This window comes from Bradyrhizobium sp. 35 (assembly GCF_023073215.1).
Lineage (GTDB): Bacteria > Pseudomonadota > Alphaproteobacteria > Rhizobiales > Xanthobacteraceae > Bradyrhizobium > Bradyrhizobium canariense_D.
Map to the genome: position 1 here is coordinate 282,511 of NZ_JADPJC010000080.1, position 112,115 is coordinate 394,625.

Annotated in this window: 107 protein-coding genes (2 of these 107 only partly in view); 55 read left to right on the top strand and 52 right to left on the bottom strand. The window is 64.5% G+C overall.

The genetic code is table 11. The features are described from left to right. A protein-coding gene (locus IVB36_RS17500) for a negative regulator of septation ring formation (RefSeq protein WP_247392549.1) crosses the window boundary here: on the bottom strand, nucleotides 1-2,152 show its beginning. The gene continues 3,689 nt to the left of window position 1, outside the view; 2,152 of the gene's 5,841 nt are visible here — the first part of the coding sequence; the start codon lies at nucleotides 2,150-2,152; its stop codon lies beyond the left edge, outside the window. A gap of 143 nt (nucleotides 2,153-2,295) precedes the next feature. Further along, entirely contained in the window at nucleotides 2,296-2,550 is a 255-nt protein-coding gene (locus tag IVB36_RS17505) for a hypothetical protein (RefSeq protein ID WP_247392551.1), read from the bottom strand. A gap of 28 nt (nucleotides 2,551-2,578) precedes the next feature. Between IVB36_RS17505 and IVB36_RS17510 the strand changes: the two genes are divergently transcribed. Together IVB36_RS17510 and IVB36_RS17515 are read left to right on the top strand one after the other, a co-directional pair. Further along, nucleotides 2,579-2,923 (top strand): Hpt domain-containing protein, encoded by a 345-nt coding sequence (locus IVB36_RS17510; RefSeq protein ID WP_247361752.1) that lies wholly within the window; start codon nucleotides 2,579-2,581, stop codon nucleotides 2,921-2,923. A gap of 166 nt (nucleotides 2,924-3,089) precedes the next feature. Continuing rightward, entirely contained in the window at nucleotides 3,090-3,410 is a 321-nt protein-coding gene (locus IVB36_RS17515; RefSeq protein WP_045008721.1) for a 2Fe-2S iron-sulfur cluster-binding protein, read from the top strand. A 12-nt stretch (nucleotides 3,411-3,422) separates the two neighbouring features. Here the strand turns inward: IVB36_RS17515 and IVB36_RS17520 are convergent, their stop codons facing one another. Further along, nucleotides 3,423-3,890, bottom strand: a complete 468-nt coding sequence (locus IVB36_RS17520; RefSeq protein WP_085357942.1) for a thioesterase family protein — start codon at nucleotides 3,888-3,890, stop codon at nucleotides 3,423-3,425. A gap of 180 nt (nucleotides 3,891-4,070) precedes the next feature. Here IVB36_RS17520 and IVB36_RS17525 point away from each other — a divergent pair, with 180 nt between their 5' ends. From IVB36_RS17525 to IVB36_RS17535, 3 genes are all read left to right on the top strand, one after another. Next, a complete protein-coding gene (locus IVB36_RS17525; RefSeq protein ID WP_007612390.1) occupies nucleotides 4,071-5,099 on the top strand; it encodes an NAD(P)/FAD-dependent oxidoreductase in 1,029 nt (342 codons plus the stop codon). A 115-nt stretch (nucleotides 5,100-5,214) separates the two neighbouring features. Further along, nucleotides 5,215-5,817, top strand: a complete 603-nt coding sequence (locus tag IVB36_RS17530; RefSeq protein ID WP_204511761.1) for a DUF2147 domain-containing protein — start codon at nucleotides 5,215-5,217, stop codon at nucleotides 5,815-5,817. 379 nt (nucleotides 5,818-6,196) lie between these two features. Continuing rightward, on the top strand, nucleotides 6,197-6,553 hold the full coding sequence (locus IVB36_RS17535) for a hypothetical protein (protein WP_247392553.1): 357 nt from the start codon (nucleotides 6,197-6,199) through the stop codon (nucleotides 6,551-6,553). Between the two features lie 55 nt (nucleotides 6,554-6,608). Here IVB36_RS17535 and IVB36_RS17540 read toward each other — a convergent pair whose 3' ends face one another. The 9 genes from IVB36_RS17540 to IVB36_RS17580 form a co-directional block, all read right to left on the bottom strand. Beyond that, nucleotides 6,609-6,863 (bottom strand): hypothetical protein, encoded by a 255-nt coding sequence (locus IVB36_RS17540; protein WP_247392555.1) that lies wholly within the window; start codon nucleotides 6,861-6,863, stop codon nucleotides 6,609-6,611. 275 nt (nucleotides 6,864-7,138) lie between these two features. Continuing rightward, nucleotides 7,139-8,680 (bottom strand): galactarate dehydratase, encoded by a 1,542-nt coding sequence (gene garD, locus IVB36_RS17545; RefSeq protein ID WP_085383954.1) that lies wholly within the window; start codon nucleotides 8,678-8,680, stop codon nucleotides 7,139-7,141. Between the two features lie 129 nt (nucleotides 8,681-8,809). Beyond that, nucleotides 8,810-10,258, bottom strand: a complete 1,449-nt coding sequence (locus IVB36_RS17550; RefSeq protein WP_247392557.1) for an aldehyde dehydrogenase family protein — start codon at nucleotides 10,256-10,258, stop codon at nucleotides 8,810-8,812. 17 nt (nucleotides 10,259-10,275) lie between these two features. Beyond that, on the bottom strand, nucleotides 10,276-11,619 hold the full coding sequence (gene gudD / locus IVB36_RS17555; RefSeq protein ID WP_247392559.1) for a glucarate dehydratase: 1,344 nt from the start codon (nucleotides 11,617-11,619) through the stop codon (nucleotides 10,276-10,278). Nucleotides 11,620-11,644: 25 nt separating this feature from the next. Beyond that, on the bottom strand, nucleotides 11,645-12,589 hold the full coding sequence (gene kdgD, locus IVB36_RS17560; protein ID WP_247392561.1) for a 5-dehydro-4-deoxyglucarate dehydratase: 945 nt from the start codon (nucleotides 12,587-12,589) through the stop codon (nucleotides 11,645-11,647). Between the two features lie 125 nt (nucleotides 12,590-12,714). Beyond that, a complete protein-coding gene (locus tag IVB36_RS17565) occupies nucleotides 12,715-13,620 on the bottom strand; it encodes a LysR substrate-binding domain-containing protein (RefSeq protein WP_247392564.1) in 906 nt (301 codons plus the stop codon). Between the two features lie 123 nt (nucleotides 13,621-13,743). Next, nucleotides 13,744-15,096, bottom strand: coding sequence for an MFS transporter (locus IVB36_RS17570; protein WP_247392566.1), 1,353 nt, complete (start codon nucleotides 15,094-15,096; stop codon nucleotides 13,744-13,746). Nucleotides 15,097-15,394: 298 nt separating this feature from the next. Beyond that, a complete protein-coding gene (locus IVB36_RS17575) occupies nucleotides 15,395-17,347 on the bottom strand; it encodes a hypothetical protein (RefSeq protein WP_247392567.1) in 1,953 nt (650 codons plus the stop codon). 154 nt (nucleotides 17,348-17,501) lie between these two features. Continuing rightward, entirely contained in the window at nucleotides 17,502-18,584 is a 1,083-nt protein-coding gene (locus IVB36_RS17580) for a YbhN family protein (protein WP_018457547.1), read from the bottom strand. Between the two features lie 416 nt (nucleotides 18,585-19,000). Here IVB36_RS17580 and IVB36_RS17585 point away from each other — a divergent pair, with 416 nt between their 5' ends. From IVB36_RS17585 to IVB36_RS17595, 3 genes are all read left to right on the top strand, one after another. Further along, entirely contained in the window at nucleotides 19,001-19,507 is a 507-nt protein-coding gene (locus IVB36_RS17585) for a ferritin-like domain-containing protein (RefSeq protein ID WP_007612365.1), read from the top strand. 153 nt (nucleotides 19,508-19,660) lie between these two features. After that, nucleotides 19,661-21,064, top strand: coding sequence for an MFS transporter (locus IVB36_RS17590; protein WP_247392568.1), 1,404 nt, complete (start codon nucleotides 19,661-19,663; stop codon nucleotides 21,062-21,064). Nucleotides 21,065-21,176: 112 nt separating this feature from the next. After that, the gene (locus IVB36_RS17595) at nucleotides 21,177-23,576 is read left to right on the top strand and encodes an EAL domain-containing protein (protein ID WP_247392578.1); all 2,400 of its coding nucleotides are present in this window, start codon (nucleotides 21,177-21,179) and stop codon (nucleotides 23,574-23,576) included. Nucleotides 23,577-23,578: 2 nt separating this feature from the next. Here the strand turns inward: IVB36_RS17595 and IVB36_RS17600 are convergent, their stop codons facing one another. Next, the gene (locus IVB36_RS17600; protein WP_027566871.1) at nucleotides 23,579-24,013 is read right to left on the bottom strand and encodes a hypothetical protein; all 435 of its coding nucleotides are present in this window, start codon (nucleotides 24,011-24,013) and stop codon (nucleotides 23,579-23,581) included. A gap of 79 nt (nucleotides 24,014-24,092) precedes the next feature. On the opposite strand from IVB36_RS17600, the gene IVB36_RS17605 reads away from it, so the two are divergent. Together IVB36_RS17605 and IVB36_RS17610 are read left to right on the top strand one after the other, a co-directional pair. Further along, nucleotides 24,093-24,680 (top strand): hypothetical protein, encoded by a 588-nt coding sequence (locus IVB36_RS17605; protein WP_085348853.1) that lies wholly within the window; start codon nucleotides 24,093-24,095, stop codon nucleotides 24,678-24,680. Nucleotides 24,681-24,756: 76 nt separating this feature from the next. After that, complete coding sequence (locus tag IVB36_RS17610; RefSeq protein WP_085348846.1) at nucleotides 24,757-25,356, top strand: YdcF family protein; 600 nt, start codon at nucleotides 24,757-24,759, stop codon at nucleotides 25,354-25,356. Between the two features lie 18 nt (nucleotides 25,357-25,374). Here IVB36_RS17610 and IVB36_RS17615 read toward each other — a convergent pair whose 3' ends face one another. Then, nucleotides 25,375-26,718 carry a PLP-dependent aminotransferase family protein gene (locus tag IVB36_RS17615; RefSeq protein ID WP_247392580.1) on the bottom strand — a complete coding sequence of 448 codons (1,344 nt, stop codon included), beginning with the start codon at nucleotides 26,716-26,718 and terminating at the stop codon, nucleotides 25,375-25,377. 183 nt (nucleotides 26,719-26,901) lie between these two features. Between IVB36_RS17615 and IVB36_RS17620 the strand changes: the two genes are divergently transcribed. Continuing rightward, the gene (locus tag IVB36_RS17620; RefSeq protein ID WP_027566875.1) at nucleotides 26,902-27,138 is read left to right on the top strand and encodes a DUF1127 domain-containing protein; all 237 of its coding nucleotides are present in this window, start codon (nucleotides 26,902-26,904) and stop codon (nucleotides 27,136-27,138) included. An 895-nt stretch (nucleotides 27,139-28,033) separates the two neighbouring features. Here the strand turns inward: IVB36_RS17620 and IVB36_RS17625 are convergent. The 4 genes from IVB36_RS17625 to IVB36_RS17640 form a co-directional block, all read right to left on the bottom strand. Beyond that, nucleotides 28,034-28,870 carry an outer membrane beta-barrel protein gene (locus IVB36_RS17625; protein WP_247392582.1) on the bottom strand — a complete coding sequence of 279 codons (837 nt, stop codon included), beginning with the start codon at nucleotides 28,868-28,870 and terminating at the stop codon, nucleotides 28,034-28,036. 202 nt (nucleotides 28,871-29,072) lie between these two features. Next, complete coding sequence (locus IVB36_RS17630; protein WP_247392584.1) at nucleotides 29,073-29,213, bottom strand: hypothetical protein; 141 nt, start codon at nucleotides 29,211-29,213, stop codon at nucleotides 29,073-29,075. 325 nt (nucleotides 29,214-29,538) lie between these two features. After that, the gene (locus tag IVB36_RS17635; RefSeq protein WP_007602088.1) at nucleotides 29,539-29,964 is read right to left on the bottom strand and encodes a universal stress protein; all 426 of its coding nucleotides are present in this window, start codon (nucleotides 29,962-29,964) and stop codon (nucleotides 29,539-29,541) included. Between the two features lie 70 nt (nucleotides 29,965-30,034). Beyond that, the gene (locus tag IVB36_RS17640) at nucleotides 30,035-30,568 is read right to left on the bottom strand and encodes a histidine phosphatase family protein (protein ID WP_085348850.1); all 534 of its coding nucleotides are present in this window, start codon (nucleotides 30,566-30,568) and stop codon (nucleotides 30,035-30,037) included. A 194-nt stretch (nucleotides 30,569-30,762) separates the two neighbouring features. Between IVB36_RS17640 and IVB36_RS17645 the strand changes: the two genes are divergently transcribed. The 9 genes from IVB36_RS17645 to IVB36_RS17685 all read left to right on the top strand — a co-directional run bounded on the left by IVB36_RS17645 (nucleotide 30,763) and on the right by IVB36_RS17685 (nucleotide 44,830). Further along, entirely contained in the window at nucleotides 30,763-32,214 is a 1,452-nt protein-coding gene (locus tag IVB36_RS17645; protein WP_247392586.1) for an FAD-binding oxidoreductase, read from the top strand. A gap of 85 nt (nucleotides 32,215-32,299) precedes the next feature. Next, nucleotides 32,300-32,812 (top strand): peptide-methionine (R)-S-oxide reductase MsrB, encoded by a 513-nt coding sequence (msrB, locus tag IVB36_RS17650; protein WP_026233843.1) that lies wholly within the window; start codon nucleotides 32,300-32,302, stop codon nucleotides 32,810-32,812. Nucleotides 32,813-32,990: 178 nt separating this feature from the next. After that, nucleotides 32,991-35,243 carry a flagellar hook-basal body complex protein gene (locus IVB36_RS17655; RefSeq protein ID WP_247392588.1) on the top strand — a complete coding sequence of 751 codons (2,253 nt, stop codon included), beginning with the start codon at nucleotides 32,991-32,993 and terminating at the stop codon, nucleotides 35,241-35,243. A 35-nt stretch (nucleotides 35,244-35,278) separates the two neighbouring features. Then, a complete protein-coding gene (flgK, locus tag IVB36_RS17660) occupies nucleotides 35,279-37,162 on the top strand; it encodes a flagellar hook-associated protein FlgK (protein ID WP_247392590.1) in 1,884 nt (627 codons plus the stop codon). A gap of 21 nt (nucleotides 37,163-37,183) precedes the next feature. Beyond that, nucleotides 37,184-39,586 carry a flagellar hook associated protein gene (locus IVB36_RS17665; RefSeq protein WP_247392601.1) on the top strand — a complete coding sequence of 801 codons (2,403 nt, stop codon included), beginning with the start codon at nucleotides 37,184-37,186 and terminating at the stop codon, nucleotides 39,584-39,586. 71 nt (nucleotides 39,587-39,657) lie between these two features. Further along, a complete protein-coding gene (locus IVB36_RS17670; protein WP_247392603.1) occupies nucleotides 39,658-40,440 on the top strand; it encodes a hypothetical protein in 783 nt (260 codons plus the stop codon). Continuing rightward, nucleotides 40,430-42,079 (top strand): hypothetical protein, encoded by a 1,650-nt coding sequence (locus tag IVB36_RS17675; RefSeq protein ID WP_247392605.1) that lies wholly within the window; start codon nucleotides 40,430-40,432, stop codon nucleotides 42,077-42,079. The genes IVB36_RS17670 and IVB36_RS17675 overlap by 11 nt, the downstream gene beginning before the upstream one ends. 1 nt (nucleotide 42,080) lies before the next feature. Continuing rightward, a complete protein-coding gene (locus IVB36_RS17680) occupies nucleotides 42,081-43,334 on the top strand; it encodes a hypothetical protein (protein ID WP_247392607.1) in 1,254 nt (417 codons plus the stop codon). Continuing rightward, on the top strand, nucleotides 43,331-44,830 hold the full coding sequence (locus tag IVB36_RS17685; protein WP_247392609.1) for an aspartate aminotransferase family protein: 1,500 nt from the start codon (nucleotides 43,331-43,333) through the stop codon (nucleotides 44,828-44,830). Before IVB36_RS17680 ends, IVB36_RS17685 begins: the two co-directional genes overlap by 4 nt. 103 nt (nucleotides 44,831-44,933) lie before the next feature. On the opposite strand, the gene flbT is transcribed toward IVB36_RS17685, so the two are convergent. Next, nucleotides 44,934-45,374: a flagellar biosynthesis repressor FlbT gene (gene flbT, locus IVB36_RS17690; RefSeq protein ID WP_018459572.1), complete on the bottom strand. Its 441-nt coding sequence runs from the start codon at nucleotides 45,372-45,374 to the stop codon at nucleotides 44,934-44,936. Nucleotides 45,375-45,695: 321 nt separating this feature from the next. Between flbT and IVB36_RS17695 the strand changes: the two genes are divergently transcribed. The 5 genes from IVB36_RS17695 to flaF all read left to right on the top strand — a co-directional run bounded on the left by IVB36_RS17695 (nucleotide 45,696) and on the right by flaF (nucleotide 56,266). After that, the gene (locus tag IVB36_RS17695) at nucleotides 45,696-47,939 is read left to right on the top strand and encodes a DUF1522 domain-containing protein (protein ID WP_247377939.1); all 2,244 of its coding nucleotides are present in this window, start codon (nucleotides 45,696-45,698) and stop codon (nucleotides 47,937-47,939) included. A 357-nt stretch (nucleotides 47,940-48,296) separates the two neighbouring features. After that, complete coding sequence (locus IVB36_RS17700) at nucleotides 48,297-50,540, top strand: DUF1522 domain-containing protein (protein ID WP_247392612.1); 2,244 nt, start codon at nucleotides 48,297-48,299, stop codon at nucleotides 50,538-50,540. Between the two features lie 320 nt (nucleotides 50,541-50,860). Next, the gene (locus IVB36_RS17705) at nucleotides 50,861-53,104 is read left to right on the top strand and encodes a DUF1522 domain-containing protein (protein ID WP_247392614.1); all 2,244 of its coding nucleotides are present in this window, start codon (nucleotides 50,861-50,863) and stop codon (nucleotides 53,102-53,104) included. Between the two features lie 225 nt (nucleotides 53,105-53,329). Next, the gene (locus tag IVB36_RS17710) at nucleotides 53,330-55,612 is read left to right on the top strand and encodes a DUF1522 domain-containing protein (protein WP_247392616.1); all 2,283 of its coding nucleotides are present in this window, start codon (nucleotides 53,330-53,332) and stop codon (nucleotides 55,610-55,612) included. Nucleotides 55,613-55,897: 285 nt separating this feature from the next. Further along, complete coding sequence (gene flaF, locus IVB36_RS17715) at nucleotides 55,898-56,266, top strand: flagellar biosynthesis regulator FlaF (protein ID WP_247392619.1); 369 nt, start codon at nucleotides 55,898-55,900, stop codon at nucleotides 56,264-56,266. A gap of 137 nt (nucleotides 56,267-56,403) precedes the next feature. On the opposite strand, the gene IVB36_RS17720 is transcribed toward flaF, so the two are convergent. The 4 genes from IVB36_RS17720 to IVB36_RS17735 form a co-directional block, all read right to left on the bottom strand. Then, entirely contained in the window at nucleotides 56,404-56,763 is a 360-nt protein-coding gene (locus tag IVB36_RS17720) for a hypothetical protein (RefSeq protein WP_085358969.1), read from the bottom strand. Nucleotides 56,764-56,922: 159 nt separating this feature from the next. Next, nucleotides 56,923-57,420 (bottom strand): hypothetical protein, encoded by a 498-nt coding sequence (locus IVB36_RS17725; protein ID WP_247368212.1) that lies wholly within the window; start codon nucleotides 57,418-57,420, stop codon nucleotides 56,923-56,925. 11 nt (nucleotides 57,421-57,431) lie between these two features. Further along, nucleotides 57,432-57,797, bottom strand: a complete 366-nt coding sequence (gene flgJ / locus IVB36_RS17730) for a flagellar assembly peptidoglycan hydrolase FlgJ (protein ID WP_247368210.1) — start codon at nucleotides 57,795-57,797, stop codon at nucleotides 57,432-57,434. Next, complete coding sequence (locus IVB36_RS17735) at nucleotides 57,797-58,921, bottom strand: flagellar basal body P-ring protein FlgI (RefSeq protein WP_007602120.1); 1,125 nt, start codon at nucleotides 58,919-58,921, stop codon at nucleotides 57,797-57,799. The genes flgJ and IVB36_RS17735 overlap by 1 nt, the downstream gene beginning before the upstream one ends. Nucleotides 58,922-59,191: 270 nt before the next feature. Here IVB36_RS17735 and IVB36_RS17740 point away from each other — a divergent pair, with 270 nt between their 5' ends. Next, on the top strand, nucleotides 59,192-59,605 hold the full coding sequence (locus IVB36_RS17740; protein WP_247392621.1) for a flagellar assembly protein FliX: 414 nt from the start codon (nucleotides 59,192-59,194) through the stop codon (nucleotides 59,603-59,605). A 5-nt stretch (nucleotides 59,606-59,610) separates the two neighbouring features. On the opposite strand, the gene IVB36_RS17745 is transcribed toward IVB36_RS17740, so the two are convergent. Next, nucleotides 59,611-59,982 (bottom strand): helix-turn-helix domain-containing protein, encoded by a 372-nt coding sequence (locus IVB36_RS17745; protein WP_247392623.1) that lies wholly within the window; start codon nucleotides 59,980-59,982, stop codon nucleotides 59,611-59,613. A gap of 147 nt (nucleotides 59,983-60,129) precedes the next feature. On the opposite strand from IVB36_RS17745, the gene IVB36_RS17750 reads away from it, so the two are divergent. From IVB36_RS17750 to IVB36_RS17760, 3 genes are all read left to right on the top strand, one after another. Further along, entirely contained in the window at nucleotides 60,130-60,741 is a 612-nt protein-coding gene (locus IVB36_RS17750) for an NAD(P)-dependent oxidoreductase (protein ID WP_247392625.1), read from the top strand. Between the two features lie 215 nt (nucleotides 60,742-60,956). Continuing rightward, nucleotides 60,957-61,322: an RNA polymerase-binding protein DksA gene (dksA, locus tag IVB36_RS17755; RefSeq protein ID WP_008554760.1), complete on the top strand. Its 366-nt coding sequence runs from the start codon at nucleotides 60,957-60,959 to the stop codon at nucleotides 61,320-61,322. A 520-nt stretch (nucleotides 61,323-61,842) separates the two neighbouring features. Then, a complete protein-coding gene (locus tag IVB36_RS17760) occupies nucleotides 61,843-62,622 on the top strand; it encodes a fumarylacetoacetate hydrolase family protein (RefSeq protein ID WP_247392636.1) in 780 nt (259 codons plus the stop codon). Nucleotides 62,623-62,914: 292 nt separating this feature from the next. Here the strand turns inward: IVB36_RS17760 and flgH are convergent, their stop codons facing one another. Genes flgH through flgF form a run of 4 tightly spaced genes read right to left on the bottom strand, consistent with a single transcriptional unit; the run spans nucleotide 62,915 to nucleotide 66,402 of the window. Next, a complete protein-coding gene (gene flgH, locus IVB36_RS17765) occupies nucleotides 62,915-63,682 on the bottom strand; it encodes a flagellar basal body L-ring protein FlgH (RefSeq protein ID WP_018456424.1) in 768 nt (255 codons plus the stop codon). 3 nt (nucleotides 63,683-63,685) lie between these two features. After that, nucleotides 63,686-64,825 carry a flagellar basal body P-ring formation chaperone FlgA gene (flgA, locus tag IVB36_RS17770; protein ID WP_204511688.1) on the bottom strand — a complete coding sequence of 380 codons (1,140 nt, stop codon included), beginning with the start codon at nucleotides 64,823-64,825 and terminating at the stop codon, nucleotides 63,686-63,688. A gap of 10 nt (nucleotides 64,826-64,835) precedes the next feature. Next, a complete protein-coding gene (gene flgG / locus IVB36_RS17775) occupies nucleotides 64,836-65,624 on the bottom strand; it encodes a flagellar basal-body rod protein FlgG (protein WP_247392638.1) in 789 nt (262 codons plus the stop codon). A gap of 16 nt (nucleotides 65,625-65,640) precedes the next feature. Continuing rightward, the gene (flgF, locus tag IVB36_RS17780; protein WP_085349414.1) at nucleotides 65,641-66,402 is read right to left on the bottom strand and encodes a flagellar basal-body rod protein FlgF; all 762 of its coding nucleotides are present in this window, start codon (nucleotides 66,400-66,402) and stop codon (nucleotides 65,641-65,643) included. 379 nt (nucleotides 66,403-66,781) lie between these two features. Between flgF and fliL the strand changes: the two genes are divergently transcribed. The 5 genes from fliL (at nucleotide 66,782) to IVB36_RS17805 (ending at nucleotide 73,563) form a co-directional block, all read left to right on the top strand. Then, a complete protein-coding gene (gene fliL, locus IVB36_RS17785; RefSeq protein ID WP_007602133.1) occupies nucleotides 66,782-67,282 on the top strand; it encodes a flagellar basal body-associated protein FliL in 501 nt (166 codons plus the stop codon). Between the two features lie 19 nt (nucleotides 67,283-67,301). Then, nucleotides 67,302-68,504, top strand: a complete 1,203-nt coding sequence (gene fliM / locus IVB36_RS17790; protein WP_018456420.1) for a flagellar motor switch protein FliM — start codon at nucleotides 67,302-67,304, stop codon at nucleotides 68,502-68,504. Then, nucleotides 68,501-68,947, top strand: coding sequence for a DUF6468 domain-containing protein (locus IVB36_RS17795; protein WP_247392639.1), 447 nt, complete (start codon nucleotides 68,501-68,503; stop codon nucleotides 68,945-68,947). Before fliM ends, IVB36_RS17795 begins: the two co-directional genes overlap by 4 nt. A 9-nt stretch (nucleotides 68,948-68,956) precedes the next feature. Beyond that, nucleotides 68,957-69,715, top strand: a complete 759-nt coding sequence (locus IVB36_RS17800) for a flagellar protein FlbB (protein WP_018456418.1) — start codon at nucleotides 68,957-68,959, stop codon at nucleotides 69,713-69,715. A gap of 62 nt (nucleotides 69,716-69,777) precedes the next feature. Continuing rightward, nucleotides 69,778-73,563 carry a tetratricopeptide repeat protein gene (locus tag IVB36_RS17805; protein ID WP_247392641.1) on the top strand — a complete coding sequence of 1,262 codons (3,786 nt, stop codon included), beginning with the start codon at nucleotides 69,778-69,780 and terminating at the stop codon, nucleotides 73,561-73,563. Between the two features lie 277 nt (nucleotides 73,564-73,840). Here IVB36_RS17805 and IVB36_RS17810 read toward each other — a convergent pair whose 3' ends face one another. The 3 genes from IVB36_RS17810 to IVB36_RS17820 form a co-directional block, all read right to left on the bottom strand. Beyond that, nucleotides 73,841-75,046, bottom strand: coding sequence for a multidrug effflux MFS transporter (locus IVB36_RS17810; protein WP_247392642.1), 1,206 nt, complete (start codon nucleotides 75,044-75,046; stop codon nucleotides 73,841-73,843). A gap of 198 nt (nucleotides 75,047-75,244) precedes the next feature. Further along, nucleotides 75,245-76,006, bottom strand: a complete 762-nt coding sequence (fliP, locus tag IVB36_RS17815; RefSeq protein WP_026233171.1) for a flagellar type III secretion system pore protein FliP — start codon at nucleotides 76,004-76,006, stop codon at nucleotides 75,245-75,247. Continuing rightward, nucleotides 76,003-76,974, bottom strand: a complete 972-nt coding sequence (locus IVB36_RS17820) for a flagellar biosynthetic protein FliO (protein WP_247392644.1) — start codon at nucleotides 76,972-76,974, stop codon at nucleotides 76,003-76,005. Before IVB36_RS17820 ends, fliP begins: the two co-directional genes overlap by 4 nt. A 347-nt stretch (nucleotides 76,975-77,321) precedes the next feature. Here IVB36_RS17820 and flgB point away from each other — a divergent pair, with 347 nt between their 5' ends. The 9 genes from flgB (at nucleotide 77,322) to atzF (ending at nucleotide 86,364) form a co-directional block, all read left to right on the top strand. Further along, on the top strand, nucleotides 77,322-77,726 hold the full coding sequence (flgB, locus tag IVB36_RS17825) for a flagellar basal body rod protein FlgB (protein WP_018456413.1): 405 nt from the start codon (nucleotides 77,322-77,324) through the stop codon (nucleotides 77,724-77,726). A gap of 18 nt (nucleotides 77,727-77,744) precedes the next feature. Continuing rightward, a complete protein-coding gene (gene flgC / locus IVB36_RS17830; RefSeq protein WP_007602149.1) occupies nucleotides 77,745-78,170 on the top strand; it encodes a flagellar basal body rod protein FlgC in 426 nt (141 codons plus the stop codon). A 16-nt stretch (nucleotides 78,171-78,186) separates the two neighbouring features. Further along, nucleotides 78,187-78,495 (top strand): flagellar hook-basal body complex protein FliE, encoded by a 309-nt coding sequence (gene fliE, locus IVB36_RS17835; protein WP_007612285.1) that lies wholly within the window; start codon nucleotides 78,187-78,189, stop codon nucleotides 78,493-78,495. Between the two features lie 152 nt (nucleotides 78,496-78,647). Next, nucleotides 78,648-78,911: a flagellar biosynthesis protein FliQ gene (fliQ, locus tag IVB36_RS17840; RefSeq protein WP_007612284.1), complete on the top strand. Its 264-nt coding sequence runs from the start codon at nucleotides 78,648-78,650 to the stop codon at nucleotides 78,909-78,911. Nucleotides 78,912-78,928: 17 nt separating this feature from the next. Further along, entirely contained in the window at nucleotides 78,929-79,699 is a 771-nt protein-coding gene (fliR, locus tag IVB36_RS17845; RefSeq protein WP_007602155.1) for a flagellar biosynthetic protein FliR, read from the top strand. Nucleotides 79,700-79,710: 11 nt separating this feature from the next. Further along, complete coding sequence (flhB, locus tag IVB36_RS17850) at nucleotides 79,711-80,790, top strand: flagellar biosynthesis protein FlhB (protein ID WP_247392647.1); 1,080 nt, start codon at nucleotides 79,711-79,713, stop codon at nucleotides 80,788-80,790. A 154-nt stretch (nucleotides 80,791-80,944) separates the two neighbouring features. After that, nucleotides 80,945-83,527 (top strand): PAS domain-containing protein, encoded by a 2,583-nt coding sequence (locus tag IVB36_RS17855; RefSeq protein ID WP_247368189.1) that lies wholly within the window; start codon nucleotides 80,945-80,947, stop codon nucleotides 83,525-83,527. Nucleotides 83,528-83,818: 291 nt separating this feature from the next. Further along, nucleotides 83,819-84,811, top strand: coding sequence for a Tim44-like domain-containing protein (locus IVB36_RS17860; protein ID WP_085349406.1), 993 nt, complete (start codon nucleotides 83,819-83,821; stop codon nucleotides 84,809-84,811). Nucleotides 84,812-84,978: 167 nt separating this feature from the next. Continuing rightward, nucleotides 84,979-86,364, top strand: a complete 1,386-nt coding sequence (gene atzF, locus IVB36_RS17865) for an allophanate hydrolase (protein WP_247392650.1) — start codon at nucleotides 84,979-84,981, stop codon at nucleotides 86,362-86,364. A 10-nt stretch (nucleotides 86,365-86,374) separates the two neighbouring features. Here the strand turns inward: atzF and IVB36_RS17870 are convergent, their stop codons facing one another. From IVB36_RS17870 to IVB36_RS17885, 4 genes are all read right to left on the bottom strand, one after another. Further along, nucleotides 86,375-87,100, bottom strand: coding sequence for a Crp/Fnr family transcriptional regulator (locus IVB36_RS17870; RefSeq protein WP_247297215.1), 726 nt, complete (start codon nucleotides 87,098-87,100; stop codon nucleotides 86,375-86,377). 86 nt (nucleotides 87,101-87,186) lie between these two features. Then, entirely contained in the window at nucleotides 87,187-88,026 is an 840-nt protein-coding gene (locus IVB36_RS17875; protein WP_247368184.1) for an ABC transporter ATP-binding protein, read from the bottom strand. A 20-nt stretch (nucleotides 88,027-88,046) separates the two neighbouring features. Next, nucleotides 88,047-88,868, bottom strand: coding sequence for an ABC transporter permease (locus IVB36_RS17880; RefSeq protein WP_247392652.1), 822 nt, complete (start codon nucleotides 88,866-88,868; stop codon nucleotides 88,047-88,049). A 14-nt stretch (nucleotides 88,869-88,882) separates the two neighbouring features. Next, nucleotides 88,883-89,896: an NrtA/SsuA/CpmA family ABC transporter substrate-binding protein gene (locus IVB36_RS17885; protein WP_247361830.1), complete on the bottom strand. Its 1,014-nt coding sequence runs from the start codon at nucleotides 89,894-89,896 to the stop codon at nucleotides 88,883-88,885. A 365-nt stretch (nucleotides 89,897-90,261) separates the two neighbouring features. On the opposite strand from IVB36_RS17885, the gene IVB36_RS17890 reads away from it, so the two are divergent. Together IVB36_RS17890 and IVB36_RS17895 are read left to right on the top strand one after the other, a co-directional pair. Next, the gene (locus IVB36_RS17890) at nucleotides 90,262-90,939 is read left to right on the top strand and encodes a lectin (RefSeq protein ID WP_247297222.1); all 678 of its coding nucleotides are present in this window, start codon (nucleotides 90,262-90,264) and stop codon (nucleotides 90,937-90,939) included. A 184-nt stretch (nucleotides 90,940-91,123) separates the two neighbouring features. Continuing rightward, nucleotides 91,124-91,831 (top strand): glutathione S-transferase, encoded by a 708-nt coding sequence (locus tag IVB36_RS17895; RefSeq protein ID WP_247297224.1) that lies wholly within the window; start codon nucleotides 91,124-91,126, stop codon nucleotides 91,829-91,831. 78 nt (nucleotides 91,832-91,909) lie between these two features. Here the strand turns inward: IVB36_RS17895 and IVB36_RS17900 are convergent, their stop codons facing one another. From IVB36_RS17900 to IVB36_RS17910, 3 genes are all read right to left on the bottom strand, one after another. Further along, complete coding sequence (locus tag IVB36_RS17900; protein ID WP_247297225.1) at nucleotides 91,910-92,584, bottom strand: isoprenylcysteine carboxylmethyltransferase family protein; 675 nt, start codon at nucleotides 92,582-92,584, stop codon at nucleotides 91,910-91,912. Between the two features lie 116 nt (nucleotides 92,585-92,700). Further along, nucleotides 92,701-92,874 (bottom strand): hypothetical protein, encoded by a 174-nt coding sequence (locus IVB36_RS17905; protein WP_007612258.1) that lies wholly within the window; start codon nucleotides 92,872-92,874, stop codon nucleotides 92,701-92,703. 284 nt (nucleotides 92,875-93,158) lie between these two features. After that, complete coding sequence (locus tag IVB36_RS17910) at nucleotides 93,159-93,632, bottom strand: hypothetical protein (RefSeq protein ID WP_026233168.1); 474 nt, start codon at nucleotides 93,630-93,632, stop codon at nucleotides 93,159-93,161. A gap of 246 nt (nucleotides 93,633-93,878) precedes the next feature. Between IVB36_RS17910 and IVB36_RS17915 the strand changes: the two genes are divergently transcribed. Beyond that, nucleotides 93,879-95,534, top strand: a complete 1,656-nt coding sequence (locus IVB36_RS17915; RefSeq protein ID WP_247361835.1) for a fumarate hydratase — start codon at nucleotides 93,879-93,881, stop codon at nucleotides 95,532-95,534. Nucleotides 95,535-95,668: 134 nt separating this feature from the next. On the opposite strand, the gene IVB36_RS17920 is transcribed toward IVB36_RS17915, so the two are convergent. From IVB36_RS17920 to IVB36_RS17945, 6 genes are all read right to left on the bottom strand, one after another. Continuing rightward, complete coding sequence (locus IVB36_RS17920) at nucleotides 95,669-96,589, bottom strand: SH3 domain-containing protein (RefSeq protein ID WP_018456403.1); 921 nt, start codon at nucleotides 96,587-96,589, stop codon at nucleotides 95,669-95,671. A 14-nt stretch (nucleotides 96,590-96,603) separates the two neighbouring features. Further along, nucleotides 96,604-96,900 carry a hypothetical protein gene (locus IVB36_RS17925; RefSeq protein ID WP_007602176.1) on the bottom strand — a complete coding sequence of 99 codons (297 nt, stop codon included), beginning with the start codon at nucleotides 96,898-96,900 and terminating at the stop codon, nucleotides 96,604-96,606. Between the two features lie 104 nt (nucleotides 96,901-97,004). Then, nucleotides 97,005-97,559 (bottom strand): septation protein IspZ, encoded by a 555-nt coding sequence (locus tag IVB36_RS17930; RefSeq protein WP_085349396.1) that lies wholly within the window; start codon nucleotides 97,557-97,559, stop codon nucleotides 97,005-97,007. A gap of 12 nt (nucleotides 97,560-97,571) precedes the next feature. Continuing rightward, a complete protein-coding gene (locus IVB36_RS17935; RefSeq protein ID WP_018456401.1) occupies nucleotides 97,572-98,147 on the bottom strand; it encodes a hypothetical protein in 576 nt (191 codons plus the stop codon). A 77-nt stretch (nucleotides 98,148-98,224) separates the two neighbouring features. Continuing rightward, entirely contained in the window at nucleotides 98,225-98,494 is a 270-nt protein-coding gene (locus IVB36_RS17940) for a hypothetical protein (RefSeq protein WP_026233167.1), read from the bottom strand. Nucleotides 98,495-98,534: 40 nt separating this feature from the next. Then, nucleotides 98,535-99,932: a carotenoid oxygenase family protein gene (locus IVB36_RS17945; RefSeq protein WP_247392655.1), complete on the bottom strand. Its 1,398-nt coding sequence runs from the start codon at nucleotides 99,930-99,932 to the stop codon at nucleotides 98,535-98,537. Between the two features lie 107 nt (nucleotides 99,933-100,039). On the opposite strand from IVB36_RS17945, the gene IVB36_RS17950 reads away from it, so the two are divergent. Then, nucleotides 100,040-100,765, top strand: a complete 726-nt coding sequence (locus tag IVB36_RS17950) for a TetR/AcrR family transcriptional regulator (RefSeq protein WP_018456399.1) — start codon at nucleotides 100,040-100,042, stop codon at nucleotides 100,763-100,765. Nucleotides 100,766-100,783: 18 nt separating this feature from the next. Here IVB36_RS17950 and IVB36_RS17955 read toward each other — a convergent pair whose 3' ends face one another. Beyond that, the gene (locus IVB36_RS17955) at nucleotides 100,784-101,404 is read right to left on the bottom strand and encodes a hypothetical protein (protein ID WP_018456398.1); all 621 of its coding nucleotides are present in this window, start codon (nucleotides 101,402-101,404) and stop codon (nucleotides 100,784-100,786) included. Nucleotides 101,405-101,569: 165 nt separating this feature from the next. Here IVB36_RS17955 and IVB36_RS17960 point away from each other — a divergent pair, with 165 nt between their 5' ends. Then, nucleotides 101,570-102,130, top strand: coding sequence for an SET domain-containing protein (locus IVB36_RS17960; RefSeq protein WP_018456397.1), 561 nt, complete (start codon nucleotides 101,570-101,572; stop codon nucleotides 102,128-102,130). A gap of 140 nt (nucleotides 102,131-102,270) precedes the next feature. On the opposite strand, the gene IVB36_RS17965 is transcribed toward IVB36_RS17960, so the two are convergent. Both IVB36_RS17965 and IVB36_RS17970 read right to left on the bottom strand, forming a co-directional pair. Further along, a complete protein-coding gene (locus IVB36_RS17965) occupies nucleotides 102,271-102,669 on the bottom strand; it encodes a hypothetical protein (protein WP_018456396.1) in 399 nt (132 codons plus the stop codon). 38 nt (nucleotides 102,670-102,707) lie between these two features. Beyond that, complete coding sequence (locus IVB36_RS17970; RefSeq protein WP_026233166.1) at nucleotides 102,708-102,938, bottom strand: hypothetical protein; 231 nt, start codon at nucleotides 102,936-102,938, stop codon at nucleotides 102,708-102,710. Between the two features lie 101 nt (nucleotides 102,939-103,039). Between IVB36_RS17970 and IVB36_RS17975 the strand changes: the two genes are divergently transcribed. Both IVB36_RS17975 and IVB36_RS17980 read left to right on the top strand, forming a co-directional pair. After that, entirely contained in the window at nucleotides 103,040-103,861 is an 822-nt protein-coding gene (locus tag IVB36_RS17975; protein ID WP_018456394.1) for a helix-turn-helix transcriptional regulator, read from the top strand. Between the two features lie 40 nt (nucleotides 103,862-103,901). Next, nucleotides 103,902-104,726 carry a helix-turn-helix transcriptional regulator gene (locus IVB36_RS17980; protein WP_085384313.1) on the top strand — a complete coding sequence of 275 codons (825 nt, stop codon included), beginning with the start codon at nucleotides 103,902-103,904 and terminating at the stop codon, nucleotides 104,724-104,726. Here IVB36_RS17980 and IVB36_RS17985 read toward each other — a convergent pair. Then, complete coding sequence (locus IVB36_RS17985; RefSeq protein ID WP_018456392.1) at nucleotides 104,714-105,514, bottom strand: thioesterase family protein; 801 nt, start codon at nucleotides 105,512-105,514, stop codon at nucleotides 104,714-104,716. The two genes, IVB36_RS17980 and IVB36_RS17985, sit on opposite strands and share 13 nt — an antisense overlap. Before the next feature lie 168 nt (nucleotides 105,515-105,682). On the opposite strand from IVB36_RS17985, the gene IVB36_RS17990 reads away from it, so the two are divergent. After that, nucleotides 105,683-106,348 (top strand): DsbA family oxidoreductase, encoded by a 666-nt coding sequence (locus IVB36_RS17990; RefSeq protein ID WP_026233164.1) that lies wholly within the window; start codon nucleotides 105,683-105,685, stop codon nucleotides 106,346-106,348. Between the two features lie 8 nt (nucleotides 106,349-106,356). Here IVB36_RS17990 and IVB36_RS17995 read toward each other — a convergent pair whose 3' ends face one another. After that, entirely contained in the window at nucleotides 106,357-107,520 is a 1,164-nt protein-coding gene (locus IVB36_RS17995) for a GNAT family N-acetyltransferase (RefSeq protein ID WP_018456390.1), read from the bottom strand. A gap of 171 nt (nucleotides 107,521-107,691) precedes the next feature. Between IVB36_RS17995 and IVB36_RS18000 the strand changes: the two genes are divergently transcribed. Both IVB36_RS18000 and IVB36_RS18005 read left to right on the top strand, forming a co-directional pair. After that, nucleotides 107,692-108,120 (top strand): YeeE/YedE family protein, encoded by a 429-nt coding sequence (locus IVB36_RS18000; RefSeq protein ID WP_026233163.1) that lies wholly within the window; start codon nucleotides 107,692-107,694, stop codon nucleotides 108,118-108,120. Nucleotides 108,121-108,125: 5 nt separating this feature from the next. Beyond that, nucleotides 108,126-108,593, top strand: coding sequence for a DUF6691 family protein (locus IVB36_RS18005; RefSeq protein ID WP_018456388.1), 468 nt, complete (start codon nucleotides 108,126-108,128; stop codon nucleotides 108,591-108,593). Between the two features lie 57 nt (nucleotides 108,594-108,650). Here the strand turns inward: IVB36_RS18005 and IVB36_RS18010 are convergent, their stop codons facing one another. Further along, a complete protein-coding gene (locus tag IVB36_RS18010) occupies nucleotides 108,651-108,980 on the bottom strand; it encodes a hypothetical protein (protein WP_018456387.1) in 330 nt (109 codons plus the stop codon). Nucleotides 108,981-109,090: 110 nt separating this feature from the next. Next, nucleotides 109,091-109,495 (bottom strand): hypothetical protein, encoded by a 405-nt coding sequence (locus IVB36_RS18015; RefSeq protein ID WP_018456386.1) that lies wholly within the window; start codon nucleotides 109,493-109,495, stop codon nucleotides 109,091-109,093. A gap of 230 nt (nucleotides 109,496-109,725) precedes the next feature. On the opposite strand from IVB36_RS18015, the gene IVB36_RS18020 reads away from it, so the two are divergent. Beyond that, a complete protein-coding gene (locus IVB36_RS18020; RefSeq protein WP_018456385.1) occupies nucleotides 109,726-109,959 on the top strand; it encodes a hypothetical protein in 234 nt (77 codons plus the stop codon). Between the two features lie 33 nt (nucleotides 109,960-109,992). Then, complete coding sequence (locus IVB36_RS18025; RefSeq protein ID WP_247392695.1) at nucleotides 109,993-112,008, top strand: pyrroloquinoline quinone-dependent dehydrogenase; 2,016 nt, start codon at nucleotides 109,993-109,995, stop codon at nucleotides 112,006-112,008. 46 nt (nucleotides 112,009-112,054) lie between these two features. Here the strand turns inward: IVB36_RS18025 and IVB36_RS18030 are convergent, their stop codons facing one another. Next, on the bottom strand, nucleotides 112,055-112,115 hold the end of the coding sequence (locus IVB36_RS18030) for a PilZ domain-containing protein (protein ID WP_018456383.1). The gene runs 182 nt beyond the window's last position; only the last 61 of its 243 coding nucleotides appear in the window; the start codon falls outside the window, past its right edge; its stop codon occupies nucleotides 112,055-112,057.

Consider the following 112,115-nt stretch of genomic DNA (forward strand, 5'->3'; position numbering starts at 1 on the left):
ACGCGCCGCCGGTGAGGGTGGTCGTCAGATGCGTGAGGCGCGTGTCGATCGTCTGGATGGTCTGCGACGCGCCATCGGTCAGCGAGGTCGCGAGGTGGTTGAGGCGGTTGTCGATGGTCTCGACCGCCTGAGACGCGCCGTCGGTCAGCGAGGTCGTGAGGTGGGTGAGGCGGGAGTCGATCGACTGGATCGCCTGCGCGGCACCGTCGGTCAGCGAGGAGGCGAGGGTGTTGAGCCGTCCGTCGATGGTCTCGGTGACCGACTTCGCACGGGTATCGAACGACTGTTCAAGCGCGGCGACGCGGCCGACGAGCTGTTCGTCGAAGGTCTTGATGTGACCGTCGATCGTGGAGTCGAGGCTGGAGATCTTGCCGTTCAGCGAGGCATCGAGGTTGCTGACACGTTCCCCGATCGTGGTCTCGAACTGCACCAGACGCTGGTCGAGCACGGCGGTGATCGCGCCGCCATTGGCGGTGAAGCGAGTGTCGAAATTATCGACATAGGTCTTCAGCGATTCATGGATGTCCTGCGTGCGCTGGCCCATCCGATCGACGATCTCGCCGCCGAAGGTCTTCACGGTGCGGTCGAACTCGGAGATGTGGCGAGTGATCAGCGCGCCCAGCGTGCCGGAGTCGCGGGCGAACTTCTCGACCAGCTCGGTGCCCTGGTTCTTCACCAGCTCGTCGAAGGCGCTCATCTGGAGCGACAGCGAGTCGTGCGCGGTCTCGGTCTGGCTGACGACCTTGGCGACCAGCGTGTTGACGGTGGCGTCGAGTGCTTCGCTCGCCTTGTCGCCGGAGGTCATGATCTGGCCGGCGAGGCGGTTGCCGGCGTCGTCGATCTTGGCGGAGAGGTCGTTGGAGCGCAGCTCGAGCTCGAGCAGCAGCGAGTCCGAAGAATTCTTCAGGCTGTCGTGCACCTGCTCGGTGCGCTCGGAGATGCCGTCGACGATCGCGGCGGAGCGCTGCTCGAACTCGCCGGTGATGCGGTCGATGCGCTCGTTGAGCATTTCGTGGACGCGGTCGGCGAGATCGACGAACTCGTCGTGAACGTGGCCGGTCTTGAAATTGAGGCTGGTGGTCAGCCGCTCGCTGGCGTCGAGCACGGCGCGCGTGGTCTCGTTGCTGGCCTCCTCGAGGCGGTCGAGCAGGTCGCCGCCGCGCTCGCCGAGCGCGAGAATCATGTTGTCGCCGGCGTTGCTGAGCGCACCGGTGATGTGGGCGCCGCGCTCTTCGAGCGCGCCGGTGATGGACTTGGCGACCTCGTCGACGCGCGAGGCGATCGCGTCCGAGATCAGCGCGATGTCATGGCGCAAATCGATCTGCACGCCGGAGATGGCGCTGCGGACCTGCTCGGCCTGGCCGACCAGATTGTCGCGCTGATGCGCGATGTCCTGAAGCAGGGCGCGGATGCGAACTTCGTTGTCGGAATAGGCGCGTTCGAGCGCCGCGACCTCGTTGGCGACCAGCGTCTCGAGCTCGCCGGCGCGCGCGATGGCGCGCTCGATGCCGTCGCCCATCGCCGCAACCTCGCGGCGGATGGCCTGGCCGACGGTCACCATGGAATCCGAAGCCGAGCCTTCCGGCTCGGAGAAGCGGATCGCAACCTGGGCCATAGCCTGCGCGACCGAGCTCATTTGCTGGCCGCGCCAGACGAGGCTCGCCAGGAAGAAGAACAGCATGATCGGCGCGAAGAACATCGTGACGAGACCGGCAATGGCCAACACGCCGCCGCTCTGGCCCATCGCGGCCTGGATCGATGGCAGGAAGCCGACCGTCAGCGCGGCGCAGGCGGCCAGCCAGATGACGGTGAAGATTGTCGCGCCGGTGTAGATGTTGCGGGTCGGGCGTCCCGTCTGCAACGTCTGCAAGAGCTGGCCGATGGTCGCACGGTCGTCATTGGCGGCGCGGCGCGAGGAACGCGGCTCCTCGATCTGGTCGAACATCGCGCGTTCGTTCGCGGCAGGGCGCGCGTCGAAGCTCGGTTCGTCGAACATCGGGGGAGCCGGTGGCGCGACCGGGGGCGACGTTTCGTTGCGCATCGAGGCGTTGCGGCTGGTGTCCGCGGCCGTGTCGCTGATGTTCAGGGCTTCCTGGATTGCAGAAAGCGCATCTTCTGTGGGGTCTTTGACCTTTTTCGGAGTGTTTGCCATGTTCAGTCCGAGCCCTCGTTACTTGTACGCGTCCCCCCGCGAGCTCTGCGCGCTACGCAAGCCCACAGTCCGGATCATGCCGCTTCCGCGGATCTCCGAGCCATCCCCACCCGGATGGCTTGTCCGCCAATTTCTCCAACATCCTATTGGCAGAGCGTCGCGAATGAAATGCCCGCGATTAAGACATTCTTAATCATCGTTAACAGGATCGCGCCGTAAGGCCTTAGCAATAAATGCAATTCTCCACCGGACTCGCCGGATTGCGGCAACTTTTCGTCAATAAACAGGCAGATTTGCGCAAAACGGCCGGAACATTTCGTTAACCATTTCCGTGCTTGGGTGGAGGGAACTTGACCGCCGGACCGGCGGACATCGCGCGATGCCGGGGCCTGCGCCATGATACCTGAACTGCGACGGATGGACTGGATGCCCTCGCCCCCGCTTGCACCCATCGACAGCCCGCTCGACCTCGATCATCTCTCCCGCATGACGCTCGGCGATTCAGAGCTGGAGCAGGAAGTGCTGGCGATGTTTGCGGAGCAGGCGGTCCGCCTGATCGCGGCGATGGCAGCGCTGCCGGCCGAGGCCGGCGCACTCGCCCACAAGCTCAAGGGCTCGGCGCGCGGGATCGGCGCCTTTGCTGTGGCAGACGCCGCAGCCAGCCTGGAGACCGCGATCCAGACCGGCCAGGGCCGGCCTCACGCCCTCGCCGCACTGAAAGAGGCGGTGACCGAGGCTCGCGCCGCCATCGAGGCGATCCTGAATCCTTAAGCCGACAGGGCCAGAACCGTGCTGTAGTCTTTTGTTTTGACGGGTCTTCTTCCCGCGAAGCGGTATTCGCGACTTCATCAAAACGCTATGGCGCCGGGCTGACCGACCCGTTATAGGACAGCCCGGACCCTCCTTCATTCCCTAGATCGCGGCAGCACGAGCACACATGGCGAAAATCCACTTTGTCGATCACAAGGGCGAAACCCGTACGGTGGACGTCGAGAACGGCGCGACTGTGATGGAAGCCGCCATCCGCAACAGCATTCCCGGCATCGAGGCCGAATGCGGCGGCGCCTGCGCCTGCGCCACCTGCCATGTCTATGTCGACGAAGCGTGGCGCGAGAAGGTCGGCAGCCCGACGCCGATGGAAGAGGACATGCTCGACTTCGGCTTCGACGTGCGCCCGAACTCGCGCCTGTCCTGCCAGATCAAGGTCTCCGACGAGCTCGACGGCCTGGTGGTGGCGACGCCGGAACGCCAAGCCTAACTCTGTTAGCTATCATGTGCTCGGCGGCGCGACCTGGATGCCGCGCTTGTGCCAGGGGCTGAGCTTCTCAAGCACTTCCGCGATCAGTGGCGTCGGCCGGCGCGACGCTTCGTCGATCATCACGGCGACCGATGTCGCCGATGCAATGCACTTCCCTTCCGAAAACACCACCTGCTCGAACGTTACCGACGTTCGTCCCAGCTTCACGACGCCGAGACCGAGCTCGATCGTGTTCGGCCAATGCAGCTCCGCGCGAAAATGGATGTCGAGCCGCACCATGATCCAGGCAAGTCCGGGCGGCGTCAGGCCGTATTCCGGGAGCTTCATCAGCGTGACACGGCCGGTCTCGAAATAGGTGGCGTAGACCGCGTTGTTGACGTGCTGGTTAGGGTCGAGATCGCCGAAGCGGACATTGTCGCTGAGGCGAAAAGGGTAGTCCTCCAGGCGCGGCGTCGTATCGAGGCGACTTGGTGCGTTCACCGATTGATCTCCGTCATATCGTTGCTGGTTACAGCCCAGTTATCCTGACCCGGCAAGTGGGCGCGGCCGCGGGGCGCTCCCGCTTTTATGCCTTCCCTGATCCATCCCCGTTGGCTAGACAGGCAGGGTCACCTCGGCCCAAAGGGCGCCGTCCCACCGAACGACCGATAAAGAGACGACATGAGCGACGCGATCAAAACCGATGTGCTGATTATTGGTGCCGGCCCCTGCGGTCTGTTCGCCGCCTTCGAGCTGGGCCTTCTCGACATGAAGACGCATTTCGTCGACATCCTCGACAAGGTCGGCGGCCAGTGCGCAGAACTCTATCCGGAAAAGCCGATCTACGACATTCCCGGCATTCCGCAGGTTTCGGGGCAGGGCCTCACCGACGCGCTGATGGAGCAGATCAAGCCGTTCCATCCGACCTTCCATCTCGGCGAGATGATCGAGACCGTCGAGAAAATCGGCGATCCGCTGTTCCGCTGCACCACGGACGCCGGCAAGGTGTTCGAATGCAAGGTGCTGGTGATCGCTGCCGGCGGCGGCTCGTTCCAGCCCAAGCGTCCACCGGTGCCGGGGATCGAAGCCTATGAAGGAAGCTCGGTGCACTACGCCGTGCGCAAGATGGAGACGTTCCGCGACAAGAACGTGCTGATCGTGGGCGGCGGCGATTCCGCGCTCGACTGGACGCTCAATCTGCATCCGATCGCCAAGCGCATCACGCTCTTGCACCGTCGCGACGATTTTCGCGCCGCCCCCCACAGCGTCGAGCAGATGCGCGCGCTGGTCGCTGCCGGCAAGATGGATCTGCGCCTCGGCCAGGTCACCGCGCTGTCAGGCAGCGAGGGCAAGCTGAGCGGCGCCACCGTGAAGGGCAACGACAACAGCGTGAGCGAAATTACTTGCGACACCATGCTGCCGTTCTTCGGGCTGACCATGAAGCTCGGTCCGGTCGCGAACTGGGGCATCGCGCTGGAGAACAATCTGGTGCCGGTCGAGACATCCGCGTTCGAGACCAATGTGCCAGGCATCTTCGCGATCGGCGACATCAACACCTATCCCGGCAAGATCAAGCTGATCCTGTGCGGCTTCCACGAGGGTGCGCTGATGTCGCAAAAAGCCCATCGTTACGTCTATCCAGAGAAGCGGCTCGTGTTCCAGTACACGACATCGTCCTCCAGCCTGCAAAAGAAGCTCGGCGTCAACTGATGGCGGCGGGCGATGCCCCATGTTCTGGTGCTGGAACAGTTCGCGAAATCGCCGTAGTCTGCGGCCATTGCAGTTGGCGGCTTAGCAAGGCGATTGGCTCAGCAAGGTGATGATAATGCGGACTCTCTTTTCCAGCTTTCGGCTGTTCTCGCTCCTCGCGCTCGCGATGACGCTCGGTGCGGTGAGCCCGGTTGTGGCGCAAGTGCAGCAGCCGACCGCCGCAGGCCTCTGGCAGAAGGTCGAAGACGGCAAGACGGTGGGATGGTTTCTCTTCATCGACCACAACGGTGTGTTCGAAGGAGTCATCGCAAAAACCTTCCCGAGGCCCGGCGACGACCCGAACGAGGTCTGCGCGAAATGCACGGACGATCGCAAGAACGCGCCGGTGCTTGGGCTCTCCTTCATCCGCGACATGAAGCGCGACGGCCTGAAATATGACGGCGGCAACGTGGTCAATCCTCGCGACGGCAACATCTGGAAGGCCAAGATGACGGTCAGCCCGGATGGGCAGACGCTGACGATGCGCGGTTTCCTCGGCATCTCCCTGTTCGGCAAGGACGAGACCTGGACGCGTCTTCCCGACGCCAACATCGCGCAGGTCGATCCCGCCATCGTCGCCAAATATCTCCCGGCGCAAGCAACCGCCGCGACCAAGCCCGTGCCCGTGCCCGCGGCGAAGAAGGGCGGCGCGATGATGGCGCCGGTGCCGAAGCAGTAGGGTCTACGTCACGCGCTGTGCCGCCTGAACTTCCGTAGCTCCACACACCGCCGTCATTGCCCGCGAAGGCGGGGACTCCAGTACGCCGCAGCCTCTCGGTGTTCTTGCGCGGTGTCCGTGGACCCCGTGCGCAATCGCGCATGCGGCCGGCTGAGACAGCGGAGAACTTGGCGCGCGAGCAGCGGTCATACCCGTCGAAAGACCAATGCGTGCCGGACGCGCGCCAGTAGTTCCCCGGAATGCGCGGTGGCGCCGGATTTGCATAGCTATCCGCAAAGCTGTTGGGGGATGAGTCGCCGTCCTTGACGCCTTCGCCGAGTCGCGGAAGGCGGACGGCAGCTATCGCCCCGCGGCGATGATCTCGATCCGCGGAGACGACATGAGACGTGCAATATCGTGTGCCGCCATGCTGCTGGTCCTGACGGTGCTGCTGACGGCCCCAATGATGGCGCGCGACGACGGGCGCTACGCCAACTCGCCATTAAAACCCTGGTTCGAGAGCCTGCACAGCGAATACGGCCAATGCTGCTCGGATGCCGACGGCTATATGGTCGCCGACGTGGACCGGGAATCCGACAAGGGCCGTTATCGCGTGCATCTCGACGGCGAATGGGTGGTCGTGCCCGACGGCGCCGTCATCACCGAGCCGAACAAGATCGGCCGCACCATGGTGTGGAAGCACTATACCGACGGCCATCCGCGGGTGCGCTGCTTCATGCCAGGCAGCATGACGTAGAGTGAAACGTCATCCCGGGCGACGCGCAGCGTCGAACCCGGAATGGCGTCGAGGCTTAGCGCGCCTCGTTGTTCGCGCTGACGTTCGCAAGCCGCTTCACGCGTGGCGACAGCACCGACATCTGCGCGGGCGAGGCGGGCATGCCGGCGACGATCATCGCGGGCGCAGTCGACTGCTCCTCGACGCCCGCGCCGCCGAGCACCTGGACTTGCGTCGCCGAGATCGGAAACGACGTCACTTCGTAAGAGGGAAGCTCGCCGGCGAACGCGCCTGACGAGTTGGCAATCATCGCTGCGGCAACGGCAATCATCGAAAGAACGCGCTTTGGAAAATCTCCGTGAGAAGTGGCAATCGGAGGTTAGGTCGCGGCGATGCCGCAACAGGTTCGCTCGTATGCGACCATTAGATCGCGGTCGCTGATCTATTTGATTGCGTGATGTCGAGCGACGAAGCGCGAAGGAAGTTTTCCGCGCCAATGTTTCCGGACGGTTTCGCGGGAGTGGTCGCGCGGTGACGCGTCGGTGCCCCACGTCCCGAAACGGCACCAATGCATCCACGCGGCGAGGCAGCGTCCGCGCGCGGCGCTCAGGTCACTGGCGCCGGATTGAACAGCGTCAAATCGTTGTGGATGCCCCAACGATCCGACCAGGGCTTGGTGCGGCCGCTGGCGACGTCGAGGATCAGGCGGAACAGGTCCCAGCCGGTCTCCTCGATGGTCTTCTCGCCGGTGGCGATCCCGCCGGCATCGAAATCGATCAGGTCCTTCCAGCGTCGCGCCAGCTCGCTTCGAGTCGCGACCTTGATCACGGGCGCAGCCGCAAGGCCGTAAGGCGTGCCGCGGCCCGTTGTGAACACCTGCAGCGTCATGCCGGAGGCGAGCTGGAGCGTGCCGCAGATGAAGTCGGACGCCGGCGTTGCCGCAAACAGCATGCCCTTCTGCGTCGCCTTCTCGCCGGGCGAGAGGACGCCGGTGATCGCGCTTGATCCGGACTTGACGATCGAGCCGAGCGACTTCTCGACGATGTTGGCGAGGCCGCCCTTCTTGTTGCCGGGCGTGGTGTTGGCGCTGCGGTCCGCGCCGCCACGGGCCAGATAGGAATCGTACCAGGCCATCTCGCGGACCAGCGCGCGGCCGACGTCCTCGTTGATGGCGCGCCGCGTGAGCAACTGGATCGCGTCGCGCACTTCGGTGACTTCCGAGAACATCACGGTGGCGCCGGCGCGCACCAGCAGGTCGGCGGCGAAGCCGACCGCAGGGTTCGCGGTGACGCCGGAGAACGCGTCGCTGCCACCGCATTGCAGGCCGATGACGAGATCGGCGGCCGGGCAGGTCTCGCGGGTGCGCTTGTTGAGGATCTTGAGGCGGGCCTCTGCCTGGGTCATGATTGCCTCGACGATGGCGCCAAAGCCGTCAAAGGCTTCGTCCTGCATGCGCACGATGGCATTGCTGACGCCTTCCGGCACCAGACGCTCGGGCGCAAGCTTCTCGCAGCCGAGGCTGATGACCAGGATCTCGCCGCCGAAATTCGGGTTCTGTGCGATGTTTTGCAGCGTGCGGATCGGAATCACGGCATCAGGCGCGTTGATGGCGACGCCACAGCCATAGGCATGCGTCAGCGGCACGACGTCGTCGACATTCGGATATTTCGGCAGCAGCTCGGCGCGGATGCGCTTCACCGCATATTCCATCGTGCCCTTGACGCATTGCACCGAGGAGGAGATGCCGAGGATGTTCTTGGTGCCGACCGAGCCGTCGGAATTGCGAAAGCCTTCGAACGTGAAACCTTCGAGCGGCGGCAGCGGCGCGGGAACGGCGGTGGAGATTTCCAGCTTGTCGAGGGCAGGGGCCTCCGGCATACGAATGCGCGCTTCGTCCACCCATTCGCCGGCCAGGATCGGCGCGAGCGCATGGCCGATTACCTCGCCATAGCGGATGATCGGGGCGTCCTGCGGGATGTCGACCAGCGCCGTCTTGTGTCCCTGCGGCACGAAGGCGCGCAGCGTCAGCCCGCTGGCGAAGCGGGAGCCGGCGGGAAGCCCGAAATCATTGACAACGATCGCGACGTTGTCGCGCTCGTTGAGCTTGATGTAGCGAGGCTGCTCTTTCGCTGCGACTGACTGGTCCATCTGCTTTACCTCGGAAACTCAAGTCGTAGGGTGGGCAAAGGCGCAAAGCGCCGTGCCCACCATGCTTCGTGCCGAACGTAAGCGGTGGGCGCGCTTCGCTTTGCCCACCCTACGATATCTTGCCCGTGGTTAGCCGGGATAGGTATAGGCGGTCTTCACCGTCGTGTAGAACTCGCGGGCATAGGAGCCCTGTTCGCGGGCGCCGTAGCTCGAACCCTTCCGGCCACCGAACGGCACGTGATAGTCGACGCCGGCCGTCGGCAGATTGACCATCACCATGCCGGACTCGCTGTTGCGCTTGTAGTGCGAGGCGTATTTCAGGCTGCTGGTGCAGATGCCGGAGGCAAGGCCGAACTCGGTGTCGTTGGAGATCGCGAGCGCCTCCTCGTAGTTCTTGGCGCGAATGACGGCGGCGACCGGGCCGAAGACCTCCTCGCGCGAAATGCGCATGTTGTTGTTGGCCTCAGTGAACAGCGCCGGCTGGAGGTAGTGGCCGGGCGTTTCGCGCTTGAGCAACTCGCCGCCCCAGGCGAGCTTGGCACCCTCGTCCTGGCCGATCTTTATGTAGCGCAGGTCCTGGTCGAGCTGGCTCTGGTCGACCACCGGGCCGATATGCACGCCGGCCTTGAGCGCGTCGTCCACCGTGAGGCCTTTCAGGCGCTCGGTCACCGCCGCAACGAAACGGTCGTGAATACCTTCGGTGACGATCAGGCGCGAGGACGCCGTGCAGCGCTGGCCGGTGGAGAAATAGGCGCCGTTGACGGCGACTTCGACGGCGGTCTTGAGATCGGCGTCGTCGAGCACGACCAGCGGGTTCTTGCCGCCCATCTCGAGCTGGAATTTCTTCATGTTGCTCGAGGTCACGCAGGCCTGCGCGATTTTGCGGCCGGTCTGCACCGAGCCGGTGAAGGTGATCGCGGCGACGTCGGGATGCTCGATCAGGGTCTGGCCGACCACGGAGCCCGAGCCGACAACGAGGTTGAACACGCCGGACGGGATGCCGGAGCGGGTGATGATCTCGGACAGCGCATGCGCCGAGCCCGGCACCAGTTCGGCAGGTTTGAACACCACGGTGTTGCCGTAGCAGAGCGCCGGCGCGATCTTCCAGGCCGGGATCGCGATCGGGAAATTCCAGGGCGTGATCATGCCGACGACGCCCATCGGCTCACGGGTGAGCTCGACGTCGATGCCGGGACGGACGGAAGCGCCCTTCTCGCCGATCATGCGCAGCGCCTCGCCGGCGAAGAATGCGAAGATCTGGCCGGCGCGCGCGACCTCGCCAATTCCTTCCGGCAGCGTCTTGCCTTCCTCGCGGGCGAGCAGGCGGCCGAGATCTTCCTTACGGGCGATGATTTCGAGAGAGATCTTGTTCAGCGCGTCATAACGCGCCTGGGGTGTCGACTGCGCCCAAGCGGGGAAGGCGGCCTTGGCGGCTGCGATCGCCTTCTCGGTCTGGGCCTTGTCGGCCTTGGCGTATTCGCCGACGACGTCGTTGGTGTTGGAGGGGTTGATGTTCTTGGTGACGGCGGAGCCATCGACCCATTCGCCGCCGATGAAGTTCTTCAGGATCGCAGTCATAGCTTCCTCCAGAGTTTTTAACGAACCAGGCAAGGACGCTTGTCGTCGAAGGTCCAGCCGGTGATCAGGTCCTGCATGGCAATAGCGTCATCGCGGGCGCCGAGTCCATGCTGCTTATAGAGGTCATGCGCGGCGTCGATGGCGGCCCTGTCGATTTCGATACCCAGGCCCGGCCTATCCGGCACCGCGATCTTGCCGGCCTTGATCTGGAGCGGCTCCTTCGTCAGGGCCTGACCGTCCTGCCAGATCCAGTGTGTGTCGATCGCGGTGACCTTGCCGGGGGCGGCGGCGCCGACATGGGTGAACATGGCGAGCGAGATGTCGAAATGGTTGTTGGAGTGCGAACCCCAGGTCAGGCCGTTGTCGCGGCAGGTCTGGGCCACGCGCACCGAGCCTTGCATGGTCCAGAAATGGGGATCGGCCAGCGGAATGTCCACCGCGCCGAGGCGCAGCGCATGGGACAATTGCCGCCAATCGGTCGCGATCATGTTGGTCGCGGTGGGCAGGCCCGTTGCGCGGCGGAACTCGGCCATGATCTCACGGCCGGAGAAGCCGCCTTCGGCGCCGCAGGGGTCCTCGGCATAGGCGAGGATGCCGTGCATGTCCTTGCAGAGGCTGATGGCCTCGTCGAGCGACCATGCGCCGTTCGGATCCAGAGTCACGCGCGCATTCGGAAAGCGCTTGGCGATCGCGGTGACGGCCTCGATCTCCTGCTCGCCGCGCAGCACGCCGCCCTTGAGCTTGAAATCGGCGAAGCCGTAATGGTCGTGGGTGGCTTCCGCGAGCCGCACCACGGTCTCCGGCGTCATCGCCTCCTGATGGCGGAGGTTGAACCATTCCGCCTTGCCGGTCTCGCCGCCGACATAGTCGAGCTTGGATTTGCGGCCGTCGCCGACGAAGAAGAGATAGCCCAGCGTCTCGACGCTGGTGCGCTGCTGGCCCTCGCCGAGCAGGGCTGCGACCGGCAGGTTGAGATGCTGGCCGAGCAAATCGAGCAGCGCGGACTCCACGGCCGTGACGGCGTGGATCATGACGCGGAGATCAAAAGTCTGCTTGCCGCGGCCGCCGGCATCGCGATCGGCGAAGGCGGTCCTGATATCGGCGAGGATGTTGTTCATCGCGCCGACGGTCTTGCCGATCACGAGATCACGGGCTTCCTGCAGTGTCTGCCAGATCTTCTGCCCGCCAGGCACCTCGCCGACGCCGGTGTGACCGGCATTGTCGGTGAGGATGACGATGTTGCGGGTGAAGAACGGCGCATGCGCGCCGCTCAAATTGAGGAGCATGCTGTCACGGCCTGCGACCGGGATCACCTGCATCGCGGTGACGACCGGTGCGCCAGTGATCTCGGTGTTGGCCATCGCAGGCTCCTCCCTGTGTCGTTTGTTATTCTGCAGCCTGTTGTGACGATCGGATGGCGGGCAGATTCTTCACCAGCGCCGTGACCTCCGCGATCTCCTGCTCGGTGAGATCGGTCAGCGGCGGGCGGACGGGGCCGGAATCGCGGCCGATCACCTTCATGCCGGCCTTGATGATCGAGACCGCATAGCCCTTCTTGCGGTTGCGGATCGCGATCAGCGGCAGGATGAAATCCTTCAGGCCGGCGTGGATCGTCGCGTGGTCGCGCTTGCGCACGGCGGCGTAGAAGTTGGTGGCGAATTCCGGAACGAAGTTGAATACGGCCGAAGAGTAGGTGGTCACGCCCATGTCGAGATAGGGCAGCGCGAAGGTCTCAGCCGTCGGCAGGCCGCCGATATAGGTCAGGCGGTCGCCGAGCTTGGTGTAGACGCGGGTCATCAGCTCGATGTCGCCGATGCCGTCCTTGTAGCCGACGAGGTTCGGGCAGCGTTCGGCGAGGCGGGCGAGCGTATCGGGCTGGAGGATGGCGTTGTCGCGGTTGTAGACGATGACGCCGATCTTCACGGAGGCGCAGATCGCTTCCACATGGGCAGCAAGGCCGTCCTGCTCGGCATGGGTGAGATAGGGCGGCAGCAGCAACAAGCCGTCGACGCCCGCCTTCTCCGCGCCGATCGCGATCTCGCGCGCGGTGGCGGTGCCGTAGCCGGTGCCGGCGAGCACGGGCACGCGGCCCTTGGTCTCATCCACGGCGATCTTGACGACCTGCGGAACCTCGGCCGCCGTCAGCGAGAAGAACTCGCCGGTGCCGCCTGCGGCGAACAGGCCTGCGACGTCATAGCCGCACAGCCAGTCCATGTTGGCGCGGTAGGTCGCATCGTCGAAGGAGTAATCCGCCTTGAACGGCGTGACGGGGAAGGAGAGGAGGCCGGATCCGATCTTCTGGGCCATTTCCTGCGGGGTCATCTTGCTCATGGGCGCTGCTCCCTGGTCTCGTGTTGTGGAGGACGCAAAGGCTGCGCGTCCATGCGACCGTGGTTTAGGAGACCCTTCGATGCGGGTCCAAGCCAAAGCCTATATCGACCAATGCGAAATCAGCATCAATCTTCCATCACCTCCGCCGAGGACAATTCGCTCGCGATCTTGACGAGCGCCGAGAGCAGCGGATTGTCGTCGTCGCGGCGCCAGACCATGAACAACTCGACCGGGACGCGGGTGCGCAGCTTCAGCGGCCGCAGGCGGACGTCCGCGATCTTCAGGCTCGCGGCCGCCGCCGGCACGATGGCGAGGCCGAGGCCGGCGCGCACCATGGCGAGGATGGAGTGGATCTGGCTCAGGTGCTGGACATAGCGCGGCAGGATGTCGGCGCGGGTGAATAGCGCCACCAGCACGTCGTGGAAGTAGCGGCTCTCATAGGGCGAATACATCACGAAGGGCTGGTTGTCGAAATCCTTGATCGTGATGGTCTCGGCATTCGCCAGCGGATGCTTTTTCGGGATCGCGGCGAGCAGGGGCTCGGCGACGACGCGGCGGCTGGCGATTTCGGGGCGCGCGATCGGGGGCCTGAGCAGGCCGGCATCGATCTGGCCCGAGGTCAACGCCTCGAACTGGTCGCCCGACACCATCTCCTTCAGCGAGAAGTCCACCTCGGGCAGCTTGGCGCGGCAGGCGGCGACGAGTTCGGGGAGGAAGCCGTAGGCGGCGGCCGCGGTGAAGCCGATCTTCAGCGAGCCGGACTTGCCGAGCGCGATACGGCGGGCGACCTGCGAGGCGCTTTCCGCAAGCTTCAGGATGCGCCGCGCTTCCGGCAGGAAGCTGCGCCCGGCAGGCGTCAGGCGCACCGAGCGGCTGGTACGCTCCAGCAGCGGCGCATCGATGATGTGCTCGAGCACCTGGATCTGCCGGGACAGCGGCGGCTGGGTCATGTTCAGCCGTGCGGCGGCGCGGCCGAAATGCAATTCCTCCGCTACCGTGACGAAACAGCGGAGCTGGTTGAGGTCGAACATCGATACATGCCTTAGATGGATAAGGCGTTTCCCCGGCGCTTCTAGCATCGATTACTCCCAAAACAAAGACGGCGGCCGTGAAGCCGCCGTTAAGTTGCCTGGTCAAGCTCCCATGGGGAGCCCTCAGGAGGAACGTTTGAGCACCACGCGCTCGATCTTGCCGACAACCACGAGATAGGCGAATGCGGCCACCAGCGCATTGGCGCCGACGAATATCAGCGCCCCGTTGAAGGAGCCGGTCGCGGCCAGGATGTAACCGATCACGATCGGAGTGCTGATCGAGGAGAGGTTGCCGAAGGTGTTGAACAGGCCGCCCGAGACGCCGCCGGCTTCCTTCGGCGAGGTGTCGGAGACGACAGCCCAGCCGAGCGCGCCGATGCCCTTGCCGAAGAAGGCGAGCGCCATGAAGCCGACCACCAGCGCTTGGCCGTCGACATAGTTGCAGGCGATGATCGACATCGACAGCAACATGCCGCCGACGATCGGGATCTTGCGCGCCATCGTCAACGAGCCGGTCTTGCGCAGGATCGCGTCGGAGATGACGCCGCCGAGCACGCCGCCGATGAAGCCGCACAGCGCCGGCAGCGTCGCGACGAAGCCGGCTTGCAGGATCGACAGGCCGCGCTCCTTCACGAGGTAGACCGGGAACCAGGTCAGGAAAAAATAGGTCAGCGTGTTGATGCAGTACTGGCCGAGATAGACGCCGAGCATCATGCGGTTGGAAAGCAGCTGGCGGATGTGGTCCCACCCGGAGCCGGCCTCGGGCGCGCGCTCTTGCTTCAGATCGTCTTTGGGCGCGTCGAGATCGACCAGCGCGCCGCCGTCCTTGATGTAGTCGAATTCAGCCTCGTTGATGCCGGGGTGCTCTTTCGGCCCGTAGACGGTCTTGATCCAGACCAGGCCCATGATGATTCCGAGCGCGCCCATCACGAAGAACACATAGCGCCAACCGTAGTCGTGCGCGATCCAGCCCATCAACGGCGCGAAGATCACGGTTGCGAAATACTGCCCGGAATTGAAGAACGCAGAGGCGGTGCCGCGCTCGTTGCTCGGAAACCAGGCCGCGACAATGCGGGCGTTGGCGGGGAAAGACGGCGCTTCGGCGATGCCGACGAGGAAGCGCAGGCCGAACAGCACGACGATCGCGGTGCCGGCGCTGAAGAAGCCGACCCAGCCCTGCATCGTCGTGAACAGCGACCAGACGATGATGCTGAAGGCATAGACGAGGCGGGAGCCGTAGCGGTCGAGCAGCCAACCGCCCGGCACCTGCGCGATCACATAGGACCATCCGAACGCCGAGAAGATGTAGCCCATCGCGACGGGATCGAGGTGCAGCTCCTTGGAGAGCGCGGGCCCCGCGATCGACAACGTGGCGCGGTCGGCATAATTGACGGTCGTGACCAGGAACAACATGGTCACGATGAACAGCCTGACGCGAGACCTTCTCACATCCGCTGCGGACATCACTGCGCTCATTGCGCGCCTCCTTAGAACTCGAAACGTTTCCCCACTGCGACTCCTAGAGGCGCGCGCGGCAAAGTGTCCAAGTTCAAGGCAGTATCGATCGATGCTGCTTTTGGATTGATGGAACGGCAGGTGGGAGGAACGATCGAGGTGACGGCGAACCCGATCCCACCACGCACGCCGTTGTCATTCCCGCGAAGGCGGGGAATCCAGTACGCCGCGACGTCTCGATTCAATCACGTCTGTCACGGAGTACTGGATCGCCCGCCTGCGCGGGCGATGACAGTGTGCGGGTAGAGGCTGCGCGCGTCTACTGCCGCGCGGCCGGCAGCAGCGGCGCGAGCAGCCCGCGTGTCACGCCCGGCGGTGCCGCATCCAGACCCAGCACGGCGCTTGCCGCCGGCAGCGCCGCGTCCGCCATCGCGGCGTGGCCTTCGGCGCTCGGATGCACGGCGCCGCCATAGACGGCGGAGAGCACGCCCCAGGTCGCGTCGTGGATGTCGGTCGGCTGGCTCGCCGCCGGCAAGCCTTGCGGATAGGTCATCGCGGCGAAATAGCTGTCGTTGGCGTCGCGGATCCACCGCGCGCGCGGCAAATAGGCGCGGAATTCGGAGGCACCGCGGCCGCACAGCATCGGCTGGCTCGCCGCACTCACGATATCAGGATTGAAGCTCTGGCCGTTCTCGGCAAAGCAGGTGCGGTCGAATTCGGGATCGTTGCCCGAATGCGCGCAGAAGCCGTGATCGGCGAACGCCGCCTGATGCGAATCCACGAAGGTCATGCGGTCGGCCTCGGGATCGCGGCACAGCGCGCCACGGGTGCAGGTGGCGAGCCCCTTGAGTTGCGGCAGGAATTCGGTGTCGACGAAGGTCGAGACGCGGGCAAGGCGCTGCGGGTCGGCGTTGAAGGACGGATGAATGTCGAAGCCGGCGCGGCCGCCGCGGCAGGGCACGCCGCCATCGGCGAGCGCCGGGTTGGCATAGGAGACGTAGACCACATGCGAGAGGTCGCCGCCGACCAGCGGCTTCAGCGCCTCGCGCAGCTTGACGAAATTCTGCGGCAGCTCGCGCGCCAGCGCATCGCGGGAATCATCGACGCTCGCCATCACGCCGGAGCGGCGGAATATTGCGCGCTCGGTTGCGGTCTCGACGATCACGTCGGCGACGAGGCCGGAGAAATAGACGTCGTTCGCGCCGACCGAGAGCAGCACGAGGTCGAGCGTGCGCTCGGGCTGGCGTTTCCTGGCGGCGGTCAGCGCCTCGCGCAACTCGGCGACCTGCGCGTTCACGCTGATGTTGCAGACCCCGGTCTTGCCGGGCGGGCATTCGCGGGCGCGTTGCGAGCCGAGCAGCCCGTCGCTGATGCTGGCGCCGGTGCAGGCGAGCGGCAGAAAGGTCACCGCGACGTGGGTGTAGCGTACCGCAAGCGCCAGCGCGGTGCGGGCCTGGTAGCTGTAGAGCGATCGGTGGCAAGGCGAGTTGAACCAGAGCGCGCTGTAGCGCTGCCAGTTGGCAAGCGTATCCGGCGCTTCGCAGGCGCGGCCGCCCTTGAAGCCGGCTCGGCTCGGCCGGTAATACTGCGCGCCGGCGGTGCCGAGATAGGAGCGGAAGCAAAAACCTTCGTCCGACAGCGCCAGCGGCCGGTCCGGATTGCCTTCACCCGAGGCGATGCTGTCTCCGAGGCCAGCGACGAAGATGTCGCGGACCTGGATCTCGGTCTGGACCCGCTGGGTCGGATCGGAGCCGGAGGAGACATCGACGCTCGCGACCGTCTGTTTGCCGTAGCGGACCCGCAGATTGATCGGCTCGGCGCAGTCGAAGGTGGATTGTTGCGGCCCGTCGCCGTCGTCGAACGACCAGGCGCAGGTGGAGCCGACCGGCACCGCGCCGGCGAGGCGCACGGTGACGGGATGGTCGATGGGGGTGAGGTAGTTTTCCTTCGTGTTGTCGCGGGTGCAGGGCTGGTTGACCCGGCCCTGGAGGTCGATGCAGAGCCGGTTGACCATGTTGCGGGCCCAGCCGCGGCCCTCGCTCTGGAGCTCCAGCGATTGCTCGGCGGCGAGGATGCTGCGGTTACGCGCGTTCTCGACATGGAGCAGGAAGTCGCGCTCCTCGCGGAACAGCCGGAATCGGTTGCGCACCTCCCAGCTGATCTGCATGGCGCCCGCGTCCTGCGCGGCCGCCCGCTCCGGTGGGAAGGCGGTGAGGAGCCCGGCGAGCAGCAGGGCACCGGCGAGGAAACGGCGATGGAAGAAAGGGATCATGGCCCGCGTCTTCAACGGCAAAGTTGAGGCGGAAATAAGAGAGCTGCTCTCCGCCTGCAACATTGGTCTGACGGTTTTGCGGGCCGGCGTCTAGCGGACTATCGTGGGAGCATGATCTTTTCGGAAAACCACTTCGCACTTTTCCGGATCACGCTCAGCGTTTGCTGGCCTGCCGCAGCGAACGCTCGCGCTCCATCGCTGCCACCTGCTTGGGCAGGTTGGCCTGCGCACAGGCCTCCGCCAGCCGTCGGCGCTCCTGCCAGGGCTCCACCACATTCATCCAGAGCTCGCGTGCGCCCATGATGGAGATGGCAAGACCGAACGGGATCACGAAATAGAGGATGCGGAAGACGAGGAGCGTGGCGAGAAGCTGCTCGCGGCCGAATTCGGGCAGCGCCACCAGCATGGCGGCGTCGAACACGCCGAGCGAGCCGGGGGCGTGGCTGGCGAAGCCGAGCAAAGTCGCCAAAATGAACACCACGGAGAGCGACAGGAAGTCGATCTGCGGAGTGGCCGGCACCAGAAGGTACATCGCCAGCGCGCAGAATCCGAGATCGACGACGCCAATCAGGATCTGCACCAGCGTCAGCGGCGCTGACGGCAGCACCACCTTCCAGCCCTTCTGGCCGAGTTCGCGGCGCTTCTCGCCCATGCACAGCCAGACCAGATAGGCGCCGATCGAGGCGAGGCCGCCGATCGCAATCAGCCGGTTGATCGACGACGGCAGCTGATCCATGTAGGAAGCGGCATCCGGATGGATGGCCATGCCGATCGAGAGCACGAAGATGTTACCGAGCCAGAAGGTCAGGCCCGACAGGAAGCAGATTTTTGCGACGTCGATCGCATTCAGCCCGTAATCCGAATAGATCCGGAAGCGGATCGCGCCGCCGGTGAAGACGGTGGCGCCGATATTGTGGCCGATCGAATAGGACGTGAAGCTGGAGAGCGCTGCGATGCGATAAGGCACGTGCTTCTTGCCGATCGTTCGCAGTGCAAAAAAGTCGTAGAAGGTCAGCGTACAGAACGCGAAGCATACGCAGATCGCCGCCAGCCCGATATTGCCGCGGGGGATCTCGGTCAACGCGGTCAGGATGACCCCGGTGTCGATGCCCTTCAGCGTCCGTACCAGTGTGGTGATCGCGAACGCGATGATGAAGACGCTCGCCGCAACGCCGAGTCGCCGCCAGCCGATCCATCTCTTGAAGCCGCGCTTCAGCGCGGTCAGCAGTCCGTGCATTCATCCTCCCGGCGGGGGGCAAGACCGACCAGGCCAGACATTGGCCGGTCGGATGCGATCAGTGCCCGATGTGGGCTTGGATCGCTAGGCATGATGTAGCTCATTTAAGGCAAAAACAGTGACTTGTGCAGCCCTTGACAAGGATAGGTTCTGCCTTGGACCAGCCACTTTGTCATACGCGGTTCACATCGGACGCGCGTTAAGCATATGAGTCGGGGGATCGGTCGCGTCCGTCCGTGACATAGTCTCAGATCCTGCATGGCCGGTATTGTTCCAGCGCAAGAGATGAGGGCTTTTTTGGAACGACGATGCCGTGCGCTGGTTAGTGCCGCATCAGCAATCGAACATGGCGGAATAACCGGCTTCTCCTGCAAGCCGGTGCCTCCGTGTTCCCACAACCCGAGAGGATCGGACCGATGGGATTGTTCACAAAAGACATCAAAACCATGAACGACCTGTTCGTGCATCAGCTCCAGGACATCTATTACGCCGAGCAGCAGCTCACCAAGGCTCTGCCGAAAATGGCGGATAAGGCGACCGATCCGCAGCTGAAGCAGGGCTTTTTGACGCACCTCGAAGAAACCAGGGAGCACGTCAAGCGCCTCGAGGAAGTGTTCAAGATGCACGGTGCGCAGGTGAAGGCGGTTGATTGCCCCGCGATCGACGGCATCATCGAGGAAGCCGACGAGACCGCCGGCGAAGTCGCCGACAAGGCGGTGCTCGACGCCGCGCTGATCAACGCGGCACAGGCGGCGGAGCATTACGAGATCGTCCGCTACGGCAGCCTGATCGCCTGGGCCAAGCAACTCGGCCGCAACGACTGCGCCAGCGTGCTCGCCAAGACGCTCGAGGAGGAGAAGGCCACCGACAAGAAGCTGACCACGATCGCCGAGAGCAAGGTGAATCTGCGCGCTGCGAGCTGAGGCCAGGCGTCGCCAGAATAGAGCGTCGCGCGGCCATCCGCGCGACGCTCGAACATGACGCATCCGTCACGCATCCATCATTCGATCCTTGTCGTAACAGGACGAGGGGCTGGAAGCGTATCGTTCGCATGGGGCTGCAACCGAGATGGCAGCATGCGAGTAAGCACCGCAAGATACGAAGCCTTCGAAGCCGGCGTGCCGCATTCCGGCTCCCGGCTTGCAACGTCCCTCACCCTTGCCGCGATGAGCCTTGGTTATGGCGTGGTGCAACTTGACGTCACCATTGTCAACACCGCGCTCGACGCGATGGGCAAGACGCTCGGCGGCGGCGTCGCTGAGCTGCAATGGGTTGTCAGCGCCTACACCATTGCGTTTGCCGCCTTCATCCTGACGGCCGGCGCGCTCGGCGACCGCATCGGCGCCAAGCGCGTCTTCATGGCGGGCTTCGCAATCTTCACCGCGGCCTCGCTCGCCTGTGCGCTGTCGCCCAATGCGACCGTGCTGATTGGGGCGCGGCTGGTCCAGGGCCTGGCGGCGGCGATCCTGGTGCCGAATTCTCTTGCCCTGCTCAATCATGCCTATCCGGACGACCGCGAGCGCGGCCGCGCCGTCGCGATCTGGGCGGCCGGTGCGAGCCTCGCGCTCACCGCGGGCCCCTTCGTCGGCGGCGCGCTGATCACGCTGGTCGGCTGGCGCGCGATCTTTCTCGTCAACCTTCCGATCGGCCTCATCGGCCTTTGGCTGAGTTGGCGCTATGCGACCGAGACCACGCGCGCGCCCTCACGCGAGATCGATCTGCCCGGCCAGCTCGCGGCAATTGGTGCGCTGGGGGCGCTCGCCGGCGCGATCATCGAGGGGGGCGCGCTTGGCTGGCAGCATCCGGCTGTGCTCGCGGCGTTCGCTTCAGCCGCTCTCCTGGCGGTGCTGTTCGTCTGGCGCGAGAGCCGCGCGACGCAGCCGATGCTGCCCCTGTCCCTGTTCGATCACCGGCTGTTCAGCCTGACCGCGCTCGTCGGCCTGCTCGTGAACGTCGCGATTTACGGGTTGATCTTCGTGCTCAGCCTTTACTTCCAGAGGATCAACGGCCTGTCGGCGTGGTGGACCGGTCTCGCCTTCGTGCCGATGATGGCGGTGGTGCTGCCGGTCAATCTGCTGGCCCCGCGCCTCGCCGAGCGTATCGGCCCGTGCCCGACCATCGTCGTCGGAGCCTGCGTCTCGGCGCTCGGCTGTCTCGGCCTGCTGTGGATCGAGGCCGGCACAAGCTATTGGGCGATCTTTGCGCAGATGATCGCGATCAGCAGCGGACTTGGGCTGCTGGTGCCGCCGCTGACCTCGACCTTGCTGGGCAGCGTCGAGAAGGCACGCTCCGGCATCGCGGCGGGCGTCCTGAACGCCACGCGGCAGACAGGCAGCGTGCTCGGCGTTGCGCTGTTCGGTTCGCTGGTGGCCTCGGAAGGCGCGTTTGTGACCGGCCTGCACCTGTCGCTGGTCGTGTCGGCGGCCGTGCTGCTGCTCGCCGCCGCCGTGATCGGCCTCGGCGCGCCTTCGCGCGGATGAACAATCCGAGCGATTGAACACAGCTTCCGTTCACCATCCCCGAAACAGGCACGTAGCCGGTTACCGACTGTCCATCTCTGTCGGTTCAAGTGTGGGTCGATAGGGGCCCGCAATGCATCAAGTTCTCTACTGTCTCACCGAGGAGCACGACTGGCGGCTCGTCGCGCTTGGCGGCGCGGTGTGCCTGCTCGCAAGCGCGGCGGCGATCAGCCTGTTTCACCGGGCGCGCGCGACGCACGGCTCCGGGCGTCTGGTCTGGATCGCCCTGGATGCCGCCGTCAGCGGATGCGGCATCTGGGCGACGCATTTCATTGCGATGCTCGCCTACGGGCCGGGCGGTGCCGGCGCCTACAACATCCCGGTGACGATCCTTTCCCTGATCTTCGCGATCTCCTTAACCTTCGTGGGGCTGAGTCTTGCGGCATCTTCCGTGCGCGCGCCGTGGATCGTGCTCGGCGGCGCCATCGTCGGCGCCGCGGTCGCGACGATGCATTATACCGGAATGGCGGCGCTGGAGATGCCGGCACGGGTCGACTGGATCGGGAGCACGGTTGCCGCCTCGGTACTGTTCGGAATTGTTTTCGCGGCGCTCGCGCTGTTCGTCGCTGCGCGGCGCGACGACCTCTTCCACGCGCTGACCGCAAGCACACTGCTGACGGTCGCCATCGTCGCACATCATTTCACCGCAATGGGCGCTGTCGTTCTGACGCCGGATCCGACGCTCGCGATCAGCGGGTTATCGATCCCGCCGGCCTCGTTGTCCTTTCTTACCGCGGGTGCCGCAGTTGCGATCATCGCGATTGCGCTGGTGGCCGCGCTGCTCGATCGCCGCGCCAAGGGCGAACTGGGCCGCCAGCAGGTCGTGCTGGATACCGCGCTCGAGAACATGTCGCAGGGACTGTGCATGTTCGATGCGGACGGCAAGATCATCCTGTTCAACGAGCGTTATGCTGCGATGCTTGGCCGCACCGATATCCTGCTCACCGGCCGACTGCTGGTCGACGTGCTGCGGGAGGAGCAGGCGAAGGGTCAGTGGCAGGGCGATGCCGGCGAATTCTTCGCGCGCCTCGTCGCCGACGCCCGCGAGAGCCGCACCACGACCGACATCGTGACCAGGTTCGGCCGCTCCATCCGGGTCGTCAACCAGCCGATGCAGGGTGGCGGCTGGGTCGCCACCTTCGAGGATATCACCGAATGGCTGGAGGCCCAGGCCAAGATCTCGCACATGGCCCGCCATGACGCGCTGACCAGTTTGCCGAACCGCGTGCTGTTCCACGAGCAGCTCGTGCAGGGACTGCGCCGGACCGGATCGGGCGACCAGCTCGCCGTGCTTTGTCTCGATCTCGATCACTTCAAGGACATCAACGACTCGCTCGGCCACCCCATCGGCGATGCGCTGCTCAAGGAGGTCGGGCGCAGGCTGAAGGTCACCGTCGGCGAGAGCGACACCGTGGCGCGGCTCGGTGGCGACGAATTCGCCGTGGTCCAGATCGGACGTTCCGAGGAAGCCGCGGCAAGGTCCCTTGCCGGCCGCCTGGTCGAGGTGATCTCGGCGCCTTACGAGATCGACGACCATCAGATCATCATCGGTGTCTCCATCGGCATCTCGCTGTCCCCGCAGGACGGCGACAATCCCGATGAACTGCTGAAGAACGCCGACCTCGCGCTGTACCGCGCCAAGGCGGATGGTCGCGGCACCTATCGCTTCTTCGAGACCGGCATGGATGCGCGCGCACAAGCACGGCGTCTGCTGGAGATGGATATGCGCGCGGCGCTGCAACGTGACGAGTTCCAGCCGTACTACCAGCCGATCCGCGACGTCGCCAGCGGTCGCGTCGTCGCGTTCGAGGCGCTGCTGCGCTGGAATCATCCGCAGCGCGGCCTGATCGCGCCCCTCAGCTTCATTCCATTGGCCGAGGAGACCGGCCTCATCATCCAGCTCGGCGATTTCGTGCTACGCTCCGCCTGCACCGACGCCGCGACCTGGCCTGACGATGTCGACGTCGCGGTCAACCTGTCGCCCGTGCAGTTCAGGAACCCAAATCTGATCGCATCCGTGACCGAGGCGTTGGCGTTGTCGGGCCTCGACGCGCGCCGTCTCGAACTCGAGATCACCGAATCCGTGCTGCTGCAGAACAGTGAGGCGGCGCTGACCACCCTGCACGAGCTGCGCGCAATGGGCGTGCGCATCTCGCTCGACGATTTCGGCACCGGCTATTCGTCCCTGAGTTATCTGCGCAGCTTCCCGTTCGACAAGATCAAGATCGACCGCTCCTTCGTGTCGGAACTCGCGACGCGCGAGGATTCCATGGCGATCATCCGTGCCGTGACTGGCCTCGGCCGCAGCCTCGGCATTGTCACCACGGCAGAGGGGGTCGAGAACGACGGGCAACTCGAGCTGCTCCGGCGCGAAGGCTGCACCCAGGCGCAGGGCTATTTGTTCAGCAAGCCGCGGCCGGCTTCCGATGTCGCGATCATGCTGGACCGACCGCCGTTGCGCGCAACCGCCTGAGGTTAGCCGCGGCGCAGTGCGAAATGCGCGCCGCAGAACGCCATCACAGCACCGAGGCCCAGCGCGGCAATTCCGGCCAGCACGCCCGAGACCGTCGGCACCGGGCTCGGCGCCGAGGCCACCTGGCCAGCACCCGCAAGCAGCAGCACGCCGACCGCGATCAGGAATTGTCGCATCCGTTGCGGGATCTGGCCCGAGACGGCGCTCTGCATCAATGTCGCCGTGAAATAGCCGCCGGAGAAGCCGACGGAGGCGATCAGCCACCAGGCGATCGCCGCGCCCGCCGGTATGAACTCGTGCGTGTCCGAGTGCCAGAGGCCGCCGAGGTCGAGCCCGTAGCGCGCGCCCAGCATGTGCACGGCGAGCGCGAGCAGCACGCCGGAGATCACGGCGGCGCCGAGAATCAGGCGGCGCGGAAAAAAAATCGTCTCAGCCATGGCTCGCTTGTAGGATGGGGCAGGGCGCTCACGCAAGCGGATCGCAGAGTGGATCGCCCGGATAGGATCGATTGTGAAGATGCGGGATTCGGGAGCTGAGATGGCTGCGGGTGCGAGCTATGCCTACAAGGCGTCGCTGATCGGCTCGGCGCATCGCTTCGAGCTGACGGAGGAGGGGCTGTCCTGGCACATCGGCAGCCGTTCGGGCCTGTGGCGTTATGGCGAGATCAGTGCAATCCGGCTGTCGTTCCGCCCGGTGTCGATGCAGCAGCACCGCTTTCGCGCCGATGTCAGCCATGCCAGTGGCGGCCGCATCGCGATCCTGTCGACGAGCTGGCAGACCGCGGCCCTGATGGCGCCGCAGGACAATGGCTTTCGCAACTTCATCGTCGCGCTGCACGCGCGCATGGCGCAGGCCGGCAGCCGCGCCGAATTGACCGCGGGCCTTGGCCGCAGGACCTACGCGACAATACTGGCTTTTCTTGCGGTGCTTGCGGTGGCGATGACGGGGCTCCTGGTCCGCGCGCTCGCGATCGGCGAATTCGCCGGCGCGCTGTTCATCATCGGTTTTGCCGCGCTGTTCGCCTGGCAGATCGGCGGTTTCGTCCGGCGTAACCAGCCGCGGAGCTACAGCTTCGATCGCCTGCCGAGAGCGTTGCTGCCCTAAATGCCTTGCCTTTGGTGCAATGGGCCGCAATCAAACGTGACTTCGCGTCGTTGCGGCGGTGTCGCATCGTGCTGCCATGTCAACCCTGGATCGCAGCACGCGGAGGCCTTCGGCGGATGAGATCTCCGAGATCAACCGCGCCCATCTCATCGAGACGCCGCTGCAGCCGGCGGACCTCCTGTTCATGTTCGGCACCCGAGAGGACGTGGCGCTGCGGGCCGATACGGCGGGGCGACTGTGGCGCCAGGGCTATTTTCGCTGGTCGATTGTCAGCGGCGGCGTGACGGCGGGCTCGGAGCAATCCGAGTGCACGATCATCAAGGCGGCGATGGTCGCGGCGGGCATTCCGGCCGACCGAATCCTCGAGGAGCATCGTGCCCTAAACACCGGCGAGAACGTGATCCTCTCGCTGCCGATCATCGACGCGGCGCTCGGGCTGCACAATGTCCGCCGCGTGATCTGCCTCGGCAACACCTGGACCGCGCGGCGTTATCCGATGACGCTGCACCGGCACTGGCCGGAGGTCGAGAAAATGCTGCTCACGGTCGACAGCTTTGCGACGTCACGCGCGCTCTGGCACACCGATCCCGAATTTTGCCGCCGCATGCTGCATGAATGGGACAAGATCGAGCCTTACAAGGCGAGGGGCTTCATCGCGGAATGGCCGGCGGCCTGAGCTTGGGGCAAGCGCGCGCTACTCCGTCGAGTCGAAATCCTCTTCCTTGGTGCCGAGCAACGACACGAGCGTGCGCAGACCGGAATCGAGCTGCTCGAACGAAGGCGGAGCGAGGGCGAGCCGCACTGCGTTCGGTGCGTGGCCATGGGCGATCGCGAAGGTCGAGGACGGTGTCAGCGCGATGCCGCGCCGGGCTGCCGCGGCGACGAAGGTCTGCGAGCGCCAGTGCGCCGGCAGCGTGAGCCAGAGATGATAGGAGCGCGGATCCGCGGCGAGCTGGTAGCCGGCGAGCAGCCTTGCCGCGGTCTGCTGGCGGCGCGCGGCGTCGATGCGTTTCAACCGCGTCAGCTCGGCGACGGTGCCGTCGGCCATCAGCCGCTGTCCGGATGCCAGCGCATGGCCGGACGCGATCCAGCCGCCGGTGCGGACCGCGCTCATCACGCTCTCGCGCAATCGCGGCGGCGCGACCAGGATGCCGAGCGCGAGGCCCGGCGCGACCTTCTTGGAAAGGCTGTCGATCACGATGCAGCGGTCGGGGCCGAGCGCGGCCAGCGGCGTGTCGTCGGCCAGGAAGCCGTAGACGGCATCCTCGATGATGGTGAGATCGAGCTTCTCGGCGACGCGCATGATGTCGGCGCGCCGCGTCGCATTCATGGTGACGCCGAGCGGGTTCTGGATGATGGGCTGGAGATACAGCGCCGACAGATGCGCCTCGCGATGCGCCTTCTGGATGGCGTCGGGGCGCGCGCCAAATTCGTCGATCGGAATCGGGACCAGCGTCACGCCGAGCCGCGCGGCGATGCTCTTGACGTAAGGATAGGTCAGCGCCTCGACGCCGCAGCGGCCGCCGGTGAGAACGAGGGCTGCGAGGGCGGCCGCGAGCGACTGCTTGCCGTTGGCGGTGAAGACGATCTGCTCGGCCTGTGGCGCGAAATCCTTGCGCGCGAGATAGGCGGCGGCCGCATTGCGCGCGCTCTTGGTGCCGGTGCTGGTGGAGACGCGCAGCGCGGATTCGAGCGCGTCGACGCGCTCGAGGCCTGCAAGGCTCTTGGCGATCATCGCCCATTGCTGCGGCAGCAGCGGGTAATTGACCTCGAAATCGATCCGCGCATCGCGCGGCTCGCTCAGCGCCTCGACCTCGCGCCTGATGGCGCCGGAGATGAAGGTGCCGCGGCCGACCTCGCCGACGACGAGGCCACGGCGGAGCAACTCCGTATAAACCCGGCTCGCGGTCGAGACCGCGATGCCACGGTCATAGGCAAAATTGCGCTGCGGCGGCAGCCGGTCGCCCGGCCTTAACGTGCCGTTAGAGATATCGAGAGCAATGGCATCGGCAAGCTTCACGTATTCGAACTTGGACATTATTGCACCGAGAGCAATGTTTCACTTGCTCCGAGTAGTGTACTGGAGCATTTAAGTTCCATCAAGCTTCACGATTGAGCCGAGGAGAGCGAGAGCAATCCGAGGCAAATGAGGTGCAGGCGCTCGGGCGCTTGCGCCAACGGCATCCGCTTCGCCGCGTGGACAACAGGCCGGAGAAGGACAATGACCACGATCTCGCAGACCGCCGGGCGGAGTTTACGCTCATCCTCGTCGGACGGATTTTTCCGCAAGCTGGCCAACGGCGCCTATGCGCTGTTCGACCGCCTGGAGCAACGCTCCGCCGTCAAGACGCTGAACGATCTCGATGACCGCGCCTTGCGCGACATCGGCATCACGCGCAGTCAGATCGAGGACGCGGTCTACGGCCAGGCCAAAGCAGAGCTGACGCGGTATCTGTAAAGCGCTTCGCTCTTGTCCCGGACGCGCTGCGTCCGGGGCACCACACTGAGTTTTCAGGCACACCTGCTTCAACATCGTCATTGCGAGCGCAGCGAAGCAATCCAGAATCCCTCCGCGGAAAGACTCTGGATTGCTTCGCTGCGCTCGCAATGACGGCGTTTGTGGGTAGCACTGTCGCTCCTTGAGTTCGCATCTCACTCGCAGACACACCTTCGCATCCTCGCGGCGCATTTCGCCCGAGCTTTGCTTCGCCGTCTCACCCTCAAATGAAAGAGGGCGCAGGGAAGACCGGGCGCCGGCTGGCACCCGCGGTCCACTGTGCGAAGTTGCAGTAGGAAAATCTGCACAGCGGCATACAGGTGAAGCCAAAACGTCCGGCCTTCCCTGCGCAGCGGTTTTACGGCTTATGCCGTGCTCTCCCCGGGGAGCGATGCACTATTGCCCCCGTCGCCTCATGGATGGCTGATGCGCGAACCCGGTCGGGCCGCCACATCACCACAAGACTTGACGCACAGACCCCGGGCGTCAGGACGACACGGTTTTGCCGTACGCTGTCAGCACCGGTCGTGTGCGCGACGCCTTCGCTCACGGTTGCCCGCCCTGCGAAACCATTCGCGCCGGTGTGGCCCAGCGTCCGCCGCTGTCCGGCCCGCGTTCGTGACGATCGCGATACGCCCCTCTTCCTTGGGCCGGGTTGCGGTGACACATACGTGATTTCCGAATTTCGGTAAAGTGGAATATTTTCAGCGGCGGGCGTTGACTGACAGCTTGGGTGTTTTGCCCGACGGGCAATGCAAGGGCTTTGAGCCGGACGGAGCGCAGCGCAATCCGGGATTCCATCCATGCGGGCACAGCGGCCCCGGATTGCGCTCTGCTCACTTTTGAGACTTGCCGATCAGAAACGATAGTTTACGCCGACACGGGCGATGTCGACGCTCGACTTGATATCGACGCGACTCGTGATGACGCCGGTTAAGCCGGCCGGTGATTGAAGCGAGCCAGTTAAGTTATAGCCGTTCGTGCCGAAGCCCATGTGCAGATACTCGCCCTTCACGGACCAACCTGCCCCAAGGGAATATTCGAGGCCGCCGCCGACCACGTAGCCCACCAAAATGGCGCGGTCAGAAGCGTTCATGGAGCCTAACGGTCCATAGGTAAGCGGGAAAAGGCTGGTGGGGATACTGCCCGTAGCACTCGCGCTCAGCTTGGTTTCAGCCAACGCTATACCGCCAGTTGCATAGAGCAAAGCCGGCCCAAACGCATAACCCACTCGGCCGCGGAACGTCGCGTACCAATCGGTGCTGACGGAAGCGCTGCCGTTGAAATTGCTGCCGATGGCGGGCAGAATGGCAATGGCCGAATTGCCGATGCTAGTCTTTGAATTGAGATACTGCCAATCAGCCTCGATGCCGAGCACCGTCTGCTCGATTTGCCAGTTGTAGCCGGCCTGGATACCGGCGGTGATGCCATTACCGTTGTCAGATACAGCGTTGAAGCCATATGGGGCCGAACCGCCGTTCGAGTTCACGAACGTCCCGATGACGTTTGAAGCGCCGTAGTTGCCCCAGCCGTAACCAACGTTGCCGCCGATATAGAAGCCCGTCCAGTTGCCCGCCTGCTGGGTGATAGCCGGAGCCTTCCCTAGCATACGGATCGGCGCCAAGTCGGCAGCCTGGGCCCTGATCGGGCCGAGAGCGACGGTCGAGAGCAACGCGAGCACAAACTTTCTCATCTAATAGAACTCCCTATGTTGGGCCGCCCCCCGCGGCGCGCCCCTTATGAGGCAAAACCGAGACAGCATCAAAGCGCGATCGAATGCGCAACTTGAGTTATCCTTGCCATAGTGCTGGAGACCTTTTGCAACCCAACTGCGCGGCTCGGCGAAGCGGAGCCGAGGGCCTCTTGACCAGTTGCCTCGCGCTGCGGCGATCGGCTTAGCGCGTCGGCAGCGGTCCCGGCTTGCGAAAGCCGCGCACCCCGGCAAAGCGGAGCACCTCGCCGATTCTCTGGAGAACCCGATCCATGGTCTGCGGCGCGCTCTTCCACTCCACCTTGATCACCTTGACGACCACCACGGTGTCAATTCGCCGACCGCCACGTCCAACAGCGACTTCGCGTAGGTGGTCATGCTGTTGCGGTATGCGTTGCGTGCTTGTGCCGCCATTGTCCCTGTGGTTTTCAAGCAGCTGGTCCAGCACCGTGCTTGAAGGTCGCGGTGTGCAATTTGGCGGCGCGGGCCGCCGCCGTCGACGTAGTTCCCTGGCATTTTAGGCCGCGCACGAATGTCGCTGACAGCCGATCCCAGGTCCGCATGATCGGTCGGCAGCAACCGGAAATAGGGTAGCTCGGACGCTCCATCCGGGCTACGAGTTGCGCCCAATGACGAAGTTGGTGCGGTGCCTAGTGCCTGACCACCAGCACGGAGCATTTTGCGTAGCGCACGACATGCCCGGCATTGGAGCCGAGGAAATAGGTGCGCATCGCCGGCCGGTGCGAGGTCATCACGATCAGCTCGGCCTTCATGTGAACGGCTTCCTCCAGGATCTCGTGATAGATGCCGCCCTGGCGCACCACGCTGGAGATGCGGGAAGGCTCGATGCCGGACTCGCGTGCGACGATGGCGAGGGCTTCTTCCGAGGTCTGGCGCTGCTGCTCGTCGAAATCGGCCGGCACGTATTCGGCCAGCATCACCGGCGTCATCGGCAGCACGTTGAGCAAGCGCACCACGCCGCTCCAGGTCTGCGACAGCGTTGCCGCGGTCGCGATCGCCGGCTTGGCGAGGTCTGTGTCGGCGAGGTCGATGGGCACGAGGATGGACTTGAACATCTGCGCCTCCAAATCTTCCAGTCAGGACGTTTTGCCGGCACGTCGCGCGATCAACCCGATCGAAGTAGCCTTAGCTTCGAAGCAGCCTTGGACTGACGAACAGCACCAGCCTGCCGCGGCGGTAAGCCACGTCACCCCAATCCTTGACGTCAAACTCGAAGATCGCAAGCCCCGACGTGGGCAGATTGTCGGCGAGCGCCTTGGCGGCGGCCGGATCGCCGCCGCCCGTCAGCATCAGGGCGATCTCGTGCATGCCCGGATTGTGGCCGACCAGCAGCAATTGCCTCGGATCAGCCGGGATGGTTGCAGTGCGAATGGATTCCAGGATCTGGGCGGGATCGGCGGCGTAGAGTTCCGGCAGGACCTCGACCTGCGGCGCTGCGACGCGGTCCTTCATGGTCTCCCAGGCAATGTCCCAGGTCTGCCGAGCCCGGACGGCATGCGATACCAGTACGGCCTCGGGAAAGGGGGGATGGGCGGCCATCCAGTCGCCGATTTCGGCGGCATCCTTGTGGCCGCGGTCGTCGAGCCGGCGGTCCTGGTCACGGCCGCTCGGCGCGTCAGTCTCGGTCTTGGCGTGACGCAGCAGCATCAAACGGCGCATGGCACTCTCGAATCGTTACGCGTTCCAGAATAATCTACAGGTGCCGGTTGAGGGCAAGGTGACAAGGGCCTGCACAGTCCTCTAAAGCGCGATGAGATTAGGACAATCCCCATCGCGCTTTAAATTTTTGTTTTGAGCATGATCTTTTCGGAAAACCGCTGCACACTTTTCCGGATCATGCTCTAAGAAACGGCATGAGCGAGACTTTCACAAGCGTGTCCCAGGAAGAAGCCGGCTTTCGTGAACGCGCGCGACTGTCGTTTGATCTCGACGCCGATATCTGCGTGATCGGGGCGGGGCTTGCAGGGCTCTCCATTGCGCTCGAGGCGGCCCGGCTGGGGGCCAGCGTCGCGGTGCTCGAGGGCCGCCACATCGGCTGGAACGCTTCCGGCAATCAACTCGGCACCGTGATGCCGGGCTTCGCGCTGCCGCTCGCCGAGCTGATCGAGCGCATCGGCTTCGAGGATGCGCGGGAATTGTGGACACTGTCGAAAGAGGGCGCCGAGTTCGTCCGGGCCAACGCCACCGAAGAGAACATGCCCGGGATCGGCCCGACCGACGGCGTGCTCGAGGTCTCCAACGTCGATGCCGGCGACCGGCTGATCAGCCGGTTGCAGATGCTGAACGAGGATTTCGACACCGAGGCCGAGGGCTGGCAGGTCGATCGCGTCCGCGCCGCACTCAAGACCGATCGCTACTTCCACGGCGTGCATTATCCGAAGGCGTTCCAGGTCGACGGGCGCAAATATGTGCACGGCCTCGCGGCGCTGGCGCGGCGCGCAGGCGCCCGCATCTTCGAGGACACGCCGGTCGTCAGCATCGATCATTCCGGCATCCGCAAGCGCATCGTCACGCCCTCGGCGCGGCTGCGCGCCACCCATATCGTGCTCGCCGGCAACATCCATCTCGGCGCGCCGTTGCGGCGCCTGTCGGAGACGCTGCTGCCGGTCTGGCGCTATGCCGGCATCACCGCGCCGCTCGGCGAGCGCGTGCACGAGATCATCGCCTTCAAGGGATCGGTGATGGATTCCGACGGCGTCGATCATTTCCGGATCGTCGATGGCGACCGGCTGATGTGGGAAAGTCCGGAGACCACCTGGGCCGCACGGCCGCAGCGCTTTGCAGGCAGCGTCAGGCGGCGGATCCGGTCGATCTTTCCCCAGCTCGGCAATGTCGAGATCACCGACATGTTCGGCGGCGCCACCGGCCAGACCGTGCATGGCATGCCGCAGATCGGCCAGTTGCGCAAAGGCCTCTGGGTCGCAAGCGGCTTCGGCCGCCAAGGCATGAACACCTCGGCCATGGCCGGGCAGATGATCGCCCGCAGCATCCTGTGGGGCGACGAGCGCTGGAAGCTGTTCTCGCCGTTCGAGCTGGTCTGGGCGGGGGGAACGACCGGGCGGGTTGCCGGGCAACTGGTCGGAATCTGGGGCAGGGCGAGTTCCGCCGCCGCAGGCTCGCTTGCCCGCTATCGCGAGCGTGCCAGGGTCAAGGACCGGGAACGCGAGGCGCGGCTGGCCGAAGCCAACCGGGCCGCCGGGACCGGTCCGCGCCGTCCGCCGCCCGGGGTTCGGCCGGCCCCACCGCCGAAGCCTGTGGCGGAAGCCGTGGAACCAGTCCCGCAGGACGACAGCGCCTCGCGATAAGGTGAGAAAAACTCCGCCCGGAAGTGTAACGTCGGCGGTTAGAGCCCGTATCTCAGGGCGTAGACGCTCCCGCATGGAGAATGAGATGTTTGACCGCCGCATCCTGTTGACGACTGTCGCCGGCCTGTTCGGCCTTGCGGCCTTCCGCTGGCTCAGAGCATCGCCGGCTGAGGCTGGAGAGAAAGCCGCGCAAAAATTCGAGATCGAGAAGACCGACGCCGAATGGCGTGCCCAGCTCACGCCGCAGCAATATGAGATCCTTCGCAAGGAGGGTACCGAGCGGCCGGGCTCCAGCCCGCTGCTCAAGGAGCACCGCAAGGGCGTCTTCGCCTGCGCCGGCTGCGACCTGCCGCTGTTCGCCTCCGACACCAAATTCGAGAGCGGCACGGGCTGGCCGAGCTTCTACCAGCCGATCGAGGGCAATGTCGGCAAGACCGAGGACCGCACCTACGGCATGCTCCGCACCGAGGTGCATTGCCGGCGCTGCGGCGGCCATCTCGGCCACGTCTTCGACGACGGTCCGAAGCCGACCGGATTGCGCTACTGCATCGACGGTTTCGGGCTGGTCTTCCATCCCGCGGCGGCGTCCGCAACCTAGCTTTCGTCCCGGCAATTGTTGCCGGTCCCGGCAATTGTGCCCCGGTCATCAGGCCGGGGCTTTTTCGTTAAGTCATTGATTTTATGATAAAACCCGCATTGGCATAGCCCTTGCGACAGTCTCCTCCGACTGCGGCCATGGTCGACCGGCCGCCGAGATCGGATCTGGAGACAAAGTTATGGGTATCTTCGATGCAATGAACACCTCGGTGGGTGGCCTGCAGGCGCAGTCGTACGCGCTGCAGAACATTTCCGGCAACATCGCGAACTCATCCACCACCGCTTACAAGGGCATCGGCACCAGCTTCGTCGATCTCATTCCCGACTCCTCGGTCCCGAGCAAGCAGGTCGCGGGCGGCGTGACCGCCAACGCCAAGGCCACCATCACCACGCAGGGCACAATCTCGGGCTCCAGCGTCGCCACCAACATGGCGATCACCGGTGACGGCTTCTTCTCGATCCAGAAGGCGACGGGCGTCGTCGACAATGCGCCGGTGTTCAGCGGCGTCACCTATTACACGCGGCGCGGCGACTTCCAGCTCAATGCCAACGGCAATCTGGTCAACGGCGCCGGCTACTATTTGATGGGTGTCACAGTCGACCCGAAGACCGGCAACCCGCAAGGCAACGTTGCGACGGTCCTGAAATTCCAGAACAACTTTATCCCGGCGCAGGCGACGACCTCGATCCAATACGCTGCGAACTTGCCGACCCAGCCGAACACCGTGGCGAGCACGACGGCGGCAACCAAGACGCTGCTGGCCGCCGGCGGACTGAACCCGTCGGACTTCGCCGCCAACCCGCTGCCGGTCGGCACGCCGCCTCCGCCCTATGCAAACGCCACGACGTCCGGCGCTGCCGCGACCGGCAATGTCCGCTCGGCGTACTCGTCGACCACGGCGACCGGCACAACGGCGCTCCAGAACAACTCTGCGGCGGTCGCATCGACCACAACTTCGCTCGACAACGCCCTGGGTACGCATCTCGCCTCCACCACCCTGACCGCGCTGAGCGGCCAGGTGCTCAACATCAACGGCAACACGGTCACGTTCAACGGCGGCACCACCGTCACGACGGTCGGCAGCAACACCACGATCGGTCTCGGCGCGGGCACGACGGCCACGGTGGCCAGCATCCTGAGCGCGATCCAGACCGCCGGCGGCGCCGGCGTTACCGCATCGCTCAGCGCCAGCGGCAACATCGTGATCTCCAGCGGCACGAGCACCGACGTACCGGTTGGTAGCGGCCAGGCGGCCACGGCGCTCGGCATCAGCAGCGTGACGCGCGGCGGCAACGTGCTGTCCTCGCCCGCGATCTCGGGCGCCACGGTGCTGAGCGGCGCGGCGGCGGCCGGCGGCGCCGAGGTGATCACATCGGGCTTCTCCGCCGGCGACGTCATCACGGTCAATGGTCAGCCGCTGACCTTCGTGGCCGCCGGCGCGTCAGGCCCGAACCAAATCAACGTCACCGACAACATCACGATGCTGCTCGGCAAGATCGACGCTCTCTCCGGTGCAACGGGGTCGTCGGTCAGCAGTGGCGGCGTGATCACGTTGAACACCGGCACAGCTTCCAACCTTTCGGTGGCGAGCTCCAACAGCGCCGCCTTCGCCGCGCTCGGCTTCACCTCGACCATCACCAAGAATCGTGACGGTGGTGGCGTTGCCGGCACCGGCGGCGTGATCGGCAATGACATCGCCACCTTCACCAAGGAATCGATCAGCGGTGGCGCGGTGACCGCCTACAACGCAGCCGGCACGCCGGTGAACCTGCAATTGCGTTGGGCCAAGACCGACAGTGCCTCGCTTGGCGCGGGCCATGCCGATACCTGGAACATGTTTTACCAGACTGACCCGAATGCGACCGGCACGACGGTCGGTTGGGTCAATACCGGCCAGGCCTTCACCTTTGCCGCCGACGGCTCGCTGACCTCGCCGAGCGGATCGGGTATCACCATCAACAATGTCAGCGTCAGCGGCCAGTCGCTGGGCTCGGTCTCCTTCAACATCTCCTCGGGCGGGCTGACGCAATATGCCAGCACCAGCGGCGCGGTCACCATCAACACCATCACCCAGAACGGCTACGCCGCCGGTCAGCTTCGATCGGTCGCCGTCAACAACAACGGCCTGGTGGTCGGGACCTTCTCCAACGGTCAGAACCTCGACCTCGCACAGGTCTCGTTGTCGCATTTCAACGGCACCAATTACCTGAAGGCGCAGGACGGCGGCGCCTACGCCGCGACCGAACAGTCGGGCCCTGCCATCGACGGTGCTTCCGGTTCGATCAGCGGCTCGTCGCTGGAAGGCTCGAACACCGACATCGCCGACGAATTCACCAAGCTGATCGTGACCCAACAGGCCTATTCGGCCAACACCAAGGTGATCACGACGGCGAATACGATGGTTCAGGATCTTTTGAACGTGTTGCGCTGATTGGGGCGTGACGTAACCAAAGGCGGCAAGTCAACATGGGTTTGAGTTCAGCCCTCGCCAGTGCGATGAGCGGTCTGCGTGCCAATCAGGCTGCGCTCTCGATCGTTTCGTCGAACGTCGCCAACTCGCAGACGCCGGGTTACGTCGTCCAGACGCCGAACCAGATCGAGGTCACCACCGGCGACTTCGGCTCGACGGTGACGACGACCGGCGTCAGCCGCGAACTCGACACCTATGTGCAGAAACAGCTGCGCACCGAGACCGGCGGCAGCGGCTACGCCGACCAGATGGCGAACATCCTGAAGCAGCTTCAGAATGTCTATGGCACGCCCGGCAACAGCGGTACGCTCGAAACCGCGCTGAACAGTTTCACCACGGCGCTGCAGGCGCTGTCGACCAACGCGGGCTCGTCGTCGGCGCAAACGGTTGCGCTCGGCGCCGCGCAGACGCTGGCGCAGCAGCTCAACCTCACCACCAAGGGCATCCAGTCGCTGCGCTCCAACGTCGAGCAGGATCTCAGCACCTCGGCGCTAGCTGCCAACGCGGCGATGCAGCAGGTCGCCGACATCAACTCCCGGCTCCAGGGCCTGTCGGAACACGACCCCTCTGCTGCGACACTGATGGACCAGCGCGACCAGGCCATCAATAACCTGTCGAAATATGTCGACGTCCACGTCACCACCGACGGGTCCAATCAGGCCAACATCTACACCACCACCGGCATCCAGCTGGTCGGCGCCGGGCTGGCGTCGCAATTCACCTTTGCGTCCGCCGGCGCGCTGTCGGCGACTTCGCTCTACAACATCGATCCGGCCAAATCCGGCGTCGGCGCGTTCAACATCAAGCTCCCGAACGGATCCTCGGTCGACGTCATCGCCAACAACGTGGTGTCTTCGGGCCAGATCGCGGCCGATCTGAAGCTGCGCGACCAGACGCTGATGCAGGCGCAGAACCAGATCGACCAGTTCGCCGCGACGATGTCGAGCGCGTTGTCGGACAAGACCACGGCCGGCAGCCCGGTCACCGGCCCGCCGGCCGGCTTCGATCTCGACCTTGCCGGGGCGGCGCCGGGCAACAGCGTCAACTTCACCTACACCGACACGACCACCAATACCAAGCGGCAGGTCACGCTGGTCAACGTGACCGATCCGGCGGCGCTGCCGCTCCAGAACCCCACCAACGCCAATCCGATGCAGATCGGGGTGAACTTCTCCGGCGGCATGGGCGCGATCGCCTCGGCGCTCAACACCGCGCTTAACGGCTCGCATCTGTCGTTCGCCGCCGCCCCGTCGCCGGCAACGGCGACCACATTGCGGGTTACCGACGACAACAGCGGCCTCGCCAAGGTCAATTCGGCCTCGATCACCAAGACGATCTCGTCGCTGACCTCGGGCAATCCGCAACTGCCGCTGTTCACCGATGGCGGGCAGGCGCTCTACACCGGTGCGATCACGGCATCGGGCTCGCAGATGACCGGCCTTGCCGGACGCATCGCCGTGAACACGCAGCTCACCACCGACCCGACCAGGCTGTCGGTCTACAACACCTCGCCGGTGACGCCCACCGGCGACACCACGCGCTCGGACTATCTCTATTCGCAGCTCACCTCGGCGGTGTTCTCCTATTCGCCGCAATCCGGTCTGGGCTCGGCGAGCCAGCCCTTCACCGGCAGCGTCTCGAACTACCTCCAGCAGTTCCTGAGCGTTCAGGGCAATGCCGCGACCCAGGCGACCCAGCTCCAGCAGGGCCAGAGCGTCGTGGTCTCGACTCTGCAGGCCAAGTTCAACTCGACCGCCAGCGTCAACCTGGACTCGGAGATGTCGAACCTGATCCAGCTCCAGAATGCCTATGCCGCCAACGCCCATGTCATGTCGGTGGTGCAGAGCATGATGAATACGTTGCTCCAGGCTCAAGTGTAACAAGTAACAGGGCTCTGAAACATGTCGATCAGCAGCATCAACTACTCCTCGTCGGTTCTCGGCTCGCAGATCCGCAACATCAACCAGCAGCTCACCGACCTGTCGACGCAGCTCTCGACCGGCAAGCTGTCGCAGAACTATTCCGGGATGGGCACCAACGAGGGCTTTGCAATCGCCGGGCGCGCGCAGCTCTCCAACATTGCCGCCTATACCGACACGATGACCAACGTCAACGTCAGCATCAACCTCGCCAATACCGCGTTGCAGTCGCTGACCACGATCCGCAACACGGTGCAGACGGGCTCGGCCAACACCGCGCAAGATCTCAACGTCAACGGCCAGACGGTTGCGCAGAACACTGCGGCTGCGCAATTCGGCTCGATGGTCGGCGTTCTCAACACGCAGTCTGGCAACCGCTATCTGTTCTCCGGAACCGCCTTCAACACGCCGTCGGTCGCGAATGCCGGCGACATCATCAACGGCACCACGACGCAGGCGGGCTTCAAGACCGTCATGGCGGAGCGTCAGGCCGCCGACCTCGGCGCCAACGGCATGGGCCGGCTGGTGCTGACGACGCCACAGCCGACGCCGAGCTCGGTGAAGGTGTCCGAGGACTTCGCGGCATCGCCATTCGGCCTGAAGATCGCCGCGGTCTCCTCGACGCTGACCGGCGCGACGGTCACCGGCCCGAGCGGCTCGCCGGTGTCGTTCTCGGTCGACCTCAACGGCGTCAATCCGAAAAATGGCGACAAGCTCAGCGTGCAGTTCACGCTGCCCGATGGCTCGACCGAGCAGATCGACCTGACGGCGTCCACCGCGACGCCGACACCTGTCGGCAGCTTTGCGATCGATCCCGGTAACCCCAATGTCGTTCCGGTCGTTCCTCCGGACCCGAACATCACGGCGACGAACCTCAACACCGCGCTGAACACCGCGATCAAGAAGCTCGCCGGCACCTCGCTGGTGGCGGCGTCCGCTGTCACCGCCGGGGACAATTTCTTCAATACGGCGGGATCCGCCACTGCCAATGTGGCGGCCACCGGCAATCTGCGCTCCTATACCTCCACGACCGGGACGGGCTCGGTCGCGTTGCAGGACAGCGCATTGGCGATTGCGTCTACGACCACGTCGCTCGATTCGTCGGCGACACCCCATCTCAACGGGACCATTCTCAACGCGCTCGCCAACGCTCCGACCGGTACCACCCTGACCATCACCGGCGCGAGCGGCGCCCACACGATCACCTTCGACCCTACCGTCACTACCGTCACCACAACGGCCAGCGGCAATACCACTATCGGACTGGCTTCGGGCAGCGCCGCGAAGGTGTCTGATATCTTGAATGCGATCGCGACGGCCGCCGGCATCCCCGCCGCCAACGTAACTCTGAGCGCCGGCGGCAATTTCCAGATCGCGACCGGCACCGGCACGGACGTGGCGGTCACCGGCGGCGCGGCGGCCACGGCGCTCGGTCTCAGCAGCGTGACGCGCGGCAGCGTGGCGTCGACGCCTCAGATCACCGGTTCAACTGTGCTGAGCGGCATTGCGACTACGGGCGGCCCGGAAGTCCTCTCAGCGGCGTTCCAGGCGGGGTCGGCGGGTCCGCCTGCCGTTAATCCCGATACGATCACGGTGAACGGTCAGACGCTGACTTTTGTCGCCTCGGGCGCCAGCGGCCCAAACCAGATCAACATCACCGACAACATCACAACTCTGCTTGGCAAAATCGATCAGATCACCGGCACCACGAAGCCGTCGACGATCCATGGCGGCGTGATCACGATCAACACGGACGATCCCGGGAGCCTCAATATCACGAGCTCGAACAGCACGGCGTTCGCGGCGCTCGGCTTCACGACCTCCCCGGTCACGGCGGCAAAGGCTCCGCTGCGCGTCGGCTCGTCGCCGCTCGGCTCGGCGACGACGCTGGTGAACGGCTCGGCCACCACCGTGCAATGGTACCTGGGCAATGACGGCCCCGGCTCGCCGCGCTCCACCGCGATGGCCCGGGTCGACGATTCCGTCACGGTGCAGTATGGCGCGCAGGCGAACGAGGACGCGATCCGCAAGGAGCTGCAGGCGGTCGCCGTGTTCGGGACGTTCTCGACCTCACCGACCGGGCAGTATTCGGGCGGGCAGGTCGCCGCGCTGAGTCTGCGGGTGACACAGGCCCTGACGAAGCAGCCAGGCGAGCAGCGCATCGAGGACATCCAGACCGACATCGCGATGGCCCAGAACACCATGAAGGACGCAGGCACGCGCCAGACCCAGGCCAAGGCGCAGCTCCAGACCATCATCGACCAGGCGGAATCAGCCTCGCCGGACCAGGTCGCGAGCGAGATCCTGTCGCTCCAAAATGCGCTCCAGGCGTCCTACCAGGTGACCTCGAACCTCGCGCAGCTCTCGCTCGTCAAGTTCCTGTAAGCGGGCGTTAAGGCGCCGTTAACCATGCCTCTTTACCTCTTGGTGAGGATTGCAGCGGGGCGGAGCTGACGATGTCGGAGAAGATGAAACTGGTGGTGGCCACGCCATGTTTCGGCGGGCAGGTGACGAGCATCTATGCGAGCTCGATCTTCGCGCTCCAGCGCGCCGTGCACGGCATGGCCAATCTCGAGCTCAAGGTTCTGCTGCGCGACGGCGATGCGCTGATCACGCGCGCGCGGGCCAATCTCGCTGCGATGTTCCTGGACGATCCCGAAGCGACGCACTTCCTCTTCATTGATGCCGATATCGGCTTCAAGCCGGAGCAGGTGTTCCGGCTGATCGAGTGCGGCGCGGACGTCGTCGCCGGCTGTTATCCAATCAAGCGGATCAACTGGGACAAGGCCGCGCGGGCGATCCAGTCCGGCCGCGCCGACGTGCCGGCCGCATCGCTCGACTACGTGCTCGAGATCGAGGACCCCGACCGCATCGTGGTAGTGAACGGCTTCACCCGCGTGCGCTACGCCGGCACCGGCTTCCTGATGATCCGGCGCTCCGTGCTGGAGGCGATGTGCCGCCATCCGGACTACGCGGCCCTGCAATTCTTCCGCGAGCATTCGCACGATACGCTGGCGGCGAGCCAGAACCGGTTTGCCCTGTTCGAATGCATGATCGATCCGGCGACCGGCACCTATCTGTCCGAGGACTTCGCCTTCTGCAAGCGCTGGACCGACATCGGCGGCGAGATCTGGGCCGACATCGAGAGCTCGCTCGATCACGTCGGACCGTCGGTGTTCCACGGCGACATCACCTCGCAATTCGCACCGGCGCCGGCGGCGGCGGCCGATGCGGCGTGAGCCTTTCGGGATGAGCGCCGGCGCATCCCGTTTGTCAGCCAGCGAGCGCGCGTCCGACGGCGGCTCGCGCTATCGCCTGCGCGATCTCTTCACACCACTGGATACGCTGCTTGCCTCCGGCGGAGATCCGCGGCTGGCGCTCGATCCGAACGACCGTGTCAACGCCTATGGCTGCGCGGCTTCGCCGGAGCCGGAGCTCTGGAATTTCGCCTCCGCGACCGCGTCGACGATCTCGCAGATGGCCTACGACCGCGCCGCGCTGGCGCGCGAAGAGCTGATGCACAAGTGCCTGTTCGACGAGGTCGAAATCGCCTTCGACGCCCGCTGCGAGGACATGCGCGAGGAGCTGCGCGGCCACCTTGCGCTCTCGTCGCGGATCGACGTCGTGTTCTCGCCGTCCGGCACGGACTCCCAGCTTCACGCCCTGTTCGTAGCGCGCGCGGTGCTCGGCGCGGCGCCGGTGACGATCGTGGTCGGCGCCGACCAGACCGGAAGCGGGACGCCGCATACTGCACGCGGCCACCATTTCAGCACGATGACGGCAGGCGGCATGGCCGTGCGCATAGACGGCGCGGTGACGGGGCTCGCCGGCGACAGCATTGCGGTGCCGCTGATCGACATGGCGGCCGGCATTGCGATGCGCACCGATGCCGATGCCGCGGTGCTGCATGCGGTCGAGACCAGCCTCGCGCAAGGCCGGCGCGTTTTGTTGCAGATCATGGATTCGTCAAAACTCGGTTGGCGTGCCCCAAGCGAGGCGTGTCTCGACGAGATCGCGCGGCGCTGGCCGCGCAAGGTTCAAATTGTCGTCGATGCCTGTCAGGCGCGGCTCGGTCGCCGGCGGCTGCGCGCCTATCTCGACCGTGGTTACATGGTGCTGATCACCGGCTCGAAATTTTTCGGCGGACCGGCCTTCAGCGGTGCGCTGCTGTTGCCGAAAGGCCTGTCGCGGTCGATCGGCCGGATGAGCCGGATCGCGCCTGGCATCTTCGACTATGCCGGTCGCTGCGACTGGCCGGTGGCGTGGACGATGCTGCGCTCGCGCTTTGAGCGCCGGCCGAATTTCGGTCAATGGCTGCGCTGGGAGGCCGCGCTCGCCGAGATCGGCAGCTACTACGCCGTGCCCGGGGCCTTCCGCGCCAGGATGCTGGCCGAGCTCGCAGCCGGCATCGACAGCATGATCGCGTTGTCGCCGTCGCTTCGTGCCATTCCAACCGCGATCGACAAGTCCAGAGCAGACGACGGGGAATTCGTGCAAGCCACGATCTTTCCGTTCACGCTGCTGCGCGGCGGCAAGCCGGTCTCGCTCGCCGAGACCAGCGCCGTGCATCGGGCGCTGGCGTGCGACATGGCCGAGGAGATCAGCGGCAGCGCGGCGGACCGGCAAGTGGCCGCCCAGCGCTGTCTCGTCGGCCAGCCGGTCCGACTGGAGCGGCAGGACGGTGCGCCGCAGGCCGTGTTGCGCCTCTGCGTCGGCGCACGATTGGTGACCGAGGCATGGTCGCCGGATACAATGCAGGCGCAACGCAATGTGCAGCACGTTCTTGATCGCATCGCCCATGTGCTGGTGAAGATCGAGCTGCTGCTTGACCGTGGCGCGGTTGCGGCCGTGCCGACAAAGTCCGCGTTCGAGGTGTGAGATGCAACATCCAGTTTCCGCGCCGAGCGGCGTGACCGCGCCGACCTATGCCGACCGCATCGGCTTTGCGCAGTTGACGCGCCGCGCCTTCGAGGGAGGTGACCTGCATCCGTTGCGCGAGCGGCTGCTGGCGCGGATCGAGGAGGGAACGGCGGAGGCCGGCGAAGGCCTCGATCTCTCGCTGATTGCCCAGCTTCTCGGCGAGAAGGAGGCTGGGCTGGTGATCCAGACCGAGGTGCTCTCCTTCCACCAATTGTTTCGTACGCCTTGCGCGGCTCCAAAACCCCGCCTGCGCGTGCTCGCGCTCGCCGCCGATATCGACATGGGCGGCAACACGCCGATCGACTTCCTGCTTGAAGATTCCGACATCGAGCTGTTGACGCTCTACGTTGTCAAGGGCATCGGCCTGCCGGATACTCTGCCGGAGCACGACGTCGCCATCGTGATCGCATCCGATTCCGAGGAGTGCCGGGAGGCGCTCGCGCTGATCGAGAAGGCCGCGCCGCACTGGCCGAAGCCGCTGCTCAATCGTCCCGATCTCATTGGCAATCTCGATCGCGACAAGCTGTATCGTCTGCTGACGGGCGTGCCCGGCCTCGACATTCCCGTGACCGCCCCCACGACGCGTGCGCAATTGTCGGAGCTTTCGCAAGGCAGGATCGTTTGCGAGGAGATCACGGGCGAACTGCGCTTTCCAATGATCGTGCGGCCGCGCGGTACGCATGCCGGCGTCGGTCTCGCGAAACTCGACGATGCTGGAGCGCTCGCGGCCTATCTCGCGGAGCGACAAGAGCAGGACTTCTTCGTCGCACGTTTCGTCGACTATGCGAGTCCGGACGGGCTCTACCGCAAATATCGTCTCGCGATGGTCGACGGCGAACCTTATGCCTGCCACATGGCAATTGCCGATCGCTGGGACATCTGGTATCTCAACGCCTTCATGGCGTTCAGCGAGGAGAAGCGGGCCGAGGAAGCCGTCTTCATGCTCAACTTCGACCATGCGTTCGCGGCGCGCCACAAAATCGCGCTGGACGAGATGAGCAGGCGCGTCGGCCTCGACTACTTCATCGTCGATTGCGCCGAGAACCAGAACCGCGAGCTGCTGGTCTTCGAAGCCGACAATACCGCCGTCGTGCACAACATGGATCCGCCGGCCGTGTTTCCGTACAAGTCGCCGCAGATGCGCAAGATCTTTGCGGCATTCACGGCGATGCTGTCGCGGCATGCACAGGCCAGAGAAGAGAGTGCGGCATGAACGAGCTCATCCGCAACACGCAAAGCTCCGTCACGCACACCTCGCTCGATCCGCAGGACTGGAGCGATTTCCGCGCGCTCGCCCATCGCATGCTGGACGAGACGATCGACGGCATCGCCAATATTCGCGCGCGCCCGGTGTGGCAGCCGATCCCCGACGAGGTCCGTGCGGCATTCAGGACGGACGTGCCGCGCGATGCCAGCGATCTCGCCGATGTCTACCGCGAATTCGCCGAGCATGTCGCGCCTTATGCGACCGGCAATGTTCATCCGGGTTTCATGGGCTGGGTGCATGGCGGCGGCACGGCCGTCGGCATGATCGCCGAGATGCTCGCCGCGGGCCTCAACGCCAATCTCGGCGGGCGCGACCACATGCCGATCGAGGTCGAGCGCCAGATCGTCGACTGGATGCGCCGCCTGTTCGCGTTTCCCGAGAGCGCGAGCGGCATCTTCGTCACGGGCACGTCGATGGCCAATCTGATGGCGGTGCTGGTCGCGCGCACCGCTGCGCTCGGCGCGCTGGCGCGGCAGTACGGCATCGGCAACGATGGCGCGCTGCTTACGGCTTATACTTCGCGGGCCGCGCATGGCTGCATATCGCGGGCGATGGATATCGCGGGATTTGGGAGCGACGCCCTTCGCAAGCTCGGGGTCGACGCGGATCATCGCATCGACGTTGCCGCGCTCCGTGCGCAGATCGCTACCGATCGCGAGGTCGGCTTCAAACCGTTCCTCGTCGTCGCCTCCGCCGGCTCGGTCGATGTCGGCGCGATCGACGACCTCAAGGCCGTCGCCGCGCTGTGCCGCGAGGAGGGACTTTGGTTTCACGTCGACGGGGCGTTCGGTGCGCTCGCAATTCTTTCGCCCGAGCTCGCACCGCTGCTCGGCGGCATCGAGCTTGCCGATTCCATTGCGCTCGACTTCCACAAATGGGGCCAGGTGCCCTACGACGCGGGCTTCCTGCTGGTGCGTGACGGGGAGCAGCACCGGCGGGCCTTTGCCCAGCCGGCGGCTTATCTGAGCCGCGAGGCGAGGGGGCTTGCGGCCGGCGCGGTCTGGCCGTGCGATCTCGGCCCCGATCTGTCACGCGGCTTCCGCGCGCTGAAGTCCTGGTTCACGCTCAAGACGTTCGGTACCGACAGGCTGGGCGCGGTCATCGCGCGCAGCTGCGCGCTGGCGAAATATCTGGAGACGCGTGTTCTCGCCGAGCCGCGGCTGGAACTGCTCGCACCGGTCAATCTCAATATCGTCTGCTTCCGTTACCGCGCCGCAGAAGAGGTCAATCGCGAGATCGTCGCCGACATCCAGGAGTCCGGCATCGCAGCGCCGTCGAGCACGACGCTGGACGGCAAGTTCGCGATCCGCGCCGCGATCGTCAATCACCGCACCGACGAGACTGACATCGATGCACTGGTCGCGGCCGTGCTGGAGTTCGGCGGTCGGCGCAGCCGCGACGCTGTGATCGAGGTCGAGGCGCCGCCGCTCGCGGCACAGTAGCTCGATGCATGTCTGAAACGACAACGGCCCCGGAGACGATCCGGGGCCGTTGTCGTTCGGCGTCCTGGTCGTTCGCGCCGGCGTGGCTGCGCGAACGCGTGGATCAGGCGGCGGTGCTGACCTCGGCCTGGATTGCTTCCGTCTTGGGATGGGTGGCCTCGAACTGGCCACGCAGCTTCGCTTCATAGGCGATCAGCTTGCGGGCGTCCTTGAGTGCCCGGTAGAGGTCGCCGTTGAGGATGTTATTGTTGATGCCTTCGATGATCGGCCAGGAGCTTGGCACCGCGGTGACGATGTCGCGCACCAGGTTGAAGTAGGTACCGTGCTGGGTCTGCGGATCCGGCGAGATGTACATGAGCTGGACCGCCAGATAGACGAGCTTGGCGGGCGTTTCGGCGGTCTCCGGCGTGAGGATGTCGCGCTCGCGCAGGATCGGCACGTTGTCGCCGTCGATCAGAAGGCGGGCGCGCTGGTCGGTGTTGGTTATCACGCAGTTGCCGACGATGATGCGTTCGTGCGGTCTGAGCTCGACCTTGAGGGCCATGCCTGTTCTCCATCAACGCTTTCGTAACCGAGCGTGTGTTGCGGCGGGTCAGGGCGCAATACTCCATCAAGACTAGTTAACGAGTTGTAAATCCCGGCCATTGCGGCGGAAAAGATCAATCATATCAACGCCGAAATTAACAGGCGGAGCGGCGTCACGGGCCTGCTTATCGGCCGAATCGCGCGCCGACTCAGCAAAAGTGCCGATTTCATTTCATGTTTCGTTAGAGGACTCCGCCCCACGGTCCGCCGGTCGCTGGGTCAATCTCGATCCAAGCAGACGCGTAACAGTAGCGTCGTTTACCAGAAAGGTAACAGAGTCATGTCCGGTATCGTCCTCTCCTCATCGGTTCGTCAGAACCTGCTCTCCCTCCAGTCCACCGCTGATCTCCTCGCCACCACGCAGAACCGTCTGTCGACCGGCAAGAGCGTCAACTCGGCCCTGGACAATCCGACCAACTTCTTCACCGCACAGTCGCTCGACAACCGCGCCAGCGACATCAACAACCTGCTCGATGGCATTGCCAACGGCGTGCAGGTGCTGCAGGCCGCCAACACCGGCATCACCTCGCTGCAGAAGCTGATCGACAGCGCGAAGTCGATCGCCAACCAAGCGCTGCAGACCACCGTCGGTTATTCCTCCAAGTCCAACGTCTCGACCACGATCTCGGGCGCGACGGCTTCGGACCTGCGTGGTACCACCAGCTTCACGAGCGCGAGCGCGCTGAGCAGCGTATTGTACGACGGTACAGCTGGCGGTACGCACGCTGCTGGTTCGGGCATCACGCTGGGCGGCGTTGTCGGCACCGATACTGGCACCGTCATCAATGCGGCGACGACTGCTGCCAAGCTTCTGAACGGTGCGGCTGCTGGCGATGCCAACGCTGGCGTTGCGGCAGGTGACACGCTCACCGTCAACGGCAAGACCGTCACGTTTGTTGCCGGCGACCAGCCGGCCACGGTGCCGACGGGTCTCACTCAGGTTGCCGCCTCTGCCGGCGTCACGACCGGCAACGTCTACACGGATGCCAGCGGCAATGTGTCGGTCTATCTCGGCTCCACCACGAAGGCCTCGATCGGCGACGTGTTGACGGCCGTCGATCTGGCGAGCGGGGTGCAGAGCAACGTTGCCGGCACTTTGACGCTCAACGCAGGCCAGACCGCATCATCCGTGAACGGCAGCGGTGCGCTTCTCTTGAAGAGCACGACAGGTTCTGATCTGAGCGTGACCGGCAAGGCCGACATTCTGAAGGCCCTTGGCCTGACCTCGGCGACTGGCGCAGGCAACGTCACGGCCACGGCGACCCGCACTACGAGCTCGGCGACCTTGTCGTCATTCGTTTCGTCGGGTTCGACCCTGAACGTCGATGGCCATGTCATCACGTTCAAGGATGCGCCGACGCCGGCTGCGGCTTCGCTTCCCTCGACGCAGGGCGTGTCCGGCAACGTCGTCACCGACGGCAGCGGCAACTCGACGGTCTATCTGCAGAGTGCGACGATTGCCGACGTGCTGAAGGCTGTCGACTTTGCCACGGGCGTGCAGACCTTCACGCTGAACGGCAGTGGCGGTGGTGCGCTTGCAACGGCAACGGGCCAGACCAACTCGTCGATCAACGCCTCCGGCCAGCTCAAGATCTCGACCGGCGTCAACGCCGACCTGTCGATCACCGGCACCGGCAATGCACTGCAGTCCCTGGGCCTCGCCGGCAACACCGGCACGTCCTCGGCGTTCACGGCGGCCCGTACTTCCGGCACCGGCGGCATCAACGGCAAGACCCTGACCTTCAGCTCGTTCAACGGCGGCACGGCGGTCAATGTCACCTTCGGCGACGGCACCAACGGCACGGTCAAGACGCTCGATCAGCTCAACACGCAGCTCCAGGCCAACAACCTGTCTGCGACGATCGACGCCAACGGCCTGCTCACGATCACGGCGACCAACGACTATGCGTCCTCGACGCTTGGGTCGTCGGCTGCCGGTGGTGCAATCGGCGGAACGCTGACCACCGCGTTGACGTTCTCGACCGCCTCCGCGCCTACGGCAGACCCGGTTGCCCAGACCGCCCGTTCGAACCTGGTCAACCAGTACAACAACATCCTGAACCAGATCGACACGACCTCGCAGGACTCCTCGTTCAACGGCGTCAACCTGCTCAACGGCGACCAGCTCAAGCTGGTGTTCGACGAGACCGGCAAGTCGAGCCTCAACATCACCGGCGTGACCTACAACTCCAAGGGTCTCGGCCTCGCGGCGTTGACCAGCGGCGTCGACTTCATCGACAACTCCGCGACCAACAAGGTGCTATCGAACCTGAACGCGGCGTCGAGCACGCTGCGCTCGGAAGCCTCCGCTCTGGGTTCGAACCTCTCGGTGGTGCAGGTTCGTCAGGACTTCAACAAGAGCCTGATCAACGTGCTGCAGACCGGCTCGTCCAACCTGACCTTGGCCGACACCAACGTCGAAGCGGCCAACAGCCAGGCGCTGTCGACCCGCCAGTCGATCGCGGTCTCCGCGCTGTCGCTGGCCAACCAGTCGCAGCAGAGCGTGCTGCAGCTGCTCCGCTAATAAGCGGACAACATCGCAAGCAGAACAGGGCGGCGGGGCTTCGGCTCCGCCGCTTTCTTTTTTGCCGCGATGAAGACGTCGTGCAGTGAGACGTAGGCGATGCATTCGAATGCATCCAATTGCTCACTCTGAGTTATGGTTGACAAGTAGCAAACACGCCGGCGCTGCACGAAAAAGCATCATTCTATCATGACGATACACAATGGCGTGATCCGGCTTTGATCGCGCATATGGTGAATCTGCACAAGGAGTGCCGCGACACGCTTCATGCTTTGTTAGCCCCAAACGTTCACCGTTCCGGCATCGATTAATCCTAATCGAAGTTTGTTGCGTTGCGTACCAGAAGGGTAACATTCAATGTCCGGTATCGTTCTCTCCTCATCGGTTCGTCAGAACCTGCTCTCCCTCCAGTCCACCGCTGATCTCCTCGCCACCACGCAGAGCCGTCTGTCGACCGGCAAGAGCGTCAACTCGGCCCTGGACAATCCGACCAACTTCTTCACCGCACAGTCGCTCGACAACCGCGCCAGCGACATCAACAACCTGCTCGATGGCATTGCCAACGGCGTGCAGGTGCTGCAGGCCGCCAACACCGGCATCACCTCGCTGCAGAAGCTGATCGACAGCGCGAAGTCGATCGCCAACCAAGCGCTGCAGACCACCGTCGGTTATTCCTCCAAGTCCAACGTCTCGACCACGATCTCGGGCGCGACGGCTTCGGACCTGCGTGGTACCACCAGCTTCACGAGCGCGAGCGCGCTGAGCAGCGTATTGTACGACGGTACAGCTGGCGGTACGCACGCTGCTGGTTCGGGCATCACGCTGGGCGGCGTTGTCGGCACCGATACTGGCACCGTCATCAATGCGGCGACGACTGCTGCCAAGCTTCTGAACGGTGCGGCTGCTGGCGATGCCAACGCTGGCGTTGCGGCAGGTGACACGCTCACCGTCAACGGCAAGACCGTCACGTTTGTTGCCGGCGACCAGCCGGCCACGGTGCCGACGGGTCTCACTCAGGTTGCCGCCTCTGCCGGCGTCACGACCGGCAACGTCTACACGGATGCCAGCGGCAATGTGTCGGTCTATCTCGGCTCCACCACGAAGGCCTCGATCGGCGACGTGTTGACGGCCGTCGATCTGGCGAGCGGGGTGCAGAGCAACGTTGCCGGCACTTTGACGCTCAACGCAGGCCAGACCGCATCATCCGTGAACGGCAGCGGTGCGCTTCTCTTGAAGAGCACGACAGGTTCTGATCTGAGCGTGACCGGCAAGGCCGACATTCTGAAGGCCCTTGGCCTGACCTCGGCGACTGGCGCAGGCAACGTCACGGCCACGGCGACCCGCACTACGAGCTCGGCGACCTTGTCGTCATTCGTTTCGTCGGGTTCGACCCTGAACGTCGATGGCCATGTCATCACGTTCAAGGATGCGCCGACGCCGGCTGCGGCTTCGCTTCCCTCGACGCAGGGCGTGTCCGGCAACGTCGTCACCGACGGCAGCGGCAACTCGACGGTCTATCTGCAGAGTGCGACGATTGCCGACGTGCTGAAGGCTGTCGACTTTGCCACGGGCGTGCAGACCTTCACGCTGAACGGCAGTGGCGGTGGTGCGCTTGCAACGGCAACGGGCCAGACCAACTCGTCGATCAACGCCTCCGGCCAGCTCAAGATCTCGACCGGCGTCAACGCCGACCTGTCGATCACCGGCACCGGCAATGCACTGCAGTCCCTGGGCCTCGCCGGCAACACCGGCACGTCCTCGGCGTTCACGGCGGCCCGTACTTCCGGCACCGGCGGCATCAACGGCAAGACCCTGACCTTCAGCTCGTTCAACGGCGGCACGGCGGTCAATGTCACCTTCGGCGACGGCACCAACGGCACGGTCAAGACGCTCGATCAGCTCAACACGCAGCTCCAGGCCAACAACCTGTCTGCGACGATCGACGCCAACGGCCTGCTCACGATCACGGCGACCAACGACTATGCGTCCTCGACGCTTGGGTCGTCGGCTGCCGGTGGTGCAATCGGCGGAACGCTGACCACCGCGTTGACGTTCTCGACCGCCTCCGCGCCTACGGCAGACCCGGTTGCCCAGACCGCCCGTTCGAACCTGGTCAACCAGTACAACAACATCCTGAACCAGATCGACACGACCTCGCAGGACTCCTCGTTCAACGGCGTCAACCTGCTCAACGGCGACCAGCTCAAGCTGGTGTTCGACGAGACCGGCAAGTCGAGCCTCAACATCACCGGCGTGACCTACAACTCCAAGGGTCTCGGCCTCGCGGCGTTGACCAGCGGCGTCGACTTCATCGACAACTCCGCGACCAACAAGGTGCTGACCAATTTGAACTCGGCGTCCAGCACGCTGCGCTCGGAGGCCTCGGCGCTCGGTTCGAACCTGACCATCGTGCAGGTGCGTCAGGACTTCAACAAGAACCTGATCAACGTGCTGCAGACCGGCTCGTCCAACCTGACCTTGGCCGACACCAACGTCGAAGCGGCCAACAGCCAGGCGCTGTCGACCCGCCAGTCGATCGCGGTCTCCGCGCTGTCGCTGGCCAACCAGTCGCAGCAGAGCGTGCTGCAGCTGCTCCGCTAATAAGCGGACAACATCGCAAGCAGAACAGGGCGGCGGGGCTTCGGCTCCGCCGCTTTCTTTTTTGCGAGCGTTCTAGGGGCCCTGATGAAGTTCGGAAAAGTAACCCGCGGTTATGGTTAATGGAGCGTAAGCACGAAAAATCGCCAGTAGATTCAGTCGGATTTCAGGGCGCGCCAACGCCTCCATTCGGTTTATGGTGAGCCTGCGCTTATGCAGACCACACCCGTTTCACCCTTTGTTAGCCATGTCCGCGCAGGCTGTGCGCGTCACTCGATCCGAAGCGATCGAACGAAGACGCGTAAACCAGAAGGGTAAGAGTTATGTCCGGTATTGTTCTCTCTGCGTCGGTTCGCCAGAACCTGCTGTCTCTCCAGTCCACCGCCGACCTCCTCGCCACCACACAGAACCGTCTGTCGACCGGCAAGAGCGTCAACTCGGCCCTGGACAATCCCACCAACTTCTTCACCGCGCAGTCGCTCGACAACCGCGCCAGCGACATCAACAATCTGCTCGACGGTATCGCGAACGGCGTGCAGGTGCTGCAGGCTGCCAACACCGGCCTGACCTCGCTGCAGAAGCTGATCGACAGCGCCAAGTCGATCGCCAACCAGGCGCTGCAGACCACCGTCGGCTATTCCTCCAAGTCGAGCGTCTCGACCACGATCGCCGGTGCGACGTCATCTGATCTGCGCGGCACCACGAGCTTCGCCAGCGCAGTCGCGAACAGCAACGTGCTGTACAGCGGTGCTGCGGGTGGTGTGACCGCCGCGACGTCCGGCGCCACGCTGGGCGGCATTCCAGGGACCGATACCGGAACGGTCATCAACGCTGCGACGACTGCTGCCAAGCTTTTGAATGGCGCGGCCGCGGGCGATGCCAACGCTGGCGTTGCGGCAGGTGACACGCTCACCGTCAATGGCAAGACCGTCACATTCGTTGCGGGCGATCAGCCTACAACGGTGCCTACCGGTCTCACTCAGGTTGCCGCCTCTGCCGGCGTCACGACCGGCAACGTCTACACAGATGCCAGCGGCAACGTGTCGATCTATCTCGGCTCCACGACGAAGGCCTCGATTGGCGACGTGCTGACGGCGGTCGATTTGGCGAGCGGCGTGCAGAGCAACGTTGCCGGTACCCTCACCGGCAATGCGGGCCAGACTCCCTCGTCGGTCAACGGCAGCGGCGCGCTCGTGTTGAAGAGCACGACTGGTTCCGACCTGACCCTGACCGGAAAGGCCGACATCCTGAAGGCTCTTGGCCTGACCTCCGCCACCGGTGCCGGCAGCGTCACGACCACGGCTTCCCGCACCACGAGCTCGACGACGGTGTCCTCGCTCGTCTCGTCGGGTTCGACGCTGAACGTCGATGGCCATGTCATCACCTTCAAGGACGCGCCGACACCGTCCGCTGCTTCGCTGGCCGCCACCCAGGGCGTGTCCGGCAACCTTGTCACCGACGGCAATGGCAACTCGACCGTCTATCTGCAGAGCGGTACGATTGCCGACGTGCTGAAGGCCATCGACTTCGCCACGGGCGTGCAGACCTTCACGCTCAACGGCAGCGGTAGCGGCACGCTCGCGACGGCCGCCGGCCAGACGGCTTCGTCGATCAACACCTCCGGCCAGCTCAAGATCTCGACTGGCGTCAATGCCGACCTCTCGATCACCGGTACCGGCAATGCCCTGTCGGTGTTTGGTCTGGCCGGCAACACCGGAACGGCCTCGGCGTTCACCGCGGCCCGCACCTCCGGAATCGGCGGCCTCGCTGGCAAAACCCTGACCTTCACTGCCTTCAACGGCGGCACGGCGGTCAACGTCACCTTCGGCGACGGCACCAACGGCACGGTCAAGACACTCGATCAGCTCAACTCGCAGCTCCAAGCCAATAACCTGGCTGCGACCATCGACGCCAACGGTCAGCTTACCATCACCGCGTCCAACGACTACGCGTCTTCGACGATTGGCTCGACGGCAGCTGGCGGTGCGATCGGCGGAACGTTGACGACCGCGCTGACCTTCACGACGGCCTCCACTCCGGTGCAGGACGTCGTGGCCCAGTCGACCCGCGCTAACCTGGTCTCGCAGTACAACAACATCCTGAACCAGATCGACACCACCTCGGTCGACTCCTCGTTCAACGGTGTCAACCTGCTCAACGGCGACCAGCTCAAGCTGGTGTTCGACGAGACCGGCAAGTCGAGCCTCAACATCACCGGCGTGACCTACAACTCCAAGGGCCTCGGCCTGGCGTCGCTGACCGTCGGTCTCGACTTCATCGACAACGCCGCGACCAACAGGGTGCTCACCAATCTGAACTCGGCCTCGAGCACGCTGCGTTCGGAAGCCTCGGCGCTCGGTTCGAACCTCTCAGTCGTGCAGATCCGTCAGGACTTCAACAAGAACCTGATCAACGTGCTGCAGACCGGCTCGTCGAACCTGACGCTGGCCGACACCAATGTCGAGGCGGCCAACAGCCAGGCGCTGTCGACCCGCCAGTCGATCGCGGTCTCCGCGCTGTCGCTGGCCAACACCTCGCAGCAGAGCGTGCTCCAGCTGCTCCGCTAATAAGTGGCTGAAATAACAAGATAGAGCGGCGGGGCTTCGGCCCCGCCGCTTTCTTTTTGGCGTGAAGCCGTGTGAAACCGGGGGAGGGGGCGCTAACCCCGCATTAACCGTATCCCTTAAACCGGCGTTAACCATACTTTAAAGGACAGGCTCTAAGACTGGACAAAAGCCCGCTTCCAGACCCGCGTGGCCGATTCGTATCCGGTTCAAGAGGAAGACCTGCCAATGTCCAACATCGTTCTCTCGGCGTCCGTTCGCCAGAACCTGTTGTCGCTGCAGTCGACGGCCGACTTGCTGGCCACGACGCAGGAGCGGCTGTCGACCGGCAAGAAGGTCAACACCGCGCTCGACAATCCCACCAACTTCTTCACGGCGCAGGGACTGGATAACCGGGCGAGCGACATCAGCAACCTGCTCGATGGCATCAACAACGGTGTCCAGGTGCTCCAGGCCGCCAACACCGGCATCACCTCGCTGCAGAAGCTGATCGACTCTGCGAAGTCAATCGCCAACCAGGCGCTGCAGACCACGGTCGGCTACTCAACCAAATCGAACGTCTCCACCACGATTCCCGGTGCGACGCCCGCCGATCTCCGCGGCACGACCTCCTATGCCAGCGCGACCGCCAACAGCAACGTGCTTTATACCGGCGCACCTGGCGGCGTGACGCCGGTAACGTCAGGCGCCTCGCTCGGTGCGTCGCTCGGATCGACCGCCGGCACACTGACCGGCGCGGTTGCCAAGGCAGCCGACAACGCCACGAACCTCGCCGGCACCAACACGCTGATCGGGGCGACCGCCGCGACCACGTTCGGATCGTCGCCGGCAGACGGCGACTCGATCACCGTGAACGGTAAGACGGTCACGTTCCGCACCGGTGCTGCACCTTCGGCGCAGCCGACCGGCTGGGGCCTCGACCCGAGCGGCCATATCGCCACGGACGGCACTGGCAATTCGATCATCTACATGGGAACGACTGGCGCTCCCACGGCTACGGTCAATGACCTCCTCAGCGCGGTGGACCTTGCCAGCGGGGTCAAGACAGCGACGATCAGCGCAGGCGCCGCCACGATCGCGACGAGCGGCGCGACAGTCGGTACGGCCCAGACGCCGTCGTCCATTGCCGCGGGCGCGGTTACGCTGAAGAGCTCGACCGGTTCCGATTTGAGCGTGACTGGCAAGGCCGACTTCCTGAAGGCGCTCGGACTGACCTCGGCGACCGGCGCAGGCAATGCCAGCGTGAGCGCCAACCGCCAGACGACTGCGGGTTCGCTCGGCAGTCTCGTCAAGGATGGCTCGACGCTGAACATCGACGGCCACACCATTACCTTCAAGAACGCCGAGACGCCGCAATCGGCCACGAGCGTGACCTCCGGCGGCGTCAGCGGCAACATCGTCACCGACGGCAACGGCAACTCGACCATCTATCTCCAGAGCGCGACGCTGACTGACCTGCTCAATTCGATCGACCTTGCTACCGGCGTGAAGACCGCCAGCATCTTCCTGGGTGCCGCGACGCTCTCGACCACCGCAGGCCAGATCCCGTCGTCGGTGAATACCAGCGGCCAGCTGGCGCTCTCGACCGGCATCAACGCCGACCTCTCGATCACCGGCACCGGCAATGCGCTCGCCGCATTCGGCCTCAGCGGCAACACCGGAACGGCGACCGCCTTCAGCGCGGCGCGCACCTCCGGCGTCGGCGGCGTCAGCGGCAAGACGCTCACCTTCAGCTCGTTCAACGGCGGCACGCCGGTGAACGTCACCTTCGGTGACGGCACCAACGGCACGGTCAAGACGCTCGACCAGCTCAACGTGCAGCTTCAGGCCAACCATCTGACGGCGACGATCGACGCCAACGGCGTGCTGACCGTCACCACCGTCAACGAATACGCCTCTTCGACACTCGGTTCCACGGCCGCGGGCGGCGCGGTCGGCGGTACGCTCACCGGTGTGCTCGCCTTCACCACCGCACAGCCCCCGATCCAGGATCCCGTCGCACAGACGGCGCGCTCCGGTCTGGTCAGCCAGTTCAACAACATCCTGGCGCAGATCGACACGACCTCGCAGGACTCCTCCTTCAACGGCGTCAACCTGCTGAACGGCGACACGCTGAAGCTGGTCTTCAACGAGACCGGCAGCTCGACGCTCGGCATCAATGGCGTGGTGTTCAACGCAGCGGGGCTCGGCCTCAGCAATCTCGTCCCCGGCACGGACTTCATCGACAACGGCGCAACCAACAAGGTGCTGACGAGCCTGAACGCGGCCTCGAGCACGCTGCGCTCGGAAGGTTCCGCGCTCGGCTCCAACCTCTCGATCGTGCAGGTGCGCCAGGACTTCTCGAAGAACCTGATCAACGTGCTGCAGACCGGCTCATCCAACCTGACGCTCGCCGACACCAACGAGGAAGCGGCGAACAGCCAGGCGCTGTCGACCCGCCAGTCGATCGCGGTGTCCGCGCTGTCGCTGGCCAACCAGTCGCAACAGAGCGTGCTGCAGCTGCTCCGCTAATCTCGCAGCGCAAGATACTGAATCGGAATATCGCGGCGGGGCTCATGCTCCGCCGTTTTCATTGAGATCGGTAAGGCAGGATTAGCCGAGATTGATGCGCATCATGGAAGCGTGTTTACAGCATGCATCCGCCCATCTAGCTTCACGACGAAGGACTCCGGGCCCGTATTTATCCGGAGCCCTTCCAAGCACTCACGTAAGCAAATCTTAAGCGGTGCTGCCTAGGGTCGGGAAAGAAATCCTTAAGCGCGTTCAACGGGCTAGGTAACCTCCAGGGTGTGATTGATGTCGAATTCCGCTGCCTCGGCCTACGCGCGTGTTGCAACGACCACCGCATCTCCTCGCGACATCGAAGCGCAGACCCTGCTAAAGGCCGCGAACAAGCTTCAGGATGCGATCAACAGCGCCGAGCCGTTCAGCGAGCAGACCACGCAGGCCCTGATGTTCAATCGCAAGCTCTGGACGATTTTCCTGAGCGAGGCCATGCGCGAGAACAATCCGCAGCCGATCGACGTCCGGCAGAGGATCGCCAACATCAGCGTGTTCGTGCTGAGCCAGACCGCCGCGCTGCAGATGAGCCCGCAGTTCGATCACTTCCGTCCGCTGATCGAGATCAACCGCAATATCGCCGCTGGTCTGTCCGGCCGTCCGTGATCGAGCACGGCTCGTTCCTTCAACACCAAATTATGCTGACGTATACCGACAAGACGCAGATCAGGAACGTCGTCACCGGTCCCGCGACCGGTGCGAGCGATCTCGATGTTGCCGTTGCGACGCTCGACGCCTGATGGTCAGGCGCTGCGGTCCGTGCTGGCCGGACGCGAGGGCTCGGATTTCAAATCCTGCGCATGGAAATAGGCCCGCCGGCGCAGCATTGCTTCGTCGGGGAACTGGTTGACCACCGCGTCGGTCCTGTCGTTGACGACCTGGAAGACGAACGACGCCGCCGCCTGGTCGAACACGACCTGGCGTGAGACGTTCTCGTTGCTTCGCAAATCATTGCGTGCAGGCGCGCTCGCCTCGCCAGCGGCCACTGTCTGGCTCACGGGCAGATCGGTTTGTACGGCCTCGTTCGCCGCCGCATTCGACGTCGCTACGATCTGCACGGCAACCGGTATCCCCACCGGCCTGATGCTGAAATCTGTACTCATGGCAGCCTCCTGGTTGCCTCACGTGAGTCAAATCCCAACCCCTCTCAATACGCAACCATGGAACACCGGGATTGAACATCCGGTAAGGAAACGTGCCTAACCGCGCGACGATGTTGCCGCGCGGTTTTTCGTAAAATTGTGGCTTGTTGTTGCGCGCGCTCAGAGCGAGCGGCTGACCGCGAGCGGCGTGATGTGGCGCGGGCCCGGCGTGGCGCGTCGTCCCGCGGCCGTATAGGTGTTCGGCACGTTGCGCTTCTGGATCTCGGCGTTGACGCCGCGCACGACGCTCTCCGACACGGCGTGAGCGGTTGCGAGCACGGTGAGGTTGACCTGGAGCATCGCGCGGAATGCATCGTGGTGCCGATGCAGCGTCGAGAGCAGCTCGGGCGCGGATTTGGCGAGCTGGGCTTGGTTCGCCTTCAACTGGGTGACCGCGCCGACATAGTTTCGCGACAGCTCCTGCTTCTTGCTCTCGAGGGTCATCGCCTCGCGGACTTGGCCGGCGCGCACGAGCTCGGTCTCGCGCTCGATCAGACCGAGCAGGGCGCTCATCGCATCCATCAACTGCTCGGCGATCTTGCGCGCCTCGGCGCTGCTGGGTGCGGTGTTCGGGCGCTGCGCTTGCACGGGCTTACGCGAGGCGTTGAAATGATTCATCTCGTTTGACCTTATGCCGTGCGGATCGTTTTTGCCTGCTGCATGATCAGGGTGCGATAGACGTCGGTTGCGATGCCGACGCCGCCGGCGTTGGCGAAGTTCTTCGAATATTGCTCGGTCAGCATCGAGCGCCACACGCCGGTACCAGGCGTGTCGCCGAACGGGCCTTCGCCCTTCAGGCCCGAGGTCATCTGCGAGAACATGCTGTTGAGGAACATCGCCTCGAAGTCGGTGGCGATCTTCTGCGCCTTGGCCTGCTGTTTCGGCGAGACCTTTTGCAGTGCCGCGGCGAGATCGAAGTCCGGCCGGCCGTTGCGGCTCTCTACCGCGAAGGCGGAGCTGGCGAGCCGTGCGGTGTTGACCATGCCGGTCTGCATCACATCACCTCGATGTCGGCTTCGATCGCACCGGCGGCCTTGATCGCCTGCAGGATGCTGATGAGATCGCGCGGGCCGATGCCGAGACCGTTGAGGCCGTCGACGAGCTGCTGAAGCGAGACGCCGTCCTTGACGACAGCGAACTTCTTGCCGTCCTCGGTGACGCTGACGCTGCTGCGTGGTGCGACCACGGTCCGCCCCCGCGACAGCGGGTTGGGCTGGCTGACCTGCGGGCTCTCGGAGATGGTGACGGTGAGGTTGCCCTGTGCGACCGCAACGGTGGCGACGCGGACGTCGCGACCCATCACGATGATGCCGCTGCGTTCGTCGATGATGATCTTGGCGGCGAGATCCGGATCGACCTGGAGCTGCTCGATCTCGGTGAGAAAGGCGACGACGTTACCCTTGAACTCCGGCGGGATCGCAAGCTGCACGGTCGATGGGTCGATCGGCTCGGCGGTCTTGACGCCGAGATAGTCGTTGATCGCGGCGGCGATCCGCTTGGCCGTGGTGAAGTCGGCATTGCGTAGCGCAAGCCGGACGTTCGGCAGGCGATTGAGCGCGAATTCGATCTCGCGCTCGATGATGGCACCGTTGACAATGCGTCCGACGGTCGGCACGCCACGCACGATTTTCGCCGCCTCGCCCTCGGCCTGGAAGCCTGAGATCGCGAGCGAGCCCTGTGCGACCGAATAGACGTTGCCGTCGGCGCCGAGGAGCGGGGTGACGAGCAGGGTGCCGCCCTGGAGATTCTTGGCGTCGCCGAGCGCGGAGACGGTGACGTCCATGCGCGTGCCCTGGGTGGCGAAGGCCGGCAGATTGCCTGTCACCATCACGGCGGCGACGTTGCCGGTGCGGATGGTGGCGCCGCGGATGTTGACGCCCATGCGCTCGAGCATCGCTTGCAGCGACTGCTTGGTGAAGGGGATGTTGTTGAGGGTATCGCCGGTGCCGTTGAGGCCGACGACGAGGCCGTAGCCGATGAGCTGGTTCTGCCGCACGCCTTCGATGTTGGCGAGATCCTTGATGCGCGATGTCGCGCTCGCAGAATTGACCGAGAGCACCAGCGCTGACAGCGCGGCGCAGGCCACCCCCACAAGTCTCACCCAACGAACGCTTGGCATCCTCTGCTCCCCGAGGCTCCTCAAATCAAAGGACCATCACGACACTCCCATGACGAGCTGGTCCGACGCTGTCCTTGCGAGCGCTGTGCCAACTCGGGGCAGCGGGGGTAGGTCGCTGAATAGGTTGAATAAATCTGTTTCGAGCGACCTCAGCCTGTGTTGTCCCTGAGGAGCGAAACTGCCGCCTGTCGGCAGATTTTGCCGGGCTGTTTACGGGCCGTTAACCATAAAACGGCGAATGTGGCGCATCGATCACCCGGATTGCTTCCGATGCGCATCTACGGACCGAACGGCACCACGCTTGGAACGCCGGCCAGCCAGGCCAGGCGGACGAGCTCCGGCACCTTCGTGCTGCCCGACACCTCGTCGGCGCCGGAGACGCGAGGCGCCGCCGCACCGAAGGCGGCCGCCAACATCGACGGGCTGCTCGCACTGCAAGGCATCGAGGAGGATCCCGTCGAGCGTCGCAAGCGCTCGGTCGTGCGCGGAAAGACCGCGCTCGACGTGCTCGACGATCTCAAGATGGGGCTCCTCTCCGGCAAGCTTGATGCCTCGACCGTGATGCGGCTGCGTGACGCTGCGACGAACCTCAAATCGTCCTCCGGCGACCCCGGCCTGGATTCGGTGCTGTCCGAGATCGAGCTGCGCGTCGAGGTCGAGCTCGCCAAGGCCGGGCAGGCGTAGCGTCTTTACGCCGCTTCATCCTTCAACTGCGCGTCATAGCGGCGCTGGGAGGCAAGCACGTCTTTCAGATTCTGTTCGGCCCAATCGCGCAGCGGATCGACGGCGGCGGCGAGCGTCACGCCGAGCTGCGTGATCGAGTATTTCACGGTCACCGGCACGGTTGCGATGGCGTGACGCTTGATCAATCCGTCGCGCTCGAGCGACTTGAGAACCTGGCTCAGCATCTTCTGCGAAATGCCTTCGATCGTGCGGCGCAACTGATTGAAGCGCATCGGATCCTCGCGCAGCAGCAGCAGGATCAGCACCGCCCATTTGTCACCGACGCGGTCGAGGATCTGTCGCGTGGGGCAGTTCGCTGCATAGACGTCTGGCTTCATCGTCGGGTCCTCACGATCCATTCGCTCATTGCCGGCCGCCGCCGGTTACTCCCGTGTAATCAGGTAAGCACAAAGTGCTCTCTTAACACCAGCGCTCTTTGCGATATTTAGTTACCGTTGGTTACTACAGAAGCAAAGGAGCCTTCCATGAAAATCGCAGTTGCCGGCGCCTCGGGCCGGGCCGGGTCGGAGATCACCAAGGAACTGTCCCGCCGCGGCCACGCGGTTACGGCCATCGCCCGCAACCCGGAGAAGATCGCGGTCCTGCCGAACGTCACGCCGACCAAGGGGGATGTGCTCGACCAGCCAGCCCTTGCCAAGCTGTGGGCCGGGCACGACGTGGCCGTGAGTTCCGTGCACTTCCTGGCCAGCGACGCGCTCAAGCTGATCGGCGCGGCCAAGGACTCCAAGGTCGGCCGTTACCTCGTCGTCGGCGGGGCCGGCAGTCTGGAGGTAGCTCCGGGCGTCAAGCTGGTGACAACTCCCGGTTTTCCGGCTCAGTACAAGGCTGAGGCGGAGGCGGGTTCAGCCTTTCTCGACCTGCTGCGGCAGGAAAAGGAGCTGAACTGGACCTTCATCTCGCCGTCGGCCCTGTTTATCGAGGGAGAGCGCACCGGCAAATTCCGGCTTGGGACGGATCAGCTTCTCGCAGATGCGAACGGAAAGAGCTGGATCACCTTCGCGGATTACGCCATCGCGCTCGCCGACGAGATCGAGCGGCCGGCCCATGAGAGGCAGCGTTTCACGGTCGGCTACTAGGCCGTCGGCCGCTCCCGGGCCCTCCAGGATAAACCTTCCTGTGCAAGGGCTTGGGGGCGCCGGTCGGGCGATCAGGGAAACATTGTCTGTCACAGGAGGCCGCTATATAACGCCCCGCTCAGCGGACCCCGTTCCGTGTACGAGTCGTTGCTTAGACAGATAGGCCGCCCTTGGAAAAGTTGAAAAACTACCGACCGACCGAAAAAGAGCCTTTCATGAACGACAGGCAGAAGGAGTACTTCCGCCTGAAGCTCCTCGCCTGGAAGGATGAGATCCTCAAAGAGTCCAAGCTCACCCTGCAAGCCCTGCAGGAGGAGAATGTGAACCACCCCGATCTCGCCGATCGGGCATCGTCCGAAACCGACCGCGCCATCGAACTCCGTGCCCGTGACCGCCAGCGCAAGTTGATCGCCAAGATCGACGCCGCGCTCCAGCGTATCGAGGACAACACCTACGGCTATTGCGAGGACACCGGCGAGCCGATCTCGTTGAAGCGGCTCGAGGCCCGTCCCATCGCGACGCTTTCGGTGGAGGCGCAGGAGCGCCACGAGAAACGCGAGAAGGTCTATCGCGACGAATAGAGTCCGAGCCGCAGCGATGCGGCTCTTTGTTTTTTGAACGCAAGGTGCGCCTTTTCGCGCCGTGATCAGCATTTTGCCTGTCGCTTGCAACCGCGCGTTTCGGCGCGCGGGCGCAATCGCGAAAAGTGAATCGCGATCAATGGGCTAGACTCAACTCCTCCGAGCTCACGTGAGTTCGGAGGAGAAACAGCCTTCACTTCAGGTGCGAGAGGTTTTGCGAGTCGCATCAAGGACATCGACTCGAATGCTGAGGCGCTGATCCAGCAGCTTCATACATTGCTGCAATCAGGCCTGTTGCGACGCTACAAGGCGTGCATCCCCATAAAGCCCGGACCAGCTCAATATTTCCTTAAACGCCGGCGCCGCCCGTGAGGCTTGCCATGATGTGGACGATCAGCGTCCGCATCTCATCTAGCCTGGGCTGGCATGACCTGCTGCCGCGCGGCGCCCTGCGCTTGTCACGCCCCGGCGGGGATGCTGAAGTGCCGCCCTCGATTGTGGTGTGTAGGAGCCGGCGCCGATGGACAGAATTCTCGCAGCCGCAAAGGCGATCGCGCTGGCGCGCCGCAACCATGCGCCGCTAGCGGCGCTCGAAGTTCCTCCGGCCGATGAAGCCGAGGGCTATCAGGTCCAGCGGGCGCTGCACGATCTGCTGCTGCCGCATGCCGGCCCGCTGGTCGGTTACAAGATCGGCTGCACCAGCCAGGTGATGCAGGATTACATCGGGATTCCACACCCATGCGGCGGCGGCGTGTTCCAGAAAGGCGTGCACGACAGCGGCGTGCAGCTCGCGGCTGCCGACTATGTCCGCGTCGGCGTCGAATGCGAGATCGCGGTGCGGCTGAAGCGCAATCTCGCCGCCGGCGAGGCGCCGTTCACGGCCGAATGGGTCGGCGAAGCCGTCGAGGCCTATCATCCCGCGATCGAGATCGTCGACGACCGCTATGTGAAGTGGGAAACGATGGGCGCCCCGACGCTGATCGCGGACGATTTCTTCGCCGCCGGCTGCGTGCTGGGTAAGCTCGTGCCGCGCTCGTCGGTGCCGGACCTGAAGGCCATCAAAGGCCGCGCCATCGTCAACGGCGAAGAGGTCAGCCACGGCACCGGCGCCGACGTGCTCGGCCATCCCCACAACGCACTCGCCTGGCTTGCCAACCATCTCGCCGCCGAGGGCAAGGGGCTGCACGCGGGGCAGCTGGTGCTGACGGGGAGCCTGGTCAAGACGCTGTGGCTGAAGGCCGGCGACAAGGTGCGAATGGAGCTGGACGGGCTGGGCGTGGTGGAGGCGGAGTTTACGTAGGCTCTGCGGGCACCGCGTCGTCATTCCCCGCGAAGGCGGGGAATCCAGTACGCCGCGGCTTCTCGGTTCATCGCTGACGTCTCGAAATACTGGATCGCCCGCCTTCGCGGGTGGTGACAGTCGAGGGGGCGGAGAGGGGATAGCGGCGTCGCTACAATCGCGCGTCGCTGAGCGCTGTATGCAGCCATCGCCAAAATACATGCGGCCCTCGCCAGGGGAGCTAGCGAGGGCCGCGTCGTACATCGTCGTCCGCGCCTAGGTTCGCGAACACGATGTGGGAGCTCGGGAGAAGCTAGAAGGGCAGCAGCACGTCCATGACTTGCTGGCCGTAGCGCGGTTGCTGCACGTCCATGATCTGGCCGCGGCCGCCGTAGGCGATGCGGGCCTGCGCGATCTTGGTGGAATCGATGGTGTTGTCGCTCTGGATGTCTTCGGGACGGACGATGCCGGCGACGATGAGCTCGCGGATTTCGTAGTTGACGCGGATCTCCTGCTTGCCCTCGACCACGAGGTTGCCGTTCGGCAGGACCTGGGTGACGACCGCCGCGACGTTGGTCTGCAACGCTTCCTTGCGGTCCACGCTTCCTTTGCCCTCGCTGGACGCGGTCGAGTCGGCGGTGAGGATGCGGCCGGGCAACACCTTCTGCGCTTGGGCCCCCAATGTCTTGGCGCCGATGAAGTCGGTGATCCCGGAATCTTCCTTGTTGGTGCGGCTGCGCTGGGTGTCGTTTTCGATATTGGCCTTGTCGGTGATGTTCACGGCCACCGTCAGGATGTCGCCGACCTGATGGGCACGCTGGTCCTTGAAGAAGGCCCGGCTGCCGCTGCGCCACAGCGAGTTCGGATTGTAGGAGGCGACCTCGGGCTTCGGCATCGGCATCTGCACCGGCTTGTAACCGGGCTGCGTCGTCGGATTGTCGATCGCCGACAATTTCGGCTGCTCGCCGATCTGCGACAGACGGTCGATCGAGGAGCAGCCGCTCGCCAGCGCGCACGTCGCCAGCAGCAGGGCAGAGATCGCGATGCGACGGGGACGAAAAGCCGAACTGAACGTGGACATGACTTACTCTGACTTGGCTGGAGCTTGCGAGACGCGAACTTGCGGGATCTGGGCTTGTGCGATCTGGGCCGGGGATGCCGGGGCTTGGACCAGGTTCCGGACGAGGGCTGCGGTATCGACGGGGGCGGGCGCCTCGTCGCGCTTGAGCGAGGAGGTCTGTTCGACCGCGGCCGGCATCGGCGCGGCCTGGCTGGCGCCCTGGACCGTCACCTGGCCGCGGCCGGTGACGACGCCGCTCAGCGTGCGCTTGGTCTGCAGGTTGAGCACGCTGATGGTATCGCCCTCGGCGCCGCTCTCGATCGCCTTGCCGCGCGTGGTGAGATAGATTCCGGGAACCTGGTAGATGACGGTGACGTTCTGGTCGCGCTGCACGAAGTCGGGCTTGACGATGTCGGCGACGCGGATCGGCGTCCCCGCCCGCATCGGCCGGCGCAACTGCATGCCGAGCGTGCGATCGCGCGAGGCGGCCTCACCGGTGACCTCGGCCTTCGGCCGCCGCTCCATGGCGACATCGGACGCCTTCAGGAGATCGACGCGGTCGATGTCGCGCGTCAGCACGGCCACTTCCACCGTTTCGGTCGCGGTGCCGGTGAAACGCAGCTTGGTCGGTGCCGGATTGTTGTCGTTGTTGATCTCGAAGGCGATGTCGAAACGGCCGCTGCGGGCGTCGTAGCGGGTTGCCACCGGCTGCAGCACGCCGGTGTTGGAGGCATCCAGCCGCATGTCGGCAATGCCGCGGTCGAACGTGACGGTGATGTTGGCGGCATCGCCAAGTCCAAAGCGGCGCTCGAGCGCCGAGGCGACCGCGGTCTCGAGGTCCTTGTTCACGAGCGTGCGGGCGAGACGGGTGACCTGGACCTCCTTGATGTCGCCGGTCATCACGCCGATCACCTGCTTTGCGCGCAACACCGCCAGCACGTGGGCGACCGGCAGCGCACCGGTGGTGCCGAGATCGGGTGAGCGGTAGACCGGGATCAGCGCGGCCGAGCCGGCATTGTCGATGAGATCGCCGACCCGCACCACGTCCGAGGTCACGGTGATGCTCGCGCGCAGCGTCGGCGTCGCGATGAAGTCGTCGGCGGCCCGTGCGGGCAGCGCCAGCACGAGGAGAGCGGAGATCGTGGCGAGGGTGGTGCGGATCATAGTCATCACCTCAGCGGAACAACGCCGTGGTCGACTGCATCATCTGGTCGGCGGCGCTGATCACCTTGGCGTTCATCTCGTAGGCGCGCTGGGCGGCGATCAGGTCGCTCATCTCCGAGACGACGTCGACATTGGCCTGCTCGAGGCTGCTCTGGGTGATGTTGCCGAAACCCTCGGAGCTCGCGGTACCGTCCTGCGGCGGGCCGGAGGAGGGCGTCTCGGTGAACTGATTGTTGCCGACCGGCTGGAGGCCCGCTTTGTTGACGAAACGGGTCAGGCCGATCTGGCCCTGGACGGCCGAGGTCGACGAACCCGGCAGCGTCACCGAGACCTGGCCCTGCACGTTGATGGTGAGGCCCGAGGCGTTGTTCGGGATCGTAATCGTCGGTTGCACCGGGTTGCCCTGCGCCGTGACGATGCGCCCCTGATTGTCCATCTGGAAGGTGCCGTCGCGGGTGTACTGGTAGCTGCCGTCGGGCATCAGGATCTTGAAGAAACCTTCGCCCGTGATGGCCATGTCGAGGTCGTTGCCGGTCTGCGACAGCGTGCCCTGGGTCATGCTGCGCGGCGTGCCGACGGTCTTGACGCCGCCGCCGATGTCGACGCCGACCGGCAGGATGGTGCCCTGGTCGGACGACTGGGCGCCGACCCGGCGGACGTGTTCGTAAATCAGATCCTGGAACGCCGCGGTCTGCTTCTTGAAGCCGGTGGTGCGCAGGTTGGCGATGTTGTTGGAGATCACCTGAACGTTGAGTTCCTGTGCCGCCATTCCGGTTGCTGCGGTGTGAAGCGCCTGCATGTCAGTTCTCCCTCAATCACGCCGGAACGTCGGCGAGCTTCTCGATCGCCGACTTGTGCATGTCACTCTGCTGCTGGAGCAGGTTGGCGATGGCGGTGTAGCTGCGCATGACTTCGACCATGCGGCTCATCTCACCGACCGAGTTCACATTCGACTTCTCGACATAGCCCTGCTGCACGGTCGACTTGGTGTCGGCCTGCGGGACCGCGGAGCCGATGTCATAAAGGTTGGCGCCCAGCTTGGTCAGCTTGGCCGGATCGTCGAACGAGGCCATGCGGATCTTGCCGCGGATCGAATCGTTTTTGGCCGTGCCCTCGAGCACCGTGACGGTGCCGTCCGGCGCGACGTTGATGTCGTGGTCGGTCGGCTGGAAGGTGATCGGGCCGCTGGTGCCCAGCACGAGGTTGCCGTCGGAGGTGACGAGCTGGCCGGTGCTGTTGAGCGAGAATTTTCCGTCCCGGGTGTAGCGCTCGGCGCCATTGGCCTGAACCGCGAAATAGGCGTTGCCGCTGATCGCCATGTCGAGCGGATTCTTGGTCGGCTCCATCGGCCCCTGGCCAACGTCGCGGAAGGTGCCGCGGTCCTGCACATAGGAGACCCGGCGGTCGGAGCCGACGAAATTGTCCTCACGCGCGTTCGAGTTGAGGTACTCCTCGAACAGCGAATGATCGGCCTTGAAGCCGTTGGTGTTGGCGTTGGCGACGTTGTTGGCGATGACATCCATCTGCCGTTCCAACGTCATCTGTCGTGACAAGCCGATCAGAAGCGCGTTCTGCATCGGAAATCTCCCCTGAGTGAGATCTGCCAGCTCGCTCTCCCAAGCGCATTGGCCGATCCCGTGAACGAGACCTCGGGTTCTCCCAAACCTTGGGTCTCGGTCCTTTCTCAGCGAAACTCGTGCCAGGCGGGAAAATTATGTACTTTCAATAACTTGTCTGTTTTTCCAGGATGCGGGGAGGCGGCAGAAAGGGTCTGTTAGCCATGTTTGCCCGGCAGATTTTTCCTAGTGAAGGCCCAATCGAAAGGTTCCGTTAACCATTATTACCGTAGCGTTTGCGCGTAAGAGGAGCACTGCGCTGGGGCATTTGTATCGCGTCACTGTCTGCCAGGAGCTTCGCTCTTTCGACCCCTTTGAGAGATGAGCGAGCGCGGCGATCATGGCAGAGAATGAAGCGGAAGGCGGCGGAGCCGCTGAGGGCGCGGAAGCCGCTCCGCCCAAGAACAAGTTCAAGCTGATGATCATGGTGGTGGGCCTGCTCGCCGTTCTCGGCGGCGGCGCCGCGACATGGTTCTTCTTTTTCCGTCACGGCGACGACGAGCATCACGCCGAGGCGGCGCCTCCGCCGAAGCCGCCGGCTTTCGTCGAGGTTCCCGACATCATGGTCAACCTCGCCGGCGCGCCGGGCGAGCGCGTGCAATATCTGAAGCTCAAGATCGTGCTGGAGCTGAAGGAAGAGAAGCAGGTCGAGGCGATCAAGCCGACGATGCCGCGCATCACCGACATCTTCCAGACCTATGCGCGCGAGCTGCGCTCCTCCGACCTCAACGGTTCCGCCGGCATCTTCCGCCTCAAGGAAGAGCTGACCAAGCGCGTCAACGCCGCGGTCGCTCCGGTCCAGGTCAGCGCGGTGCTGTTCAAGGAAGTCGTGATCCAGTGAGCATGACGGGCTAGGGATCATGGCAGGCACCGACCAACCAGACCAGGATGCAATTGCCGCCCAATGGGAGGCCTCGCTCGATTCCGAGGATCCCGCTGAGGCCGCGAAGGCTGCTGCCGAAAACGAACTATCCGAGACCATGGCCCTGCAATGGGCGGCCATGGTCGAGGATGGCAGCCGCGATCTCGGCGCCGGCAAGAATTCCGGCGAACGCGTGCTGTCGCAGGAGGAGATCGACAACCTCCTCGGCTTCGCGGTCGGCGACGTCACGCTCGACGATCATTCCGGCATTCGCGCCATCATCGATTCGGCAATGGTCTCCTACGAGCGTCTGCCGATGCTCGAAATCGTCTTCGACCGCCTGGTGCGATTGCTGACGACCTCCTTACGCAATTTCACCTCCGACAACGTCGAAGTCTCGCTCGACCGCATCACCTCGGTGCGCTTCGGCGACTACATGAACTCGATCCCGCTGCCCGCCGTCCTCACCGTCTTCAAGGCCGAAGAGTGGGACAATTTCGGCATGGCCGTGGTCGACTCCAGCCTGATCTACTCGATGATCGACGTGCTGCTCGGCGGCCGCCGCGGCTCAAGCCAGCTGCGCATCGAGGGCCGGCCCTACACCACGATCGAGACAGAGTTGGTCAAGCGGCTGGTCGAAGTCGTCATGGCCGATGCCGAACAGGCGTTCCGGCCGCTGTCGCCGGTGACCTTCACCATCGACCGGCTCGAGACCAACCCACGTTTCGCCGCGATCAGCCGTCCTGCCAACGCCGCGATCCTGGTGCGCCTGCGCATCGACATGGAAGATCGCGGCGGCAACATCGAGCTGTTGCTGCCTTACGCGACCATCGAGCCGATCCGGGGCGTCCTGCTCCAGATGTTCATGGGCGAAAAGTTCGGCCGCGACCAGATCTGGGAAGGCCATTTCGCCACCGAGATCGTCCAGGCCGAGATCTCCGTCGACGCCGTGCTCTACGAAGCCGACATTCCGCTCAAGCAGCTGATGCGGTTAAAGGTCGGCGACACGCTGCCGCTGGACATGCGCGCGGATGCCAGCGTCACCGTGCGCTGCGGCGACGTCACCATCACCGAAGGACGCATGGGCCGGGTCGGCGATCGCGTCGCGATACGGGTGACGAAACCCTTGCGCAAGCCAAGTACGACACTTGCGATGTTCGAAAAGGTCGACGAGCAGAACAAGATGATGGAGGCCCCATGAACCACTCCCTGGGAATGGCGATCGAGACGCTGGTGGCTATCCTGCTGATGCTGACCATCGTCTACTGCGTCACGCTCAACAAGCGACTGACGCGGCTGAAGGCGGACGAGCATTCGCTGAAGGCGGTCATCGGCGAGCTGATCACCGCAACCGAGATCGCCGAGCGCGCGATCGGCGGGCTGAAGCTCGCCGTGCGCGACGTCAACGAGAACCTGGGCAGCCAGCTTGCGTCGGCGACCCAGATGTCCGAGCAGCTCTACAAGCAGCTCGGCGAAGCCGACAACGTGGTGCGGCGCCTGTCCAAGATCGCAGTCGCTGCGCGCCCCGTGACGAACCCGGAAACGGTCGCCGCGCCCGCAGCCAAGCCTTCATCGGCGAAGGCGGTGGCGGCTGCGGCCGAAGCCTTCTCCGAGCGCCGACGATCCAACGGTCTTGCGGCATAAAGTCAGGGTATGAAGTCTTTTCGCAACATCCGCGTCATTCCGATCGTGCTGGTTGCCGTCGCTGGCCTGGCCACGCTGAAGGTCACGGGTCTTGTGATCAACGGCGGCTATGTCTTCGACTATAAGCCGAGCCAGACCAAGAAGTCGTGGGCGCAGGAGAATCTGAACTTCCCGGCCAGCCGCGAGGATCCCGATATCACGGGCTCGACCCATGGCGCGCCGAAGGAGGCGCCGAAGCCGGCCGCACCCGACACCAAGTCCGAAGGCGCCGCGGTCAAGGAGGAAGCCCAGCCGCAGATCTCCGCCTCGGAGCGCGCGATCCTGGAACGCCTGCAGTCGCGCCGCCAGGAGATCGAGGCCCGCCAGCGCGAGATCGACATCCGCGAGAGCCTGTTGAAATCCGCCGAGAAGCGCATCGAAAACAAGGTCGAGGAGATGAAGGCGGTGGAAACCCGTATCTCCGCAACCCAGGCCGAGCAGAAGGCCGCCGAAGCCCAGCGCATGAAAGGCCTCGTGACCATGTATGAGGGCATGAAGCCCAAGGACGCCGCGCGGGTCTTTGACCGGCTCGAGATGGGCGTGCTGATCGAGATCGCCTCGCAGATCGCGCCGCGAAAAATGTCGGACATCATGGGATTGATGTCCCCGGAGGCCGCCGAGCGGCTGACGGTCGAGATGGCCCGCAGGGCCAATGGCGGCGGCGATCAGTCCGCCTCTGCCGGCGAGCTGCCCAAGATCGACGGCAAGCCGACGCAAAAGCCGAATTGAGGGCTCATACTTAAGAAGTCCTTAATTGCCAAAATCTACAGTCTGGGCAGGGGTCGGCAGCAATGCCGGCGTGGACCGTCGAACCGGAAGTAATGCCGCCAATGGCGCGAGAGGCTGCCGCTGGATTTGTGTCGCGAGCCCGCGCCCTGGCGCGGAGGCTGTCGCGTCATGTCCGCGCGGCGCCGCTGCTGGCAGCCAGTCTGCTGATCGGCTTCACGGCGCCTGTCCGGGCGGCCGACGCGATCAGGGGCGAGGCGACTTTCTCGGCCAGCGGCGGCTTTGCCCGTCTCGTGATCAAGCTCGGGGAGGACGTCCCCTCCGAGGTGACGACGGCCGGCTCCATTCTCGTCATCCGTTTCGACCGGGCGGTCGACGTTCCCGTCGATCGCGTCCCGGAAGGCGCGCCCGACTACGTCAACTCCGCCCGCCGCGATCCCGATGGCGGCGCCATCCGCCTGTCGCTGGCGCGGCGCGTTACCGTCAACACCATGAATGCCGGCGAACGCACCTTCATCGACCTCTTGCCGGAGGGTTGGAAGGGGCCGCCGCCGAGCCTGCCGATGGACGTGGTCAAGGAACTCGCCGAGCGCGCGCGCGTCGCCGAACGCGCGCTGCGCGCCCAGCGCGCCGCGGCGGAGAGCAAGAAACGGCCGCAGATCCGCGTGCGCGCGTCGGTGCAGCCGACCTTCGTCCGCTTCGTGTTCGAGATGCCGGATGGCGTCGGCGTATCCTCCGTGCTCAATGAACAGAAGCTCACGCTGGCCTTCAACGCCAACCTGAATTTCGATCTGGCGGACGCGGTCGTCGCAGCGCCGCCGAACGTCGCCTCGATCAAGCAGAAGGCCGACATCGACCAGACCAGTGTCGAGATCGCGCTGATCGGCGATTCCGACGTGCATTCGTTCCGCGACGAGAAGAACTACGTCGTCGACATCTCCTTCCAGCCGGACAAGGGCAAGATGACCACGTCGGCGGAAGCTGCGATCGCGCAGGCCAAGCCCGCCGCTCATGGACCGGCGCCTGCGCCTGAAAAGCCGGCGGCCGAGAAGCCGAAGGACGCGCATCGCGAGATCGCGCCGCCGACGTCCGAGACGATCGCGCGCGAAGCCAGGATCGATGCCAAGCCCGAGGTGAAGCCGGAAGCGCCCGCTGCCATGCCGCCCGCTGAAGCGCCGAAATCGGTGCCGGCTCCTGCATCCGAAGCCGCGCCCGCTGCGCAAGCGCCCAAGGAAGCGCCCAAGGAAGTTTCGAAGTCTGTCGCGCCAGTTGCAGACGCTGCGGTCGCACCCGCCAAGCCGGTCATGGCCGAAGCGCTTCAAGAGGTCGTGAAGGATGCTGCCAAAGAGCCGGTCAAGGAGCCCGTCAAGGCCGCGCCAGCAGAGGCGCCCGCTGCGCCGCAGCCGACCGGTGCCAGCGTCGATGTCCGCCGCGACAGCGACGGCCTGCGGGTAACTTTCCCGCTTCAGGTCGCAACGCCTGCGGCGGCGTTCCGCCGCGGCGACACCGTCTGGCTGGTGTTCGATACGGCAAAGCCGATCGACGTCGAGGCGATCCGCACCAAGGGCGGCGCGATGATCGGCGAGGTCGGCCGCGTCCCGCTCGAGAAGGGACAGGCGGTGCGCATCCGTCTCACCCGGCCGCTGGTCTATTCGCTGTCGAGCGAGGAGGTCGGCAAGCAGACCAACTGGCTCTTGACCCTCGCCGACAAGATCCAGGCGACGCCGCTGCCGCTGATGATCTCGCGCAACATCACCGACCCGGCGCTCGCCAACATCGCGATCCCCTTCGCCAATCCGGGGCTCCTGCACAAGCTCACCGATCCCGATGCCGGCGACACGCTCTATGTCATCACCGCGCAGCGGCCGGTGCGCGGCTTCATCAAGCGGCAGGACCTCGTCGATCTCGCGCTGCTGGAATCCGCGCATGGCATCGCGATCCGGCCGAATTCCGACGAGGTCGGCGTCGAGGTCGGGGCTGACAAGGTCATCCTCGGCAAAAAGGGCGGGCTAACGCTGTCCCCGGTCGACATCTCGGCCGAGCGCGCGCCGACCGCAGTGCGGCCGGTCTTCAGCCCCGAAGGTTGGCGCAAGGGCCAGTCGGAAAATTTCATAGCGCGCCAGAACGAGCTGATCACGGCGATCGCCAACCTCGAACCGGCGATGCGTTCCCTGCCGCGGCTCGACCTCGCGCAATTCTACATGTCGCGCGCGATGTATCACGAGGCGAAGGCCGTCACCGAATTGATGCTCGCCGATCCTCTCAACAAGGAGGAGAGCGGTGCGCTGATCATGCATGCGATCGCGAGCATCCTGATCGGTCGGCCGGCGCAGGGCCTGAAGGACCTCGCCAACCCCGTGATCGGCAACAGCCACGATTCCCAGCTCTGGAAAGCGCTCGCCTATGCGCGCCAAGGCAAATGGGCGGACGCGCGCGAGAAGTTCAAGAACGTCGAATTCGCCATCGCCTCGCTACCGCTCGACATCCAGCGCATCGTGACGATGGAGGCGATGCGCGCTTCGCTCGAGGTGAAGGACTATGCCGGCGCCTCCAAGCGCCGCAGCGAGCTCGAGGTGGTCGGCGTCTCGCCCGAGGCCGCGCCCGGCTTTGCCGTGCTGCGCGGCCGGCTTGCCGAGGCGCTCGGCCACGACAAGGACGCGCTCGACGACTACAAGTTCGCCGTCGGCTCGTCCGATCGGCCGGCTGCGGCCGAGGCCAAGCAGCTCGAGGTCGCGCTGCGGCAGAAGCGCGACGAGATCGGCAAGGAAGACGCGTTGCGCGAGCTCGAAACGCTCTCGATGACCTGGCGCGGCGACTCGATTGAGGTCAAGACGCTGCAGATGCTGTCGCAGATGTTTGCAGAGAACGGACGCTACCGGGACGCGCTCACCGCGGCGCGCACCGCGACAAAGCTGCAGCCGAACGCGGAAGCCTCGCGCCAGGCGCAAGACCTCGCCTCCGACCTGTTTACGCAGCTCTTCCTGGGACCCAAGGGCGACGAGCTGCCGCCGATCGAATCGCTCGGGATGTTCTACGAGTTCCGTGAGCTGACGCCGATCGGCCGCCGCGGCGACGAACTGATCCGACGCCTCTCCGACCGTCTCGCCTCGATCGATCTGCTCGACCAGGCCGCCGAGCTCCTGCAATACCAGGTCGACCATCGCCTCGAAGGCGCGGCGCGTGCGCAAGTCGCCGCGCGCCTCTCCATGATCTATCTCGCCAATCGCAGACCCGACATGGCGATCACGGCGTTGCGCGCGAGCCGGATCAGCGACCTCTCAGGCGAGCTCAGGCAGCAACGCCTGCTGCTGGAGGCGCGTGCACAGAGCGACGTCGGCCGCCACGATCTTGCGCTCGATATCGTCTCCAACGTTACAGGCCGCGAGGTGCTGCGCCTACGCTCGGATATCTTCTGGGCGGCGCGGCGCTGGCGTGAATCCGCCGAGCAGATCGAGCTCTATTACGGCGAGCGCTTCCGTGACTTCAAGCCGCTCAACGCGGTGGAGAAAAGCGACATCATCCGCGCCGCCGTCGGTTATGCGCTCGCCGACGACTCGATCGGCATGTCGCGCTTCCGCGAGAAATATGCGCCGCTGATGAGCGAGAGCGCCGATCGGCTCGCCTTCGACATCGCGAGCAAACCGACCGGCGCTTCCAGCGCCGAATTTGCCGATATCGCCAAGCTGGCTGCCAGCGTCGACACGCTCGACGGCTTCCTGCGCGAGATGAAGCAGCGCTTTCCCGACGCCACCGCCCGCGCGCCGGCCTCTCCACAGGCCAAGGACGAGTCCGACCACACCGGCTCGCTGCCCACGATCCCCGTCGTGCGCCAGATCAAGATGACGCGATAGGATCGCCGCTCCTTCTTGGCCTCGCGACAGGTACCCGTGAGCCAGCTCTCAAGTGACGGGCAGGGCCGAAGACTATCGCCCGCGTACTCATCAACCCGATCAGTCCGCGAGGACGTAGGCCTTGTCCATTCAGTCTTTGAGACCGGACATGGCCCGTTTGCCTTTGCTAGTCGGCTGAGGGCTCCAGGTCCATTGTGAGAAACATATGCTCCGCGAACCGATCTTAGGGCGTAGAAACAGGGGAAGCCGCTAAGGCCAGCAAGCGACGTTAACGGGCCTAATTGAGCTTTGCCCGGACCTGATAAATTGCCGAGCCCAAGCTCGAGGCAAGCACTAGCACAAGACCAAGCCCGATCATGGGGTTGCTTGCGATCACCGCCGCAAGCGATACGCCTAGCGCCGCGGCCAACATCTGCCAGAAACCCAACAGGGCCGAGGCAGCACCGGCGCGATCGCCGAATGGCGAAAGAGCTTGCGCGCTGCAGAGCGGATTGACCATGCCCATGCCCAGCAGGAATACACATGCGCCGACAAGAAATGGCAAAAAGCGCCCGTCGAAAAGCGCGAATAGCAACACCATGCCGCCGCCGACACAGGCCAGCGCGAGACCGATGCAAATCGATCGGTCGAGACCAAGGTGCGGAACAATTTTTGTAGCGATAATGCCAGCACTAAAGACGATCATGACAGTGCCTGCGAAGAACAGGCCGAGTTGCATGGGTGTGAAGTCGAGGCCTTCTATCAAGACACGCGGCAACGCCGAAAACATTGCAAACAGCGCACCTAAGATGAGGCTAACAGTTGCGGCAGGAACCAGGAAACGGCGGTCAGTCGATAGCGACCAGTAATTCTTGGCGATAGTCGAGGAATTGAACTCGGCGCGTGGCGCGTGGTGCGTTTCTCCGAAAGCCGCAAGAAATGCCGAAGCGGCGACGACGGCAAAGATTCCGACGAACACAAAGGCTGAACGCCAGCCAAAAAAATGATCCAGCGCGCCACCGACCAGGGGCGAGAATCCGGGCGCCGCGGCCATTGCAACCATAACAAAGGTGAGCACGCGCGCTAGCTTTTCGCCCTGGAAAAGATCTCTTGCGATAGCTCGCGAAAGGACAGACGTGGCACATGCGCCACCGGCCTGCACAACGCGACCAATCAATAGTGCCGCCAAATCATTGGCTAACGCGCACCATATGCTACCTGCGAAAAATACAGCAAACCCGATCATCACGGGTATGCGCCGGCCGAAACGATCCGATAACGGACCGACAACGAGTTGTCCGACCGCGAACATGGCGAGGAATATGGTGATAGCTGACGTTACCTGAGCGCTGGTGACGCCCACCGCGACGGCGATACTCGGTAGCGAAGGCAACAGAATGTTGGTGGCCAACGTGCCACTCGCAGACAACGCAGCAAGAACGGCGACCTGAAGACCAAGCGGCACGACCCGAGCGAGTAGATGGTTTTCGATGTTGCTGGTCATAAGCCGCTTCGGATCTAGGGATGACGACCATCATATCAATGACCCATTGAATGCGCAACCTGAGCATATTTCCGATATGTCACGAGCCGCCGAACGCGCTGACGATGGCAGGCTTCCGTCTTGCGCTGGTAAGCTCAAGTGCACGCCTACAAGCATCGGGCTAGAGAGGATGGGGTCGCTGACCGCTGCCCAGGACCGCTACCCCCCGTAACTCTGCACCAGACTGCCTGCCACCAGCGACCAGCCGTCGACCAGCACGAAGAAGATCAGCTTGAACGGCAGCGAGATCGTTGCCGGCGGCAGCATCATCATGCCCATCGACATCAGCACGGACGCGACGACGAGGTCGATGATCAGGAAGGGAAGGAACAGCAGAAAGCCGATCTCGAAGGCGCGCTTCAGCTCCGAGATCATGAAGGCGGGGACGAGGATGCGTAAGCCTAGATCGTCGGGGGTTGCCGGCGGCGGCTCGCCGGAGAGATCCAGGAACAGCTTGAGGTCCTTCTCGCGCACGTTCTTCTGCATGAAGCCGCGCAGGGGGACGGAGGCGCGCTGGAGCGCGTCCTCGACGCCGAGCTGATTGGCGACCAGCGGACGGATGCCTTCGTCGTAGGATTTTTGCAGGACGGGTCCCATCACGAAGAAGGTGAGGAACATCGCTAGCGCGATGATCACCGAGTTCGGCGGGGCGGTCGCGGTGCCCATTGCGGTGCGCAGCAGCGACAGCACGACCACGATGCGCGTGAACGACGTCATCATGATCAGGATCGACGGGGCGATCGACAGCACCGTGAGCAGCGCGATCAGCTGGATCGCGCGCTCGGTGACGCCGCCACCGCCAGCGCCTCCGCCGCCGAGATTGATGCTGATGTCCTGCGCATGTGCCGGCATCGCGAGCGAAGCCGCGCCGATCAGGACAGAAAGAAGAAAAACTCTACGCGGGAGGGCCGGCAGCCTCACGAAGACGGCTTCGGACGGCCGAGCAACGAGGCCATCTCGTCTTCGAGATTTTCAAAGCTGGTCTTTTCCGGAGCCGGCTTTGCGGCAGGTGCCGGTGGCGCCGGCGGCTCGCTGCGGGCCACACGCGGAGGAGCGGCCGGGGGCTCCGGGGCGACCGGTGGGGCAAGCGTCTCGCCGGCGGGGCGGCGCAGCGCAGCTTCGAGCCGCTGCGCCATCTCGGCGAGATTCTGCTCGGCGCTCGATGGCCCCCCAGGAGCGGACGCCGGCGGCGGAACGGGCGGAGCCTGCGGCACAGGCGGAGGAGGCGCGGCTACGCGCTCGGAGCGCACCGGAGGCGCCTTTACCGGCTCGCTCTGGCGCGGCGGGCGCGGCATCAGAGGGGGTTCGTTGCGCGCAACGCGCGGCGGAATAGGTTCGGGACGCGGCTCGCGCTCGGGGCGCGGCGCGAGCGGCTCGGAGGTGAAGCCGGCCAGTGGCGGCTCGTTGCGGCGTTCGGCCAGCCCGGGAGCGGGCCGGCGCACTTCGTCGGCGAAGGAGGGACGCGCGGGCCGCGGTGGCGGCTCGGGCATGTGCGGCTCGGGATGATCGAGCAGCTCGGGCCGCGGTGCTTCGTCGGCCCAGCTGCTGGTATCATGCATCGGCGCAAGACGCGGCGGCTCGGCGGCATTGGAACGCTGCGGGAGCTGGTCGCGGCCGGGTGCTGCGCGCACGATGTTGGGTTCGACGACGATGTCGGTGGGGCCACCGATCATCAGAAGATGCTCGACATTGTCACGCCGGACCAGCACCAGACGGCGGCGGCCGTCGACCGCGGCGGCATCGATCACGGCGAGCCGGGGCATCCGGCCGCGCTGGGTGTTTGCGCCAAGCCGGCTGGTGGCGAATCGGCGAACCAGCCATGCAGCGACGCCGATCAACGCCAGAACGACGATGAACGCGACGATGAAGGTGATAGGGCTGCCTTGCATACTTGTCCCCGACAAATGGCGCTTGTCTCGGGGCAGTGGTCAGATGCGCCAACCACCGGCTTACGTTGCCCCAAACTGCGATTTCTTAACGTCCCACGGCAAGTTTTGCCGTCCCCAACTCTTAATAACCCATGAATCGCTCGATCCAAAACGACTTCTTGACCTGTGAATGCGCCGCCAAGCGGTTGGGTTAATGCCGCTTTTGGAGGCGTAGAATCACGGGGCACGCGCAGTGGTGTCCCGCCGGGGGACAACTGCCTGCGACCTCCTTAACCGGCTGTTAACCATACAGGCGGCAAATTCTGCCTACTTCGGACCTGGTCCGAGAGGCGGAAGGAGCCGCAACGATGTCCATCAACGATCTTCCGGTGCTATCGGCGCTTCGCACCAAGATGCAATGGCACCAGGAGCGCCAGCGCGTCTTGTCCGAGAACGTCTCCAATTCCGACACGCCCAAATTCCGTCCGCGCGACCTGGTCGAGCCGAAGCTGGACAAGAGCGGCGCCGTCACGGGTTCGATGGGTCCCTTGGCGCTCGCCCGCACCAGCGGTTCCCACATGGCGCCGTCAGGCGCGGCCTCCGGATTCGACCAGAACAAGAATGCGGGTTTTGAGACCCGCCCCGCGGGCAACGCCGTCAATCTCGAAGAGGAGATGATGAAGGCCGCCAGCAACCAGATGGACTATGCGGCGGCGACCTCGCTCTATTCGAAGAGCCTGCACCTGCTCAAGACCGCGATCGGCAAAGGCTAGAGCTGGAGGAAGCGCATCATGGCGAATGACAGCAGCGACTTTGCCCGTTCGATGGCGATCGCGACCTCCGGTCTGCGGGCGCAGGCCGGGCGCATGCGGGTGATCTCGGAGAACATCGCAAACGCGGATTCGACCTCGCAGACCGCCGGCGGCGATCCTTACCGGCGCAAGGTGCCGACGTTCTCCTCGGCGCTCGACCGTACACTCGACGCGCAGGTCGTCACCCTCGGCAGGATCAAGCCCGACCAGTCCAATTTCCGCACCAAATACGAGCCGAACAATCCGGCGGCGGATGCGACCGGTAACGTCAAATATCCCAACGTGAACTCGGTGGTCGAGATGACCGACATGCGCGACGCGCAGCGGTCGTACGAGGCCAACCTCAACATCATCAGCGCGACGCGCCGGATGATCCAGCGCACCCTCGACATCCTCAAGAGCTGAACAGGACATTTGAACCATGGCAACACCGACAATTGCCGCCAACGCCTATGCAAACCTCGCTCGCGTGCTGGAGAACAGCGGTGCCGGCAAGGGCAGCGAGCCGAGCGGGCAGTCCTTCGCCTCTCTTCTGAAAGATACTGTCGGCAGCGTCCTGGAGTCCGGCCGTAAATCGGACGCACAGACGGTGGCGATGGCCGCCGGCAAGGCCAACGTGATGGACGTGGTGACGGCGGTCGCAGATACCGACGTCGCCGTGTCCACGCTGGTCTCTGTCCGCGACCGCGTGATCGCGGCCTATGAAGACATCATGAAGATGCCGATCTGATTTTATCCATCGTCATTGCGAGCGTAGCGAAGCAATCCAGAATCTTTCCGCGGTGGCAGTCTGGATTGCTTCGCTTCGCTCGCAATGACGAGGAGAGGTTCGTGTCGTCCTCATCAAGCGGTGGGGATGAGACTTGAATAGAGGACTGTGCAATGACCGGACCGGAAACCCTCGACGTCGCGCGTGATGCGATCTGGACCATCGTGATCGTGTCGTCGCCCCTGATGGTGGTTGGCCTCGTTGTCGGCGTCGTCGTGTCGCTGTTCCAGGCGCTGACGCAGATCCAGGAGCAGACGCTGATCTATGTGCCGAAGATCCTGGCCATCTTTGCCACGATGCTGTTGGCATTGCCGTTCATGGCCGACGCACTGCATTCCCACATGCTGCGGATATCGTCGCGAATCATCGGCGGCTGAGGCACTATGCGCCCATCATGCGCATCGACGTCTCGCTGCTGCCGGCGCTTGCCGCCTCCTTCATGCTCGCCTTTGCCCGGGTCGGCGCGATGGTGATGCTGTTGCCGGGGCTGGGCGAGACCAATATCCCGACACGGATCAAACTGTCGATCGCGCTGCTGCTCACGCTGATCATCCTGCCGCTGCATCGCAACGCCTATCAGGTCGATATGGGCTCGATCGCGCCGCTGCTGGTCCTGATGCTGCATGAGATCGTGATCGGCATCGTACTGGGGGCGACCGCGCGGGTGACGTTGTCGGCGCTGCAGGTCGCCGGTGCCGTGATCGCACAGCAGATGGGGCTCGGCTTCGTCACCTCGGTCGATCCGACGCAGGGACAGCAGGGCGTGCTGGTCGGCAACTTTCTGACGATACTGGGGGTGACGCTGCTGTTCGCCACCGATAGCCATCATCTGGTCATCGCGGCACTGAACGACAGCTATACTATCTTCGCGCCCGGCGAGACCGTATCGAGCGGCGATGTCGCTGCGCTTGCGACGCGCGCCTTTGCCGCCGCGTTCCGCCTGGGTTTGCAACTTTCCGGCCCGTTCCTGGTGTTCGGCCTCGTCTTCAACATCGGGCTCGGCGTGCTGGCGCGGCTGATGCCGCAGATGCAGGTCTATTTCGTCGGCGTGCCGCTCTCGATTTTCGCCGGCTTCCTGGTGCTCGCCGTGGTGCTCACGGCGATGATGGGCACCTATCTCGACTACTTCATCGGTGTCATGCACCAGATGATGCCACTCAAGTGACCAGGTGATCGATGGCGGAAGACAACGATCCAGAGAGTCAAACAGAAGACCCGACGCAAAAACGTCTCGAAGAGGCGCTGGAACGCGGTGACGTCGCCAAGAGCCAGGAGATCAACACCTGGTTCATGATCGCGGGCGCCACGCTCGTGGTTTCGAGCTTCTCGGGATCAGTCGGCAGCGGGCTGTTGGCGCCGATGCGCAACCTGCTCGCCAATTCCTGGATGATCAAGACCGACGGCAGGGCGCTGCTCGCCCTGATGCAGCAGATCGAAGGCGCGGTGCTCGCGGCGGTGGGCGTTCCGCTGCTGATGCTGGTGCTGGCGGCAATTGCCGGCAACATGCTGCAGCACCGCCTGGTCTGGTCGGCCGAATCCCTCAAGCCCAAGTTCAGCAAGCTGTCGCCTGCCGAAGGCCTCAAGCGCATCTTCGGCAAGCAAGCGGCGGCGAACTTCCTCAAGGGTCTCGGCAAGCTGATCGTGCTCGGCGCGGTCATGACCGTGATCCTGTGGCCGGAGCGGCATCGCATGGAGGCGATGGTCAGGCTCGATCCGGCCGCCCTGCTCGGTGCCTCCACCAGCCTGACCATTCATCTGCTCGGCGCGGTAGTCGCGGCGCTCGCGATCATCGCCATCGGCGACTATTTCTTCCAGTATCGCAGCTGGTTCCAGCGCCAGAAGATGTCGCTCCAGGAGATCAAGGAAGAGTACAAGCAGTCCGAAGGCGATCCGCACATCAAGGGCAAGCTCAGGCAGCTGCGCCAGCAGCGCTCCAAGAAGCGCATGATGGCGGCGGTTCCCAAGGCCTCGGTGATCATCACCAACCCGACCCACTATTCGATCGCGCTGTCCTACGAGCGTGGCATGTCGGCGCCGATCTGCGTCGCCAAGGGCGTCGACAACCTCGCTTTCAAGATCCGGGAGATCGCGCGCGAGCACGACATCCCGATCGTCGAGAACGTTCCGCTCGCCCGCGCGCTCTACGCCACCGTCGAGATCGACGAGGAAATCCCGACCGAGCACTACCATGCGGTCGCCGAAGTCATCGGCTACGTCATGCGTCTGAAGAGCGGATTCGGTGCCAGCCGGCAATAAAACCCCTGAAAAGTACTGGAAATGGCCGTAATCTGGGAATCAGCGTACCTTTCGCCCATGCTGCCCTTGCGCCTGCGGGTCCGATTCAGGCAGGGAGGACCCTGCGCGCCCTGTAGCGCGTTGATTCTCTGCCGACAGGCTGTGCCAGCTTGAGATGACTGCCGAGACCGACCACGACCTCACACGCGAGCCCGTTGCGGCGCACGAGCCGTCGCCGCGCTCGGGCAGCATTGCGCTGGTGCTGCTGGTGGCCGCCGGCCTCGTCGCCGTTGCCGTCGGGTTGATGACGCTCGGGCGCGCGCAGGCCCAGCCCTATATCCTCGGTATCCTCGCCGTGCTGGCGATGGTCGGCCTGTTCAACCTGTTCGCCTTCGCCGCCGGCATCATCCGCTTCGCCGATCGCAATCTCGACGATCCCGTGATGGGGCGCATCGCCGACCACGCCTTCGACGGCCTCGCCGTGACCGACCCGCGCGGCCATGTGGTCTATTCCAATGCGGCCTACCTGACGCTGACCGGCGCCGCCGGTCCGCAGGACGTGCGCCCCGTGGAGCGCGTCTTCATCGGCAACCCCGACGTCTCCGAGGCGGTGTTCCGCCTGTTGAAAGCCGCGCGCGAAGGCAAGCGGCAGCAGGAAGAGGTCCGCATCTCCGGCAATGACGGCAGCCAGGGCCGCTGGCTCCGCATGCGGGTGCGGCCCCTCGGCACCGGCAAGCGCGAGACGAGATACGCGGTGTGGTCGATCGCAGACATCACCCGCGACCGCGAGCGCCAGGAGGACGTGTTCCAGGAACTCCAGCACGCGATCGAATATCTCGATCACGCGCCTTGCGGTTTCTTCTCGGTCAATCCGGCCGGCGAGCTCGCTTATGTCAATGCGACGCTGGCGAACTGGCTCGACTACGACCTCGCCGAGATCGGCTCGGGCGGGCTGAAGCTCACCGACATCGTCTCCGGCGACGGTGCTTCGCTGCTCACCGCGATCGTGGCGGTGCCGGGCGAGGTCAAGACGGAAGTCTTCGACATCGACCTGCGCATGCGTACCGGCAAGACCATGCCGGTTCGGCTCTATCACAAGCTCGCCTTCGGCGCCGACGGTGCGCCGGGCCCGTCGCGCACGCTGGTGATCAGCCGTGCCCGCGACGAGCGCAGCGATCCGGATCGCGCCGCCGAAGTGCGCTTCATGCGCTTCTTCGACCATACCCCGATGGCGATCGCGACGGTAGACCGTGGCGGCAATGTCGTGCGCGCCAATGCGCGATACGCCAAGCTCGGGCAGGCACTGGGGCTCGACAGCGCCAGCAAGTCGATCTTCCGCGCGGTCAATTCGCGCGACCGGCACCTTTTGATCGCGGCCATCAACCAGGCTGCGGAGGGCCAGGCCGACGTCGCGCCGGTCGAAGTGGCGCTCGAAGGAACCAGAGAGCGCTGGGGCCAGTTCTTCGTCACGCCGGTGGATGCGGCCGAGAACGACGCCGAAGTCGCCATTGTGCACATGCTCGAGACCACCGAGCGGCGCGCGCTGGAGAACCAGATCAACCAGTCGCAGAAGATGGAGACCGTCGGCCAGCTCGCGGGCGGCATCGCCCACGACTTCAACAACGTGCTCTCCGCCATCATGATGGCGAACGACTTCCTGCTGAACGCGCACAAGCCGACCGACCCGTCGTTCCAGGACATCATGCAGATCAAGCAGAACGCGACGCGGGCCGCCACGCTGGTGCGGCAGTTGCTGGCGTTCTCGCGCCGGCAGACGCTGCGGCCGCAGGTGCTCGACCTCGGCGATGCGCTCTCCGATCTCGCCATGCTGCTGCGCCGGCTGATCGGCGAGAAGGTCAAGCACGAGACCATCCACGGCCGAGATCTCTGGCCGGTCAAGGTCGACGTTTCCCAGTTCGAGCAGGTCATCGTCAACCTCGCGGTCAACGCGCGCGACGCCATGCCCGACGGCGGCAAGCTGATCATCCGCACCGCAAACGTCACCACCGAGGAAGCGGCCAGGCTGGCCTACAAGGGCATGCCAGCCGCCGACTATGTGCGGATCGAGGTCGCCGACACCGGTACCGGCATTCCCGCCGACATCCGCGACAAGATCTTCGAGCCGTTCTTCTCGACCAAGGAGGTCGGCAAGGGCACCGGCCTCGGGCTCTCCACCGTCTATGGCATCGTCAAGCAGACCGGCGGTTTCATTTACGTGGACTCCGAGCCCGGGCAGGGCACCTCGTTCCACATCTTCCTGCCGCGCCATCATGCCGAGCCGGAGGTGCAGGTCGAGCAGCCGGCGCCGGTCGTTGGCGCCAGCAATGGTGCCGCGAAGGAGGCCGGGTCCGTGGCGGACGCCAAGCCCCGCACCGATCTCACCGGACAGGGCACCATCCTCCTGGTCGAGGACGAGGAGGGTCTGCGCGCGCTCAACGCACGCGGGCTGCGCTCGCGCGGCTACACCGTGGTCGAGGCCGAGAACGGCGTCGAGGCGCTGGAGGTGCTGGAAGAGCAGAGCGGCGGAATCGATCTCGTCGTGTCCGACGTCGTCATGCCGGAGATGGACGGCCCGACATTGCTCAAGGCGATGCGCGAGAAGAACCCCGACATCAAGTTCATCTTCGTTTCCGGCTACGCCGAGGACGCGTTCGAGAAGAGCCTGCCCGAAGGCCAGCAGTTCGACTTCCTGCCCAAGCCGTTCACACTTAGCCAGCTCGTGGCGGCCGTGAAGGAGACGATGGCGAAGGCGGGGTGAGGGCGCGGGCTCCACATTCTCCGTCATTGCGAGGAGCGAAGCGACGAAGCAATCCAGTTGCCTCCGCGGAAACAGCCTGGATTGCTTCGCTTCGCTCGCAATGACGGAAAAAAGCTGAACTGCTGTCGCCAAACCGACCGGTAGCCGGCGACCGCGGCTCCTTTGCACACCCGGCCAAGCCGCCGCCAAATATGGGCTTTTGCCACATCCCCGCGACTGAGGGCCGCAGCCATAAGTTCCGATAGTGGCTTCCTTTTTACGGAAGGCTGCCCATCTTAGGGGCACATCCCCATGCCGGGGATCTGGGAAACCAACATGAATTTCTCGCAACGCTCCCGCAGTCTCTTCAAGACGATTGCCGTCGTGCTGGCGCTTGCGCTGCCGACTGCGCTGGCGATCTCGTCCGCCGACGCGCGCGTCGGTGGCGGTATGTCGTCGGGTTCGCGCGGTTCGCGCACCTATTCGGCCCCGCCATCGACCACGACCGCGCCGGGCTCGACCTCGCAGTTCAATCGGACCTACACCCAGCCGGGCGCAGGCATGAATTCGGCTGCCGCCGCACCCGCGCGTGGCGGTCTGTTCGGCCGGGCCGGCGGCTTCATGGGCGGCCTTGCGGCCGGGTTCCTCGGCGCGGGCCTGCTCGGCATGCTGTTCGGCGGTGGCCTGTTCGGCGGCCTCGGTGGCCTGTCGTCGATCATCGGCCTGATCATCCAGATCGTCCTCGTGGTGCTCGTGGTTCGGCTGGCGATGTCCTGGTGGCAGCGCCGCCACACCCCGCAGGCGGCCTATGCCAATGCTGACGCCGGTGCCGGTCCGGGACCGCAGGCGAACAATCGTAGTGGTCTTGGCGGTGGCTTCGGCTTCGGCGCCAACAACGCACCGCTCGAGATCAAGCCGGACGACTATGAAGCGTTCGAGCGCCTGCTCAGCGACGTCCAGTCGGCCTGGTCCAACGAGGACGTGGCCAAGCTGCACACGCTCGCGACGCCGGAAATGGTCTCCTATTTCGAGCAGGACCTCGGCCAGAACCGCGCGCGCAATGTCGTCAACAAGGTCAGCGGTGTGAAGCTGTTGCAGGGCGACCTCGCGGAATCCTGGCGCGAAGGCGAGACCGATTACGCGACGGTGGCGCTGCGCTTCGCGCTCACCGACAAGACGCTTGACCGCAATACCGGCGCGATTGTCGCCGGCAGCGAGCAGCCGGGCGAGGCCACCGAAGTCTGGACCTTTGCCCGACGTCCGGGCGGCACCTGGGAACTGTCGGCGATCCAGCAGACCAACTGATCGCCCGTATAGCGACAAACGAGGGCGTCGTGCTTCGGCACGGCGCCCTTTTTGTTTGAGCGGTGCGTTTCCGGTCAGGCGGCCATTTGGGCGAAGCACTTAATTGCTTGTTGGCCGCGCAGAGCTGCCGCAATTTCGCGCCTGCCGGTTGGATGAGGAGATATTCCGTGAGCCAGTGTGTCGCGCGCTCCAGGACAAACTACGAAGGCATTGCCAGGAGTTCGTCCCTGCTGCTGGAGGCGATCGGAACGGCGTATGACCGGATCGAGGCCGAGCGCGACCGCAATTGCTGGATCTATCTTCGCCCGCGGCAGGAGGCACTCGAAGAATGCCATAAGCTGGTGGCGCGCGCGCGGACGGGCGAAAATCTTCCGCTGCTCGGCATTCCATTTGGTGTGAAGGACAACATCGACGTCGCGGGAATGCCGACCACTGCCGCATGTCCGGCGTTCAGCTATACGCCCTGGCATTCCGCGCATAGCGTCGAACGCCTCACCGCAGCCGGCGCAATTTGCCTCGGAAAGACCAATCTCGATCAGTTCGCCACAGGCCTGTCCGGCGTGCGCTCGCCCCATGGCCCCTGCGCGTCGGTTGCCGATGCGCGCTATGTTGCGGGCGGTTCCAGTTCCGGCTCCGCGGTCGCCGTGGCGGCGGGGCACGTCGCCTTTGCGCTCGGCACCGATACCGGCGGCTCGGGGCGCATACCTGCCGGGTTCAACAACATCGTCGGAATCAAGCCCACCGTTGGGCTGGTGTCATCACGTGGCCTGGTGCCGAATTGTCCGACGATCGATTGCGTGTCGGTATTCTGCAATACCGTCAGCGACGGAGAAGCAATCCTCGACATCATCGAAGGGTTTGATTTCGAAGATCCGTACAGCCGCCTGCCCAGAACCTTTTTCCCCGCCAACGGGGCGGCGGCATCATTCCGGTTCGGCCGCGTTGCGCCAGCAGATCTCGAATGCTTCGGCATGTCGGAATGCGGCGAACTCTACGAGAGTGCCTGCGAACGTCTTGCTCATATCGGAGGAACGGCGATCGAGGTGGACTTCGCCCCATTCCGCCAGGCCGGGGAGTTGATGTTCAGCGGTCCCTGGGTCGCGGAGCGGCACTCGGCCATCGCTTCGCTCATCGACGTCGAATCCGGCGCCTTGCTTGATGTCACGAGGACCGTGCTGGGCTCAGCCGCCGGGTATTCGGCGATCGACACGTTTGGCGCCATTCACCGGCTGCACCGGCTTCGCCGCGACGCCGAAGCAATCTTTGCCGGCATCGATGCCCTGGTGGTTCCGACTGCACCGCGGCCGTTCACACTGGAGGAGATGCATCGTGATCCGATCACCCTCAACAATCGTCTGGGCTACTACTCGTACTTTGCCAATCTGCTCGATCTCTGCGGCGTCGCCGTTCCGAATACGAAATTGCCGAACGGCATGCCCATGGGCGTGACCCTGCTGGCGCCGGCCTGGCACGATCGCGCGCTGATCGGACTCGCACGGCGGTTCGAGGCCGGCGCAGACGGATCGGCATTCGAATTGAAGTCTGCCGGCTAACGGGCGGACATTATCCCATCGCCTGCCCGAGTGTAGAAACATCCAGGATCGAAATCACGGATCTTTCGTATCTGATCACGCCTTCGTCCTGGAGCCGCGCGAGTTGCACGGTCACCCATTGGCGGGTGGATCCGATCAGATTGGCAAGGTCGCCGTGCGTAAACGGCATGCCGACGACGATCTCGCCGTCGCGTTTCACGCCGTAGACGTGCGACAGGAAGATCAGCAGGCTGTGCAGCCGCTCGGTGACCGAGCGCGTCCCAAGCATCTGGGCCATTGCCGAATAGCATCGCGCCTTGAATGCGAGGGCATCCAGCAAGGCGACGGCGATTGCCGGCGATTCGAGCGCAAGCCGCCGCAATGCCAGTCCGGGCATGAACGTCAACCGGCTGCGCTCGGCCGCAACCGATGTCCACATGTGCGGGCCCGTCCCGAATATGTCGGGCCCGCCGACGAAGTTGCCGGGAAACCAATAGGCGAGCGTGACTTCGCGCCCCGACGGTGCCGCATAGTAGCTGCGTATGCGCCCCTCGCTGATCAGGTAGATTCCGGCCTGTGCGTCGCCCTGAGACCAAACCAGTTGGCCGGCTTCCAGGATCTTTTCGCGTCCGATCGCACGCAAGCGATTGCAATCAGCCCGGTTGAGACCATCCAGCAGGCCGGGCAGCGGTCTGACGAGATCGTCCGACTCCGCGAGCATCACACCTGCCGCTATCGCGCTGTTCGCCCTGTGCATGGCCGGCTCCGCATGTGAGACCCGGCATCGGCTATTCAAGAACCATGCCAGCCCGCTGCGTTCGCCTCAGACGCGCGGGCTCCGCGTCAGTCCGCGTCCGACTGATTGAACGCCCGCAACCCTTCTGCGCGGATGACGTCGAGACAATCCTTCTTGAGCGAAAGATATGCTGGCTCGACCATGACAGAACTCGACCGTGGGCGCGGCAGCTTGACCGCGACTTCGCGCAGGATGCGGCCGGGTCCCGCGCTCATGATGAGAACGCGGTCGGCCAGCACGATGGCTTCATCGATGTCATGCGTCACGAACACGATCGTCGCCTTGATCCGGTCGCGCAGCGCCAGCAGATTGTCCTGCATCACCGCGCGGGTCTGCGCGTCGAGCGCCCCGAAGGGCTCGTCCATCAGCAGCACACGGGGCTGATTGGCCAGCGCTCGCGCGATCGCCACGCGCTGTTGCATGCCGCCGGACAGCGTGTTCGGATAAGCGTCGGCGAAACGCTTGAGGCCGACCATCGCGATCAGATCGTCGGCGATGGCATACGCTTCCGTCGTGGACTTGCCGAGCATCCTGGGACCGTGGGCGATGTTGCTGCGGACGGACTTCCAGGGGAAGAGATGCGGCTGCTGGAACACCATGCCGACATCGGGACGCGGACTGTAGACGGGCGCGCCCTCGACCAGGATCTCGCCTTCGAACGGCACTTCCAGCCCGGCGATCGTATTGAGCACCGTCGACTTGCCGCAGCCGGAGGGACCGGCGATGCAGACGAACTCGCCAGGCGCCACGTCAAACGAAACGCGATCGACCGCGATGATTTGCCCGCGCTTGGTGTCGAAAACGATGCTCAGGTTCGAGACTTGAATGGCCGGTTGTTTTCGCGCCGATTCGACGGAGGCAGGCGAACTTGCCAGTGCCAGTTTCATGCCCGATCGAGATCCCGACATCAGCGCCACCAGACGATACGTTCGGCAAGAGCCGCAAACAGCCGGTCGGCGATGAACGACATCAACCCGAGCGCTGCGAGCCCGCCCATGACCTGGCCCGTTTGCAAATTCTGCTGCGCAATCTCGATCCTGTACACAATGCCGGCGAAAGCGCCGGCCAGTTCAGCCGCGACGAGCGTGTAGAAGGAGATGCTGACGGCGGTGCGCAACCCGACGACAATGTAGGGAAGCGCGCCCAGCAGCACGATCTCCTGCAGCATCTGCCGTCGGGGCGTGCCGAGCATCAATGCCGCCCGGATCAGGCCACGGTCGACCTTCTGCACGCCGATGTGAGTCGAAAGCCATACCGTGAAGAATACGCCCCATACGACGAGGAACAATTTTCCCGCCTCCGACAGGCCGAACCAGAGGATGACGATCGGCACGAACGCAATCGGCGGAATTGGCCGCAAGATATGGAATAGCGGGGACAGCAAGCTCGAGATAACGGGGAATTGGCCGGTGAGAACACCGAGCAGGATGCCGAGCGTGCCGCCTATGATGAATCCCGTGGTGACGCGAAAGAGGCTGGCCAACAGATCGCTAAAGAACTGTCCGCTTCGTATCCACTCAAGCACGGCCGCAGCAACCACCGTCGGCGGTGGAAACAGCACCATGTTGACGGTCCCGGAACGGGAGACCAGTTCCCAGAGCCCAACGAACAAGGGAAGCGAAAGCGCCCCGACCAGAATATTGAGGCGGCGAAGCCGAACTGAATTCGGCCGAGCGCGACCGCCAGTGCGGATGGCAATATCGCGTCCTGCTGAAATGGCTTCCTGCATGGCCGCGCGGGTGCCTATTTCCACGACAGGGTGACGCGTGCGGGATCGACCTTTTTCAGTGGCTCGGTGACGACGACCTTGCTGAAGTCGGGCATCGCCGCTCCCGGAGGATGGTTGCCGCTCTCGAGGCGCCATGCGGAATGGGTCTTCAGAATCTCGATCAGCCGGTCGTCGAGACGCACCCGGTAAACATAGTCGGCCCAGATGGGGGCGAGTTCGTCCCGCTTCATTCCAACTGCGTCCGCGACTGTCGTGATTGCTTCATCCGGCTGTGCCTTCATCCAGATCTCGGCATCGATCAGTGCGGCGATGAATTTCTCGACCAGCACCGGGTTGGCGTCCAGGTAGGGCTTCATGACGACGATATTGAACGTCTCGGAGTAGGTGCCCTTTGTATCTACCTCAGTGACGGCTTCGCCCAGGGCTTTCTTCGCGTTGGCGACGTGGGGCTCCCAGGTGTCGATCGCGTCGATGCTTCCGGCTGCAAGTGCCGGCAGCATCTCCTGCGGCCGCAGATTGACGAGGGTGACATCCTTGGGCGTCAATCCCGCCGACTTCAGCAAGGTCGCCGTGTAAACCTCGCTACCGGTGCCGGCAGTGAAGGCGATTCGCTTGCCGCGAAGATCTGCCTTGGTCTTGACGCCGGCCTTGGCCGCGACGAGCGTCTTGAGATCGGAGTATTCCATCCCGGCGACGAAGGCGATGGGCTGGTTTGCCATCGTCGATGCGGTGACCGGCGCCTCCGCCGTGGTCGCGATGTCGGCACCGCCCCCGATCACGGTGTCCAGGCACTGCTTGCCGGACGTGAAGTTCGAAACCGTGATGTCAAGTCCGTGCTTTTCGAAGATTCCCTTCGACTTGGCGACGATCGCAAGGCCGGAGATCGGTGCGAGATTTTGCGCCAGCCGGGCTTTGAGCAGTTCCGCGGCCAAGGCGCAGTTCGGACCCAGGGCAAGACCGACGGCAAGGCAGCAAAGGGTGGCGCGGCCGGCAATTGTCGTGATTGGGCGGATTGTGGTCCGGTGCATGAACGATCTCCCCTTGCGCCGCGCGCTACGCAGCCCCGATGTGATCGCGGATACCGCCCTGAACGGTCCCGCCACAGTCCCCCGCGTCCTCCCCTGGACGATCACTTGAGGATCGGCCCATTTGGTATGCTCGCCCGGCACCATTGTCCCGGGAAGCAATTAATCGACATGGCAGTCGGGAAGCGGCTGGGAATCGTCGGCGATCCCGTCGACCAACTGATCGCAGACGACATGAAAAAACCAGGGCATCGTGCTTCTTGCACGGGGCCTTTTTCTTTTGGGCGTCTCGCATCGCGGCATCGGAATAAGCGGGCCTGCGTCGGGTTGAAATCTGGCGGCCAACGACAACACAAATGGAGGACAGGATGATCCGCATTGAGAGAACCATGACGATTTCAGGCCTCGCGCTCGCTGCGGCCTTGCTTGCGGCGCCATCGGCGCAGGCGCAGTCGGCCAACATGACGTTCTTCGTGACTTCCAACGGTCCTGGCAAAGGCGCCGATCTCGGCGGTCTGGAGGGGGCCGATGCGCAGTGCCAGAAGCTGGCCCAGGCCGGCGGCGCCGGCAGTAAGACCTGGCGCGCCTATCTCTCCACGCAGGCCGCCGACGGCAAGCCGGCCGTCAACGCGCGCGACCGCATCGGCAAGGGACCGTGGCAGAACGCCAAGGGCGTGGAAATCGCCAAGGACGTGGCCGATTTGCACAGCGCCAACAAGATCAGCAAGGAGACAGCGCTGACCGAGAAGGGCGAGATTGTAAACGGCTATGGCGACCAGCCTAACCGGCACGACATTCTCACGGGATCGCAGTCCGACGGCACCGCGTTTGCGGGTCCCGACGACCGCACCTGCAAAAACTGGACGTCGAGTACGCAAGGCGCGGCGATGCTCGGCCACTCCGACATCAACGGCCCTGCGACCAACCCGACGGTCAAATCCTGGAACACCGCACACCCCTCGCGCGGACCCGATGGCGGCTGCTCGCAGGCCGATCTGAAGAGCACCGGCGGCGGCGGCTTGCTCTATTGCTTCGCATCGAATTGAGGCTTCCGTCATTGCGAGGAGCGCAGCGACGAAGCAATCCAGAGTCCCTCCAGGGTGACAGTCTGGATTGCTTCGCTGCGCTCGCAATGACGGAGCGTGTGGTGCCGCCCTTCAGCCCCATCCTGACGGAACCTTGTCGCGCGTGATAGATTGGTCCTGTCGCTTCCACGCTCACGGACCCTCCATGAAATACGAGCTCTATTATTGGCCCGAGATCCAGGGCCGCGGTGAATATGTGCGGCTGGCGCTGGAGGAGGCGGGCGCGGCATACGTCGACGTGGCGCGTGGCCCACGCGGCACAGCCGCGATGATGAAGATGATGGACGCGCACAGGGGCACGCCGCCCTTTGCGCCGCCGTTCCTCAAAGCCGGCAAGCTCGTCATCGGCCAGACCGCGAACATCCTGCTCTATCTCGGCGCCCGCCACGCCCTCGCCCCGAAGTCGGAGGCGGGTCAACTCTGGGTGCATCAGCTCCAGCTGACGATCACCGATTTCGTGGTCGAGATTCACGACACCCATCACCCGCTCGGGCCCTCGCTCTACTACGAAGATCAGAAACCGCCGGCAAAGAAGCGCACCGCCGACTTCTGGGGCGAGCGCGTGCCGAAATATCTCGGCTATTTCGAAGAGCTTCTCGCGGACAATGGCGGCGCCTATGTCACCGGCCGCAAGCTGACCTATGTCGATCTCTCGCTGTTCCAGCTCGTCGCGGGACTACGCTATGCGTTTCCGAAGCGGATGAAGGCGTTCGAGACGGATATCCCAGGCCTCGTCGGCCTGCACGACCGCGTGTCGGCGCGCCCGAACATCAAGGCTTATCTCGAAAGCGAGCGCCGTATTCCCTTCAACGAGCAGGGCATCTTCCGCCGCTACCGCGAGTTGGATGGCTAGAGCGCCTGCGAACGCTTCGGGCGACGTCAGTCGATCGGAGGAAACGCTTTTCCGCAAATTGCAGACTGATGCGTGCGCTCACCACACGCCAGGCAGCAGGCGATAGCGCACGCGCGTCACATAGTCGGCATAGCCCGGCAGGCCCTCGCGCAGCGTACGCTCCTCGATGCGAATGCGGCCCGCAAACAAGACGAGGAATAGCGGCACCATCATAAGTCCCCACCATGAGCCCAGAAGCAACGGCACGCCGGCGAAGAACAGGATCATGCTGCTGTACATGGGATGACGTACATGGGCATAAGGCCCCGTCGAGATCACGCGCTGCGCGCGCTCGGCTTGCAGCTTCACCACGGGCGCCGCGAACGAGTTCTCGCGGAAAACGCAGAGGATGAACAGCGTCGAAAGCAGGAACAGGGCGAGGCCGAGCATCTGCAGCGCCCTCGGCATGTCGGAGGACAGCGTACGCCGGTCGAGCCCCATCGCCGCCAGCCAGACCAGCATCGCGACGACGAAGACGGTCATGAACACCTTGTCGGCAGCGGGCTGGTCTTTTTGCAGGACCGGCCGCAGGCGTTCGGCGAGCAGTGCGGGGTCGACCTGGTAAAGCCACCAGCCGCCGAGCGGGCCGAGCAGGGCGGAGGTCGCGAGGAACACCCAGGCCGAAGGCCAATGCAGGGTCCCGGCGGACGCGAACAGCAGCGCGCCCATGGCGGCGGTGGTGATCGTGCTCTGCAACAGGAGTCTTGCGATCATGCGCAGGTCTCAGGGTAGCCGCGCATGATATTGGTGCAGCTATCCGGCGAAGATGCGGCCGGACACGCGAAAAGCCCGATCGACCGGATCGGGCATTTCATCTTCGACGCGGCTGATCAGGCGAGCTGATCGATCCGCGTGCCCTGACCCGGCGGCAGCGGCGCGGGCGGCGGCGGCTTATAGGTCGGGTCGTTGTCCTTGGTCTTGATCTGATCGTCCTGCTGCTTGGTCGTGTCGTAGCTCGGCACCACGATCGCGATCGGCGGCGGCGAAACGGTAGAAACGCTCATCCACAAATCCTCACACATGGAAACAATTGACCCTGCGCCGCGAGGAGCGAAATTTCATTCAAGCCAATCGTTAAAATGCGAGGGATCCGGTGCGGTGGAGGAGGCCGCTTTCGTGTCGCCACAAGCGCTGTTTCCGCGAGAGGACAGACCTCTCCTCGTCATTGCGAGCGCAGCGAAGCAATCCAGTCTGTCTCCGCGGAGGGATTCTGGATTGCTTCGCTACGCTCGCAATGACGGTCCGTAGTGGGCGGTGTGCTGTCAGGCGCACACCGCGCGGGGACCGCCTATTCGTCCTTGCCGCGCGTGATCGCGATGGACGCATCCGTCTTGGTGCGGGCGCATTCCATGTTGAGACGCCGGTAACGCATGCTGATCTTGTCGCCGCGCAAGAGCCCCATCCGCTTCAGGCAGCGTGTCGCGCCCGTCGTCGTATCGTCCTTGGTCACGGTGAAGACGATCGCCGCCATCGACCCCACCAGCGCAAAGAACTCAGGCTTGGGCTTGCGATCGCCCTTTGCATAGAGCTCGATCGAATATTTGTCGCCACGGCAGGCCACGGACAATTCCTTGGCCGCCGGATGAGTCAGGTAGACGACGTTGGCGGCGCGGAAATTCACCTTGAGGCGATCGACCTGGTTCGCCAGCTCCTTGGCGCTGTCATCGCAGCGGTCCGCGCGGGCGGGCGAGGCGATGGTCACAAGGCCGGTGATGGCGGCGGCGACCAGGATCGCGCCGCGGACGTGCAAGTTCAATGTCATGATGAAAAGCCCCTTAGCGGGCGCATTCAACCGTCGTCGGGCGCGTAGCGCAAGGGGTGCACCCAGGGTCTTCACCGGCATCATGAGAGCTTGGTGTCCGCCGACAGCCGCCGAAAATAGGTCGCCGTGTCGCCGAATCGGGATGCCCCGACCGCACCAGAGCGCCTTCCCTTTGCAGCAAAAAAGCTTAGAACGCTTCTATGAAAGGGGCCCATGCGAGGGCTCCAAAACCCCGAGATTCCCGCCATGAACGCTCCTACCGCCTTTCCCGATCCCGCAAAGCCCGTTCCGCCCTACAAGCACACGCCGCTGTTTCCGCTGGGCAAGGACGAGACGCCCTACAAGAAGGTCTCGTCCGAGGGCGTCAGGGTCGAGAAGGTTTTGGGGAAGGACATGCTGGTGGTGTCCCGCGACGCGCTGCGGGCCCTGTCGGAAGCGGCCTTTGGCGACATCAACCACTATCTGCGACCGGGTCATCTGAAGCAGCTCCGCGCGATCCTGGAGGATGGCGAGGCGAGCCCGAACGACAAGTTCGTCGCGCTGGACTTCCTCAAGAACGCCAACATCGCTGCAGGCGGCGTGCTGCCGATGTGCCAGGACACCGGCACCGCGATCATCATGGGCAAGAAGGGTTGCAACGTCATCACCGATGGTGACGACGAGGCGGCACTGTCGGAAGGCGCGCGCGATGCTTACCTGCGCCGCAATCTGCGCTACTCGCAGGTCGCGCCGTTGTCGATGTACGAGGAGAAGAACACCGCCAACAACATGCCGGCGCAGTGCGAGATCTACGCCGAAGGCGATGACGCCTACAAGTTTATGTTCATGGCGAAGGGCGGTGGCTCCGCCAACAAGAGCTTCCTGTTCCAGGCGACGCCCTCGGTGCTGACCAAGGACCGGCTGCTCGCCTTCCTGAAGGAGAAGGTGTTGACGCTGGGCACCGCGGCGTGCCCGCCCTATCACCTCGCGATCGTCATCGGCGGCACCTCGGCCGAGCTCTGCATGAAGACGGTGAAGCTGGCGTCGGCTCGCTATCTCGACGCGCTGCCGACCCACGGCTCGCCCGACGGCAACGCGTTTCGCGATCTCGAGATGGAGCAGGAAATTCTGAAGATGACGCAGTCGCTCGGCGTCGGCGCGCAGTTCGGTGGAAAATATTTCTGCCACGACGTCCGCGTGATCCGCATGCCGCGTCATGGCGCCTCGCTCCCGATCGGGCTCGGCGTGTCCTGCTCGGCCGATCGCCAGGTGCTCGGCAAGATCACCAGGGAGGGCGTCTATCTCGAGGAGCTCGAGCACAACCCGGCGCAGTATCTGCCTGAGGTCGAGCAGTCGCTCGGCGGCGAGGTCGTCAAGATCGACCTCAACCAGCCGATGAAGGATATCCTTGCCACGTTCTCGAAGTACCCGACCAAGACGCGGGTATCGATGACCGGCACCATGATTGTCGCGCGCGATTCCGCGCATGCCAAGCTGCGCGAGCGGCTCGACGAGGGCGAGCCGCTGCCGGACTATTTCAAGAACCATCCGGTCTATTACGCCGGCCCCGCCAAGACGCCCGAGGGCTATGCCTCCGGTGCGTTCGGCCCGACCACTGCGGGCCGTATGGATTCTTTTGTCGATCAGTTCCAGGCCGCCGGCGGCTCGATGGTGATGGTCGCCAAGGGCAACCGCGCGCCGGCCGTGCGTGAGGCCTGCAAGAAGTATGGCGGCTTCTATCTCGGCTCGATCGGCGGTGCCGCGGCGAACCTTGCCGAGCACTGCATCAAGAAGGTCGAGGTGCTCGAATATCCCGAGCTCGGCATGGAAGCGATTTGGCGCATCGAGGTCGTCGACTTCCCGGCGTTCATCATCATCGACGACAAGGGGAACGACTTCTTCAAGGAGTTGAATCTGGGCTGAGGCCGCGTTCCCCGGACGCTGCGCAGCATGAAATGATGCGCTGCTGATCCGGGGTCCCCGTGGCGGGCATGGGTCCCGGCTCTGCGATGCACCGCTTCGCGCTGCGTCGCGTCCGGGACACGAGACTTACTCGCTCAACTACAATTTGTGACCTGGTTGGAGCACAGCCCGCGCCACCAGCCGCGGATGCCGTCCTGGCTCTCGACCAAGCCCCAGAGGCCACTGCAGGCAAAGATGCGCTTCGGGCCGCCATCGGTGTCGATCGCGCCGCCGAGTTCGCGCTGGGCGGGCATCCATTTCGCATCAACGAAGGGCGCCTGGAACAGACCGCCCATGCGTGTCGCGCCATTGGCGTAGGACGCGCCGACCTTGTTGGAGGCGACCCAGCCGCGTCCGGCATAGGGCTTTGGCGCGCTGCGCGGATATTTCTTGTCGTCCTCGTAGTCCTTGCCCGGCGGCTTGGCGCCTTCGATCAGAAACCAGCCGTTCTTGAAGCCGATGATGCGGAATTCGGTGAGCCAGCCGCCATCGGGCGTGTTCTCGCTGCCGCCGAGCTTGAGCCGGTAGGGCGGCGGAAGCGTGCCGAGCACACGCGCCTTGATCGATGGTTCGGCACGCACGTTGAGGCCATCAGGATCCTTGTCGACGGACCAGGCGCCGAAATCGCAGGGCTCGGTACCGTCGGGAAGCGTCGAGCGCTTCGCGGCGAGATCGGCATGCAGCTTTGGGAAGTCGGTGTCGTCGGTGTCAGGATCGGGCCCGCTACGCGGTTTCAATGCGACCGAGACTGCGCGCGTCGCATCCGGCGTCAGCGCGACCACGAGAGCCTGGCGCGTGGCGAACACGCTTGCAGGTGACTTCGGATCGTTCGACGAGATCGGATAGACGGCGAGGTAGCCCGTCGACCCTTCGGTTCGATAGGCCGTGCCGGCGACATAGCCTGCCGGTAGCATGGCGAGCGCGCTTGCCCGCCACGCCGGTTCGGCGTCGTCCGCGCTAGCCGCTTGTGTCGCGACACACAGGATCGTCGCCGCGATGAGACCGAGCGCGCGCACCGTTGCCGCGCGGCTTAGGCGCGCGTGCCGGTGAACGGGAAGCTGCCCATCGGGCCGATGCCCATCTCACCGCTCATGCTGTCGCCGGAGACGGTTCCGATGAATTCGAGCGTCAAGGGCATCGGATTGGTGATCGAGACCTTCCAGTTGACGGCATCGCCGCTGACGGTGCCATCGAAAATCTCGGCTGTATCGCCTTCCGCGCCCTGCGTCCCCGTGAGCGTGCCGCCGGCAGCCGTCAGGCTCAGCGTCGCCTTGCGCTCGCCCATGGGGGTCGTCAGGGTCAGAGTCCAGTTGCCGTCGACGGCCATTCGCGTCTCCCAAGATCCCGGCGGACCGCGACGATCCGCGGGCCAGTCCCGGCCGAGCGTATAGCGCAACTCGCCGCTCGCGCCTAACGCTCCGTTGGAGGCATTTAGGCGCGGGCGGCGGCGCGTCGTCGGCTGGTGACGATGAGGCGAAGCACGACGTATTGCACGGCGAAGGCGAGGATCTTGGCGCCGCCCGCGACCACCGTGATGTAGAACGCCCACAGCTTCAGATCGCCTGTGGAGGCGACGGCGATCATGCCGGCGCCGATTACGAACATCAGCGCGGCCCAGGCATAACCTGCAGCCGTCACATATTCCGGAACGGTCTCGACGACGATCGGCGGCATGTAGCGCAGCATCCAGCCCCGCTTGAGCATGATGGCGCCGATCGCGAAATGCGCGATCGAGGGCTTTGCGAGCATGAAGCGGGGATCGTTGGTCAGCAGCGTGACCGTGCCGAGCACGACGACGAGCGCGACGCTCGCATAGGTCATGTAATTGAGCTGCTGCCCCTTGACGCGCGCGTAGATCACCTGCGCGATCGCTCCGGCAATCGCCACCGACGTTGCCAGGACGACGTTGTCGGTGATGATGTAGATGACCAGGAAGACGATGGCAGAGAAGAGGTCGGAGGCGAGGCGGGCGAATACGTCCTTCATCGTCGATCCTGTTCAGCGGGAGTTGGACATTGGGCTGGCCGGCGCACCGTACTTGATCTGCCGATATTCGGGATACCATTTTGTGAAATAGATCGCGCTGTTGCGGGCGGCGAAGGCGACCGCAAGGCTCGACCAGAGCGGCAGGCCGGGGACATAGAGCAGCACGAGATTGGCGGCCGCCATCAGCAGCGCAGCCGCGGTCCAAGCGCCCGTGATGACGTAATTGGCATAGAGAAAGCCGGGCATTGCCGCGATCTCGGCCGGCACGGATTCGACCGCGTATTGCAGCGTGAAGGGACGCCGCACCAGCATCGAGCCGAGCGAGATGACGAAGATGCCGATGTCGACCGACAGCTTGACACCGAGCGTGCCAAGCGCCGGGTCGAACAGCGCGAGGTGGAGGCCGATTGCGGCGAATAGCAGCGCCGAGCCCATAGCCAGGATCTTCACCGAGCGACCGCGCACGACATCGATCGCCACGGTGGCCAGACAGGTTGCCGAGGCTACGAATACGCTGATCGTGGCAGACGTCATCAGCATCAGGAAAGTGAAGGCGCCGTAGGGCGCGAGGATCAGGAAAATCGCCATGGTTCGCCTCGGTCAGGCCTTATCTTTACGATGTAAAGATCAATATGTCAGGAGCGAGGCGGGGTCAAGTAGAATCTTTACAGTGTCAAAATGACGTAAGCGACTTCCAAAAATCGAATTGCTGCAACGGCTTGGTCGGCCATCTCATCGATGAAGCCGGCCCAGGACAGGTGCGGCAGCACAGGTAACGCACAGGCGATCGAGAGGACGAAGGCGAGCAAGATACCACCGTTGAAGATGGTTTGGCCGCTCCGCCGCGGCCGGATCATCGGGAGCGTGATCCCGGCGCAGATCAGGAACAGGATCAGGACAGCGAGGCGGTCCGCGGTGATCGAGGGCATATGCATGAGAGACCTTTTGGTGACATCAGCGATGTCGAGAGGAGAGCTACCGCGCGCCGACCCAACTGCCGTGAAAACCGTCGGGCACGCGATGGCCGAGCTGCACCAGCGCGACGGGGCCGGCCTCGACATCCTTGGCATTGAACACGGCGAGGTCGCTGCGGTTTTCCCGCGCGCGCCAGACCACCGCCAGCAGCCAGCCGTCGCCTTCCGCCGCATCTTTCGACCGCTCGACGAAGACCGGCTCTGAGATGGTGTCGCCGGCCGGCAGCAGATAATGGCCGAGGCGCGTTCCATTGCCATCGACATGGACGACGCCGGACAGCGCGCCGAACATCGGCAGCTTCGGATTGGCGCAGGCGTACCAGCCGTGACGGCTCTTCAATCCGGCGCGGCGGTCGTCGATGCGCGGGAATTCGCCGGTGAGATCGTCGAGATAGGTCTGCTGGAAGCGGTCGGTCTTCCCGGCAAGATTGAAGGTCCAGCGGCAGTGGCGAGCGAAGGATTTCTCGGGATTGGTGGGCGTGCCGTCGGGATGCGTAAATAGTGGTGCTTCCTCGAACTGCATGACGTCCGCGATGATGCGGTCACCGTCCTCCCAAGCATTCATGACGTGGAAGACGTAGCAGGCTTCAGCACGAAACCAGACGATGTCCTTCGCGCTGCCCTTGCGCTTGATCACGCCGACATAGGCGCCCTTGTCCGGCTCCCAGGCATAGGGCGGCCGCCCGCTGATCGCGCGCTCCATGCTGCCGGTGATGGGCAGGATCGGAAACAGCACGTGGTTCTCGGTGACGATGAAGTCGTGCACCATGCTGGCATAGGGCGCCTCGAAACGTTCGAAGCGCGTCGCCTTGCCGGACGCGTCGATCGAGCCGTAGGAGAGGGCAGGCGTCAGCGGACCCGCGGCGTTGTAGCCGAAGAACACCAGCTCGCCGGTGACGGGATCGATCTTCGGGTGCGCGGTGAAGCTGCCGGCGACACGGCCGTGATAATTGTGATAGCCGCGGGTTGCGAGCGTGCCCGGATCGATCTCAGTCGGCAGATGGGCTTCTTCCAGCGCAAGCAGCTTGCCGGCATGGAAGATGATGTTGGTGTTGGCGACGCCGCCGTCGGTGAGATCTTGCGGCGCATCCGGCAGCTTGCGGCCGAAGCCCCCGAACAACGCGCGGCCGGCATCGTGCTCGGCCAGCCATTTCGGCGTACGGACCCAGCGATTGCGATGGCTGGCGCGGCCGTTCTCGAGGTGAAAGGTGTGCAGCATGCCGTCGCCGACGAACCAGTGCGCGCCGGGCGAGTCGAACTGCGGATTGGGGCCGTTGCGATAGAGCGTGCCGTTCAGTTCGCGCGGCAATTCACCGATGATTTTCAGGAAGGGCGCGTCGGCCTCGAACGGAATCGGACCGAGGTTGTGGCGGCGTTCGGCAACGGCGTCCTGCTGCACGGCGTATCCCTTCCTTATCTTTACATCGTAAAGATCAAATAGCCGTACGAGGGGTTCTGGTCAAGTGAAATCTTTACACTGTCAATATTGCATCCTATAGCTGGCCCATGGGCAAGAGTGAGATCAGGACAGAAACCGCGCGCGGTGCGCGTACTTCAAAGAAGGCGAGCGCGCCGGCGCGTCCCGCGCGACGACCGGCGAGCGTCAAGTCCGAGGCGCCCTATCACCACGGCGCGCTGCGCGAGGCGCTGCTCCAGGCCGCCGAACGGGTGCTGGAGCGTGACGGGCTCGCCGGCCTGACATTGCGCGCGGTGGCGCGCGAGGCGGGCGTCTCGCACGCCGCGCCCACCCATCATTTCGGCGACCTCACCGGGCTTCTCAGTGAGCTCGCGGCCGTCGGCTTCCGCCAGTTCAATGCGGCGATGGCGTCGTCCTCTGACACCGCCACCACCCCGCTTGAGCACGCGCTGGCGCGGCCGAAAGCCTATGTTGCCTATGCCCAGGCTCATCCCGGCATGTACGGCATCATGTTCCGCACCGAGCGCCTCGACTATTCCAGGCCGTCGCTGCACGAGGCCGCCGAGGCGTCCTTTGCGGGACTCGCCAATGCCGTCGGCATGATGCGGCAGGAGCAGATCCGCGGCGACGCGCTGACGCTCAATCAGGGCGCTGCGATCGCGCGCGCCTGGTCGATGGTGCACGGTTTTACGATGCTGCTGCTCGATGGACGGCTGGAGGATATTCTGGGGCGTCTGCCCGAGGGCACGACTCCCGAACGCCTGCTCGAGGCCATGCTGATGTCGCCCGTGACGGGGAAGCCGCCGGGCCCCTGATCGATTGCCGGCGAGCGCCTAGCGCATCGTCGCGAGCTCGACCGCGCGGCCGCGTGCGCCTATGATCTTCACCTCGTCCTTGCCGCAGGTAAAGCTGCGGGCGAACTCGTCCGCGGCCTTGCGCGCGAGCTCATTGGCGTTCGGGTTGGCGATCGCGTCGACATAGGCGACGTGGCAGACGGGGCCGGGTGGCAGCCGGGTCACGATGAGCATGGCCTTGGTGTTCGGCCGCCCCTGCTTGTCGGGATCGGTGCCATCGGCGATGTGCCAGCGCTGGATCATCGCAAACGGCTTGGCCCCAGCGGTGCGCCATTCGACGGTGGTTTCGGACGAGCTGAACGGAGCGAACCAGACTTTAGCCGCCGGTTCCTCGGCCGCGGCCTCGCGATTGCGGCCGACGGAGACGATTTCGCGAAGATCGTCTTCGGCGATCAGGACCACGAGGCCATCCTTGCCCTTGCAGACCCGCGTGGTGCTGCCGTCGAGCTCGCTGGGCTTTCCGATCTGGCGGCAATCCTTCGGGGCCGTCGAGGTATATTGGCTGCCCACGGATCGGGCGTCGGCTCGGTCGAGACCACTGCACATCAGCAACATGGCCAAGAGCAATAAGGCCAAGCCTGCGGTGGTGATGCGGAACATGACGACGCCTGTGATCGAGTGGGAACTCCGTACCATCAGACGTCTTGATTGTGGGCAAGGTTCAAACGGGGTCAACAGACACCTGACAGCGGCGCGGAATCGTTCTAGAAGAGCGGCTTCGCTTGGGCTCTTTCAGCCTCGTTCGCGTCCTCGTTTTTCGTGATCATGCCAGCCACCTCGTCCAGCAAACCTTATCGCGTCGGCCGCTCGAAAACCGGGCTCGGACTCTTCGCCACCAAGCCGATCAAGAAGGGCACCCGGATCATCCGTTATTACGGACCGATCCTGGACTCCCGGATTCCCGAGCACGACGACATCGAGAACAAATACCTGTTCGAGCTCAACGGTCGCTGGACCATTGACGGCTCCGTGCGCAAGAACCTCGCGCGCTACATCAACCATTCGTGCAGGCCCAACGCCGAATCCGACGTGCGGCCGCGCGAGCGCAAGGTTTTCATCCGCGCCATCAAGAACATCGAGCCGGGCGACGAGATCAATTACGACTACGGCACCGATTATTTCAAAGCCTACCTGAAGCCGATCGGCTGCAAGTGCGAATCTTGCGAGAAGAAGCGCAAGAAGCTGCGCGCCGAGGCGCGGGCCGAACGCGCCAAGGTGAAGGCGCGCGCGGAGCGCAAAGCCGAGAAGGCGAGCGTGAAGTCCGCCAAAAAGAAGAAGCTTAATGGTCATGCCGTCGGCAAGGCGAAGGGCCGCGCGCGGGCCTAGCCTGAGTTCGAGCTTCTGGCATAACTGTCATGCCCCGCGAAAGCGGGGCATTCAGTACGCCGCAGCTCCGTATGCGACGACTACCTCTGGAATACTGGGTCGCCCGGTCAAGCCGGGCAACGACAGCGAGTGATGTGGCCTCAGGCAGCCAGCACACTCCCGCTCCTGCGCAATCCCACATATTGCAGTTCGGCAAACACGCCGGTCGCGATCGCCTGCGCCACGACCATGAGCTCGCCGGCAAGGTTCGGCGACACCGCGCCCGAGAGCAGCAGCGCAATGCTGCCGACGGTCCAGGCCGCGTTGCCGACCACGACCAGCAGCACGAGCGGCTTTGCCACGGAGGCGCGTGAGGCGAGCCAGCCGACCAGCGCCGTGTAGGCGATCAGGAACAGGCCGGTCTCGCGCAGCAGCGCTTCGGGTAGGTTGAACAGCGAGGCGAACGCGCTGGCGCCGAACGTGAAACCGAGAGCGGCCACGCCGCTGAAGATCGCGTCGGCAAGAAGCGCGCGGCGAAGGAAGGTGGATGCGTCGATCATCGTGGGTCTCCATGGTTGGGGTGGGCTCGAGGTGAAACTCAGTGCAATCCACGCCACCAGGCGCGGAGCAGGCGGGCGAGGCGGAACGGGCAGAGGCTCCTGCCGACGCTGTGCTCGAAGGCCGTGACCTGCGCGACGACGTAGTCGCCGGTCGAATGCACCAGCGGCTCCGGCATGTTGAGGCTGCGCGCCAGCATCCGGGTTGCGAGCGCCATGGCCCAGGGAACTAGCTGGTCTGTGACGGTCCGGTAGAGCAGCAATGCGATCATGGTCGTCTCCTGTTGCGACCCAAGATGCGCCGGCCCGAGCCCCAATTCGATTACCTCCGACGTAATGGAAGGGCCGAAATCTGCGTGCTAGGTTTTCGACCATGAACGCACATGCATCCACGGCACAGGCCGAACGCAGCCAGCCGGTCCATATCGGCGACCATTTGCGCGAATGGCGGCAGCGCCGCCGCATGAGCCAGCTCGATCTCGCCGGTGAGGCCGAAATCTCGGCGCGGCATTTGAGCTTCGTCGAGACCGGTCGCGCCGCGCCCTCGCGCGACATGGTGCTCAGACTCGCCGAACGTCTCGACGTGCCACTGCGCGAACGCAACGTGCTGCTGGTCGCCGCCGGCTATGCCCCGGCCTTTCCGCAACGCACGCTGGAGGATCCCGCCTTGAAATCAGCCCGCCAGGCGATCGACCTCGTCCTCAGGGCGCATGAGCCGAATCCGGCGCTGGCCTATGACCGGCACTGGAATCTGGTCTCCGCCAACCGCATGCTGGCGCCGCTGCTCGCCGGCATCCCGCAGCGGCTGCTCGGTCAGCCCTTCAACGTGCTGAGGCTTGCCTTCCATCCCGAGGCGCTGGCGCCGCGCACGGTCAATCTCGCGGAATGGTGCGGACATCTCCTGGAGCGGCTGCACCGGCAATGCGAGGCCACCGCCGATCCCGAGCTGATCAAGCTGTATAACGACTTGAAGGGTTATCCGATCCCGGCGCGCGCGGCGCCGCTGTCGAGCGACAATGTCGCGATCCCCTTCAAGCTGCGCCACGAGGGGGAGATACTAAGTTTCTTCTCCACCACCATGGTATTCGGTACGCCCGTCGACATCACGCTGTCGGAGCTGGCTCTGGAAACCTTCTTCCCGGCCGACGAGCGCACTGCCGAGCGGCTGAAGCAGATGGCGGCTGGCTTGCAGTAGTGCCGTTTACAGGAGGCGGTGGCGCTCGCATAATCCCCGGATGGACACACGCTCGTCCCGGCCATTACGGTCGGCCAATCCGGTCGGCGACCTTTTGCGCGGCTGGCGCATGCGCCGTGCATTGAGCCAGGCGGAGCTGGCGTTCGAGGCCGGCATTTCGATCAAGCATCTGAGCTATGTCGAGACCGGCAAGTCGGCGGCAAGCCGGGAGATCCTCCTGCAGCTCGCGACCGCCCTCGGTTTGTCGCTGCGTGATCGCAATGCGCTGCTGGAGGCCGGGGGTTTCGCGCGACTATACGGCGAGCGCGATCTTTCAGCGCCGGAGCTTGCCGACGCGCGGCGCGCGATCGATCTTCTGCTCCGGCGGCACGAACCGTTTCCCGCGATTGTGACCGATCGGCGCTGGAACGTGATGGAGGCCAACTGCGCCGCGTCGCGGCTGATGACGATGCTGCTTGGGCAAGAACGCATGCAGCGGCCGCTCAATCACATGCGCATGTTCCTCGCGCCGGACGAGCTCAAGCCGTTCGTCGAGAATTGGCCCATCGTCGCGACCGCGTTGTTGTCGCGTGCGCGGCACGAAGCGATGGCTGCACCGCTCGACGAGGCCCTGCAATCGACGTGGCGCGAATTGACGCGGCTGCCGGAGCTTCCCGCACTCAGGATCGAGGACAACGTCGCGCCGGGGCCGCTCTGCGAAGTGCGCTTACGAAAGGGCGACGCCCGCATCGGTCTGATCGGTGCGGTGCTGACGCTCGGGACCCCGCAAGACGTGACGCTTCAGGAGCTTCGCGTTGAAATGTTCATGCCGGCGGATGCCGTGTCCGAGGCCACTCTGATCGCGCTTGCGGCTCAGGAGGCCTGAGCTCGCTCGGCGTCGCGGCGCTCAAAGCTCACGGCTTGCATCACCTCCGCAAACGGACCTTTGAGATCGCTCAGTGTCGCCATGGTCAGGCCCGCGCCGTTGGTGCCGACGCGCGTGGCGGCGCGGATCAGGATCCATTCGCTCTCCGGCGGTCGGAAGAAGTAGAGGCTGATCTCGGGATTGATAAAGGTCCAGTTGCGCATGTCGACGATCTGCGCAACGCCGCTCGAAAAGTCCGCGGCCTGCACCGCTTGGAGCAGTGGTGTGTTCGGTTCGCCCTCCACCAGGGGTGCATCAAGTCGCATCCAGGCGGCGGCCGGGCCGGGCTTCTCCAGCGCGCCCTCGATCAGCCGCACCGACACGTTCTGGAAATACCGGCTCCATTTCTGCGCGAAGGCCGGCGGTGCTGCGCCTGTCTCAGGCGTCTTGTCGATAGTCGCGGGCCTGGTGAAGGGATCGACGGGCGATTCTCCGCTCGGCGCCGTCAAGAGCGCTGTGCAACGGCCGATCTCGGTCTCTCCGTCCATCAGCCGCACCTGGGCGGTCTTGGCCTTGCGGCCGTCGCGCAACAATTCGGTGGTGGTCTGGAAGACGCGCAGGCCCGCCGGTCGCCACAGGTCGAAGGTCAGGCGCCGCACCGCGAAGCCGGATTCGGTGGCGAGACGGTCGATGTCGCGGGTCATCAGGGCGGTGGTGGCGCTTCCCTGCAACATGTCAGGCGACCACGGGCCGCCGGCATGCTCCGTAGCCCGGAACTGCTGGCCTTCCGGCTTGAAAATAGCGGTCATCGCGGTTTCCCCTCGTGCTTGATCGTGGCCGCGAGTATCGGGTCGGGTGAGGCCTGTCACAATAACCGCAGAGGTGAAGTCGTGAGCCATGCAGGACCGGTGCCTTGCGCCGCCTCCGGTTCGGTTTATCTTCCGACGAACCCGTACCGTCCGAAGGAGACGTCCGACATGAGCATGTTGAAACCGCTTCAGATCGACGTCGTTTCCGACGTGGTGTGCCCCTGGTGCTATATCGGCAAGCACCGGATCGAGAGTGCGCTGGCGCTGGTGCCCGATGTTCCGGTCAAGCTCAATTTCCGTCCCTTCTTCCTCAATCCCTGGGTGCCGTCCGAGGGCATCAGCCGGGAGGAGTATCTCACCAAGAAGTTCGGCTCGGTCGAGGCCTACAAGGGCATTGCGGGACGCGTCGTTGCGGCCGCGGGCGAAGAGGGGCTCGTCTATCGGCCCGAGCTTGTCGCGCGTCAGCCCAACACCACCGACTGCCACCGCCTGATCCTCTGGGCCGAGGCGATCGGCAAGGCGCCCGAGATGAAGCAGCGCCTGATGGAGCTCTACTTCCGCGACGGCGGCGACCTCACCGATTTGAACGTGCTTGTGCAGGCGGCTGCCGATGTCGGCCTCGATGCCGACGACGTGCGCCGGCGCCTCGCCACCGACGAGGACGTCGCGCGCGTATCGGCGGACGCGCAGGAAGCCGCCGAGAAAGGCATCTCCGGCGTGCCGACCTACGTGTTCGCGCAAAAATACGCCGTCTCCGGCGCGCAGGATCCCAACATGCTCGCGCGCGCCATCCGCGAGGTCTCGGCGGAGATCAACGCCGAGGCGGCGGAGTAGGAGCTATCCTATTTACGAAGCAGGCGAACTGCGCGACGCGCCGCCGCGTAGGCGATGCCGTGCGCCGCGAGCGCTCCGTGAACCAGCGCCACGATGGGGTCGTTCCGCCGCAACGGTATCAACACGTCCCCGACGGCGAAGCGCCCGCGCCAGATCGGATTGATCATGGGGTGATCGGCGCTCGCCGTGGAATCCGCGCTGGCGATGGCTGGATCGGCGCAGAGGCGGCGGGTGAGCTCGAGTGTAAGCTGCACGCCCGGCGAATATCTTGCGAAGCGCTCGTCGATGCCGAGCTTGAAGAAGAAGGCGCGGTCCTGGTGGCGCAGCACGATGCCGGCGGCCACCGGCGTCGCGCCGGCGCGAAGGCTGACGATCTCGCATTGCGCGGTTTCCGCCAGCGCGCGAGCGGCGCGGCGGATGAAGGTTGCATCGCCCGCGTGCTGGACCAGCGCGGTTCCGCGCTTCCCCTTCCAGCCGCTGGCTTCGAGCTGCAAAAATGTCTCGAGCGCCGGCCCGATCTCGTCGGGGCTGCGCGCGACGTCGAACACGATTGCGCCGTGTTCTTCGAGGCGATGCCGTTGGCGGCGTAGCTCCTTGAGCTTTTTGGTGCCGAGCGCGTCGCGTAGCAGCGTCTCACCGTCCTGGGTCGCGTCGAGGCTGGCGCGGATGTAGGAGTTGAGGAGGCGCGGCTTCAGGCCGTCGCGATTCAGAACCTGGCTGAGGGCGGTCATTGCCGCCCCAGCGAGCGCGACATCGTTCAGCACGAGCGCATGCGCCCCGTTTGCGCGGGCCTGCTGCAACAGGCGCGCCGCTGCCTCGATCGGGGCATCGCGGTCGATCAGCGGGCTGCACAGCGTACCATAGGGATGCGCGCTCACCAGCGCGGGCAGGGGGATCTTCCATGCCCGCCAGAGCGAGATCACCGGCATCAGCCCGATCAGCCGCGATCCATCGTATGCGGAAAGCGCCGAGGCATCGGTGCGGCCGCGCGCGGTTGCACTGACAGCGAGCTCCCAGCCCGGCAGGTAATATCCGTTCGGCTCGATCGCGCGCTGCGCGAGTGCGCGCCACTGGCCGGGTTCGATCGCGGTGAGCGGGACGCGCGCGCGCGCCGTCGCGGCATGCTTTGCCGATGCCGGATTGATCGCAGCCTGGTGCGCGATATCGACCACGTCCCGTCGTCCCCGTTCAGGAGGCCATGCTTAGCGCAAAGATTGGAAAATACAGTTGGGACACCGCTTCAATTCGAGTGGTAATATTAACGTCTCATTGAGCATCCGGCCGCGAGCCGGCAGGATGCGCCGATGGATACGCCAGAATTGCTCTCGACCCGGAGGATCATCATGGTCGCCACACCTTTTACGCCGATTGCGTCGCTCCTTGGCGGCGCGTTGATGGGCCTGTCCGCTGTGCTGCTGATGTGGACGACGGGGCGAATCGCCGGGGTTAGCGGTATCGCGGCGCGACTATTTCCGCCTTACGAGGATCGGCAATTCGCCGGCCGGCTCGCCTTCGTCGCGGGCCTTATCGTCGCGCCCGTCCTGACGCGCCTTGTCACGGGAGGCCTGCCGGCGCAAACGATCGGCGCCGGAACGCCGCTTCTGATCGTCGCGGGATTGCTCACCGGCTTCGGCGCGGTGTGGGGCAGCGGCTGCACCTCGGGCCACGGCGTCTGCGGCTTGTCGCGGCTGTCGGCGCGATCGCTGGTTGCGACCATGACCTTCATGGCGGCGGGAATGGCGACCGTTTTCGTGATGCGGCACTGGAGCTGACCGCGATGACAATCCTCATTCAATTCGGGATCGGTGTGGTCTTTGGGCTTGGCCTCATCGTCTCAGGTATGTCGAACCCGGCAAAGGTCCTGAATTTCCTGGACGTTGGCGGCATCCCGGCAGGAACGTGGGACGCAAGCCTCGCATTCGTGATGGCCGGGGCGGTCGCAGTGACCTTCATCGGCTTCAGCCGCGTCCTGAAATTGGCGCGGCCTGCCTTCGCCGACCGCTTCTATGTCCCAACGCGAAACGATATCGATCCGAGAATTATCGCCGGTCCCGCCATCTTCGGTATCGGCTGGGGCCTCGTAGGCTTTTGTCCAGGCCCGGCATTGACCGCGCTCGGATTTGGCTCGGCCTCCGCCTTCATCTTCGTCGTCGCGATGTGTGCCGGCATGGTGCTCGCCCGCTTCATCGCGCAGCTCCCGTCGGCAACGCGTATTGTCACGCCGGGAAAACCGCTCGAGATCTGACATGGACAGGACCGGGCGAGTTATCTCGTCCGGTCCTGCATTTCATAGCTTCATCGACTACCAGCGATCGCCGACACCAACGCCAACACTGACGCCGGGTGCGCGGATGCCGACGCCGCCGCGCGGACCATCGTCCCAGTCGCGATAGGTGCGGCGCTCATAGTAGCGGTCACGCGGCATGGTCGCGTAGGAGTCGCGCACGATCACACGCGAGCCGCCGCGGGTGCGATAGCAATTGCCGGAATCGTCGCAGACCAGCCGCACTTGCTGGACGAGATCGGGGCTGGTGTATTCGCTGGTCGTATAGACGTCGGCGGCCTTCGCGCCGCTCACCGCTGCCAAGGCTCCGACGCCAGCCAGCAACGCAATCGTGAATGTCCTCATCATGTCCTCCTCGAAACTGCCCTCGGCGGTAACAAGAAGGGGAGGCCATGATCGTTCCGGCAAAATTACAGGTTTTTCCCGGAACCGGATCGGACGTCGGCTTGATCCGTTTCCTAGATCGGCTCGTAGCTTTCCGATCCGCAGATATCGTCCGCTTCGGCGCGGCGGCGATCGACCACTTTTCCGCCTGATATGGTCACGATGTAGGTCTGTGGCCCGAGCGGCGATCCGGTCGCCGAGGTGAGCTGGGCGCGGACGCAAGCTGTCCAGCCCGGTCCTCGTACCTCACGATGGGGTGTGGCGACATGCACCTCACGCGGATAGGACGTGCTGAGGAAGACGACTTCGATCTGCTCGCGCACGACGCGTTTGACGTCGGGGGGCGATTCGGGCGGCGGCTGCTCGGCCTCCTTCATGCGCATGAACTCGGGCACCGGTGCGCGGCTGTCGGCAAACCCGCAGGCCCCGAGCGCGAGCGCGCTGGCCAGCAGCGCGGCATGAGCAATAATCCGTAACATCCGTGAAGGTCCCCTGCGGGCCAAAACATAGGCACGAATGCGATCCGACGAAGACCCGGCCGATCAAAATTTGCTGAAGCCAGAATTCCTTGGAGCCACGATCCTTGGAGCCAGGATTCTTGGAGCCAAGATTTCCTGAAGCCAAGATTTCCTGAAGCCCTGGAGCCCGCGGCATTGGCTATTCCATAATTGCCGGCTAGTTTGTACCCCAGACGAGGGGGATTGCGCCCATGAGGATTTTGGTCATAGCGGCCGCCGTGCTTGCGCTGGCGGTTGCCTCCGCGCAGGCGCAGATGGGCGGTGGCAGGCGTCAGCCTAACGAGGGCGGCCAGAAGGCGGACAACAAGCCCAAGGTCGACGAGAAGGCCTACAAGGCCGCACTCGAGCGCATTCCCGAGTCCAAGGAGAAGTACGATCCGTGGAGCGGGGCGCGTCCGCCTGAACCTGGCAAGAAGCCGAAATAGGTGAGGCGGGCCTTGGCGACCCGCTCCTGCTATTTGGCCGCTCTCATCACGCTCCTCTTGTTTTCGTCGCGGCCAGGCATCGCCTGGGAGAGCTGGGGTGGCGATCCCGGTGGCTCGCGCTTCTCGCCATTGCGAGAGATCACGCCCGACAATGTCGGCAAGCTGGTTCGGGCCTTCGAATTCCACACGGGCGATCTCGCGGCGCGGCCGCCCGGGGTGATGCGGCGAACCAAATTCCAGGCGACGCCGCTGTTCGTCGAGGACAGCCTGGTCTTCTGCTCGCCTTTCAACGAGGTGATCGCGCTCGATCCCGGTACGGGCGCGCAGAAATGGCGCTACGATCCCAGGATCGCGATGAACCAGCGTCCCGCCAACCGCTACGTCTGCCGCGGCGTCACTTACTGGATCGACGATGAGGCGCCTGTAGATGCCGCATGTCGATCGCGCATCTTTATGGGCACCAACGATGTTCGCCTGATCGCGCTCGATGCGAAGACGGGTATCCCCTGTGCCGGCTTCGGCGAGGGCGGTGAGGTCAGGCCCGACATTGGCATGAAACTGGAATGGCCCGGCGAATTCCAGATCACCTCGCCGCCGGCGGTCGGCCGCGGGGTCGTCGTGGTCGGCTCCGCGATTGGCGACAACCGCCGCGTCGACGCGCCGAGCGGTGTGGTGCGTGCGTTCGATGCGCGTAGCGGTCAGCCGCGCTGGACGTTCGAGCCGCTCAAGCGCGACGGCATCGAAGCCGGTCACGCCAATGTCTGGGCGCCGATGTCGGTCGACGCGGCGCGCGGACTGGTATTCCTGCCGACGTCCTCGCCGTCGCCGGATTTCTGGGGCGGCAAGCGGCCGGGCAACAACGAGCATGCCAATTCGGTGGTCGCGCTGCGCATCGAGACGGGCGAGCTCGTATGGGCATTCCAAACCGTGCATCACGACGTCTGGGATTACGATCTGCCGGCGCAACCGACGCTCACGCGCATCGACATCGGCGAAGGTCAGCGCGATGTCGTGATCCAGCCGACCAAGCAAGGCTTTGTCTTCGTGCTCGATCGCGACACCGGCAAGCCGGTGTGGGCGGTCGAGGAGCGCAGCGTCCCGCAGGGGGCCGCGGAAGGCGAACGGCTGTCGCCCACGCAGCCATTCCCGACGCATGTGCCGCCTCTGATGTCACAAAAAATCTCGACTGAGGATGCGCTCTCGCTCGTTCCTAGCCTGCGTCGCTCAGCTTGCGAGAAGCAGTTTGCGGAGGCACGCAACGAGGGCCTGTACACGCCACCCTCAACGCAAGGCACGCTGGAGTTTCCCTTCACCGGCGGCGGAGTGAACTGGGGCAGTGCGGCCTTCGATCCCGTCAACCAGGTCCTCTATGCCAACACCAGCCGGGCTGTTCATCTCATCAAGCTGATTCCGCGGGCGGAGGCGGCCGGATTCGATCCTCCGCCCGGTCATGATTTCGGCCAGCAGACGGGTGCGCCGTTTGCGATGTCGCGTGCGGTGGCAATGTCGCCGCTCGGGCTTCTTTGCAACAAGCCGCCCTGGGGCGAGATGGTCGCGGTCGATCTGAAGGCCGGCAAGATCCTCTGGCGTTCGACGGTCGGCACCACCGAGGATCTCGCCCCGCTCGGCGTGCCGCTGCCGTGGGGTGCGCCGCTCGTCAACGGGCTCGCGGTCACGGCAGGCGGGCTCGTCTTCACCGGAGCGATGGACGCCTATTTGCGCGCCTTCGATGCGCGCAGCGGCAGGGAGCTGTGGCAGGGTCGGCTGCCCGTGCCCGGCGTCGCCAATCCCATGACCTATCTCTGGAAGGGCGAGCAGTATGTCGCGATCGGCGCCGGCGGCCACTCCGAGGCAGGCACCTCGATCGGCGACAGCGTCGTTGCGTTTCGCCTGTCACGGCCGGGCGAGGGGCCGTCGCTGTGGTCGCGTACGATCGATCGCCCTGGTGGACGATTTTTTGCGGCATCATCGGCGATCGCGGTCGCGATCGTCGCGCTCGTGGTTGCAAGCCTGCGCTGGCGTCGCCGACGTCGTGTCGCGCGAACATGACGCAGCATCGCGCGCGCGATGCGAATGATCGTTCACATCGTATGCACTACTGTACGAAAGCGAGGCCGATGCGCCTGTCGCTACGCCAGACAGGGCGGCATTTGCGC

Coding starts and splice junctions, on each gene's coding strand:
- gudD (WP_247392559.1), bottom strand. CDS start 11,619: ATGGCCAACACCGAGATCACTGGCGCACCGGTCGTCACCGCGATGCAG.
- IVB36_RS17655 (WP_247392588.1), top strand. CDS start 32,991: ATGGGTATCTTCGATGCAATGAACACCTCGGTGGGTGGCCTGCAGGCG.
- IVB36_RS17620 (WP_027566875.1), top strand. CDS start 26,902: ATGACCACGATCTCGCAGACCGCCGGGCGGAGTTTACGCTCATCCTCG.
- IVB36_RS17640 (WP_085348850.1), bottom strand. CDS start 30,568: ATGCGCCGTTTGATGCTGCTGCGTCACGCCAAGACCGAGACTGACGCG.
- flhB (WP_247392647.1), top strand. CDS start 79,711: ATGGCGGAAGACAACGATCCAGAGAGTCAAACAGAAGACCCGACGCAA.
- IVB36_RS17985 (WP_018456392.1), bottom strand. CDS start 105,514: ATGACCGCTATTTTCAAGCCGGAAGGCCAGCAGTTCCGGGCTACGGAG.
- IVB36_RS17565 (WP_247392564.1), bottom strand. CDS start 13,620: ATGTTCGACCTCAACCAGCTCCGCTGTTTCGTCACGGTAGCGGAGGAA.
- IVB36_RS17750 (WP_247392625.1), top strand. CDS start 60,130: ATGAAAATCGCAGTTGCCGGCGCCTCGGGCCGGGCCGGGTCGGAGATC.
- IVB36_RS17940 (WP_026233167.1), bottom strand. CDS start 98,494: ATGCATATGCCCTCGATCACCGCGGACCGCCTCGCTGTCCTGATCCTG.
- IVB36_RS17635 (WP_007602088.1), bottom strand. CDS start 29,964: ATGTTCAAGTCCATCCTCGTGCCCATCGACCTCGCCGACACAGACCTC.
- IVB36_RS17965 (WP_018456396.1), bottom strand. CDS start 102,669: ATGATCGACGCATCCACCTTCCTTCGCCGCGCGCTTCTTGCCGACGCG.
- kdgD (WP_247392561.1), bottom strand. CDS start 12,589: ATGAGCAAGATGACCCCGCAGGAAATGGCCCAGAAGATCGGATCCGGC.
- IVB36_RS17820 (WP_247392644.1), bottom strand. CDS start 76,974: ATGCAAGGCAGCCCTATCACCTTCATCGTCGCGTTCATCGTCGTTCTG.
- IVB36_RS17725 (WP_247368212.1), bottom strand. CDS start 57,420: ATGAATCATTTCAACGCCTCGCGTAAGCCCGTGCAAGCGCAGCGCCCG.
- IVB36_RS17745 (WP_247392623.1), bottom strand. CDS start 59,982: ATGAAGCCAGACGTCTATGCAGCGAACTGCCCCACGCGACAGATCCTC.
- IVB36_RS17760 (WP_247392636.1), top strand. CDS start 61,843: ATGGACAGAATTCTCGCAGCCGCAAAGGCGATCGCGCTGGCGCGCCGC.
- IVB36_RS17605 (WP_085348853.1), top strand. CDS start 24,093: ATGCGGGATTCGGGAGCTGAGATGGCTGCGGGTGCGAGCTATGCCTAC.
- IVB36_RS17915 (WP_247361835.1), top strand. CDS start 93,879: ATGAACGCTCCTACCGCCTTTCCCGATCCCGCAAAGCCCGTTCCGCCC.
- IVB36_RS17810 (WP_247392642.1), bottom strand. CDS start 75,046: ATGACCAGCAACATCGAAAACCATCTACTCGCTCGGGTCGTGCCGCTT.
- IVB36_RS18005 (WP_018456388.1), top strand. CDS start 108,126: ATGACAATCCTCATTCAATTCGGGATCGGTGTGGTCTTTGGGCTTGGC.
- IVB36_RS17795 (WP_247392639.1), top strand. CDS start 68,501: ATGAACCACTCCCTGGGAATGGCGATCGAGACGCTGGTGGCTATCCTG.
- IVB36_RS17610 (WP_085348846.1), top strand. CDS start 24,757: ATGTCAACCCTGGATCGCAGCACGCGGAGGCCTTCGGCGGATGAGATC.
- IVB36_RS17710 (WP_247392616.1), top strand. CDS start 53,330: ATGTCCAACATCGTTCTCTCGGCGTCCGTTCGCCAGAACCTGTTGTCG.
- IVB36_RS17585 (WP_007612365.1), top strand. CDS start 19,001: ATGGGATTGTTCACAAAAGACATCAAAACCATGAACGACCTGTTCGTG.
- IVB36_RS17530 (WP_204511761.1), top strand. CDS start 5,215: ATGCGGACTCTCTTTTCCAGCTTTCGGCTGTTCTCGCTCCTCGCGCTC.
- IVB36_RS17930 (WP_085349396.1), bottom strand. CDS start 97,559: ATGAAGGACGTATTCGCCCGCCTCGCCTCCGACCTCTTCTCTGCCATC.
- IVB36_RS17580 (WP_018457547.1), bottom strand. CDS start 18,584: ATGCACGGACTGCTGACCGCGCTGAAGCGCGGCTTCAAGAGATGGATC.
- IVB36_RS17805 (WP_247392641.1), top strand. CDS start 69,778: ATGCCGGCGTGGACCGTCGAACCGGAAGTAATGCCGCCAATGGCGCGA.
- IVB36_RS17955 (WP_018456398.1), bottom strand. CDS start 101,404: ATGTTCCGCATCACCACCGCAGGCTTGGCCTTATTGCTCTTGGCCATG.
- IVB36_RS17665 (WP_247392601.1), top strand. CDS start 37,184: ATGTCGATCAGCAGCATCAACTACTCCTCGTCGGTTCTCGGCTCGCAG.
- IVB36_RS17800 (WP_018456418.1), top strand. CDS start 68,957: ATGAAGTCTTTTCGCAACATCCGCGTCATTCCGATCGTGCTGGTTGCC.
- IVB36_RS17515 (WP_045008721.1), top strand. CDS start 3,090: ATGGCGAAAATCCACTTTGTCGATCACAAGGGCGAAACCCGTACGGTG.
- dksA (WP_008554760.1), top strand. CDS start 60,957: ATGAACGACAGGCAGAAGGAGTACTTCCGCCTGAAGCTCCTCGCCTGG.
- IVB36_RS17975 (WP_018456394.1), top strand. CDS start 103,040: ATGAACGCACATGCATCCACGGCACAGGCCGAACGCAGCCAGCCGGTC.
- flgF (WP_085349414.1), bottom strand. CDS start 66,402: ATGCAGAACGCGCTTCTGATCGGCTTGTCACGACAGATGACGTTGGAA.
- IVB36_RS17505 (WP_247392551.1), bottom strand. CDS start 2,550: ATGGCGCAGGCCCCGGCATCGCGCGATGTCCGCCGGTCCGGCGGTCAA.
- IVB36_RS17740 (WP_247392621.1), top strand. CDS start 59,192: ATGCGCATCTACGGACCGAACGGCACCACGCTTGGAACGCCGGCCAGC.
- IVB36_RS17870 (WP_247297215.1), bottom strand. CDS start 87,100: ATGCACAGGGCGAACAGCGCGATAGCGGCAGGTGTGATGCTCGCGGAG.
- IVB36_RS17670 (WP_247392603.1), top strand. CDS start 39,658: ATGTCGGAGAAGATGAAACTGGTGGTGGCCACGCCATGTTTCGGCGGG.
- IVB36_RS17970 (WP_026233166.1), bottom strand. CDS start 102,938: ATGATCGCATTGCTGCTCTACCGGACCGTCACAGACCAGCTAGTTCCC.
- IVB36_RS17890 (WP_247297222.1), top strand. CDS start 90,262: ATGATCCGCATTGAGAGAACCATGACGATTTCAGGCCTCGCGCTCGCT.
- flgA (WP_204511688.1), bottom strand. CDS start 64,825: ATGATCCGCACCACCCTCGCCACGATCTCCGCTCTCCTCGTGCTGGCG.
- flgJ (WP_247368210.1), bottom strand. CDS start 57,797: ATGCAGACCGGCATGGTCAACACCGCACGGCTCGCCAGCTCCGCCTTC.
- msrB (WP_026233843.1), top strand. CDS start 32,300: ATGTTTGACCGCCGCATCCTGTTGACGACTGTCGCCGGCCTGTTCGGC.
- flgG (WP_247392638.1), bottom strand. CDS start 65,624: ATGCAGGCGCTTCACACCGCAGCAACCGGAATGGCGGCACAGGAACTC.
- fliE (WP_007612285.1), top strand. CDS start 78,187: ATGGCAACACCGACAATTGCCGCCAACGCCTATGCAAACCTCGCTCGC.
- IVB36_RS18015 (WP_018456386.1), bottom strand. CDS start 109,495: ATGTTACGGATTATTGCTCATGCCGCGCTGCTGGCCAGCGCGCTCGCG.
- IVB36_RS17595 (WP_247392578.1), top strand. CDS start 21,177: ATGCATCAAGTTCTCTACTGTCTCACCGAGGAGCACGACTGGCGGCTC.
- IVB36_RS17695 (WP_247377939.1), top strand. CDS start 45,696: ATGTCCGGTATCGTCCTCTCCTCATCGGTTCGTCAGAACCTGCTCTCC.
- IVB36_RS17905 (WP_007612258.1), bottom strand. CDS start 92,874: ATGAGCGTTTCTACCGTTTCGCCGCCGCCGATCGCGATCGTGGTGCCG.
- flgB (WP_018456413.1), top strand. CDS start 77,322: ATGTCCATCAACGATCTTCCGGTGCTATCGGCGCTTCGCACCAAGATG.
- IVB36_RS17550 (WP_247392557.1), bottom strand. CDS start 10,258: ATGACTGCGATCCTGAAGAACTTCATCGGCGGCGAATGGGTCGATGGC.
- IVB36_RS17925 (WP_007602176.1), bottom strand. CDS start 96,900: ATGGCCGTCGACGGCAACTGGACTCTGACCCTGACGACCCCCATGGGC.
- IVB36_RS17990 (WP_026233164.1), top strand. CDS start 105,683: ATGAGCATGTTGAAACCGCTTCAGATCGACGTCGTTTCCGACGTGGTG.
- IVB36_RS17900 (WP_247297225.1), bottom strand. CDS start 92,584: ATGATCGCAAGACTCCTGTTGCAGAGCACGATCACCACCGCCGCCATG.
- IVB36_RS17855 (WP_247368189.1), top strand. CDS start 80,945: ATGACTGCCGAGACCGACCACGACCTCACACGCGAGCCCGTTGCGGCG.
- flbT (WP_018459572.1), bottom strand. CDS start 45,374: ATGGCCCTCAAGGTCGAGCTCAGACCGCACGAACGCATCATCGTCGGC.
- flaF (WP_247392619.1), top strand. CDS start 55,898: ATGTCGAATTCCGCTGCCTCGGCCTACGCGCGTGTTGCAACGACCACC.
- flgK (WP_247392590.1), top strand. CDS start 35,279: ATGGGTTTGAGTTCAGCCCTCGCCAGTGCGATGAGCGGTCTGCGTGCC.
- IVB36_RS17525 (WP_007612390.1), top strand. CDS start 4,071: ATGAGCGACGCGATCAAAACCGATGTGCTGATTATTGGTGCCGGCCCC.
- IVB36_RS17685 (WP_247392609.1), top strand. CDS start 43,331: ATGAACGAGCTCATCCGCAACACGCAAAGCTCCGTCACGCACACCTCG.
- IVB36_RS17950 (WP_018456399.1), top strand. CDS start 100,040: ATGGGCAAGAGTGAGATCAGGACAGAAACCGCGCGCGGTGCGCGTACT.
- IVB36_RS17540 (WP_247392555.1), bottom strand. CDS start 6,863: ATGATTGCCGTTGCCGCAGCGATGATTGCCAACTCGTCAGGCGCGTTC.
- IVB36_RS17720 (WP_085358969.1), bottom strand. CDS start 56,763: ATGAGTACAGATTTCAGCATCAGGCCGGTGGGGATACCGGTTGCCGTG.
- fliR (WP_007602155.1), top strand. CDS start 78,929: ATGCGCATCGACGTCTCGCTGCTGCCGGCGCTTGCCGCCTCCTTCATG.
- IVB36_RS18000 (WP_026233163.1), top strand. CDS start 107,692: ATGGTCGCCACACCTTTTACGCCGATTGCGTCGCTCCTTGGCGGCGCG.
- garD (WP_085383954.1), bottom strand. CDS start 8,680: ATGGACCAGTCAGTCGCAGCGAAAGAGCAGCCTCGCTACATCAAGCTC.
- IVB36_RS17535 (WP_247392553.1), top strand. CDS start 6,197: ATGAGACGTGCAATATCGTGTGCCGCCATGCTGCTGGTCCTGACGGTG.
- IVB36_RS17700 (WP_247392612.1), top strand. CDS start 48,297: ATGTCCGGTATCGTTCTCTCCTCATCGGTTCGTCAGAACCTGCTCTCC.
- flgC (WP_007602149.1), top strand. CDS start 77,745: ATGGCGAATGACAGCAGCGACTTTGCCCGTTCGATGGCGATCGCGACC.
- IVB36_RS17600 (WP_027566871.1), bottom strand. CDS start 24,013: ATGGCTGAGACGATTTTTTTTCCGCGCCGCCTGATTCTCGGCGCCGCC.
- IVB36_RS17980 (WP_085384313.1), top strand. CDS start 103,902: ATGGACACACGCTCGTCCCGGCCATTACGGTCGGCCAATCCGGTCGGC.
- IVB36_RS17735 (WP_007602120.1), bottom strand. CDS start 58,921: ATGCCAAGCGTTCGTTGGGTGAGACTTGTGGGGGTGGCCTGCGCCGCG.
- flgH (WP_018456424.1), bottom strand. CDS start 63,682: ATGTCCACGTTCAGTTCGGCTTTTCGTCCCCGTCGCATCGCGATCTCT.
- IVB36_RS17675 (WP_247392605.1), top strand. CDS start 40,430: ATGCGGCGTGAGCCTTTCGGGATGAGCGCCGGCGCATCCCGTTTGTCA.
- IVB36_RS17645 (WP_247392586.1), top strand. CDS start 30,763: ATGAGCGAGACTTTCACAAGCGTGTCCCAGGAAGAAGCCGGCTTTCGT.
- IVB36_RS17680 (WP_247392607.1), top strand. CDS start 42,081: ATGCAACATCCAGTTTCCGCGCCGAGCGGCGTGACCGCGCCGACCTAT.
- IVB36_RS17895 (WP_247297224.1), top strand. CDS start 91,124: ATGAAATACGAGCTCTATTATTGGCCCGAGATCCAGGGCCGCGGTGAA.
- IVB36_RS17590 (WP_247392568.1), top strand. CDS start 19,661: ATGCGAGTAAGCACCGCAAGATACGAAGCCTTCGAAGCCGGCGTGCCG.
- fliL (WP_007602133.1), top strand. CDS start 66,782: ATGGCAGAGAATGAAGCGGAAGGCGGCGGAGCCGCTGAGGGCGCGGAA.
- fliQ (WP_007612284.1), top strand. CDS start 78,648: ATGACCGGACCGGAAACCCTCGACGTCGCGCGTGATGCGATCTGGACC.
- IVB36_RS17935 (WP_018456401.1), bottom strand. CDS start 98,147: ATGGCGATTTTCCTGATCCTCGCGCCCTACGGCGCCTTCACTTTCCTG.
- IVB36_RS17705 (WP_247392614.1), top strand. CDS start 50,861: ATGTCCGGTATTGTTCTCTCTGCGTCGGTTCGCCAGAACCTGCTGTCT.
- IVB36_RS17625 (WP_247392582.1), bottom strand. CDS start 28,870: ATGAGAAAGTTTGTGCTCGCGTTGCTCTCGACCGTCGCTCTCGGCCCG.
- IVB36_RS17880 (WP_247392652.1), bottom strand. CDS start 88,868: ATGCAGGAAGCCATTTCAGCAGGACGCGATATTGCCATCCGCACTGGC.
- IVB36_RS17860 (WP_085349406.1), top strand. CDS start 83,819: ATGCCGGGGATCTGGGAAACCAACATGAATTTCTCGCAACGCTCCCGC.
- IVB36_RS17575 (WP_247392567.1), bottom strand. CDS start 17,347: ATGATCCCTTTCTTCCATCGCCGTTTCCTCGCCGGTGCCCTGCTGCTC.
- IVB36_RS18010 (WP_018456387.1), bottom strand. CDS start 108,980: ATGATGAGGACATTCACGATTGCGTTGCTGGCTGGCGTCGGAGCCTTG.
- IVB36_RS17960 (WP_018456397.1), top strand. CDS start 101,570: ATGCCAGCCACCTCGTCCAGCAAACCTTATCGCGTCGGCCGCTCGAAA.
- IVB36_RS17615 (WP_247392580.1), bottom strand. CDS start 26,718: ATGTCCAAGTTCGAATACGTGAAGCTTGCCGATGCCATTGCTCTCGAT.
- IVB36_RS17570 (WP_247392566.1), bottom strand. CDS start 15,096: ATGAGCGCAGTGATGTCCGCAGCGGATGTGAGAAGGTCTCGCGTCAGG.
- IVB36_RS17875 (WP_247368184.1), bottom strand. CDS start 88,026: ATGAAACTGGCACTGGCAAGTTCGCCTGCCTCCGTCGAATCGGCGCGA.
- fliM (WP_018456420.1), top strand. CDS start 67,302: ATGGCAGGCACCGACCAACCAGACCAGGATGCAATTGCCGCCCAATGG.
- IVB36_RS17885 (WP_247361830.1), bottom strand. CDS start 89,896: ATGCACCGGACCACAATCCGCCCAATCACGACAATTGCCGGCCGCGCC.
- IVB36_RS17910 (WP_026233168.1), bottom strand. CDS start 93,632: ATGACATTGAACTTGCACGTCCGCGGCGCGATCCTGGTCGCCGCCGCC.
- IVB36_RS17510 (WP_247361752.1), top strand. CDS start 2,579: ATGCCCTCGCCCCCGCTTGCACCCATCGACAGCCCGCTCGACCTCGAT.
- IVB36_RS18020 (WP_018456385.1), top strand. CDS start 109,726: ATGAGGATTTTGGTCATAGCGGCCGCCGTGCTTGCGCTGGCGGTTGCC.